The sequence below is a fragment of the Actinomycetes bacterium genome, from assembly GCA_024222295.1.
In the GTDB taxonomy this organism is placed as follows: Bacteria; Actinomycetota; Acidimicrobiia; order Acidimicrobiales; family Microtrichaceae; genus JAAEPF01.
The window spans coordinates 57,672-173,014 of the sequence record JAAEPF010000025.1 but is presented as its reverse complement, the minus strand read 5'-3'; the positions used below and the strand labels follow the sequence as shown (position 1 = coordinate 173,014).

At 67.5% G+C, this 115,343-nt stretch carries 102 protein-coding genes, 1 tRNA gene and 1 other RNA gene; 60 read left to right on the top strand and 44 right to left on the bottom strand.

What is annotated here, in order from left to right; genetic code table 11:
- Positions 1 to 48 precede the first annotated feature (48 nt).
- Positions 49 to 1,878 carry a hypothetical protein gene (locus GY812_10435; GenBank protein MCP4435893.1) on the bottom strand — a complete coding sequence of 610 codons (1,830 nt, stop codon included), beginning with the start codon at positions 1,876 to 1,878 and terminating at the stop codon, positions 49 to 51.
- A gap of 151 nt (positions 1,879 to 2,029) precedes the next feature.
- Here GY812_10435 and GY812_10430 point away from each other — a divergent pair, with 151 nt between their 5' ends.
- Positions 2,030 to 3,046: a flippase-like domain-containing protein gene (locus GY812_10430; protein MCP4435892.1), complete on the top strand. Its 1,017-nt coding sequence runs from the start codon at positions 2,030 to 2,032 to the stop codon at positions 3,044 to 3,046.
- On the opposite strand, the gene GY812_10425 is transcribed toward GY812_10430, so the two are convergent.
- Entirely contained in the window at positions 3,019 to 3,852 is an 834-nt protein-coding gene (locus GY812_10425; GenBank protein MCP4435891.1) for an FkbM family methyltransferase, read from the bottom strand. The genes GY812_10430 and GY812_10425 overlap by 28 nt on opposite strands.
- Before the next feature lie 184 nt (positions 3,853 to 4,036).
- Between GY812_10425 and GY812_10420 the strand changes: the two genes are divergently transcribed.
- Positions 4,037 to 4,990, top strand: a complete 954-nt coding sequence (locus tag GY812_10420) for a flippase-like domain-containing protein (GenBank protein ID MCP4435890.1) — start codon at positions 4,037 to 4,039, stop codon at positions 4,988 to 4,990.
- On the opposite strand, the gene GY812_10415 is transcribed toward GY812_10420, so the two are convergent.
- Positions 4,971 to 5,654, bottom strand: coding sequence for a class I SAM-dependent methyltransferase (locus GY812_10415; protein ID MCP4435889.1), 684 nt, complete (start codon positions 5,652 to 5,654; stop codon positions 4,971 to 4,973). The genes GY812_10420 and GY812_10415 overlap by 20 nt on opposite strands.
- A gap of 106 nt (positions 5,655 to 5,760) precedes the next feature.
- Between GY812_10415 and GY812_10410 the strand changes: the two genes are divergently transcribed.
- A complete protein-coding gene (locus GY812_10410; GenBank protein ID MCP4435888.1) occupies positions 5,761 to 7,044 on the top strand; it encodes a UDP-glucose/GDP-mannose dehydrogenase family protein in 1,284 nt (427 codons plus the stop codon).
- A gap of 15 nt (positions 7,045 to 7,059) precedes the next feature.
- On the opposite strand, the gene GY812_10405 is transcribed toward GY812_10410, so the two are convergent.
- The 3 genes from GY812_10405 to GY812_10395 form a co-directional block, all read right to left on the bottom strand.
- Positions 7,060 to 7,509 carry a hypothetical protein gene (locus tag GY812_10405; protein MCP4435887.1) on the bottom strand — a complete coding sequence of 150 codons (450 nt, stop codon included), beginning with the start codon at positions 7,507 to 7,509 and terminating at the stop codon, positions 7,060 to 7,062.
- Positions 7,472 to 9,007, bottom strand: coding sequence for a hypothetical protein (locus GY812_10400; GenBank protein ID MCP4435886.1), 1,536 nt, complete (start codon positions 9,005 to 9,007; stop codon positions 7,472 to 7,474). Before GY812_10400 ends, GY812_10405 begins: the two co-directional genes overlap by 38 nt.
- 184 nt (positions 9,008 to 9,191) lie before the next feature.
- Positions 9,192 to 10,964 carry an acetyl-CoA carboxylase biotin carboxylase subunit gene (locus GY812_10395; GenBank protein ID MCP4435885.1) on the bottom strand — a complete coding sequence of 591 codons (1,773 nt, stop codon included), beginning with the start codon at positions 10,962 to 10,964 and terminating at the stop codon, positions 9,192 to 9,194.
- A gap of 16 nt (positions 10,965 to 10,980) precedes the next feature.
- Between GY812_10395 and GY812_10390 the strand changes: the two genes are divergently transcribed.
- A complete protein-coding gene (locus GY812_10390) occupies positions 10,981 to 11,805 on the top strand; it encodes a biotin--[acetyl-CoA-carboxylase] ligase (GenBank protein MCP4435884.1) in 825 nt (274 codons plus the stop codon).
- A gap of 78 nt (positions 11,806 to 11,883) precedes the next feature.
- Here the strand turns inward: GY812_10390 and GY812_10385 are convergent, their stop codons facing one another.
- Both GY812_10385 and GY812_10380 read right to left on the bottom strand, forming a co-directional pair.
- Positions 11,884 to 12,735, bottom strand: coding sequence for a 4-amino-4-deoxychorismate lyase (locus GY812_10385; protein MCP4435883.1), 852 nt, complete (start codon positions 12,733 to 12,735; stop codon positions 11,884 to 11,886).
- Complete coding sequence (locus tag GY812_10380; protein ID MCP4435882.1) at positions 12,732 to 13,853, bottom strand: anthranilate synthase component I family protein; 1,122 nt, start codon at positions 13,851 to 13,853, stop codon at positions 12,732 to 12,734. Before GY812_10380 ends, GY812_10385 begins: the two co-directional genes overlap by 4 nt.
- 146 nt (positions 13,854 to 13,999) lie before the next feature.
- Between GY812_10380 and GY812_10375 the strand changes: the two genes are divergently transcribed.
- Positions 14,000 to 15,601 carry an LCP family protein gene (locus GY812_10375; GenBank protein MCP4435881.1) on the top strand — a complete coding sequence of 534 codons (1,602 nt, stop codon included), beginning with the start codon at positions 14,000 to 14,002 and terminating at the stop codon, positions 15,599 to 15,601.
- Positions 15,602 to 15,603: 2 nt separating this feature from the next.
- Here the strand turns inward: GY812_10375 and GY812_10370 are convergent, their stop codons facing one another.
- Complete coding sequence (locus tag GY812_10370) at positions 15,604 to 16,566, bottom strand: GDP-L-fucose synthase (GenBank protein MCP4435880.1); 963 nt, start codon at positions 16,564 to 16,566, stop codon at positions 15,604 to 15,606.
- Positions 16,567 to 16,661: 95 nt separating this feature from the next.
- On the opposite strand from GY812_10370, the gene GY812_10365 reads away from it, so the two are divergent.
- From GY812_10365 to GY812_10330, 8 genes are all read left to right on the top strand, one after another.
- Entirely contained in the window at positions 16,662 to 17,771 is a 1,110-nt protein-coding gene (locus GY812_10365; GenBank protein MCP4435879.1) for a glycosyltransferase family 4 protein, read from the top strand.
- Positions 17,768 to 18,982 carry a glycosyltransferase family 4 protein gene (locus GY812_10360; protein ID MCP4435878.1) on the top strand — a complete coding sequence of 405 codons (1,215 nt, stop codon included), beginning with the start codon at positions 17,768 to 17,770 and terminating at the stop codon, positions 18,980 to 18,982. The genes GY812_10365 and GY812_10360 overlap by 4 nt, the downstream gene beginning before the upstream one ends.
- A gap of 12 nt (positions 18,983 to 18,994) precedes the next feature.
- Complete coding sequence (locus GY812_10355) at positions 18,995 to 20,242, top strand: glycosyltransferase family 4 protein (protein ID MCP4435877.1); 1,248 nt, start codon at positions 18,995 to 18,997, stop codon at positions 20,240 to 20,242.
- 51 nt (positions 20,243 to 20,293) lie between these two features.
- Positions 20,294 to 21,112 carry a hypothetical protein gene (locus GY812_10350; GenBank protein MCP4435876.1) on the top strand — a complete coding sequence of 273 codons (819 nt, stop codon included), beginning with the start codon at positions 20,294 to 20,296 and terminating at the stop codon, positions 21,110 to 21,112.
- A gap of 3 nt (positions 21,113 to 21,115) precedes the next feature.
- Positions 21,116 to 22,135 (top strand): NDP-sugar synthase, encoded by a 1,020-nt coding sequence (locus GY812_10345; GenBank protein ID MCP4435875.1) that lies wholly within the window; start codon positions 21,116 to 21,118, stop codon positions 22,133 to 22,135.
- A gap of 40 nt (positions 22,136 to 22,175) precedes the next feature.
- Entirely contained in the window at positions 22,176 to 23,126 is a 951-nt protein-coding gene (locus tag GY812_10340; protein ID MCP4435874.1) for an NAD-dependent epimerase/dehydratase family protein, read from the top strand.
- A 72-nt stretch (positions 23,127 to 23,198) separates the two neighbouring features.
- Positions 23,199 to 23,948 (top strand): SDR family oxidoreductase, encoded by a 750-nt coding sequence (locus GY812_10335; GenBank protein ID MCP4435873.1) that lies wholly within the window; start codon positions 23,199 to 23,201, stop codon positions 23,946 to 23,948.
- An 8-nt stretch (positions 23,949 to 23,956) separates the two neighbouring features.
- Positions 23,957 to 24,835, top strand: a complete 879-nt coding sequence (locus GY812_10330; GenBank protein ID MCP4435872.1) for a TIGR03619 family F420-dependent LLM class oxidoreductase — start codon at positions 23,957 to 23,959, stop codon at positions 24,833 to 24,835.
- A gap of 71 nt (positions 24,836 to 24,906) precedes the next feature.
- Here GY812_10330 and GY812_10325 read toward each other — a convergent pair whose 3' ends face one another.
- The 4 genes from GY812_10325 to gmd all read right to left on the bottom strand — a co-directional run bounded on the left by GY812_10325 (position 24,907) and on the right by gmd (position 28,592).
- Positions 24,907 to 25,788 carry an SDR family oxidoreductase gene (locus GY812_10325; protein MCP4435871.1) on the bottom strand — a complete coding sequence of 294 codons (882 nt, stop codon included), beginning with the start codon at positions 25,786 to 25,788 and terminating at the stop codon, positions 24,907 to 24,909.
- 94 nt (positions 25,789 to 25,882) lie between these two features.
- A complete protein-coding gene (gene cofE / locus GY812_10320) occupies positions 25,883 to 26,605 on the bottom strand; it encodes a coenzyme F420-0:L-glutamate ligase (protein ID MCP4435870.1) in 723 nt (240 codons plus the stop codon).
- Positions 26,605 to 27,705 carry a 2-phospho-L-lactate transferase gene (locus GY812_10315; protein ID MCP4435869.1) on the bottom strand — a complete coding sequence of 367 codons (1,101 nt, stop codon included), beginning with the start codon at positions 27,703 to 27,705 and terminating at the stop codon, positions 26,605 to 26,607. The genes cofE and GY812_10315 overlap by 1 nt, the downstream gene beginning before the upstream one ends.
- A complete protein-coding gene (gene gmd, locus GY812_10310) occupies positions 27,612 to 28,592 on the bottom strand; it encodes a GDP-mannose 4,6-dehydratase (protein ID MCP4435868.1) in 981 nt (326 codons plus the stop codon). Before gmd ends, GY812_10315 begins: the two co-directional genes overlap by 94 nt.
- A 113-nt stretch (positions 28,593 to 28,705) precedes the next feature.
- Here gmd and GY812_10305 point away from each other — a divergent pair, with 113 nt between their 5' ends.
- Complete coding sequence (locus GY812_10305; GenBank protein ID MCP4435867.1) at positions 28,706 to 29,185, top strand: helix-turn-helix transcriptional regulator; 480 nt, start codon at positions 28,706 to 28,708, stop codon at positions 29,183 to 29,185.
- A gap of 31 nt (positions 29,186 to 29,216) precedes the next feature.
- On the opposite strand, the gene GY812_10300 is transcribed toward GY812_10305, so the two are convergent.
- On the bottom strand, positions 29,217 to 30,119 hold the full coding sequence (locus GY812_10300; protein MCP4435866.1) for an NAD-dependent epimerase/dehydratase family protein: 903 nt from the start codon (positions 30,117 to 30,119) through the stop codon (positions 29,217 to 29,219).
- An 86-nt stretch (positions 30,120 to 30,205) separates the two neighbouring features.
- Between GY812_10300 and GY812_10295 the strand changes: the two genes are divergently transcribed.
- Genes GY812_10295 through GY812_10285 form a run of 3 tightly spaced genes read left to right on the top strand, consistent with a single transcriptional unit; the run spans position 30,206 to position 35,658 of the window.
- A complete protein-coding gene (locus GY812_10295) occupies positions 30,206 to 33,667 on the top strand; it encodes a glycosyltransferase family 2 protein (GenBank protein ID MCP4435865.1) in 3,462 nt (1,153 codons plus the stop codon).
- A complete protein-coding gene (locus GY812_10290; protein MCP4435864.1) occupies positions 33,664 to 35,151 on the top strand; it encodes a hypothetical protein in 1,488 nt (495 codons plus the stop codon). Before GY812_10295 ends, GY812_10290 begins: the two co-directional genes overlap by 4 nt.
- 18 nt (positions 35,152 to 35,169) lie before the next feature.
- Positions 35,170 to 35,658, top strand: a complete 489-nt coding sequence (locus GY812_10285; protein MCP4435863.1) for a hypothetical protein — start codon at positions 35,170 to 35,172, stop codon at positions 35,656 to 35,658.
- Here GY812_10285 and hflB read toward each other — a convergent pair.
- On the bottom strand, positions 35,649 to 37,658 hold the full coding sequence (gene hflB / locus GY812_10280) for an ATP-dependent zinc metalloprotease FtsH (protein ID MCP4435862.1): 2,010 nt from the start codon (positions 37,656 to 37,658) through the stop codon (positions 35,649 to 35,651). The two genes, GY812_10285 and hflB, sit on opposite strands and share 10 nt — an antisense overlap.
- A 140-nt stretch (positions 37,659 to 37,798) precedes the next feature.
- Between hflB and GY812_10275 the strand changes: the two genes are divergently transcribed.
- The 8 genes from GY812_10275 to GY812_10240 all read left to right on the top strand — a co-directional run bounded on the left by GY812_10275 (position 37,799) and on the right by GY812_10240 (position 46,175).
- Positions 37,799 to 38,047 carry a DUF3499 family protein gene (locus tag GY812_10275; GenBank protein MCP4435861.1) on the top strand — a complete coding sequence of 83 codons (249 nt, stop codon included), beginning with the start codon at positions 37,799 to 37,801 and terminating at the stop codon, positions 38,045 to 38,047.
- 4 nt (positions 38,048 to 38,051) lie between these two features.
- Positions 38,052 to 38,795 (top strand): CPBP family intramembrane metalloprotease, encoded by a 744-nt coding sequence (locus tag GY812_10270; protein MCP4435860.1) that lies wholly within the window; start codon positions 38,052 to 38,054, stop codon positions 38,793 to 38,795.
- Positions 38,796 to 39,021: 226 nt separating this feature from the next.
- Complete coding sequence (locus GY812_10265; protein MCP4435859.1) at positions 39,022 to 39,219, top strand: hypothetical protein; 198 nt, start codon at positions 39,022 to 39,024, stop codon at positions 39,217 to 39,219.
- Positions 39,220 to 39,293: 74 nt separating this feature from the next.
- Positions 39,294 to 42,218: a hypothetical protein gene (locus GY812_10260; GenBank protein ID MCP4435858.1), complete on the top strand. Its 2,925-nt coding sequence runs from the start codon at positions 39,294 to 39,296 to the stop codon at positions 42,216 to 42,218.
- Positions 42,215 to 43,402 carry a glycosyltransferase gene (locus GY812_10255; GenBank protein MCP4435857.1) on the top strand — a complete coding sequence of 396 codons (1,188 nt, stop codon included), beginning with the start codon at positions 42,215 to 42,217 and terminating at the stop codon, positions 43,400 to 43,402. The genes GY812_10260 and GY812_10255 overlap by 4 nt, the downstream gene beginning before the upstream one ends.
- A gap of 66 nt (positions 43,403 to 43,468) precedes the next feature.
- Complete coding sequence (gene manB, locus GY812_10250) at positions 43,469 to 44,848, top strand: phosphomannomutase/phosphoglucomutase (protein ID MCP4435856.1); 1,380 nt, start codon at positions 43,469 to 43,471, stop codon at positions 44,846 to 44,848.
- Positions 44,849 to 44,854: 6 nt separating this feature from the next.
- On the top strand, positions 44,855 to 45,121 hold the full coding sequence (locus GY812_10245) for a Trm112 family protein (GenBank protein ID MCP4435855.1): 267 nt from the start codon (positions 44,855 to 44,857) through the stop codon (positions 45,119 to 45,121).
- A 13-nt stretch (positions 45,122 to 45,134) separates the two neighbouring features.
- On the top strand, positions 45,135 to 46,175 hold the full coding sequence (locus GY812_10240) for a bifunctional phosphoglucose/phosphomannose isomerase (protein ID MCP4435854.1): 1,041 nt from the start codon (positions 45,135 to 45,137) through the stop codon (positions 46,173 to 46,175).
- Positions 46,176 to 46,320: 145 nt separating this feature from the next.
- Here the strand turns inward: GY812_10240 and GY812_10235 are convergent, their stop codons facing one another.
- On the bottom strand, positions 46,321 to 46,962 hold the full coding sequence (locus GY812_10235; GenBank protein MCP4435853.1) for a peptidoglycan-binding protein: 642 nt from the start codon (positions 46,960 to 46,962) through the stop codon (positions 46,321 to 46,323).
- A gap of 126 nt (positions 46,963 to 47,088) precedes the next feature.
- On the opposite strand from GY812_10235, the gene GY812_10230 reads away from it, so the two are divergent.
- Complete coding sequence (locus tag GY812_10230) at positions 47,089 to 49,149, top strand: acyltransferase family protein (GenBank protein MCP4435852.1); 2,061 nt, start codon at positions 47,089 to 47,091, stop codon at positions 49,147 to 49,149.
- Positions 49,150 to 49,182: 33 nt separating this feature from the next.
- Here the strand turns inward: GY812_10230 and GY812_10225 are convergent, their stop codons facing one another.
- Positions 49,183 to 50,085 (bottom strand): alpha/beta hydrolase, encoded by a 903-nt coding sequence (locus GY812_10225; protein ID MCP4435851.1) that lies wholly within the window; start codon positions 50,083 to 50,085, stop codon positions 49,183 to 49,185.
- Positions 50,086 to 50,259: 174 nt separating this feature from the next.
- Here GY812_10225 and GY812_10220 point away from each other — a divergent pair, with 174 nt between their 5' ends.
- Together GY812_10220 and GY812_10215 are read left to right on the top strand one after the other, a co-directional pair.
- Positions 50,260 to 51,702 carry an adenosylhomocysteinase gene (locus GY812_10220; protein MCP4435850.1) on the top strand — a complete coding sequence of 481 codons (1,443 nt, stop codon included), beginning with the start codon at positions 50,260 to 50,262 and terminating at the stop codon, positions 51,700 to 51,702.
- 110 nt (positions 51,703 to 51,812) lie between these two features.
- Positions 51,813 to 52,667: an SDR family NAD(P)-dependent oxidoreductase gene (locus tag GY812_10215; GenBank protein MCP4435849.1), complete on the top strand. Its 855-nt coding sequence runs from the start codon at positions 51,813 to 51,815 to the stop codon at positions 52,665 to 52,667.
- Between the two features lie 4 nt (positions 52,668 to 52,671).
- On the opposite strand, the gene GY812_10210 is transcribed toward GY812_10215, so the two are convergent.
- On the bottom strand, positions 52,672 to 53,577 hold the full coding sequence (locus tag GY812_10210) for an LLM class flavin-dependent oxidoreductase (protein MCP4435848.1): 906 nt from the start codon (positions 53,575 to 53,577) through the stop codon (positions 52,672 to 52,674).
- Positions 53,578 to 53,654: 77 nt separating this feature from the next.
- On the opposite strand from GY812_10210, the gene GY812_10205 reads away from it, so the two are divergent.
- Positions 53,655 to 54,041, top strand: a complete 387-nt coding sequence (locus GY812_10205; GenBank protein MCP4435847.1) for a VOC family virulence protein — start codon at positions 53,655 to 53,657, stop codon at positions 54,039 to 54,041.
- Here GY812_10205 and GY812_10200 read toward each other — a convergent pair.
- Complete coding sequence (locus GY812_10200; GenBank protein MCP4435846.1) at positions 54,029 to 54,670, bottom strand: ComF family protein; 642 nt, start codon at positions 54,668 to 54,670, stop codon at positions 54,029 to 54,031. The two genes, GY812_10205 and GY812_10200, sit on opposite strands and share 13 nt — an antisense overlap.
- A 93-nt stretch (positions 54,671 to 54,763) precedes the next feature.
- Here GY812_10200 and secA point away from each other — a divergent pair, with 93 nt between their 5' ends.
- The 6 genes from secA (at position 54,764) to GY812_10170 (ending at position 61,831) form a co-directional block, all read left to right on the top strand.
- A complete protein-coding gene (gene secA, locus GY812_10195; protein MCP4435845.1) occupies positions 54,764 to 57,574 on the top strand; it encodes a preprotein translocase subunit SecA in 2,811 nt (936 codons plus the stop codon).
- Between the two features lie 19 nt (positions 57,575 to 57,593).
- Positions 57,594 to 58,703 carry a peptide chain release factor 2 gene (locus tag GY812_10190; protein ID MCP4435844.1) on the top strand — a complete coding sequence of 370 codons (1,110 nt, stop codon included), beginning with the start codon at positions 57,594 to 57,596 and terminating at the stop codon, positions 58,701 to 58,703.
- 140 nt (positions 58,704 to 58,843) lie between these two features.
- Positions 58,844 to 59,521 carry a cell division ATP-binding protein FtsE gene (ftsE, locus tag GY812_10185; GenBank protein ID MCP4435843.1) on the top strand — a complete coding sequence of 226 codons (678 nt, stop codon included), beginning with the start codon at positions 58,844 to 58,846 and terminating at the stop codon, positions 59,519 to 59,521.
- 7 nt (positions 59,522 to 59,528) lie between these two features.
- Complete coding sequence (locus tag GY812_10180; protein ID MCP4435842.1) at positions 59,529 to 60,425, top strand: ABC transporter permease; 897 nt, start codon at positions 59,529 to 59,531, stop codon at positions 60,423 to 60,425.
- 42 nt (positions 60,426 to 60,467) lie between these two features.
- The gene (locus tag GY812_10175) at positions 60,468 to 61,178 is read left to right on the top strand and encodes a hypothetical protein (GenBank protein ID MCP4435841.1); all 711 of its coding nucleotides are present in this window, start codon (positions 60,468 to 60,470) and stop codon (positions 61,176 to 61,178) included.
- Positions 61,179 to 61,252: 74 nt separating this feature from the next.
- Entirely contained in the window at positions 61,253 to 61,831 is a 579-nt protein-coding gene (locus GY812_10170) for a thioredoxin family protein (protein ID MCP4435840.1), read from the top strand.
- A gap of 31 nt (positions 61,832 to 61,862) precedes the next feature.
- Here GY812_10170 and GY812_10165 read toward each other — a convergent pair whose 3' ends face one another.
- The gene (locus GY812_10165) at positions 61,863 to 62,549 is read right to left on the bottom strand and encodes a hypothetical protein (protein ID MCP4435839.1); all 687 of its coding nucleotides are present in this window, start codon (positions 62,547 to 62,549) and stop codon (positions 61,863 to 61,865) included.
- Positions 62,550 to 62,591: 42 nt separating this feature from the next.
- Here GY812_10165 and GY812_10160 point away from each other — a divergent pair, with 42 nt between their 5' ends.
- Complete coding sequence (locus GY812_10160) at positions 62,592 to 64,217, top strand: amidohydrolase (GenBank protein ID MCP4435838.1); 1,626 nt, start codon at positions 62,592 to 62,594, stop codon at positions 64,215 to 64,217.
- 76 nt (positions 64,218 to 64,293) lie between these two features.
- Positions 64,294 to 64,679: a transfer-messenger RNA gene (gene ssrA / locus GY812_10155) on the top strand.
- 1,272 nt (positions 64,680 to 65,951) lie between these two features.
- Here ssrA and GY812_10150 read toward each other — a convergent pair.
- The 4 genes from GY812_10150 to GY812_10135 form a co-directional block, all read right to left on the bottom strand.
- Positions 65,952 to 66,371, bottom strand: coding sequence for a hypothetical protein (locus tag GY812_10150; protein MCP4435837.1), 420 nt, complete (start codon positions 66,369 to 66,371; stop codon positions 65,952 to 65,954).
- A 468-nt stretch (positions 66,372 to 66,839) separates the two neighbouring features.
- Positions 66,840 to 67,163, bottom strand: coding sequence for a helix-turn-helix domain-containing protein (locus GY812_10145; GenBank protein ID MCP4435836.1), 324 nt, complete (start codon positions 67,161 to 67,163; stop codon positions 66,840 to 66,842).
- On the bottom strand, positions 67,153 to 67,803 hold the full coding sequence (locus GY812_10140) for a hypothetical protein (GenBank protein ID MCP4435835.1): 651 nt from the start codon (positions 67,801 to 67,803) through the stop codon (positions 67,153 to 67,155). Before GY812_10140 ends, GY812_10145 begins: the two co-directional genes overlap by 11 nt.
- 118 nt (positions 67,804 to 67,921) lie before the next feature.
- Entirely contained in the window at positions 67,922 to 69,220 is a 1,299-nt protein-coding gene (locus tag GY812_10135; GenBank protein ID MCP4435834.1) for a hypothetical protein, read from the bottom strand.
- A gap of 396 nt (positions 69,221 to 69,616) precedes the next feature.
- Between GY812_10135 and GY812_10130 the strand changes: the two genes are divergently transcribed.
- From GY812_10130 to GY812_10105, 6 genes are all read left to right on the top strand, one after another.
- On the top strand, positions 69,617 to 71,638 hold the full coding sequence (locus GY812_10130) for an EAL domain-containing protein (GenBank protein ID MCP4435833.1): 2,022 nt from the start codon (positions 69,617 to 69,619) through the stop codon (positions 71,636 to 71,638).
- A 96-nt stretch (positions 71,639 to 71,734) separates the two neighbouring features.
- Complete coding sequence (locus GY812_10125) at positions 71,735 to 72,421, top strand: M15 family metallopeptidase (protein MCP4435832.1); 687 nt, start codon at positions 71,735 to 71,737, stop codon at positions 72,419 to 72,421.
- A 12-nt stretch (positions 72,422 to 72,433) separates the two neighbouring features.
- Complete coding sequence (locus tag GY812_10120; GenBank protein MCP4435831.1) at positions 72,434 to 73,288, top strand: MBL fold metallo-hydrolase; 855 nt, start codon at positions 72,434 to 72,436, stop codon at positions 73,286 to 73,288.
- Positions 73,289 to 73,465: 177 nt separating this feature from the next.
- Entirely contained in the window at positions 73,466 to 74,107 is a 642-nt protein-coding gene (locus tag GY812_10115) for a nitroreductase (GenBank protein ID MCP4435830.1), read from the top strand.
- A 247-nt stretch (positions 74,108 to 74,354) separates the two neighbouring features.
- The gene (locus GY812_10110) at positions 74,355 to 75,287 is read left to right on the top strand and encodes an ABC transporter ATP-binding protein (protein MCP4435829.1); all 933 of its coding nucleotides are present in this window, start codon (positions 74,355 to 74,357) and stop codon (positions 75,285 to 75,287) included.
- A complete protein-coding gene (locus GY812_10105) occupies positions 75,284 to 76,945 on the top strand; it encodes a hypothetical protein (GenBank protein MCP4435828.1) in 1,662 nt (553 codons plus the stop codon). Before GY812_10110 ends, GY812_10105 begins: the two co-directional genes overlap by 4 nt.
- A gap of 21 nt (positions 76,946 to 76,966) precedes the next feature.
- Here GY812_10105 and GY812_10100 read toward each other — a convergent pair whose 3' ends face one another.
- The gene (locus GY812_10100) at positions 76,967 to 78,322 is read right to left on the bottom strand and encodes a carotenoid oxygenase family protein (protein ID MCP4435827.1); all 1,356 of its coding nucleotides are present in this window, start codon (positions 78,320 to 78,322) and stop codon (positions 76,967 to 76,969) included.
- Between the two features lie 119 nt (positions 78,323 to 78,441).
- Between GY812_10100 and GY812_10095 the strand changes: the two genes are divergently transcribed.
- The gene (locus GY812_10095) at positions 78,442 to 78,804 is read left to right on the top strand and encodes a hypothetical protein (protein MCP4435826.1); all 363 of its coding nucleotides are present in this window, start codon (positions 78,442 to 78,444) and stop codon (positions 78,802 to 78,804) included.
- A 41-nt stretch (positions 78,805 to 78,845) separates the two neighbouring features.
- On the opposite strand, the gene GY812_10090 is transcribed toward GY812_10095, so the two are convergent.
- Positions 78,846 to 80,486: an MFS transporter gene (locus tag GY812_10090; protein MCP4435825.1), complete on the bottom strand. Its 1,641-nt coding sequence runs from the start codon at positions 80,484 to 80,486 to the stop codon at positions 78,846 to 78,848.
- Between the two features lie 24 nt (positions 80,487 to 80,510).
- Here GY812_10090 and GY812_10085 point away from each other — a divergent pair, with 24 nt between their 5' ends.
- Complete coding sequence (locus GY812_10085) at positions 80,511 to 82,007, top strand: hypothetical protein (protein ID MCP4435824.1); 1,497 nt, start codon at positions 80,511 to 80,513, stop codon at positions 82,005 to 82,007.
- Positions 82,008 to 82,030: 23 nt separating this feature from the next.
- On the opposite strand, the gene GY812_10080 is transcribed toward GY812_10085, so the two are convergent.
- A complete protein-coding gene (locus GY812_10080) occupies positions 82,031 to 84,517 on the bottom strand; it encodes a glycoside hydrolase family 65 protein (protein MCP4435823.1) in 2,487 nt (828 codons plus the stop codon).
- Between the two features lie 122 nt (positions 84,518 to 84,639).
- On the bottom strand, positions 84,640 to 86,358 hold the full coding sequence (locus GY812_10075; GenBank protein ID MCP4435822.1) for an amidohydrolase family protein: 1,719 nt from the start codon (positions 86,356 to 86,358) through the stop codon (positions 84,640 to 84,642).
- Positions 86,359 to 86,492: 134 nt separating this feature from the next.
- Between GY812_10075 and GY812_10070 the strand changes: the two genes are divergently transcribed.
- The gene (locus GY812_10070) at positions 86,493 to 87,560 is read left to right on the top strand and encodes an acyl-CoA desaturase (protein MCP4435821.1); all 1,068 of its coding nucleotides are present in this window, start codon (positions 86,493 to 86,495) and stop codon (positions 87,558 to 87,560) included.
- A gap of 24 nt (positions 87,561 to 87,584) precedes the next feature.
- On the opposite strand, the gene GY812_10065 is transcribed toward GY812_10070, so the two are convergent.
- Entirely contained in the window at positions 87,585 to 89,282 is a 1,698-nt protein-coding gene (locus GY812_10065; GenBank protein MCP4435820.1) for an amidohydrolase family protein, read from the bottom strand.
- A gap of 59 nt (positions 89,283 to 89,341) precedes the next feature.
- Positions 89,342 to 90,679: a S8 family serine peptidase gene (locus tag GY812_10060; GenBank protein ID MCP4435819.1), complete on the bottom strand. Its 1,338-nt coding sequence runs from the start codon at positions 90,677 to 90,679 to the stop codon at positions 89,342 to 89,344.
- Positions 90,680 to 90,891: 212 nt separating this feature from the next.
- On the opposite strand from GY812_10060, the gene GY812_10055 reads away from it, so the two are divergent.
- The gene (locus GY812_10055) at positions 90,892 to 91,440 is read left to right on the top strand and encodes a hypothetical protein (protein ID MCP4435818.1); all 549 of its coding nucleotides are present in this window, start codon (positions 90,892 to 90,894) and stop codon (positions 91,438 to 91,440) included.
- 237 nt (positions 91,441 to 91,677) lie between these two features.
- Positions 91,678 to 92,232, top strand: a complete 555-nt coding sequence (locus GY812_10050) for a hypothetical protein (protein ID MCP4435817.1) — start codon at positions 91,678 to 91,680, stop codon at positions 92,230 to 92,232.
- A 74-nt stretch (positions 92,233 to 92,306) separates the two neighbouring features.
- Here GY812_10050 and smpB read toward each other — a convergent pair whose 3' ends face one another.
- On the bottom strand, positions 92,307 to 92,804 hold the full coding sequence (gene smpB / locus GY812_10045) for an SsrA-binding protein SmpB (GenBank protein MCP4435816.1): 498 nt from the start codon (positions 92,802 to 92,804) through the stop codon (positions 92,307 to 92,309).
- A 35-nt stretch (positions 92,805 to 92,839) separates the two neighbouring features.
- On the opposite strand from smpB, the gene GY812_10040 reads away from it, so the two are divergent.
- From GY812_10040 to rdgB, 6 genes are all read left to right on the top strand, one after another.
- Entirely contained in the window at positions 92,840 to 93,250 is a 411-nt protein-coding gene (locus tag GY812_10040) for a M67 family metallopeptidase (GenBank protein MCP4435815.1), read from the top strand.
- A 71-nt stretch (positions 93,251 to 93,321) separates the two neighbouring features.
- Complete coding sequence (locus tag GY812_10035; GenBank protein ID MCP4435814.1) at positions 93,322 to 94,269, top strand: cysteine synthase family protein; 948 nt, start codon at positions 93,322 to 93,324, stop codon at positions 94,267 to 94,269.
- A gap of 22 nt (positions 94,270 to 94,291) precedes the next feature.
- The gene (locus tag GY812_10030; protein MCP4435813.1) at positions 94,292 to 95,101 is read left to right on the top strand and encodes a glutamate racemase; all 810 of its coding nucleotides are present in this window, start codon (positions 94,292 to 94,294) and stop codon (positions 95,099 to 95,101) included.
- Complete coding sequence (locus tag GY812_10025) at positions 95,098 to 95,838, top strand: MBL fold metallo-hydrolase (protein ID MCP4435812.1); 741 nt, start codon at positions 95,098 to 95,100, stop codon at positions 95,836 to 95,838. The genes GY812_10030 and GY812_10025 overlap by 4 nt, the downstream gene beginning before the upstream one ends.
- Before the next feature lie 12 nt (positions 95,839 to 95,850).
- Positions 95,851 to 96,588, top strand: a complete 738-nt coding sequence (gene rph, locus GY812_10020) for a ribonuclease PH (protein ID MCP4435811.1) — start codon at positions 95,851 to 95,853, stop codon at positions 96,586 to 96,588.
- Between the two features lie 13 nt (positions 96,589 to 96,601).
- Positions 96,602 to 97,213, top strand: coding sequence for an RdgB/HAM1 family non-canonical purine NTP pyrophosphatase (gene rdgB, locus GY812_10015; protein ID MCP4435810.1), 612 nt, complete (start codon positions 96,602 to 96,604; stop codon positions 97,211 to 97,213).
- Here rdgB and GY812_10010 read toward each other — a convergent pair.
- The 3 genes from GY812_10010 to GY812_10000 form a co-directional block, all read right to left on the bottom strand.
- Positions 97,200 to 98,207, bottom strand: a complete 1,008-nt coding sequence (locus GY812_10010) for a metal-activated pyridoxal enzyme (protein ID MCP4435809.1) — start codon at positions 98,205 to 98,207, stop codon at positions 97,200 to 97,202. The genes rdgB and GY812_10010 overlap by 14 nt on opposite strands.
- 1 nt (position 98,208) lies before the next feature.
- Positions 98,209 to 99,063: a formyltetrahydrofolate deformylase gene (gene purU, locus GY812_10005; protein ID MCP4435808.1), complete on the bottom strand. Its 855-nt coding sequence runs from the start codon at positions 99,061 to 99,063 to the stop codon at positions 98,209 to 98,211.
- A 34-nt stretch (positions 99,064 to 99,097) separates the two neighbouring features.
- Positions 99,098 to 99,181: transfer RNA gene (locus GY812_10000), tRNA-Leu, on the bottom strand.
- A gap of 58 nt (positions 99,182 to 99,239) precedes the next feature.
- On the opposite strand from GY812_10000, the gene GY812_09995 reads away from it, so the two are divergent.
- Entirely contained in the window at positions 99,240 to 99,884 is a 645-nt protein-coding gene (locus GY812_09995; protein ID MCP4435807.1) for an ATP-dependent Clp protease proteolytic subunit, read from the top strand.
- On the opposite strand, the gene GY812_09990 is transcribed toward GY812_09995, so the two are convergent.
- The 3 genes from GY812_09990 to rpe form a co-directional block, all read right to left on the bottom strand.
- A complete protein-coding gene (locus tag GY812_09990; protein ID MCP4435806.1) occupies positions 99,881 to 100,300 on the bottom strand; it encodes a CAP domain-containing protein in 420 nt (139 codons plus the stop codon). The two genes, GY812_09995 and GY812_09990, sit on opposite strands and share 4 nt — an antisense overlap.
- Positions 100,301 to 100,442: 142 nt before the next feature.
- Positions 100,443 to 100,874 (bottom strand): hypothetical protein, encoded by a 432-nt coding sequence (locus GY812_09985; GenBank protein ID MCP4435805.1) that lies wholly within the window; start codon positions 100,872 to 100,874, stop codon positions 100,443 to 100,445.
- 1 nt (position 100,875) lies between these two features.
- On the bottom strand, positions 100,876 to 101,556 hold the full coding sequence (gene rpe / locus GY812_09980; protein ID MCP4435804.1) for a ribulose-phosphate 3-epimerase: 681 nt from the start codon (positions 101,554 to 101,556) through the stop codon (positions 100,876 to 100,878).
- 65 nt (positions 101,557 to 101,621) lie between these two features.
- Between rpe and GY812_09975 the strand changes: the two genes are divergently transcribed.
- Genes GY812_09975 through GY812_09965 form a run of 3 tightly spaced genes read left to right on the top strand, consistent with a single transcriptional unit; the run spans position 101,622 to position 104,496 of the window.
- Entirely contained in the window at positions 101,622 to 102,833 is a 1,212-nt protein-coding gene (locus GY812_09975) for a class I SAM-dependent RNA methyltransferase (GenBank protein MCP4435803.1), read from the top strand.
- 6 nt (positions 102,834 to 102,839) lie between these two features.
- Positions 102,840 to 103,688 carry a glutaminyl-peptide cyclotransferase gene (locus tag GY812_09970; protein MCP4435802.1) on the top strand — a complete coding sequence of 283 codons (849 nt, stop codon included), beginning with the start codon at positions 102,840 to 102,842 and terminating at the stop codon, positions 103,686 to 103,688.
- Between the two features lie 19 nt (positions 103,689 to 103,707).
- Positions 103,708 to 104,496: a DUF2236 domain-containing protein gene (locus tag GY812_09965; GenBank protein ID MCP4435801.1), complete on the top strand. Its 789-nt coding sequence runs from the start codon at positions 103,708 to 103,710 to the stop codon at positions 104,494 to 104,496.
- A gap of 3 nt (positions 104,497 to 104,499) precedes the next feature.
- Here the strand turns inward: GY812_09965 and GY812_09960 are convergent, their stop codons facing one another.
- From GY812_09960 to GY812_09950, 3 genes are all read right to left on the bottom strand, one after another.
- Complete coding sequence (locus GY812_09960; GenBank protein ID MCP4435800.1) at positions 104,500 to 105,984, bottom strand: O-antigen ligase family protein; 1,485 nt, start codon at positions 105,982 to 105,984, stop codon at positions 104,500 to 104,502.
- Between the two features lie 11 nt (positions 105,985 to 105,995).
- The gene (locus GY812_09955) at positions 105,996 to 106,895 is read right to left on the bottom strand and encodes a hypothetical protein (protein MCP4435799.1); all 900 of its coding nucleotides are present in this window, start codon (positions 106,893 to 106,895) and stop codon (positions 105,996 to 105,998) included.
- 105 nt (positions 106,896 to 107,000) lie between these two features.
- Complete coding sequence (locus GY812_09950; protein MCP4435798.1) at positions 107,001 to 107,945, bottom strand: glycosyl transferase family 28; 945 nt, start codon at positions 107,943 to 107,945, stop codon at positions 107,001 to 107,003.
- A 78-nt stretch (positions 107,946 to 108,023) separates the two neighbouring features.
- On the opposite strand from GY812_09950, the gene GY812_09945 reads away from it, so the two are divergent.
- Positions 108,024 to 109,820: a DUF4012 domain-containing protein gene (locus tag GY812_09945; protein MCP4435797.1), complete on the top strand. Its 1,797-nt coding sequence runs from the start codon at positions 108,024 to 108,026 to the stop codon at positions 109,818 to 109,820.
- 84 nt (positions 109,821 to 109,904) lie between these two features.
- Entirely contained in the window at positions 109,905 to 110,213 is a 309-nt protein-coding gene (locus tag GY812_09940) for a hypothetical protein (GenBank protein ID MCP4435796.1), read from the top strand.
- 18 nt (positions 110,214 to 110,231) lie between these two features.
- Here GY812_09940 and GY812_09935 read toward each other — a convergent pair whose 3' ends face one another.
- From GY812_09935 to rfbF, 4 genes are read right to left on the bottom strand one after another with little or no spacing between them, the layout of a single operon-like run.
- On the bottom strand, positions 110,232 to 111,518 hold the full coding sequence (locus tag GY812_09935; GenBank protein MCP4435795.1) for a methyltransferase domain-containing protein: 1,287 nt from the start codon (positions 111,516 to 111,518) through the stop codon (positions 110,232 to 110,234).
- Positions 111,422 to 112,651, bottom strand: a complete 1,230-nt coding sequence (locus GY812_09930; protein MCP4435794.1) for a class I SAM-dependent methyltransferase — start codon at positions 112,649 to 112,651, stop codon at positions 111,422 to 111,424. The genes GY812_09935 and GY812_09930 overlap by 97 nt, the downstream gene beginning before the upstream one ends.
- A 27-nt stretch (positions 112,652 to 112,678) precedes the next feature.
- On the bottom strand, positions 112,679 to 113,716 hold the full coding sequence (locus tag GY812_09925) for an NAD(P)-dependent oxidoreductase (protein ID MCP4435793.1): 1,038 nt from the start codon (positions 113,714 to 113,716) through the stop codon (positions 112,679 to 112,681).
- A gap of 13 nt (positions 113,717 to 113,729) precedes the next feature.
- Positions 113,730 to 114,500 carry a glucose-1-phosphate cytidylyltransferase gene (gene rfbF, locus GY812_09920; GenBank protein MCP4435792.1) on the bottom strand — a complete coding sequence of 257 codons (771 nt, stop codon included), beginning with the start codon at positions 114,498 to 114,500 and terminating at the stop codon, positions 113,730 to 113,732.
- Between the last annotated feature and the right edge of the window lie 843 nt (positions 114,501 to 115,343).

Sequence of the window (115,343 nt, the reverse complement as noted above, 5' to 3'; positions counted from 1 at the left end):
CGGAAACAGCGGTCCTGCCGCGCCGGCGGGATCCACCGATCATCGCCTTCAGGCGTTCGCCCTGAGACGGTTGAATGAAGCGTAGGAGGCCAACAGGCCGATGACCTGAAACGCGTGGTGTCCGAGGGACACCCTGTCCCGGTACAGCCTCTCCGCAAGCTTCGGACGAAGGACCATGTCCACCGTTGAGCGCCGCCACTCGAAGGGAAGGTCCTCCAACTGGGCCAGGATGCGCTGTCGTGAGCTGCCGGCATACCAGATGTCGATGGGCGAGTCGGACGGTGACTGCTTCGGCATGTCGATCACCCAGTCCGGCAGGAGACGATGCCGCCTCACCATGTCGATGAGAACCGCCTTTCCCGCCGCAGACGCCCTGGCGCCTTCTGGTCGCAACAGCTCGGTCGGCAGCTGGGAAACGAATCCCTTCACCGTCGGGTGGAGGAACGGAGTGCTCTGGGCGACGCCAGTGGCGGCCACAGCGCCGTCGACCTTGGCCCGACTCTGGCCGGTCAGACCGTTCCCGTGGAACGCCAGGCGCGTGGGGTCCATGTCCGCAACCGCCTCGGCGAGACGTCGTCGAACCTGCTCGACCGACTCGTCCTGCGGGGGTGGTGGTCCGACTCTGAGGTGGTCCAGGAAACCCTCGTCCATGTATCGCGTTGGCAGATGCCCGCCGGTGGGCAGTCCCAGATCCCTGTTGGCGAGGGTCGCTCTGGCCATTCGCGCCACATGCCCGAGGTGGCGCTCCGAAGCCTCCGCGGCAAGAAGTCGCTGGGCGTACTTCGACACAGGCGTTGGCACCCTGCTGAGCTGCGCGGTGAGTCGTGCGCGCATGTTCACGGTCGGGTACCCGAGGAAGACGGCGTCACATCCGTCACCGTTCATCACATGATCGTGTCCGTCGGCTGCGATCCGTCGGCTCGCCTCGAGGGTGTGCAGCTGGTAGTGCGGCTGAGCCCCGGGTTGTGGGTAGTAGGTGCCGAACTGCTCGAGGCCCCGGAGCACCACCTCGGCGTCGATGCGGACCTCATGGTGGGTCGCGCCGATCCCTTCGGAGACCTCCCGCGCGTTGCGTTGCTCGTAGCGGGGGTCGCCGAATGCGAAGGTGTACGTGTCCACTGAGTGGCCCAGCCGCCTGAGGCATGCGGCAACAAGCGCGGAATCGAAACCGCCTAGCAGGACGGCATGTTGGTTGCTCCCGCAGGCCTGTTCCTCGACCGCGCCCATGAACCTCTCGTACAGGTCCTCGGATGCCTCCTCCATCGAGAGCGAGCCGACCTCACCTGCGTGTGAGTCCGGGGGTGCGACGTCGGACTCTCGCTCCGCATGGCCCGCGGATGAGGGGCCGAATGTTGCGCGTTTGCCGGGGTCCAGGACGCTGATCTGCTCGAATACCGTCCTTCCGTCAGGCAGGAAGCCGAATCCCAGCAAGAAGTCCTCGAGTCCTCGGTCGATCGCCAGGTCGGGCCCCAGACATGCCGAGAGTGTCGCCAGATGCGAGCACGCCAGCAGTCCGCCGTCCGGAGGTCGGTGGAGGAAGACCCGGTGATTGCCCCGTCCCGATGCTGCCACGAGCTCAGGCTGGCCACGATGGTCGACGCACAGACCCACGAGGTCGTCGTCGGCTCCATCGAGAAGTGCAGATGGGTCAGAAGACGGGATCCAGCGAGAGGCGCCCGACCCGAACACAGCCGTGGCCGAACCGTCGACGACTTCTGATCGGATGGCCATGTCACCGACTCGGCTGACTGCCAGCCATGTGCCGGACGAGTCCGGCTCCAACAGATCCTCCAATGGGCTTCCGAGAGCGGATGCCGCACTGTGCGCCTTGGCGAGCCTCGAGGGGGAAAGGCCACTTGAGGCCACGATGAAGTTCATTGGCTGCGACCCTAGTGATCGCGGACGGTCGTGCGACCTTTCGGCCGTGGCGCCTCTGGCAGATGGCAGCGGAGTTTGCGATGTCCGGTAGCCTCGGCATCGGTTCCGGTCCGAAAACCCTCTCCACGGCAGACCGAAAGGCGAGCGCCACGTGAGCACACCTCGACGGCTGGGCTGGTGGCTACTGAACGTTGTGCTCCCGCTCGTCGTACTGGTGCTGCTGGCGGTGTTCGTGTGGAACCGACGTGAGCAGTTCCAGGCGATAGGGGAGGCTCCGCTGCTGACGGTCGTGCTGTTGGCACTCCTGACCGCGGCTGGGTTCAGCATCAATGCTGCCGAGTTCGGCATCCTGTACCGCGTCCTGGGCGCGCCAGTGGGTGCCCTGGAGAACCAGTGCGTATTCGTGGCGGGCCAGCTGGGCAACCACATCCCGGGTCAGGTCGGCACCCTCTACCGCTTCCGCTACATGAAGTCCGTCTACGGCCTGACATACACGAACGGCGTCGCCGTCTACAGCGTGAACCTGGTGCTGACGGCCCTTGCCACGGGTGCGATCGGGCTCGTCGGGTGCCTGGGATTGTGGCTGAACGAGGGAACCTGGTCCCTGGTTCTGACGGGAGCCCTGCTGGCGCTGGTTGTAGTTGCACTCGGAGCTGCCTCGATCTCGCCCACTTCCAAGGCGCGGCAGGGACGAATCGGAAGACTGGTGACCAGGTTCAGCTCTGGGTGGGCAACCGCGTCCGGTGACCGCAAGGCAGCCGCCGCCGTAGTCGGCCTCGAACTCCTCAGGTTCGTTCTTCTGGCCGTCCGCCTGAAGATCGCGTTCGCCTGGGTGGGAATCGACGAGTCGGTCATGTTCTTCCTCATCGTCGGCCCGGTCGGGTCCCTTGCGACCTTCGTATCTTTCACCCCGAGCGGCATCGGGATCCGCGAGCTGGTGATGGCTGGCGCCACCGCGGCCCTGGGTCGGTCGCTCGAGGACGGCCTGCTCGCTTCGTCGGTCGACCGGGGGATCAACCTCCTGGTCGTGCTCCTGCTCGGGATACCGGCTGCCGTTGCCACCGCTCGATGGCTGCACAGGGCCGAGGCTGAATCTACGGCGGAGACCGGATCCAGCGCTGGCGAGCCGTCTGGCTCACATCAGTCCCTCGGTTCGGACCTGGAGTAGTTCCTCGGTGCCTTGGCCAGTCGCTTCTGGTTCTGTCTGCGGATCAACTTCCGCCGCACCGAGTAAGGGGTCACCTTTCCGAACACGTAACGCGGCAGCAGTGGTGGAAGCACCTTGAGTTGCTGCATCCATCGCTGGGTCTTGTCGGGCTCGGTGGTCAGCAGGTAGTCCGACCGCAATCTGCGCTCGATGCCGAGCCCCGAGCGCCGGACGAATCCCAACGTGGACAGCACGCTGGTCCCGCGGTCACGATCGCCCCACCAGGAGAGCTCGACGAAGAAGCTGGCCCGACCGGACTCGATCAGCTTTCTGGCGCCCCGAAGCACCCTCAGCTCGCCGCCCTCGACATCGATCTTGACGAGAACCCGGCCCTCGTCCGGAACGATGTCATCGAGGGTGACTATGGACACTTCGATCGGTTCGTATTCGTCAGAACGCTCCTCGACCGGAAACAGGCCTCCGGATATCTGGGTTCCAGTCGTGTAGAAGGTCATCGTCTCGCCGTTGCCGGCGTCCTCGTGGTCGGACACCGCCGCCATGATGCAGCGGACTTCGATACCGGAACCCTTCGACCACTGCCGGGCGTTCTCCTCGAGGATCCCGAAGCGTTCGGGATCGGCTTCGACAGAGATGATCGTGCCGCCGCGCATGTGCTGCAGTGCGTGATATGTGTAGACCCCGTGTGATGCACCGACGTCGACGAACACATCCACACCGCTGAAGAGTCTCTGCAGGCGTTCGAACTCGTCCTTGTCCAGCCCTCCGTCCCCGAAGTAGGTCCAGTCCAGGTAGTCCTGATGATCCAATGGTCGTCAGCTTCCTCAGGGTCCTACCGAGCCGGTCCCGCATCGGGAATGGAGTGCCGCGTGTCGTCCATCGGCGGAACCGCGGCTCGACCACTCTATTCCAAACCGCATTTGCAGGGCGCACCCACGCATCCTCCGGGATGCCGGGGAAGTACTGTTGGGTTCGGTACGCAACGGAGGGCGGATGAACCAGGCCCCGCATCACGACGGTCGGCGCGGAGGCCTGGCAAAGGTGGTCCGCGTCGTGGGGGTCGCCCTCGGGGTGACCGCGATCGCCTTCCTCGTTGCCACGTTGGTGCGGGAGTGGCCCGAGGTTTCGAATGCGCTCGCCGGGGCGAGTCCAGGTGGCGTGTTCGTCGCCTGGCTGGTCGCTTTCGCCGCGATGTGGGGCCTCGCCGTGCTCTGGTCAGGAACGCTCCACGCGTACGGAGCCGCTCCGCGCATGGTCGACGTGAGCGCTTGGTACTTCGCGGGGGAGATGGGCAAGTACCTGCCCGGGGGCATCTGGCCGGTGGTCGGCCGGGGGGAGCTTGCCTCGCGATCAGGCGTGACCCGGTCGGTCGCCTACGGCACCACGATGCTGTCTCTCGCGCTGATGGTGCTCGGAGGCATGCTGCTCTGTGCCGTGCTGGCACCGTTCTCGCTGTCCGGCGACGACTTCCCCGCTGCGCTGTGGCTGGCGTACCTGGCACTGCCGCTGGGCCTGGCCCTGCTGCACCCGGCAGTCCTGGGGCGCGTGTTCGACCTCCTGCGCCGCACGACCCGCGGCAGGGTGGATCTCGAGCCGGCGAGCTGGGGCCGCATGGTTGGGCTCGCTGCGGCCTCGGTGCCCTCCTGGCTCCTGGTAGGTCTGTCGTCCTGGCTGGTGGCGCGCTCCCTCGGCTACGAGGCCGGGCTGGCGCGCACGATGCTGGCCGCCACCCTTGCCTGGGTCGTCGGCTTCGCCGCCGTGCCCGTGCCTGCCGGCGCCGGGATCCGCGAGATCGTGTTCGTGGCAACCGCCGGGCTCGGCACCACAGAGGCGACGGTGGTCGCGACCGTGGCCAGGTTCCTGTTCGTGCTGGTCGATGCCGTCGGCGGCCTGGCGGGTCTGGGATGGGTCCGCGCCAAGCGGATCCTCACCGACGAGTCGCCCTGACCATCGTCCAGGGGAAGGGCTTGGCATCCCAGACGACGTCCAGGTGTCGTGCCACCATCCGCCTGAAGGCATCAGAGCCCCAGTGGTTGACGTGTCCGGGCGTGTTCCCGAGGTCCCGCAGGTACTTGCCCCGGGCCATGTTGGCCGCCCGCCACACGGGTTCGCGGGGTACCGACACCACCACGGTGTCCCGGGTCACCCTCTCCATCTCCGCCAGCGCCTTCTCGGGGTCATCGACGTGTTCGAGGACTTCGATGGCGAGCACGAGGTCGAAGCTGGAATCGGGGAACGGAAGGTCGTGGATGTCGCCGAATCCGCCGACCAGGTCACGCTTCTGCCAGTGCTGGGCGGTCTCATCGTCGGGCAGGTCCATGCAGAGAACCGGAACGCCGGGGAAGCGCGCCATGACCCTGGTCGTCACCTCGCCCTCGCCCGCTCCGACCTCGAGGATCCGGTCGGGTGCCAGCCCCCGCATCGAGGCGCTCAGAGCGTCGAAGAACCCCTCCATGAGGCGTCTCTCGACGGGATTGCGCGTCGAGTACTTGTCGTAGACGTTGCGGTGTGGGGTGCCCTCGGCGGAGGTCAAGTCGGCGCTCTCGAAGTCGGCAGTTGACGGATCGTATCGGTGCTCGATGCTGCCGGTCCAAGCTGGTTCCGTCTTCATCATCTCACCGATATCGTCACCACATCCCCTGGCTTGAGAAGGACCCGCAACTTGGCTGGCGACGGCTTGCGCTCTCGCGATCCTGGCGAAGGTACCATCGACACTGATGTCATCGAAGATTTCAGTAGTGGGCACCGGGTACGTGGGTCTCACCACCGGAGCGTGCATGTCGCACCTCGGCCACGACGTCGTGTGCCTCGATGTAGACGAGTCCAAGGTGGAGCTTCTCTCCCAAGGCACAGTCCCGATCCTCGAAGAGGGCCTCGACCGCCTCGTGGTCGAGGGGCTGCACGTCGGCAAGCTGCGCTTCACCACCAACGCAGCTGACGCCGTGGGTGGCCGCGAGTTCGTGTTCCTGTGCCTTCCCACCCCGCAGGCCGACGACGGCTCGGCCGACCTCACCTATGTGAAGCAGGCCTGTGCCGACATCGCCCCCTCGTTGGCTCCGGGCGCAATCGTGATCAACAAGTCGACGGTGCCGGTGGGCACCACGGTTGCCGTGGCTGAGGCGCTTGGGCGCGACGACGTGCACGTGGTCAGCAACCCGGAGTTCCTCCGCCAGGGCACCGCTGTTCACGACTTCCTCAACCCCGACCGCATCGTGATCGGCGCAGATGACCGCGAGGTCGCCCTGCGGGTCGCCTCGCTCTACCTGGGACTCGCAGCGCCGTGGGTGGTCACCGACCCGCCGTCCGCGGAGTTGATCAAGTACGTCGCCAACAGCTTCCTCGCCGCCAAGCTGAGCTTCGTCAACGCCGTCGCCGCCGTGTCGGAAGCCGTGGGCGCTGATGTGGAGGACGTGATCGCCGGTGTCGGCCACGACCGCCGCATCGGCCACGACTTCCTCCAACCCGGTCCCGGCTGGGGTGGCAGCTGCCTTCCCAAGGACACCTCGGCACTCTCCCGGATTGCCGCGGATGCCGGGTACGACTTCGCTCTCCTCAATGCCGCCATCGACGTCAACCTCCAGCAGTTCGAGCGCATCGTCGACAAGGTCGAGGACCTCGTCGGAGGCCCGCTCGGGGGGCGCCACATCGCGGCCTGGGGCCTCACGTTTAAGGCCAACACCGACGACCTGCGTGACTCGCCGGCACTCAAGATCCTCGCCCGCCTCACCGCCCGAGGTGCGGTGGTCACCGCCTACGACCCGGGCGTCAAGGAAGGCCGCGGGATCATGGAGGGCGTCACCGTTGTGGGTGACGCGTTCGAGGCCACACGGGATGCTGAGGCCCTGGTGGTGCTCACCGAATGGGGCGAGTTCCGCCGTGCCGACCTCGAACTGCTCGAAAAGGAGCTCGCCCGGCCCAACGTGGTAGATGCCCGCAACATGCTCGATCACGACGCGTTGCGCAGCCGCGGCTTCAGCGTGCGTTCCATCGGCCGCCGCTGAGCAGGCGCCGGACCTTCAGGCCTTGAGCTCGAACAGCCACAGGCTGCCCTGGCGCTCAACCAACTCCACGCCTTCGGCACCGGCCAGGTCATCAGGGTGTAGCCACGCAGGCTCATCCTCATAGGTGTTGTCGCGCACGAGGAGCCACTGCACCCCCGCCTCGTCGAGAGCCGCAGTGACCTCAGGGTCCGTGCTCGCCCGGTGGGCGTTCTCGAGCAGCCACTGCCGCTCACGCCTCGACTCGGTGTCGGTGAATCCCTGCAGTGCCGAGTACGCAGGCAGCTCATGGGTCACGTAGATCCACGCCGTTCCGTCGTTCTCCTGGTTGAGGACGGTCCCCACCGGGTTGTCCGCCCCGTTCGCGCCCGCGAGGCGGTCGAACATCTGCAGCTGCTCCTCTGTGAGCACCTCATTGCGCACCCCGGCGTCATCCAGTGCCTCGAGCGTCGAGGGAACTGTGAACACCACGAGAAGGGCGGCGATGCCGGTCCCGACCCAGCCGGGGCGCCGCTGGATTGCCGTCTTGGAGATGGCATCCCTGTGCAGCGCATCCAGCGCGATCGCCACGAACAGGGGAGCGAACAGGGCCAGGTTGTAGGGCATCCGCCACCAGCTCCGGTACCACGGCACCGAGCCAACTCGCAGAGCCTCCGCCACGGGCCCGCTGAGCATCAGGGCGGCGAACAACAACACGAATCACGCCCATCACCGCCAGAAACGCTCCCAGGCGCCGAAGGGGCCGGGTGCGGCGTGCTGCGACGGCAACCGCAATGCCGGCCAGTGCGAGGGCTCCCATGAGCAACTGGGTGGGACCCGCATCAACGTCGAATGCCAGTACACGCCACACGACCTCGGCAGGCCCCTCGGCCAGGGTCTCCTCGTGCGAGGCACGTTCGGCGGTGCCCGGCACCCCCAGTGCCACCGGGGTGAGCAGCACGGCGCACATCGCAGCGAGCGCGCCCCAGCGCACCGCCGGTCCGGCGCCGACGTCGCCGCTTCTGCCCTGTCGTGCCAGCAGGTCGTGCAACAGGAACGCTCCCATCACCAGCGCCAGAAGCGCCGCCTGTGACGTGTGCACCATCGCGGCGCCCGTCACGGCCACCGCTGCGAGCACGAGCAGGGGCACCGGCCTTCGCCCGCCACGGTCCACCGCCACGAGGGCGAGGGCAAGCACCCCCGGCACGAGACTCAATCCGATCGTGAACGCGATCCCGCCCCACACCATCGGCTGGTAGGGGAACAGCGCAGTGCACGCGCCGGCAAGCGCCGCCCACCCCGCCACGGCCCGGCGGTCGGGCACCAGTCGACGGGCCAACGCGAACAGCCCGCATGGCAGGGCGATCGCGGTCGACATCACCACCCAAACCACGAGCATGTCGGCGATGTCGGCACCTGTCGCGCGCTGGGCGGTGGCCATCGTGGAGTGCGCTGCCAGGGGGTAGAAGTCGGCCACACGCTCGTCGCTGGTGGGGCTCTCGGCCAGCACCACCGCCGGGTCGATCGAGTTCTCATGCGCGATACGGGCCACGAAGTAGGCGTGGTTCTGCACGTCGCGGTTCTTCGGCACGGACGGGGATCCCGGCACGATCCACACTGCCAGGGTGAGCAGCACCGCCGTGCCGAGCAGCCAGCCGGCCAGCCGGCGCTGCCGGTGCTCCTCAGGGCCTGCATCAGGCGCTGCGGTGTGCGCCGGGCCTGTCGACGTGGAGTCGCTGCTTCGAAGCATTGCCAGGCGCGCAACGGCGCCAACGACAACGGCCGCCTGGATGATCGCAACGCCCGGCCACGGCCCCAGACCCACGAGGTCGAGCGCCATCGCGGCGAGCATCGACAGAGCGAATGCGGCTGCCGGGGCCACGGCAACCAGCAGCACCGGCCGCCGCCGCATCGACGGGGCCACCAACAGTGCGAGCGCGGCGCCACCGATGAGCACGAACGCGACCCATCCCACTGCTGCAGTCACCTGTTACCAGTCGGCCGCCGGCCCCGGAATGTTGAGTGCCGGCGCTGCGCGTCCTGGCTGTGCTGATCGCCTCATCCTGCCTTCTGAAGTAGCTACGCGTCACACCGACGCGCAGCTACTCGAGATATCGGGATGAGGAACCTGGCACACGCCCGTGCTGGCTAGGCCCGCCGAGGTTCGAGCGTCAGTCGGCGGAGATGACGATGACCACTTCGCCGGCGCTCACCGACTGGCCGGACTCGACCTTCACCTCGGTGATCGTGCCGTCGATGTCGGCGGCCACGTTGTTCTCCATCTTCATGGCCTCGAGCACTACGACAGCGTCGCCGGCGGAGACCGTGTCGCCCACCTCGACGTTCACCTTCACGATCGTGCCCTGCATTGGCACGGCGACCTGGCCGGAGCCCGCGACTGCGCCGCCGCCTCCACCGCCGCCACGCTTGCGCTTGGGGCGGGGCTTCGCTCCACCTCCGCTACCAGAAGCGAGCTGACCCTCGGGCACGTACAGCGAAACCTCGAAACGCTTGCCGTTGACTTCGACGTCCATGGTCCGCTTGACCTTGGGCTCGTCATCCTCGCCTTCGCCTGCGACTGGCGCAGCGGAAGTGATGCCGGACAGGTCCAGCACTTCTTCGACCCACTTGGTCGAGTGCTCGACGGCCTGGAAGTCGGGATGGGACAGGATGGCGAGGTCGGCGGGGATGACCGTCTCGATGCCCTCGATCTCCATCTCCTCGAGTGCCCGGATCATGCGCGCGATGGCGATGTCACGGTCGCGACCCCAGGTGCAGAGCTTGCCGGTGAGGTTGTCGTAGTACTGGCTGATCTCGTCGCCGGTCTCGTAGCCGCCGTCCCAACGGGTACCGAACCCGGAGGGCGCATGCATCTTGGTGATCTTGCCGGGTGAGGGAAGGAATGCTCCGCCCGCCACGGCCTCGGCGTTGATGCGGCACTCGATCGCGTGGCCTTCGATCTCCACGTCCTCCTGGGAGAACGGCAGCGGTTCGCCGGCGGCGACCCGCAGCTGGAGCTCGACCAGGTCGACACCGGTGACCAGCTCGGTGACCGGGTGCTCCACCTGAAGGCGGGTGTTCATCTCCAGGTAGAAGAAGTCGCCATCCTCGTAGAGGAACTCCACCGTGCCGGCGTTCTCGTAGTTGCACCCCTTGGCCACCTTGACAGCAGCCTCGCCCATGGCGGTGAGGATCTCCTCGGGAATGCCGGGAGCCGGTGCCTCCTCGATCAGCTTCTGGTGGCGACGTTGGGCCGAGCAGTCACGGGTGCCCAGGTAGACGGCGTTGCCGTGCTGGTCGGCCACCAGCTGCACCTCGACGTGGCGCGGCTTGGTCAGGTAGCGCTCGAGGTAGCACTCGTCGCGCCCGAAATAGGCGAGCGCCTCGCGCTGGGCCGACTCGAATGCCTCGGCCGCCTCGTCAGCGGAGTTGACGACCTTCATTCCGCGGCCCCCACCGCCGTAGGCGGCCTTGATGGCCACGGGGAAGCCGTGCTCGGCGCCGAAGTCGATGACCTGCTGGGGGTCCGAGATGAAGGTGTTGTCGCCGGGCACGCCGGACACGCCGACGCTCTCGGCAGCGTGGCGGGCGGAGATCTTGTCGCCCATCACGTCGATCGCCTCTGGCAGCGGGCCGATGAACTTCACGCCCAGGTCGGTGATCGACTTGGCGAAGTCCGAGTTCTCCGAGAAGAAGCCGTAGCCCGGATGGACGGCCTCGGCGCCGCTGCGCTTGATCACATCAAGGATCTTGTCGGCGTCGATGTAGGACTCCGCGGCTGTCTGGCCACCGAGCGCGTACGCTTCATCTGCCAGACGAACGTGAAGCGCGTCACGGTCGAGTTCGGAATAGACGGCCACGGTGGAGATCCCCATCTCCCGGCATGCCCGGATCACCCGGACAGCGATCTCACCGCGGTTTGCGATCAAAACCTTCGAAAACACGCCCTATCTTCGCCTCATGAGCTTCACCCGCGCCAAAGCAGCACTTGCCGACACCCGATTCTCCGATCTCCGTTGGGTCTCCGAGACCGGCTCCACCAACCTCGACGTGGCCGAATTCCTTGCTGATGCAGCGATCGAGCGGCCCCGGGACTGCATTGACGTGGCACTCGTCGCAGACCACCAGACTGCAGGGCGCGGACGCCTCGACCGCACGTGGGAGGCACCCGCGGGCTCCTCGCTGCTGATGACTGCCGGTACCACCCAGGCAATCGACCCCGACCGCCGCGGGCTCGTGCTGACCGCTATGTCGCTCGCCGCGGTGGAGGCGCTGGACTCCGAGCTCAGCTTCGAGGCCCACATCAAGTGGCCCAACGACATCGTCTCAGTCGGCGCCGGCGACGATGGACGCGATCTCAAGGTGGGCGGTGTCCTCGCTGAAGCCACACCGCTCGACACCGGGCAGGTGGCCCTTGCGGTGGGCATCGGACTCAACTGCAACTGGGGTCAGATCCACGACTCGCTCGTCGGCATCGCCACGTCGCTCGACATCCACGTTGACCGCGAGGTCGACCGCGAGGATCTCGCCGTCGCACTGCTCGGAGGCTTCGCCCGGCGGATGGAACTGCTCGACGACGAGGACGGTGCGGCTGCAGTCGTGGCGGAGGCGAAGAGTCACTCGGCCACGATCGGCCGCGATGTCGAGGTGCACCTGCCCCACGGCGAAGTGGAAGGGCGCGCAGTCGGACTCGACGCCGATGGTGCGCTACTCGTCGAGGCGGGGGAGAACTCAGAGATCCACCGGGTGGTGGTGGGCGACGTGATCCACGTCCGCCCCGCCTGAGGGTTGTCAGTCCGGCGCTTTGTTGGTGCTGAATCACGTCAGGCGTGATTCAGCACCAACAAAGCGACTCGCGCTGGTTCAGGCGTACCGATCGTCCCAGGCCGACTGGGCCGCGAGGGTCAACGGCCCCGGCGCTGCGGGCAACGCGTCGCCATCCACACTGCCCACCGGCTGTACCTCACGGCCGGTGGAGGTGAGAAACGCCTCTTCACCGTCTGCCAGAGCAGCGACCGGCAGTGGACGCTCCTGCACGATCACCCCGGATCCGGCCAGCGCCTCGATCACCAGTGCCCGCGTCACGCCCGCAAGGCATCCGGAGTCGAGTGGTGGGGTCACCAGCGCGCCGTCGACGCCCACGAACACGTTGGCGCCCGTTCCTTCACACAACTCGCCACGTGTGTTGGCGAATATCGCCTCCTCGGCCCCGTCACGCTTGGCGCGGGCGAGCGCCACCACGTTCTCCGCATAGCTCGTGGTCTTGAGACCTGCCACCGCGCCCTGCTCGTTTCGGGTCCAGGGCACCACGACCACTGCGGCCGGGGTGCGTCTCAGCTCCATGTCGCCGGCGGTCACCATCAGGGTGGGGCCGCCGTCGCCTCGGTCAGAACCCATCGGGCCGGGGCCGCCGGTGACCGTGATCCTGAGCCGGCCGAGTGTGGACGGGCCGGCCGATTCCGCCCAGGCTGCGGCCACTTCGGCGATCGCCACATCCAGGTCTTTGCGTGACGGCACCCCGAGGCCCAGCCCACCGGCCGAATGGGCCAGACGGTCGAGGTGTGGCTCGAGGGCGAAAGGCCGGTTGCCGACCAACTTGATGGTCTCGAACACACCATCGCCCACGGTGATGCCGTGGTCGGACCAGTGCAGCCCCGCATGCGGCTCGCGCAGCGCGCCGTCTATCCAGACCACAGGCTGGTTGGGCTGGCTCATCGCAGCACATCCTGCCCGACGGCGCCGCTTGCGCGCTGTGAGGCTGTCGCCGCGGACCCTGCGCCCTCTGCGACCGACAGCAGGTTGGCCGCCTTCAGCTCTGTCTCGGCCCACTCGCCCTCGGGTACCGAATCCCAGGTGATCGCGCCGCCGGTGCCGAAGTTGATTTCGTCGTCCTCGATCCAGAACGTGCGGATCGCCACGTTGAGGTCGCCCTCCTGACGGTCGGCGTCGACCCAGCCGATCGCACCGCAGTAGACGCCGCGAGGGTCGGGCTCGAGGCGGGCGATCGACTCGAGTGCTGCGATCTTCGGGGCGCCCGTCACCGAGCCCGGCGGGAATGTTGCGTCGATCGCGTCGGCCCAGCCCAGGCCGGGCCGCAACGAGCCCCGCACGGTCGAGACGAGGTGGAACAGCCCGGGGTGCGGCTCGACCGCCAGCAGCGACGGCACCTCGACGGTTCCCCATTCGCACACGCGGCCCAGGTCGTTGCGAACCAGGTCCACGATCATCACGTTCTCGGCACGGTCCTTGTCGAGGAATCCGTCCGCCGTGGCCGAGGTGCCCTTGATGGGTGAGGACCACACCCGGTCGCCGTTGCGGGCGAGGAAACGCTCCGGCGACGCACTTGCCACCTCGACGCCGTGCCCGGGCAACCGCACCACCGCCGAGTAGGGCGCCGGGTTGCCCTCCGCCAGTGCGGCGCCCAGTGCGGCCACGTCCGGTCGGCCGGCAGCACCATGGGCCCCGGCGCTCGCCAGAGGCGCCCTCAGCCGACGCGTCAGGTTCACCTGGTACACGTCGCCCGCAGCGATCTCGGAGCGAATGGTCGACACTGCGGCGGTGAAACCATCGCGGTCGAGGCTCGAGGACCACGAGCCGGCCGCCGGCCCGACCCACGGCCGTCCGGGCCACGGCCGTGCGGGGCGCACCGTGGCGAAACGGGCGCACACCGGGTCGCCCTCGAACGGGATCACCACGGCCCAGAACCCCGTGGAGTCCAGCGCGGACAGGTCGCTGGTGACCTCCTGGAGGTCGGTGCACAGCCTGCCGCCCACGACTGCGAGCGCGCCTGCTTCGCCGGGGTGTAGCGAAGAGCCGTTGCGACGGGTGACCACGGGGCGATCCTAAGGCTCGGTCGGTGCCGGGCCACAGGGGAACCGCCGCCGCCGGCTTGCCGGCTGCGCCTGATCGCCCAGCGGATGCTCAGGAACCGCAGTCGCCGTCATCAGGGGTTCGCGGCGCCGCTGCTACCGTCGCATCCGTGGGAACCGGCGGAAAGATCCGGCGCACCTGGCCCCAGCGACTGTTGCTGGGCTTCAACCTGGTGCTGGTGGCGGCCTGTCTTGCCGCGGCCGGGGGGCTCTACACGTTCTCCGAGACCCTCGCCTCGGTGGAGACGGTCCTCATCGACAACCCCACCGCCGCAACGGTGGCGGTCGACGAGCCGCGCAACATCCTCATTGTCGGAACCGACTCCGCGGCCAACCTCGACGAAGACGACCCGGTCACCAACGGCCGCAAGGGTGAGCGCCTGGCCGACGTGATCATGGTGATGCGCATCGACCCGTCCAAGGGCACTGCACGGCTGCTGTCGTTCCCGCGCGACACCCGCGCAACCCTGGCCCCCGGTGGCGGCAGCGGTCGCATCAATGCCGCGATCGCCGGAGTCGACGGCGCCCGCGACCTGATCGACACCATCAGGCGTAACTTCGGAATCTCGATCGACAACTACGTCGAGGTCGATTTCGCCGGATTCAAGGACCTCGTGGAGCAGCTCGGCGGCGTGCCCGTGTACTTCGCCGCCCCGGTGCGCGACAAGCAGACCGGCCTGTTCGTAGAGGAGCCCGGTTGCGTGGTGCTCGACCCCGACCAGGCGCTCGCCTACGCGCGTGCACGCCACTTCCAGTACGAGGATTCCGACGGCAAGTGGCGCTTTGACCAGACCGGCGACCTCGGCCGCATCACCCGCCAGCAGGACTTCATCAAGAGGGCTATGCAGAAGGCCTCCGAGATCGGGGTGCGCAACCCCGGTACCGCCATCGGCATCGTCAATGCCGCCAAGGACTCCGTGGTGATGGACCAGACACTGTCGGTCGGCACCATCCTCGAGCTGGTCGACGTGTTCCGCACGTTCAACCCCGAGGAGCTCGACACCCACCAGGTGCCCACCTACGCCGCTCCCCGCGGGGGAGTTGCCTACCAGGACGTCGACTGGGACGAAGCACTGCCGTTGCTGCTCGCCTACTGGGGCTACGACACCGAGGGTCAGCTCACCCCCGAGGACATACTCGTTGATGTCGAGGGCCCCCGCTCCAGAAGTGAGGCAGTTGACCTCGTCGTGCAGGGACTCGACGAGATCGGCTTCGACGCATCGTCCGACATCGTGCGGCGCGGTTCGTCGGACACCACGATCACGTACGGCCCCGCCGGCTTCGAGGCCGCGCTCACGCTCGCCACGTGGCTCGAAGACACCCCGGAGATGGACTACGACGAGGACATCGTGGGTCCCCGTCTCGAACTCTCGGTGCCCGACGACTTCGGTGGCTTGAGGGCCGAGCCGATGACCGTTGACCAGCTGCCCTTCGAGGTCACGCAGAAGCCGAAGGCACTCCGCACCACGACCACAACCGAGCCCGACGAGCAAGAGGAGTCCGGTTCGGGCGACGACTCCGGTGACGATCAGGGCGACGGCACCACCGATGGCGAGTCCGACCCGGATTCGGACGGCGACCCCGGCGACGACAGCACGACCACCAGCATCCAGGTCGATGAGGACCCGGCCTTCATTCAGGCCGCCGAGGAAGACGGAGCACCACCGGGGATCGTGCCGACAGACCCCGAAAAGGCCGCAGCCTGCCGCTGAACTCAGGCCACGCGTGCTTCGGCGGCCTCTCGGTTGGCGCGGTACCACTCGATGGTGCGTCGCAGTCCCTCACGGAAGTCGACCTTCGCCTGGAAGCCGAAGGCGTCGCGGGCCCTGCCCGGATCAACCCGGCGCCGTGGCTGGCCGTCGGGCTTCGATGAATCCCAACGCACCTCGCCCGTGAAGCCGACCTCCTCGGTGATGATCCCCACCAGCTCGCGGATCGGCATCTCCTCGTCGGTGCCCAGGTTGACCGGCTCGTCGCCGTCGTAGTGCTCGGCGGCTAGCAGGATTCCCTCGGCCGCATCGTCGACGTAGAGGAACTCACGGCTGGCCGAACCGGTGCCCCACACGTCGATGTGGTCGTTGCCGGCGTCCTGTGCATCCACGCACTTCTTGATGAGGGCCGGGATCACATGACTGACCGCGGGATTGAACTTGTCGCCCGGGCCGTAGAGGTTGGTGGGCATCAGGTAGACCGCAGACTGCCCGTACTGCTCGCGGTTGGCCTGCGCCTGCACGAGCTGGGCGATCTTCGCGATCCCGTAGGGCGCGTTGGTCTCCTCGGGGTATCCCTGCCATAGGGAGTCCTCGGAGAATGGCACCGGAGTGTGCTTCGGGTACGAGCAGATCGTGCCGAGCATCACCGTCTTGGCGGTGTTGGCCCGCAGCGCCGCGTCGAGCACGAAGGTTCCCATGAGGAGGTTGTCAAGGTAGAGGTCGGCGGGCCGCTCCCGATTGGCCCCGATGCCTCCGACGCTGGCCGCGAGGTGGATCACGATGTCGGGCGACAGCGACTCGAACATCGCCCGGGTCGCCTCCCGGTCACGCAGGTCGACGTCGCCGGAGGACGGTGTCGAAACCCTCGTGGGCCCTCGGTCGGCGAGTCCCTTGGTCACTGCGGTGCCGAGGAACCCCGCGGCGCCGGTCACCAGCACATGCTTGTCAGCCCAGAAGCCACTCATCGAGCCCAAAGCTACAAGGCCGGAGCCGCCCCGTCGGCACCGGAGATCCGCCGGTAGCCGGGGGCACAGCAGCGCACATGCGAGGATTGTCGACGATGTCGACGCCGTTGCGGGTCGCGATGACCCTCACCCAGGACTGGCACTCGGTGCCCGGCGGCACCGCCACAGCGGCCAACGCCCTGGCGTCCGCAGTGGCCGACGATGCCCGCGTCGACCTGGTCGGTGTGGGGCCCGCCGGGCCGAGACCCGGCGAGCCGTTCACGCCACCCGTACCAACCGAGTCGCTCGGCCTGCGCCTGCCGTGGCTCTACGACTCCTGGGACAAGTTGCGCCAGCCGCGCGTCACGTCTGCGAGTGGGCCCGTCGACCTGGTGCACCTCACGATCCCGATCGCATGTCCACGTGATCGTGTGCCCATGGTCGCCACAGTCCACGACGTGCTGCCGCTCACGATGCCCGAGATGTTCACCCGCCGGGGGGCGAAGCTGATGGCGAGGGGGCTCGGGCGCATCCGCGACGAAGCAGCGATCGTGATGGTGCCGAGCGAGCTGGGCGCCCGCGAGTTCGAGGCACAGGGGTTCGACCCGTCGCGGCTGGCGGTCGTTCCACTCGGTGTCGACGCAGAGGTGGCGCCGCAGCGGTCGGCTGTCGAGGCGGCGCGGCGCGCACACGGCCTGGAGTCGGATTACGTGTTGTTCGTCGGAACCTCTGAGCCGCGCAAGGGCCTCGACGTGCTCATCGACGCGTTCGAGCGCCTCGACCGCCCTGGGCTCGTGCTGGCCGTCGCCGGACCTTCCGGTTGGGGTGAGGACATGGGACCTCGGCTCGACGCGCTCGGTGAGCGCTGCCGTCGCCTGGGGTTCTTGGAGTCCGGGGAGCTCAATGCGCTTCGCTGCGGCTCAGCTGTGTGCTGCCTTCCGTCGCGGGCGGAGGGATTCGGCCTGCCCGTGCTGGAAGCGATGGCTGCCGGTGCGCCCGTGGTGACCACCGAGGGCACGCCCATGGCCGAGTTCGCCCACGGGGTCGCCTGGCTGGTACCGGTCGGGGATTCCGAGGCACTCGCGCAGTCGCTCGCCGATGTACTCGATGACCCCGAGGTCGCCGATGCCATGCGGGCCGAAGGCGTGCAACGTGCCGGCGAGTACTCGTGGCGTCGCACCGCCGCCGCCGTTGTAGACGTGTACGACAGGGTGTTCGCCGGATGAACCCGCCCCTGCGCGTGTTGGTGAACCTGACCTGGCTCGTGCCCGGTGTGGTGGGCGGCAGCGAGGAGTCCACGACCGATGCGATCCGTGCGGTGCTGGAGCACGAACCCTCGGTGGAGCCAACGCTTGCGGTGCTTCGCGGATTCGCGGCGGCGCACCCCGACCTGGCCGACGCATGCCGAAACGAGGTGCTCGACAGCACCGGGGCCAACAAGGCGGCCCGCGTGTTCGCGGAGCAGACCTGGCTGGCCCGGCGAACCCGGGAGCTCTCACCAGACCTCGTGCACCACGCCGGGGGTGTATTGCCGCTGCGTCACCCGGGTCGCACCAGCCTCACCATCCACGACCTGCAGCCACTCGAGATGCCGGAGAACTTCTCACTGGCGAAGCGCCAGTACCTCCGCCTGATGCTGCGCCGGTCGGCGCACGGTGTCGACGGGATCTGCGTGCCATCGGAGTTCACCGCCGGCCGGGTCTGCGAGCTGCTCGGGGTCGAGAGCGCACGGGTGGACGTTGTGCCGTGGTCGGTGGTGGCCCTCGATCGTGTCGCAGTCGACCTCGGCCCCAACCCGGCAGCCCGGACCGACGGCGAAGCCACGGGCGTGGCGGGCGACTCCGCCGGCACGCTGTTCTTGTACCCAGCGATCACCTACCCCCACAAGAACCACCGGGTGCTGCTCGACGGATTTGCCCGGTACCGCCAGACGAACCCCGAAGCGCGGCTGGTGCTGGCCGGTGGCCCCGGTGCGAGTGACGAGGAAGTGGACCGACGCTGCGCGCGACCGGACCTAGCGGGTTCGGTCGGGCGGCCCGGCCGCGTCTCGTCGGCGGAGATGGAACGGCTCTACCGGCGGGCCACCGCAGTGCTCGTGCCATCGCGCTACGAGGGCTTCGGGCTGCCCGCCCTCGAGGCGATGGGCAGGGGAGTGCCACTGGTTGTTTCCGATGCCGGGTCGCTGCCCGAGGTGGTGGCCACGTCCGCCGGCTGGGCCACGCCCGTCGCCCCGGTTTCCCCCGACGATCCGGCCGCGTGGGCGAGCGCCATGGAGACCGTGGCTGCTCTCGACGAGCGGGCGCGCGCCGAGGTCGCCAGCAGAGAGGTGGAGGCGGCCGCGGCATTCACGCCGCGGCGCACAGCGGCCGCTCTCGCCGGGGCCTGGCGGCGCGCAGCGGGCAGGCCCGGCTCAACGTCGCCGCGCAGCGCGCCCTAGGTTTGGCCTGCCGTGAACCTGCTCATCATCTGCCCGCACTACGCGCCTGACGTCGCCCCCACCGGTGAGGTGATGACGGCGATCACCGAGGCCCTCGCAGCCCGTGGTCACCGGATCCACATCGTCACATCGCTTCCCTGGTACCGGCTGCATGAGATCGAGCCCGAGTGGCGTGGCCGCGCGGTGCAGACCGAGGCGACCGAGTGGGGCTGGATCACCCGGCTCAATCCCTTCCCCACCGACAAGACCAACATCGCGGCGCGCGCCGCCGGATTCGTCGGTTTCACCGGCGCGGCCACGATCGCCTCCGCGGTGTCGCGCTTTGGCCCCGATGCGGTGATGGTCATGTCGCCGCCGCTCCCGCTCGGTGTCTCGGGCTGGCTGGCGGCACGGCTGCGTGGCGTCCCGTGGGTGTTCAACATCCAGGACGTGTTCCCCGACGTTGCTGTGGAGCTTGGCGCCATCACCGACAAGCGGGTGATCGCAGTGGCCTCGTGGCTGGAGCGCTTCCTGTACCGCCGCAGCAATGCAGTCACCGTCCTCTCCGATGACCTCGCCGACAACATCGAGAACAAGCTCGCCGGCCACCGCCCCGAACGGGTCCGGGTGATCCCCAACTTCGTCGATACAGACCGGGTGAGGCCGCACAGCCGCGACACGTCCTACCGCACCGAGTACCGCCTCGGAGACCACACGGTCGTGATGTACGCGGGCAACGTGGGCATGTCGCAGTCGCTCGACCTGGTGGTCGAGGCGGCCCGCCGGTTCGCCGGGCGACCCGACGTGCTGTTCGTGATCAACGGGGGCGGTTCCGCCCAGGCCGACCTGATGGCCTCCGCTGAGGGGCTCGAGAACATCAGGTTCATCGAGATGCAGCCCCGCGAAAGGCTCGGCGAGGTGCTGGCCAGCGGTGACATCCACGTGATTCCGCTACGCACAGGGTTGGCTCGCTCGAGCGTACCCTCGAAGCTCTACTCGATCCTGGCCGCGGCCCGCCCGGTGGTGGCGAGCGTCGATGTGGGTACCGAGGTCGCCCGCACCATTGAGTCGGCCGGGGCGGGGCTGGCTGTCCAGCCGGAAGACCCCGACGCCTTCTGTGATGCCCTCGCCCGACTGCTCGACGACCCTGCCGGCAGGGAGCGTATGGGAGCTTCGGGCCGCCATTTCGTGGAGGAGTGGGTGTCGCCCGCGGCTGTCGCCGCAGCCTACGAGCGGCTGTTCGAGGACGTGCGCGCCGAACGCTTCAGCAGGCGGGGCTAGAAGGCGAGCCTTTCTCCGTGGCGGGCCGGAGGCGCTACCGTTGCACGCCGTATGGGTAAGGCCTCCTCGTCGAAGAAGATCAAGCGCGTCCAGCAGGCCGGTGCGACGCGTTCGCCCGGCCAGCGCCGGGAAATCGGCTATCCGCTGGCCATCGGTGCGATCCTGCTGGTCGGGCTGGTGCTCACTGCCTTCGCGGTCATGCACCGCCGCGACGTGGAGCAGGTCCGCCCCACCGTAGAAGACCACTGGGTGGCCGCCTACGGCACCTACATCTGTGACGCGTACGACACCGAGCCGCTCGAGAACGTGGTGGCGGACACGGGCGCCGACATCCATTCGGACGGCCTGCTCCACATCCATCCGACCGGTCCCGAGAACGCGGGCGAAAACGCCGTGTTCGCCAACTTCATGGCCGCGGTCGGCATCACCGTCGATGCCAACAACCGGCTGACCCTTCCCGACGGGCGGAGCTTCGGCGAGGGCGATGACTGCAACGGCGAACCGGCTCGGGTGGCGCTGTACCAGTGGCCACCGCAGTCCGACTCGGGCACCGACCCGCGCATCATCACCAACGACATCGCAGGCACCCGGTTCACCCAGGACAAGCAGATCTACGCGCTGGTCTTCGCGCCGCAGGGCGCCGAGTTCGACCTTCCAGCTTCCACGAGCAAGCTCGATGAGCCCGACGACATCGACTACGACGAGCCCGAGGTCAAGGACGCCGCGGCAACCACCACAACGGTGGCCGAGGGTGAGCCCACCGACACGACCGCTGTCGAAGGTGGGGGCACCGACACCCCGGCCGGCGATGGTGACACCGTCGAGACCACCGTTCCCGAGGGCGATCCGACCACAACCGTCGGAGGCTGACCCGTGCGAGCAGTTGTGTTGGTCGGCGGGTTCGGCACCCGCCTGCGCCCCCTCACACTCCACGCCCCGAAGCAGATGCTCCCCGTGGCCGGGGTGACAATGATCGAACGGGTCATCGCCAAGCTGGCCGAGGCCGGGGTCGACGATGCCGTGCTGAGCCTCGGTTACAAACCGGATGCGTTCGCCAACGCCTTCCCGGACGGTGTGTGCGCCGGCGTGAGCCTGCACTACGCGGTGGAGCCAGAACCGCTCGACACAGCCGGGGCGATTGCCTTCGCCGCCCGCGACGCAGGCATCACCGACACGTTCATCGCCGTGAATGGCGACGTGCTCACCGACCTCGACGTGCGGTCCCAGTGGGAGACCCACCGCTCTTCGGGTGGGGCAGGAACGATCGCCCTCACGCCGGTAGACGATCCCTCGCGCTACGGGGTTGTGCCGCTGCACGACGACGGCCGGGTGGAAGCGTTCATTGAGAAGCCCGATCCGGGCACCGCTCCGAGCAACTGGATCAACGCCGGTACCTACGTGCTCGAGCCCGAGGTCCTCGAGATGGTCGACAGCGGGCGCAAGGTGTCGATCGAACGCGAGGTCTTCCCCGCGCTGGTCGAGCAGGGCTCGCTGTTCGGCGTGCCGTCGGAGGCTTACTGGATCGACGCCGGCACTCCCGAGGCCTACCTGGAAGCGAACCTCGACTTCATCAACGGTCTTCGCGGCGCCCGGGTGGACGCGGTCGACCCCACTGCACAGATTGCCGCCGGAGCGACCGTCACCGGCTCGATCGTGGGCCCGGGCAGCGTCGTGGCATCCGGGGCGACCGTGCAGGACTCGGTGGTGATGGGCGGTGTAGCCATTGGGTCGGGTTCCACCGTTCACCACAGTATCGTCGCGACCGGTTCGATTGTCGGCGACGGCGCCGCGCTCTCCGAGTTGAGTGTCATCGGCAACGACGTCGACGTGCCCGCAGGCGCGACTCTCACCGGCGACCGTCTGCCCGGCCCTGACAGCTGGCCATCAACCTGACCCACCAACGTCAACCGCAGAGGATCCCGGAGGTCCATCCATGCACGTCCTCGTGACCGGCGGAGCCGGGTTCATCGGATCGAACCTCGTGGACCGACTGCTTGCCGAGGGTCATTCCGTCGACGTCATCGACGACCTGTCCAGCGGAAGGCTCTCCAACCTGGCTGGCGCCCGGTCGGACTCAGAGCACGACTTCAGCTTCCACCAGATCGACATCTGTGATCCGGCGGTGGTCGAGTTGATCGAGCGGCGCCGGCCGGAGGTTGTGTGCCACCTCGCCGCGCAGATCGACGTGCGCCTGTCCGTGAGCGACCCGGTGCGCGACGCCCGCATCAACCTGCTCGGCACGCTCAACGTCCTGGAGGGCGCCCGCCGTGGCGGTACTCGCAAGGTCACATTCGCCTCGTCGGGAGGCACGATCTACGGCGTTGTCGACCCCGAAGACCTGCCGATCACCGAGACGCACCCATTGGTGCCGGTGTCGCCCTACGGGGTCTCCAAGAAGTCCGCTGTCGACTACCTGCACGCCTACCGGGAATTGCACGGCATCGAGTACACGGCCCTTGCGCTTGCCAACGTCTACGGCCCCCGCCAGGATCCACACGGCGAGGCCGGCGTGGTGGCCATATTCGCCGGCAAGCTGCTCGCGGGGGAGCAGTGCAAGGTGTTCGGCGACGGGGAGCAGACCCGTGACTACGTCTATGTCGACGACGTGGTCGACGCCTTCGTGCGCGCGACCGAGAAGGGCAGCGGGCTCACCTGCAACATCGGCACAGGTGCCGAGACGTCGGTCAACGAGCTCTACCGGGCGATGGCCGACAACGCCGGCGTGGAGGCCCCGCCCGAGTACGCACCCGCTCGCGTCGGCGAACTGGAGCGGTCGTGCCTCGACTCGGCCAGGGCCAAGCTCCACCTCGGCTGGGAGCCCTTCACAGACCTCGCAACAGGCACGGCCGCCGTGCTCGACTGGTTCCGCACCCAAGGGTCGTGACTACTATCTGACGACTCGTCAGATCACGCCCGCTGGGGCGCCGAACGGCCACACGGCCCAAGGGGGTACAAGGTGCAGCGCTTCACCGACAAGGTGGTCCTCATCACGGGGGCAGCCTCGGGAATCGGGCGGGCAACCGCCGAGCGGCTGTCGTCGGAGGGCGCGACGCTCGCCCTCAGCGACGTCAACGCCGAGGGTCTCGAGGAGACGGCCGGCACCTGCCGTGCCAACGGCTCCAAGGTCAGTGCGGTCGTGGCCAATGTGGCCGACGAGTCCGAGGTTCGGAGCCTCGTGCAGGGCACGGTCGACGAACACGGGCGGCTCGACTCCGTAATCAACGTGGCCGGCATCCTGCAGTTCAAGCACATGCACGAGACCAGCCTCGAGGACTTCCAGCGGATCATCTCGGTGAACCTGACGGGCACGTTCCTTGTGTGCCGCGAGGCGATCCCCCACCTGCTCGAGAGCCAGGGCAACATCGTCAACACGGCGTCCACCGCCGCCCTCGCCGGGCATCCGTGGACGATCTCCTATTCGGCGTCCAAGGGCGGCGTGGCCGCACTCACCCAGACGATCGCAGTGGAGTACGGCAAGCAGGGGATCCGGGCCAACTCTGTTGCCCCGGGATCGATCCTCACGCCGATCCAGAACGAGTTCCAGCTGCCGGACGGTGGCGACCCCAAGCTCGTGCACCGCATCATGGCCCTCGACGAGCAGCGCGGCCCCGAGGTCGTCGCCTCAGCGGTGGCGTTCCTGGCTTCCGACGACGGTGAGCACGTCAACGGCACCGTGTTGAAGGTCGACGGCGGCACGCTCGCCTAGGGCAGGTCATGGACTACTCACTCGCGCTACCGATGCTCCCAGCCGACCACTTCCTGCCGCTGGCCCAGGCAGCCGAAGCGGCCGGCTTCACTTCCATCGCGGTGCCGGAGTCGGTGTTCTTCCCCGAAGACGTCTCCGCCGACTACCCCTACACGACCGATGGTGGCCGCTTCTGGACTCCGGAGACACCCTTCCTCGACCCGTTCGTGGCGATCCCCGCCATGGCGGCGGTCACCGAGCGCGTGAAGTTCTTCACCAACGTGCTCAAGCTCGGAATCCGCGAGCCATTGCTCGTTGCCAAGACAGTGTCATCGGCCGCTGCGCTGGCCGACGGCCGAGTCGGCCTCGGCATCGGCCTGTCGTGGATCCCCGAGGAGTTCGAATGGCTCCACATGGACAAGTCGACGCGCGGCAAGCGCACCGATGAGGCAATCGCGGCGATTCGCGCGGTGATGACCGGCGAGATGGTCGAGTACCACGGCAAGCATGTCGAGTTCGGCCGCCTGATGGTCCGCCCCGTGCCGCAGAACCCGGTTCCGATCTACGTGGGCGGGTTGTCCGGGCCGGGCCTGAAGCGCGCCGCCCGGCTGGGTGACGGCTGGGTCTCGGTTGCCAACACACTCGATGAAGTCGCCGGAGTCATCCCGCAGCTCGCCGATTTGCGCGAGGAGTTCGGCACATTGCACTCCACTCCGAGCGGCGGACCGTTCGAGGTCAAGGCGCTGTGCACAGACGCGTTCGACGAGACCGGGTTCGGCCGAATGGCCGAGATGGGCGTGACCGAGGCCATGGTCGTGCCGTGGTTCTACCGCCCGGGCGACACCGAGGCGCTGGAGCACCAGGTCGAGTCCGTCACCTGGTTCGGTGACACGTACATCACCAACTGACCGCCCGCACCATCCAGCCCGCCCCTGAGGAATGCTCGAGTAGTCGTGTGGAGCGGCGGGGCGCCGGGGTCTCAGAGAACGGTGGCGAGCAGGCGTCGGGAGTTGTGCCAGAGCTCCTCGGCATCACCGCGGCGACGACTCCAGGGTGCGGTGCTGCTCACCTTCGAGTTGCTCCAGTACTGACCGGTGCAGCGACCGGCCTCGGCCGAGCTGGCCACGTGGATCGAGGTGGCCGCGCCCTGCGCGGGGGTCTTGAGCACGCTCTGGCGCACTGGTCCGAGCTCGAGGTCCATCAGCCACCCGGTGACACCCCGGGTGTCACCATCGCGACCGAAGTTGGTGTATACCGACCCGGGGTGCAGCGAGTGCGCCACGATATTGGAACCCTCGAGACGCGACGCGAGCGCCTCGGCGTGCAGGATGTTGGCCAGCTTCGACTCGCCGTAGGTCCGCCACTCGTGAAAGCCCGTGTAGCGCTGGATCTTCGACCATTGGATCCCGCCGAAAGCCGCCGTGTGGCCGAACGAGGCCACGTTGACGATGCGACCGGCCGACGACGCCCTGAGGTGGTCGAGCAGTCCGTCGGTCAGCAGGAAGTGGCCCATGTGGTTCGTGCCGAACACCATCTCGAAGCCCTGTGCAGTCTCGTCACGCTCATCACGCACGAGGCCCGCGTTGTTGATCAGCACGTCGATGCGGTCGAGGTCGGACACGTCCTGCACGAACTTCTGCACCGACTCGAGGTCGCCGAGGTCGAGCTGGCGGTTCTCCACGGAGTCGTTGCCAGAGCGGGTTCGCAGCTCGGCCACGGCACTTGAAGCCTTGTCCGGATTCCGGCAGGCGAGCACGAGGTGAGCGCCCATCGAAGCGAGGGCGAGCGCGGTCTCGAATCCGATCCCGGAGTTGCCGCCCGTGATCACCACGATGCGGTCGTCCATGGGTAGTGCGGCCATTGGGTGCACGGTATCGGCGTTGCCTGCTGATCGGCCAGCCACGCGTGCTGTGGAGTCGGGCGTCGTCACGGCGCTGATGCCACGCGCGCGGTGGTCACCGGAATAGGTCCTCGGCGGGGGAGCGGACCACGTCGCTCACCACGCCACTTCGTTCGCCCGCCCCGAGTAGCCACCCGGATTCGACCCCCCGGACCACTGCCGCGGGAACGCCATCGGACTTGCCCATCACCAGCTCCGCCGCAGCGGCGATCTCGTCGACCACTGCCACCTCTGTCACCTGCAACTCGCGGCCGTAGGCATCATGGGTGCCGCGCAGGTCGACCACAGCGCGGATTCCGGCGCAGCCGATGGCCACGTCGGTCACGCCACGCCTCCACGGGCGACCGAACGTGTCGGACACGATCACCGCCACGTCGACGCCGCAGACGCCACGAAGGCCGTCGCGGATGCGGCGGGCGGAGCGGTCGGGATCCTCGGGCAACAGGGCGGCTTCGCCCCGGGCCACGTTGGAGAGGTCGATGCCGGCGTTGGCGCACACGAAGCCGTGCTCGGTCTCCGAGATGATCAGGTCGCCCCGGCGACGCAGGATCCGCACTGATTGTGACTCGACCAGCGGCTTGTGGCTGAGCGGGTCATCCGGGTCAACCTCCGCCATCGCTCCCTCGGCCTTCGACACCACTTTCTGGGTCACGACCACCACGTCACCGTCTGCCAGCGGGTTGGCCGCCGCTGCGGCGGTGCCGATCATCGCAGCCAGGTCGCTGCCGCGGGTCACCTCGGCGATGCCGTCGATGCCGAAGACCTCGAGCGACGCCATCAGCTGTCGGCCCTGGCGGTGGCTGCTGCGATCGCGGTCGCGGCGAGGTCGGCCGACACCTCCGCGTTGCGCATTATCGTGTCGGTCACCACGCAGTCGACCCCGGCTGCGCGCACGGCATCGGCGTGGTCCTGGTCCTCCAGGTCGATCACCAACGTCGCGGCCACCGGTTCGTACCACCTGGCGATGCCAGCCACCGAGGGTTCGTGGCCCAGGTCGCGCAGCAGGCGGTCGGCGGGACCCTTCAGCGCGGCTCCTCCCACGATGGGGCTGATCGCCACCACGCGGTCGCGCATCGCCGACACCGCCTCGCGCACACCGGGCACCGCCAGCACCGGCTCGATCGACACCACCGGATTGGAGGGTGCGATCACCACGGCGTCAGCCGACTCGATGGCCTCGATGACCCCGGGGGCGGGCCGGGCTGCTTCGATGCCGTTGACCGCCACCGACTCCACCTCGACGTCGTGGCGTTCGCGCACGAAGTACTCCTGGAACGCGAGTTCGCGGCCATCGGTGGTGCGAACCCTCGTGCGCAGGGGGTCGTCGGTGACCGGCAGCAGGCGTGTCGACAGTCCCCAGCCGCGGATGATCTCGGCGGTGACCGCCGAGAGTGGGTTGCCCGCTCCGAGACGCGATGTGCGGTAGAGGTGGGTGCCCAGGTCGCGGTCACCGAGGCTGAACCACGCGGCCGCATCGCCCGTCGTGACGTCGTTGGCCTCCGCATATGTGCGGAGCTGGTCCATCGCCTGCCATGTCTCGCCCCGTAGTCCCCAGCCCCGCTCGGTGTCGTTGGCTGCGGCGAGCGTGTAGGTGCAGCTGTCCAGGTCCGGGCTCACGTGCAGGCCGTGAACGGCCGTGTCGTCGGCAACGTTGACGACAGCTGTGACGTTGCCGGGGCCGACGTCCTCGACCAGGCCCGCCAGGAACTTGGCGGCGCCGACACCGCCGGCGAGCACGGTGATCAACGGAACGCTCCGACGGTGCTGGTTGCGTGCACGACCGGTCAGCCGATCGAGTCGAGTTTGCCCGACAGCAGGTCCATGTCGGCATCGACCATCATGGTGACCAGGTCCTCGAAGCCCACCTCGGGCTGCCATCCGAGTTGGTCGGCGGCCTTGTGTGCATCGCCGACCAACAGGTCGACCTCGGCGGGGCGGAAGAACGCCTCGTCGACCACGACATGGTCGTTGTAGTCGAGCCCGAGGTGGCCGAAGGCGACATCGCAGAACTCGCGGACCGAGTGGGTCTCGCCGGTCGAGATCACGTAGTCATCGGGCGAGTCCTGCTGCAGCATCAGCCACATGGCCCGTACGTAGTCGCCCGCGAAGCCCCAGTCGCGTTTGGCGTCGAGGTTCCCCAGCCGCAGCTCCTCGGCCTGGCCGAGCTTGATCTTGGCCGCGCCGTTGGAGATCTTGCGGGTCACGAACTCGAGACCGCGCCGCGGCGACTCGTGGTTGAACAGGATCCCGGAACAGCCGAACAGATCGTAGGACTCGCGGTAGTTGACCGTGATCCAGTGGCCATAGACCTTGGCCACCCCGTACGGCGACCTCGGGTACAGCGGCGTGTCCTCGCTCTGGGGCACCTCCACCACCTTGCCGAACATCTCCGATGACGACGCCTGGTAGAAGCGGATGTCGGGGTCCACGATGCGGATGGCGTCCAGGATCCGGGTGACGCCGAGCGCCGTGACGTCGCCGGTGAGCACCGGCTGGCTGAAGCTGGTCTGCACGAAGCTCTGTGCCGCCAGGTTGTAGACCTCGTTGGGACGGTAGGTGCGCAGCAGCTCGATCAGGCTGGCCTGGTCGAGCAGGTCGCCATGCACGGTGGCGATGCGATCCTGCAGGTGCGCTATGCGCTCGAAGGTGACTGTGGAGGAACGGCGGACCATGCCGATCACCTCGTAGCCCTCGTCGAGGAGCAGTTCAGCCAGGTAGGAGCCGTCCTGGCCGGTGATGCCTGTGATGAGTGCGCGCTTGGTCATGTGTTGGTTCTACCCTGTGGGCCTGCGGATGTCTGCCAACTGGGTTGGCACGCCACAGAATCCCCTCCGGCCACACCGATTTCCCATTCAGCGCCGGAAACCCCCCCGAACCGATGGAATCCTCCGTAACAGGCCCCGCCCCCTCAGAACCGCTCGGCAGGCGCATCGCGCGGCTGCGCAGCACCCGCGCACTGACCCAGCAGCAGCTGGCCCAACGGGTGGCGATATCGCGTGTTGCACTGTCCAACCTCGAGTCGGGCCGCAGTGTGCCCGGGGAGCGCACGGTGGCACTGCTGGCGGGCCTGTTCGACCTGGAGCCTGCACAGCTGGTCGAGGACACCGACTACCCCACGGCGAAGGCCGATCGGTTGCCGCTCGCGGTCGCCCGCTACACACACGCCGAGATGCTCGAAGCGCTCCTGCAGCGAGACCTGACCTGGCTGGAAGGCGCGCCCCGCAAGGTTGCACGCAAGGTGCTGGCACGGTGGCGGACCGACCTGGCCGCCGAGCTCGACGTCACAGCCGATCCACTGGAACGCGCCCGTCTCGAGGGCCTGGTGCAACGCACGGCTTCAACACACCTGGACGGCTGAGCCGGCTTCGGGCGCTTCGGGGGAGTTGGTCTCAGGCCACCCGTTGGCGCATGTCGTCGAGCAGGTCTGCAAGTGTTGTCTCCAGGGGTACCTGGGGGGCCCAACCCGTCGCCTTGCGCAACCTGTCCGAGTCGCCCAGCAACACGGGGATGTCGACCGGGCGCTGCAGCGCCGGGTCCGCCACCAGCTCCTGGTCGAGGGTGCTCAGCTCGATCAGTGATTCGGCCAGGTCCTCGACTGCGATCGCGCTGCCCGAGCAGACGTTGTAGATCTCACCCGCTGCGCCGTCGACCATGAGCAAGCGGTAGGCCCTGACCACGTCGCGCACGTCGGTGAAGTCACGCTTGGAGCTGAGGTTGCCCACCGCCAGCCTGGTCTCGCCGTCGCGTTCGTTGCGGGCGATTCGCTCCGCCAGCGCCGGCGCCACGAACCGGGTGCTCTGGCCCGGGCCCAGGTGGTTGAACGGCCGGGCCCTCACGGCCTGCTGGCCGAACCCCAGGAAGGCCTGCTCGGCCACCGCCTCGGCCGCCACCTTGGAAGCCGCATAGGGGCTGGTGGGTCGCAGGGGACTGGTTTCGGTGAGGGGGAGCTCGTCTGGACTCACCTTGCCGTACACGTCGGCCGAACCGACCGTGAGCACCCGCTCCACGCCGGCTTCGCGAGCCGCCCAAAGCACGTTGAGGGTGCCTTCGGCGTTGGCCCTGAATGTGATCTGTGGGGTCTCCCAGCTGCCCCCCACATCCGATGCGCCGGCGAGGTGGTACACCACATCGGGTGTGACCTTGCGGAAGCGCTCGAGCAGGGCAGGAGCATCGAGAATGTCGAGGCCGTCGGTGGAGCGGTCCGTGGGCAGGGGATCGTCGCCGGAGTCCTCCAGGTGACGTTGCAGATGGGCGCCCACGAACCCGCCGGCGCCGGTGATCAGGGCTCGCATCGCCCCAACCTTACGGCCACCCCGGGGGCCTTCACGTCACGAGCCGACCAGGGTCGAGGCGGTAGCATCGGGACCGCCGTGCGACAGTGGCACCCAGGTGCAGTTGCGCCAAGCATCGTGCACCCCTGACCCTCCACGACGAGGAGCCCCCGATTCCCCCCGACAGCCCCGCGCCCGATTCCGAGCAACCGGACACTGGCCTGCCTGCCGACGCCGAGCTGCCGCCCGGCCGGGCTGAAGGGTCATTCGACGAGGCTCAGATCCGAAGCGATCCCGACGACGGCCCCGAGGGCGAAGCACCCGACACCGAGTGGCCTGAAGAGGAGTCGGCGGCCGAGTGGCTCGCGCACGGCCCCGATGTAGAGGACCACGACGCCGAGGAAGCGGTAGAGGTCGTGAGCGGCTTCGGCGCTCCGCCGGTGGTGGCTGTGGTGGTCACCAAGGATCCCGGCGCTCGCTTCGTGGAGACGGTCGCCTCCCTGGAGTCCCAGGACTACCCACAGCTCGAGGTGCTGGTGGTCGACAACGGCGGCTCGATCGACCCGGCGCCCATCGTTGCCGACGTGTCTCCCCACGCCTTCGTGAAGCGCATCGAGGCTGACGAGGGCTTCTCTGCCGCGGTCAACGAGGCAGCGGCGTCGGTGAAGGGCGCGCCCTTCCTGCTCGTGTGCCACGACGACGTGAAGCTGGCCCCCGACGCGGTTACCCAGCTCGTTGCCGAGGCCTTTCGCTCCAACGCAGGCGTGGTCGGACCCAAGCTGCTCGACTGGGACCGCCCCGACGAGCTGCGCTCGGTCGGCGTGGCCGTGGACCGTTTCGGTGCGCCCCGCGAGCTGGTCGACCCCGGTGAGCTCGACCAGTCACAGCACGACATCTCGCGCCCGGTGTTCGCGGTTTCCGACGCGTGCATGCTGGTGCGAGCGGACCTGTTCGACACGATCGGCGGGTTCAGTGACGCGATCGGGTTCTTCGGCGAAGACGTGGACCTGTGCTGGAAGGCCCACCTGGCCGGCGCGGCCGTACAGTTCTGTCACCGCGCCGCGGTAGGCCACCGCGGTGACTTCGAGTCGCGCCGCCCCGTCGATGCCCGCGACCGCCTGGAGTTGCGCCACCAGGCCCGTATGACGCTGGCCAACCACAGCGGTGGCGCACTGGTGCGCGTCATCCCAGCCGCCTTCATCACGTCGCTGGTGGAGCTCGTCGCCACGGTCATCATCGGTCGTGGCCGCACCGCGGTCGACATCCTCGCCACCTGGCTGTGGGTGCTCGTGCACCCATTGCAGATCCACAAGGCCCGTCGCCGGCGCAAGCCGTTCCGCCGTTCGCGGGAGGCAGACTGGGCGAAGCTGCAGCGGTCCGGCAGCAACCGCATGCGGGCGCTGTTCGGCGAGCGCACCACCGAGAACCGGGTCGTGGCAGCCACGCGGGCGGGCAGGGCGAAGCTTCGTGACGCCACCTCCATCGACACCCAGTCGAGCGTCGCCGTGGCCGTCGCCGTCGTGGTCCCGCTGCTGTTGGCCTTCGGCGCACGATCGCTGTGGTTCGGGGTGCTTCCGTCGATGCGCGAGTTCACGTCGATGGGTGACTCGGTCGGCTCGCTGTTCTCCGAGTGGTTCACCGGCTGGCGGGCCTCCGGCCTCGGAGAACCCGCTGTGCCGCCGGGCGCCATCGGTGGCCTCGGCGCACTCGGCACAGTGCTCCTCTTCTCCGCGGGCGCCGCGCGCCGGGTGCTGTTGCTCGCCCCGCTCATCCTCGGTCCCGTCGGGGCATGGCGGCTGCTGCCCCGGGGCACCTCGATGCGGGCCCGCTCGGCGGCTCTCGCCGTGTACGGCCTGTCGCCGATCATCCTCAACGCGGTCGGTGAGGCACGGTTGCAGGCCCTGGTGGCCTACGCCGCGGCGCCGTGGCTGCTGCGTCGCATCGCCCGCCATGCAGGCCTCGAGCCGATCCCGGCCGAGGGCCATCGTGCAGCGCCGCGTTGGCGACACTGGGCGGGCACGTCACTGATGATCGGGATCGTTGCCGCAGTCAGCCCGCTTGCCGCCGTGGTCGTGGTCGTGGCTGCCATCGCAGTGGTCATCGGCCCGGGGCTGGCAGGACAGGCCTCCCGTGCGTCCATCGCAATCGGCGGCGCAGCGGTGGGCCTGGTCGGTGCGGCACTGCTCAACCTTCCGTGGCTGCTGGCAGCAGTGCGCAGCGGAGACGCCGCCACGCTGACCGGGCTGTGGGAAGGCCGCGCGCCGGTGCCTTCGGCGGCCGACATGCTCACCGGCTCGATCGGCCCGGTGCAGATGGGTGTGTTCGGCTGGGGACTGGTTGCAGCGGCGGCAGTGCCGTTGTTCACGGGCAAGAAGTGGCGTCTCGGCTGGGCGGCCGGCGGCTGGATCGCAATCGTCGCGGGACTCGGCGCCGCGGTACTGGCCGGCCGCTCCGACCTGCTGGCCGGCGCCGGGGTGGAGGTGTTCCTCGTGCCCGTGGCTCTCGGCATGGCGGTCAGCATCGCGATGGCCCCGCTCGCGTTCGAACAGGATGTGGTGCGCGCCGACTTCGGCATGCGCCAGGTCCTCAGCTTCCTCGGCGTCGGCGCGCTGGTGCTCGGATTGCTGCCACAGCTCGTGGCGGTCACCCAGGGCCGCTGGTACCTGGCCGACGGAGACTTCGAACGGGCGTTGTCGGTGGTGGACAGCGGCGACGACTACCGCACCCTCTGGATCGGCGATCCCGACGTTCTGCCCCTGTCGGGCTGGGCGCTCGACTCCGTTCCCGGCGTCAACATCGGCATGTCCGAAGGACTCGACCCGGTGATGTCGCAGCGTTGGCGCCTCGATGGCGGATCGTCGGTGGAGGCCGTCGCCAAGGCGCTCACCGACGCCCTCGAGGGGCGCACGGCGCGCCTTGGCCGGGGCATCTCACCCATGGCCATCCGCTACGTGATCGTCGTGGACCGCCCGGCCCCGGAGCCTTTCGCCGCTTCCGAGGTGCCCATGCCCAGAGGCGTGGTCGACGCTCTCGAGGAGCAACTCGACCTTCGGCGCATACTCGTGGGCCCCGGTGTGGACCTCTTCGAGATCAATGCCGCCTGGCCGCCGCGATCAGACATCACCGAGGCGCCGGAGCCGGGCGAGGCGCCTCCCGCCGTGCTTGGAGAGGGATTCGGTACCGCGTTCTCCGGCGACGTGCCCGACAACTCCACGGTCGCCCAGGCGGTGACCGGCGACCCCGGGTGGTCGCTCAGCACGCCCGCGGGCAAGGCAGAGCGCGACAAGCTGTTCGACTGGGGCCAGAAGTTCGCGGTCGACGGGGGTGGCGAGGCATCGCTTCGTTGGTCGCCGCCGATCAGCACCCGCGGGTTGCAGGCCTTGCAGCTGTTGCTGCTGGTCGGATTCGTGTGGGTGGCCAGCCGCCGCAACTCCCTGCCCACTCCCACCAGGCGCCGCACGGTGGCGAGGCCGGACGAGCCCATCGTGGTGCTCGAAGGGTCCTCCAGCCTCGACGACTGGGCGTCGGCCGAGGACCAACCGGGCGACGAGCAGGAGGAGGGGTCATGAAGCGCACACGCTGGCCGGTAGTGATCCTTCTCATCGCCGCAGTCGCTGCCCTTGTCGCCTGGTTCCCGGGCCGCGAGGGAGTGCAGCCTTCGCGTGTCCTGCGTTCTCCGGTCGCCGCCGCGGTGGGAGCTGCGGGCGGGTCCTGGTACTGCGCCGCGCGTGACGTGGGTGTCGAGTCACCCACACAGACCGTGATCGTGTCCTCGGCCAGCGAGGACGGGCAGGCGACCATCCGCGTCGACGGGTTCGGTGAGGAGGGGCCGGCCGGCGATGCCGAGTTCACCCTCGAGCCCATGGAGACTGCCGAGATCGATGTGGCCGCCGAACTCGGCAGCGCCAACCTGTCGGTGATGGTCGAGGCCGACATGCCGGTGGTGGTCGAGCATCGGTTCACCTACGACGCCGGAGCCGACCAGGCTCCCTGTTCCACGTTCTCGTCGGACACCTGGTACTTCCCGACCGTGGTCACGTCGCGTGATGCCAACGCCCGATTGTCGCTGTTCAATCCGTTCCCGGGTGACGCGTCGGTCGACATCGAGGTCGCGTTCGACACGGGTGTGCGCCAGCCGACGGCGCTGTCGGGCCTGGTCATTCCTGCGGGAACCACACGCGTGGTGGAGCTCGGCGAGCAGGTCCAGCGTCGCGATCAGTTCTCCGCAACGATCAAGAGCCGCTCCGGTGGCGTGGTTGCAGAACTCGCCCAGCGCTTCGACGGCACCGGAGATGTGCCGGTGGTGGGCCTCCGCCTCGTGCCTGGCACCCGCGCGACTTCTGCAACGTGGTCCTTCGCCGGCGGATTCGCCGATGCCACGGCACTGGAGAACCTCGTGGTGCTCAACCCGGGTGAAGACGATGCCGAGCTGCTCGCACAGGTGGTCCCTTACGGAGGCACGAACGTGATGCCCGAGCCGTTCGAGCTGAAGGTTCCGGGGCTGCGCTACGGCACCATCAACCTCACCGAGGAGTCACGCGTCCCCCAGGTCGGCAACCACGCGATCAGCCTCGAGACCTCCGGCGGCGCTGCGGTCGTGCCGGCAAGGTCGATCAACGTCACGGGCCCGCCCGAGGCAACCGACGCGGATCCGCTGCGGGCGAAGATGACAGGCGGCACCACCGCTTCGGCGGGCGCCGCCGCATCGGCGCGCAAGTGGCACGTGTCGGCCATGAGCGTCGGCGAGCAGAGCGACGGGGCCGTGCTGGTGCACAACGGCGGAACCGACGAGGTCGTGGCCACGGTCACCTCGCTGTCCATTGATGGCTCGGAGCTCGAGTCGGCGGATTACGAACTCCCACCCGGCGAGTCGGCGGTCGTTCCAGCGGCTGACCTCGCAGGCGGTGAGGCTGTCTTCACCGCTGTCGTCACCGCCGATTCGCCGGTGGTGGTGGAGCGCCTCATCGTGTGGAGCACGCCGGCGGACATTTCGCTTCAGGCAGGCATCCCGGTGGTCGGATCCCTCGACGGGCTCGAAGGCATCAGTGGCTGACACGATCTGGTGGGCGCCATGAGGGTGCTGATCGTGCTCGCGGTCGTAGCGGTGGCCGTGGGGGTGGCCTGGCTGGTCGGTCGCCGTCGACCCGATGCCCCCACCCAGCCGCCGGCGACCTACACGGCGCCGGGCCAGCTCGACCGCAGCGACTTCGCGGGCGGTGACCGGGAGTGGCTCGTCGCGGTGTTCACCAGCGCCACGTGCAATACGTGCGCCGAGACGCTCGCACGAGCGTCGGTGCTCGGCAGCGACGCCGTCGCCGTGTGCGAGGTGGAGGTGGGTGAGCGCCCCGACCTGCACAAGCGCTACCGGATCGAAGCGGTGCCGATCGTGGCGATCGCGGACGATCGGGGTGTGGTGCGGGAGTCGTTCATCGGCCCGGTCAGCGCCACCCACCTGTGGGGTGCGATGGCCGAGGTGCGCGAACCCGGTTCGCTACCCGACGGGTGCGACAGCCACGGTGATGGCGACGGCGTCGCGGAAGGCGGCAGCGCTCAGAGCTGAGTGTCCCCGCGTGCCACCCCACCCCCCGGCTGGAGGTGTGGAGGCAGGGGTGGGGGAGTGCTGATGGCACCGGGTGCGGGGCTGCCCTGCGCGGGGCCGGCCGTGGGTGCAGCAGTCGTACCCGTTCCCGGAGTGCTGGGGCGGGGCACATCGGGCTCGGTGCCGTTGGCGACGCGGATCAGGCGGCTGACCTCGCTGCCGGACACGGTCTCGTCTTCGAGGAGCGCCCTTGCGACCAGGTCGAGCGCTGCTCGATTGGCCTCGATCAGCTCGCGGCATGCCTCCTCGGCTTCGCGCACGATCCGATCGACCTCGTCGTCGATCACGCGCGAGGTGTCTTCTGAGTACTCGCGCATGTGGCCCATGTCGTCGCCCAGGAACACCGGGGCCGAGTTGCCGTAGGCACGCGGACCGATCTTGTCGGACATGCCGAATTCGGTGACCATCTTGTTGGCCCGCTCGGTGGACACCTGGAGGTCGTTGGCCGCTCCCGTGGAGCGTTGGCCGAACACGATGTCCTCGGCCACGCGGCCGCCCATGGCGACCACGATCGACTCCTCGAGGTACTCCTGGCTGTAGGAGTGCTTCTCCTCCTCGGGCAGCTGCTGGGTGACTCCGAGAGCCATGCCGCGCGGCAGGATGGTGACCTTGTGGACCGGGTCCGCGGTGGGCAGCAGTGCGGCGCACAGGGCGTGGCCGGCCTCGTGGTAGGCGGTCATCTCCTTCTCGTGGCCGGTCAGCACCATCGACTCGCGCTGCTGGCCCATCATCACGCGGTCGCGGGCCTCTTCGAAGTCGTGGGGCTCGACGACCTTGGAGCCACGGCGCACAGCCGTGAGAGCCGACTCGTTGACCAGGTTGGCCAGATCCGCACCGGACATGCCGGGCGTGCCACGCGACACGACTTCGAGGTCGACCCCGGGCGAGAGCTTCTTGTGGCGCACATGCACGGCGAGGATCGCCTTGCGGTCCTCGAGCTCGGGAAGTGGCACCACGACCTGGCGGTCGAAGCGGCCGGGGCGCAGCAGCGCCGGATCCAGGATGTCGGGGCGGTTGGTGGCCGCCATCATCACGACTCCCTCATGGCCCTCGAAGCCATCCATCTCCGACAGCATCTGGTTGAGGGTCTGTTCGCGCTCGTCGTGGCCACCGCCGAGGCCTGCGCCCCGCTTGCGGCCGACCGAGTCGATCTCGTCGATGAAGATGATCGCCCGGCCGTGCTTGCGGGCTGATTCGAACAGGTCGCGGACACGGCTGGCGCCGACGCCCACGAACATCTCCATGAAGTCCGAGCCGGACACGGACAGGAACGGCACACCCGCCTCACCGGCGACTGCGCGGGCGATCAGTGTCTTGCCGGTTCCCGGCGGCCCCACGAGGAGCACGCCCTTGGGGATCTTGGCGCCGATCTCGAGGAAGCGGTCGGGCTCGCGCAGGAAGTCGACCACCTCGGCGATCTCGCGCTTCACGCCTTCGTAGCCGGCGACGTCGCTGAACAGTGTGGCTGGTCTCTCGGTCGTGTAGGTCTTGGCCTTCGAGCGGCCGATGGACATCACGCCGCCCATCTGGCCCTGGGCACGGCGGTTCATCCACACGAAGAAGCCGATGATCAACAGGAACGGCAACAGCAGCGGGATCATCGAGATGAACGGGTTGGGCGTGCCCGGATTGAACTCGGTGTCGACGCCGTTGTCCTTCAGCAGCGTCTGGACGCTCTCGGGGGCCTCGAGCGGCCCGACGGTGCGGAACTGCTGGTCATCGTCGGTGGAGCCGGTGATCGTGCCATCGGCGGTGTTCCACTCGACTTCCTTGACGTTGCCGTCCTCGACCATCGTGATGAACTCGGAGTAGGTCTTCTCGGTCGACTGGCGGTCCTGGCTGAACAGGGCGCTGACCATCACGAGTGCGACCACGCCCAGCAGCAGCGGGATCAGCCATGTGGGCATCCCACCGGGGCGTGATCCGCCCTGTTCCTGGGGCGCGTTGTCTTCGGGAGGCATGCCTACAGCCTAGGGGTCGCGGGGGCCTTTGGACATCGCGCAGGACGGTCGACTGAGTGCTTCTCAGGACCCTGAGGGCGCCCTTGGGCCCGCTGCGGGTATCCACGGCCGTGTCACAGGCCACGGGTAGGTTCTTCGGCGTGAGCAGGAGCTGTGCACGTCCCGGTTGCGGCAAGAGCGCCAGCGCAACGCTGTCCTACGCCTACTCCGACAGCATTGTGGTGTTGGAGGACCTTGCCGCAGAGTCCCATCCGATGGTCCATGACCTGTGCAACATGCACGCGTCCAATGTGAGGGTACCGATGGGCTGGTCCCTGAATGACGTGCGCAACTCGATGCACGGCGACAGTCCCGGAGATGCGGGATCGCTGCGCCTCGTGGGAGCCTGATGGGGTGACCACCCCCCAACCGGTGGCTCCCCGCGGGGGCCGCCCACAACCGCAGCGCCCGTGGTGGGGCCTCGGCGATGTTGCCATCGGGATCATCGCGGCCCAGGTGTTGTCGGTCTTCGCGATCGTGCTGGCCTACGGAGCCGCGGGTTGGGACACGATCGACGACGTGCCGCTGTGGGCCAGTGCGCTGTTGCAGATCCCGCTGTGGGTCGGTCTGGGCGGCTCGGCCGCATGGGCGTCGCGCACCAAGGGCCTGGGCCTCGAGGAGGACTTCGGGCTGCGCATGCGCGCAGCCGACGCGCCGATCTGGCTCGTCGCCGGCGTGCTCTGCCAGGTGGTGCTGTTGCCGTTGCTGTACTGGCCGTTGCTGCGCCTGCTGGACAAGACCCCGGACGACCTCTCCGAACCGGCGCGGGCGCTGTCGGACCGTGCTTCGGGATCTCTCGGTTGGGTCGTGCTCGCCCTGATGGTGGTTGTCGGCGCCCCGTTCTTCGAGGAGCTGTTCTACCGGGGGCTCCTGCTGCGGTCGTTGCAGAAGCGCGACTGGCCGAGTTGGGCGGTCGTGGTCGGCTCCGCCGCGCTGTTCGCCGCCATGCACTTCCAGCCGCTCCAGTTCCCGGGACTCTTCGTGTTCGGAGTGGTGCTGGCAATGGCCACGATCTGGACCGGTCGGCTCGGGCCTGCGATCTGGGCACACGCGGGATTCAACGGCGCCACCGTGGTGTTGCTCTACCTGGCTGACTGACGCACTGGAGCAGTTCAGCGCTGTCTTCACAGGTGGCTGAGGGGCGCCGGCCTGCCGAACCACAGCTAGCGAACGTGCAACAGCTGCTCGTGGGTGATTCACCCAATCCGCGCGCCTGTCGCGCCGAACACACTGAAATCACACCTGAAACCCTCAACAGGGAGTCGGGCGGGCCGAACGGAGAGAGCCAGCCGGACGGTCCGGTCACCCAGCGGAGGTCCCCCCGATGAACACTTGTCCCAGTTGCGGAAAGGAACTGATCGAGATCGGCCTCACGGTCGACGGGCACCGCCTCTTGATGCGGTCGTGCAACACCTGCGACACACGAAGTTGGCACCGTGACGGCGAGACCGTGGAGCTCAACGGTCTGCTGACAGACCTGTCGGCCACCAAGACCCGCTACCGCCGGTCGCTGGCCAACTGACCCACCAGAGTTGTTCCGAGCCGAAGTCCGGCCCACTGCGCCGGCTACCGAGACCCGTCACGTGATCTGGTCGCGTGTCCGCAAGAACCGTGGTCGTGTTCTGTCACCACGGCGTGCAACGATGGATCGCCGTGGAAGACCAACGCACCGACGACCGGGGTGACGCGCCCGACAGCACAGCTGTCCCCGCCGGGACGGAGCCCCTGCGCACCCTGGCGGACTCCACGCACCCGGCCCGCGACTGGCTCGACTGGGCCGGGCTCATGGTGGCCATCCTGTGCGGCTTCGGGGTGTTCTTCGCCCTCAGCCCCGACCTGATCCTCTCGGATACCACGGCCACCGGCGGCGACATGGGTGCCCATGTGTGGGGCCCCGCCTACCTGCGCGACGAACTGCTGCCCAACTTCCGGCTGACCGGGTGGACGCCCGACTGGTACGCGGGATTCCCGGCCTACACCTTCTACATGGTCGTGCCGTCGCTGATCATCGTGTGGCTCGACGTGGGCCTGCCGCTGTGGGCGGGCATCCCGCTGGCCGCCGCATCGCTGGTCGGTGCCTGGTTCCTCGCCAAGCGGGTGACCACCCACCTCGCCCGGGTGATGACCTGGGTCGGCGCTGTGTTCGTGGCAGTGCTGCTGGTCGACGTTTCCTACAACATCGCCTTCAAGCTGGTGGCCGTATCGGGCCTGGTCACCCTGCCGGTGGCGGCATGGGCACTTGGCCGCGCGGCGAAGCTCACGTTCCCCGGCCCGCCCCTGCTGGCGATCGGCGCCACATTCTTCCTGTTCGACAACGGGTTCTCGATCCTCGGGGGCAACATCTTGTCGACGATGGCGGGCGAGTTCGCCTTTTCGATCTCACTCACCTTCGCCGTGCTCTACCTAGCGGTGCTGTTCAGGGGTATGCAGTCGGGCCGCGCCCGCGCCCTCGGTGCGGTGCTGTTCGCGCTCACGATCCTCAACCACCTGATCCCGGCGATCTTCATCGCGGTTGCCACGGTGGTGATGGTGCTCACCCGCCGCGAAGACCGCACACCCTGGTGGGACAAGGACCGCCGGGGGCGCACGTTCGGCACCCTGCTCGTGGGCTTCACGGTTCTGATGCTCGTATTCGCCCCGCAGGGCTTCCCGTTCTTCGCCACCCTCGTTGCGCTCGCGATGCTCGTCAACTGGGACCAGCGGGCATTCCGCTACGCGGTGGTCGTGGCGCCGGTCGGCTTCCTGCTCGCCGCCTTCTGGTTCGTGCCCTTCTTCCTCAACCGCGCCTTCCTCAACGACATGGGGTGGGAGAAGTACGTCAACTACGCGGAATACCTGTGGCCCCAGGCCGAGCAGTTCGACATGGCCAACCGCAACCTGTGGTTCGTACTGGCAGCGGTGGGCATGGTCCTGTCGCTGGTGCACCGGGTACGCATCGGCTGGTTCCTAACACTGACCCTCGTGGCCTACGGCTGGCTGTTCGTGTTCGCGCCCCAGTGGCGGCTGTGGAACGCCCGCCTGCTGCCCTTCTACTACCTGTGCCTCTACCTGCTTGCGGCGCTCGGTGCGGCACTGGTGATCCGGGCGCTCGCGATCGTGGTGGGCGACCTGATGGGCTCGCGCTACGAACCGTGGGCCGTCTCCGCGGTGGCAACCCTCGTGGTCGGCACGGTGTCGCTGGTGTACGTGGCCGGGTCGCTTCAGAGCCTGCCCGGCGGTGAGATCGCCCAGTTCGAAAAGGAAGACGGCACAGTGATCTCCGCCTACAAGTGGGGCCCCTGGCGCTTCGAGGACCTCAACAACGCATCCAACTGGGCCCGCTACAACTTCGCCGGGCTGGAAGACCCGGCGAAGGCCTACGACGAGTACACCGCCATGATCTCGATGATGGAGGAGGTCGGCGTAGACAACGGCTGTGGCCGCGTGATGTGGGAGTACGAGTCCGAGCTCAACCGCTTCGGCACCCCGATGGCCCCGATGCTGCTGCCGTACTTCACCGACGGATGCCTCGGCTCGATGGAAGGCCTGTACTTCGAGGCGTCATCGAGCACGCCGTTCCACTTCATCAACCAGTCGGAGTTGTCGCCCAACCCCTCATCGGCCCAGCGTGACCTGCCGTACCCCGGATGGAACATGCAGCAGGGCATCGAGCACCTCCAGCTCATGGGTGTGCGCTACTACCTTGCCGCCAGCCCCCAGGCGGTCAACGAGGCGCGCGCGAATCCCGACCTCACGGAGATCGCATCCACCGAGGAGTTCCCGCAGCCCTCCGGTGAGGGGCGCACCTGGACGGTGTTCGAGGTGGCTGATGCCGACCCGGTCGTGCCACTGCAGAACCTGCCGGTCGTGCTCACGCCGGAAGACGACCACATCGACGGCTGGGTCTACGGCGAACGTGCGGAAGCCACCGAAGAGGTGCCCAACCCGCCGAAGGCGTCCGGCCCGGCGATCGACTGGTACCTCGATCCGACCCGCTGGGACACCCCGCTGGCGACATCCGGGCCCGATGACTGGCCCCGCATCGACCGTGAAGACGCCGCCAACGCTCCGTCGGAGCCTGCACCGTCACAGGATGTCGAGGTCACCGACTACAGCGAGACCAACGACTCGATCTCCTTCACCGTTTCCGAGACCGGCTCGCCGGTGCTCGTGCGCACGTCGTACTTCCCCAACTGGAATGCCTCCGGTGCTGAGGGTCCGTGGCGCGTGTCGCCCAACTTCATGGTGGTTGTGCCCACCGACAACGAAGTCACCCTCACCTACGGCCACACGAAGGTCGACTGGCTGGCCTGGCTGATGACGATCGTGGGTGTCGTGCTCACCGTCGGTCTCGCCCGTGCCGACCAGCGCCGAGAGGAAGCCGAGGCTGCCCTGCTCGGCCCCGGCGAAGCCGTCGATGACAACCCCGAGGACCCCGACGGCTACGGCGACGCGGCCGGCCATGACGAGGACCTCGTGGGGTCGGCCGTTGGAGGCGACCCGGTTCCGGGCGACGCGCCGGAGCCGACCCCCGACGAGTGAACCTGCTCCGCCGCGTCCTGCTCATCGGGGTCATATCGACCCTGTTGGACGTGGGTGGCCTGTTGTTGCTGGTCGAGGTGTTCGACTGGCACGTGGTGCCGGCCAACGCCCTCGCCGTCGCCGTTGCCACAGTCGTGTCGTTCGTGCTGCACGCCTTGCGCACCGGCCATTCGGGTGCCCCCTGGCGTCGGTGGTTCACCAGCCCGGGCGCCTACTGGAGCACCGCGGCAGCGGCGCTGGTGGCCGACGTGGTCGTGCTCTGGGCCCTCGTGGAGCTCCTGGACCCGGGGTGGTGGCTTCCGCTCGCGATCCTGAAGTTCGTGTCGCTGGGTGTCGCCTTCGTGATCCGCAGCTCCAACTACCGCAACCTGATGTTCCGGGCGGTGCGCGAGGACCAGGCCTCCCCGGCAATGCGCGAGCCTTCCGCCGGTGACGTGCGCCTGTCAGTCGTGGTGCCGGCCTATTGCGAGGCAGACCGCATCGGCGGGACCGTGGAGCGGATCCGCTCCGAACTGGCCGACGTGGCCTCCGACGGCGGCCTCGAGGTAGTGGTCGTCGATGACGGTTCAATCGACGACACCGCGGAGGCCGCCCGCTCAGCCGGTGCCGACACGGTCGTGAGCTACCAGCCCAACAAGGGCAAGGGTGCAGCGGTGCGCGAGGGAATGCTGGTGGCCACCGGGCGTACGGTGGCCTTCACCGATGCCGACCTGTCGTACTCGCCGAGCCAGATCCACGGCCTGCTCGACGCCGTCGAGGGTGGCTGGGATGTGGTGGTGGGAAGTCGCAAGCACACCAACACGATGACGGTGGTGCGGGCCGGGCGGCTGCGCGAGTTCGGCGGTCGGATTGTCAACGTGTTCACCGGCGTCGTGCTCCTGGGCCGCTACCGCGACACCCAGTGCGGCCTCAAGGCCTTCCGGGGCGATGTCAGCCGCCTCCTTTTCTCCCACGCAGTGGTGGACGGCTTCGCGTTCGATGTGGAGCTGTTCCACCTCGTGGAGAGGTACCGGCTGACCCTCACCGAGGTGCCCGTGGAGGTCGAGAACTCAGAGCGGTCCACGGTGCACGTGGCCCGCGACACGAGCCGGCTGATGCGTGACCTGGCCAAGATCCGCAACACATCGCGCGTGGGAGGCTATGACGCCGGGGTGCTCGAGTTGCCCCCGGCACGCCAGTCCTGACCCTGTGCTCTGCAGGTCGTCGCATGGCTGCAGGAGCCCGGTGGGCGCGCCGCTAGGGTGCGATGCATGTCGCGACTCGATGACATCTTCAAGGCATACGACGTGCGGGGCACCACGCCCGACCAGCTCGACGACGAACTCGCCCGGGCGATCGGAGTTGGCTTCGCCACCTTCTGCACCGAGGAGGCCGAGGGCCGTTCTGACACGGTCGGGCGGCTCCTCGTGGCGCGCGACATGCGTCCCTCGGGTGTGGGTCTGGTCGACGCGTTCGCAGCAGGGGTCAACTCCGCGGGGATCGACGTGGTCGACCTCGGTCTCGCCTCCACCGACATGCTCTACTTCGCCGCAGGCCACCTCGACGCACCCGGTGCCATGTTCACCGCGTCGCACAACCCTGCCGGCTACAACGGCGCCAAGTTCTGCCTGTCCGGTGCCCGGCCGGTCGGCGAGGACACCGGCCTCGACCGCATCAAGGAAGTCGCCGAGGCGTCGCTCGCAGGCGAGGTCGACGAGTCCGCCACACCGGGCAGCCGCAGCTCGCAGGACTTGCTCGGTGAATTCGCCGCCCACGTTCGTTCGTTCGTCGATGTCGACCGCCTGGCCCCGCTCAAGGTGATCGCAGACACGGCCAACGGGATGGGCGGGCTCGTGGTGCCGGCAGTGTTCGACGGCCTCGAACCGAGCCTCGAGGTCATGTACGGCGAGCTCGACGGCACGTTCCCCAACCACCCCGCGGATCCGATCCAGCCGGAGAACACCGCCGACCTGCGCGAACGGGTAGTTGCGGAGGGCGCCGACATCGGTCTGGCATTCGACGGCGACGCAGACCGGGTGTTCCTCGTCGACGAGCGCGGCGAGGGGCTTTCGGGTTCCGCCACCACGGCGATCATCGCCGCGGGAATCCTCGAGTCGCACCCCGGCGAGACGGTGATCCACAACCTGATCTGCTCCAAGACCGTGCCCGAGGTGGTCATCGAGGGGGGCGGCACGCCCGTACGCACCCGCGTGGGCCACTCGTTCATCAAGGAGGTGATGGCCGAGACCGGGGCGATCTTCGGCGGCGAACACTCGGCGCACTACTACTTCCGTGACAACTTCCGGGCCGATTCGGGGCTGATCGCGTCGCTCGTCGTGCTCGAGCAGATGTCCGCCAGCGGCAAGCCGCTGTCGGAGCTGCGCAAGCCGTTCGAGCGGTATGCGGCATCGGGTGAGATCAACACCCGGGTGGACGACACAGCAGCCGTCATCGATCGGGTCGCCACCCACTACGCGGCACAAGGCCACGCCGAGGACCGCACCGACGGCCTCACAGTGGATGCCGGCGACTGGTGGTTCAACCTGCGCCCGTCCAACACCGAGCCGCTGCTGCGCCTCAACCTCGAGGCCGCCGATGAGGCTGCCTGCGCCGCTCGGGTCGCAGAAGTGCAGTCGGTCATGGCAGGCTGAACGGCGATGAGCAACGAAACCACGGGTGCCTCCGACGCACTCGACCCCCGTCTGCTGGAGATCCTCGCTTGCCCTGAGGACAAGGGCCCGCTGCTGTACTTCGAGGACGAGTCGGCCCTGTACAACCCGCGCCTCAAGCGCCGGTACCCCGTTCGCGACGGCATCCCTGTGATGCTGCTGGACGAGGCCGTGTCGGTGGACGACAGCGAGGACGCCCGGCTCGCAGCCAAGGCGGAGGCCGAGGGCATAGAGCCGACCTTCCAGGCGGACTGAGCCGGGAGGCGCCATGCCTGCAGACCTGCACGAGGCTGACAGCCTCGACATGTTCGGCGCCACGTTCGCGCTGCCGGACCAGATCGAACACGCCGCCGCGGTGGCCGCCGATGTCGACGGCCTGCCCTCGGGCGACGGCGCAACCGCGGCCATCGTGATGGGGATGGGTGGAAGCGGAATCGGTGGTGACGTGGCCGCGGCCGTGGCCGCTCCCGACGCCGCCGTGCCGGTGCTCGTGTCGAAGCACTACGAGTGCCCCGCATGGGTCGGGCCCGACACGGTGGTGCTCGCCAGCTCGTTCTCCGGCAACACCGAGGAGACCGTGGCTGCGGCCACCGCGGCAGCGGAGGCCGGTGCGCGCATGGTCGTGATGGCCTCCGGTGGCGAGCTCGCACGCCTGGCCGACGAGTGGGGCGCACCGCTGGTGCAGTTCGACCCGGCGATCCCTATGCCCCGCGCAGGCATCGGAGCCGTGTCTGTGTCACCGCTGGTGGTGCTGGCGCGCATGGGATTGCTGCCCGACGTCACACCGCAGGTCGAGGCCGCCGTGTCCCAGCTGCGCAAACGCGCATCCAAGCTGGAAGGCGACGACAACGCCGCTGTCGGCCTGGCCCGCCAGATCGGCCGCACGATGCCGCTGGTGTACGGCGGGGGAGTGCTCGGTGAGGCTGCCGCATGGCGCTGGAAGGGCCAATTCAACGAGAACCCCAAGGTTCCGAGCTGGCCCAACCGCCTGCCCGAGCTGACCCACAACGAGATCGCCGGTTGGGCGGTGAACGGTGACGTGACCCGACAGGTATTCACCCTGTTGTTGTTGCGCCACGACTTCGAGCACCCTCAGGTCGGCCGGCGCTTCGAGATCGTGGCCGAGGTGTGCGACGAGGTCGTGGCCGACGTGATCTCGGTTCAGGCCGAGGGTGAGGGACCGCTGGCGCAGTTCATGGACCTGACGCTGTTCGGAGACGTGGCGACTCTCCACCTGGCGATCGACCTCGGCGTCGACCCGGGGCCCATCCCGCTGCTCGACGACATCAAGGCCCGCCTCAAGTCCTGAGGGCTGACCACTGGTTCGCTCGGTCGCTTTGTTGGTGCTCAATCACGCTATGCGTGATTGAGCACCAACAAAGGGCCGCAAAACGACCCAGGCCCGGCAGGGCCGCGTGTTGCGGCACCGCCGGGCCCGTCAGGGATCGGGTTGGTCAGCCGTTGTCTCCGACGCAGCCCTTGTCGAGGATCTCGGGGTCGATGCCGGCGCTGGCCGAGCCACACGGGTCCTGGCCCGGGACTTCCCACTTGCCGTCGACCGACTCGAGGATGATGCCGTTGCCATTCGAGAGCGACACACCGGCGAAGCCGTCGGAGCAGATGTACGAGCTGGCGGTGTCACCCGAGGGCAGGCCCGCAGCGATGGCGGTGCCGGTGCACGGAGCCGTGCCACCCGAGGGGGTGGTGGTCGTCGTCGACGACGTCGGCGTCGATCCGTCACAGACCTTCGTGCCGGCATCAACGGCCTTGGTGAGCGCTTCCTGGGTCTTGGAGCCGACCTCGCCGTCGGGTGTCAGGCCCTCGGCCTTCTGGAATGCCACGATCGCAGCATCGGTCTCGGGACCGACGATCCCGTCATCCGCGCCGGTGTAGCAGCCGACGTCCTTCAGTTCCTGCTGGATCTCCTCGTTGTACTTCTTGGTCTGGGCGCTCTCGCCGCCGCCCGAACCGCCGGAAGCCTCAGAGGTCGTGGTGGTTTCGTCGCTGTCGTCGCTGGAGCACGCTCCGGCCAACAGCATGAGCGCCGCTGCCGTCGCGACGATTGCCTGCATGCGCGGGCGTGTGATCTTATTCATCTGAGGGTCCTCTCCTGGGTGGAAGGGGTCGGGAATGGTTGTGCGAGACAAACTACGGGCCTCGGCGCCGCCGGAGGCCAATGCCTGCTGAGACGGCTGCGCGGTTGTGGGGGATGATAGTTGTGCGTGCAGACAGCCATCACCCGCGAGACGGCCACCGCTGGTGGCCAGGAGCCTATCGAGCCCCTCCGGCACATCGGCGCGCTCGATGGGCTGCGTGGCGTGGCCGTGGCCGTCGTGCTGGCCTACCACGGCGATGTCGCCTGGTTCGGGGGTGGGTTCCTCGGCGTGTCGATGTTCTTCACATTGTCGGGCTTCCTCATCACGTCGCTGCTGCTGCGCGAGTGGGCAGGCGGGGGTTCGGTGGACCTGCGCAGGTTCTGGTCGAGGCGGTTCCGGCGGCTCCTGCCGGCGTCGTGGATGACGATGGCAGCGGTGCTGGCGCTGGCCATGGTCGGGGTGTGGACCGCTTCCCAGCTGCGGTCCCTGCGCCTCGACGTGCCCTTTGCGATCGCGGAGTTGTTCAACTGGCACCTGATCGCGCAGGGCACCTCGTACGGGGCTTCCGTATCGGCGCCCTCCCCACTCCAGCACTTCTGGAGCCTTGCGGTGGAGCAGCAGTTCTATGTGGTGCTGCCCCTCGTGGTGCTCGGCGCGCTGACGCTGGCCAATCGGGGAGCGGGCGCCCGGCTCCGCAATCCGCTTGTGGCGGTGGGCGTGGTGCTCGGCGCGCTCGCCCTGGCTTCTGCGGCCGCCAACTGGCACTTCGCCCGGGTGTCGGTGGACCGCGCATACCTCGGAACCGACACGCGGGCAGCCGAGATGCTCGTGGGTGCTGTCCTGGCCGCCGCGACGACGCGGAAGCTGCGGGTAGCCAGCGCGCGGGCGCGGCGTGCCCTGGCGGCGTGCGCCGCCGTCGCCCTCACTGCGCTCGTGATCCTCGTGCACACGGCGACGGTGTCGGCCACGTGGCTGTACCCGTGGGGACTGCTGCTCACGGCGGCCGCCACGGCCACGGTGGTCCTGGCAGCGTCGCAGGAAGGGTTGCTGGCGGCCGGGCTGTCCGTGGCACCGCTGGTCGGCCTGGGTCGCATCAGCTACGGCGTGTACCTGATCCACTGGCCGGTGTTCCTCTGGCTTACACCCGCTCGCACCGGCCTCGACGGCTGGCTGCTGCTGGCCGTCCGCTTGACGATCACACTCGGCGCGGCCTGGGTCTCGTTCCGGATGCTCGAGCGGCCGGTGCGGTTGGGATCCCTTTTCTCGACCAGGACGGTCGGCCGGGTACTTCCCGCTGCCGCAGTGTGCCTCGTCGTCACAGCACTGCTCGTTTCCGCCAGCGCCCCGGCACAGCCCGCCTGGCAGCGCGCCTCGGACGAGCGACCCATCGAGGTGGTCGAGCCGCCGTCACCTCCGACGAGCATTGCCGAATCGCCATCCCCGGATCCCCCGACGACGGTCCCGGGCAGAGTTCCGGCACCGCAGCCGACGACTACATCGCCCCCTGCGGTTCCGGCATCCCGAGTGCTGTTCGTGGGGGACTCCATCGCCCGCAGCCTCCAGGATGACTTCGGCGATGTACTCGGATCGCTCGGCGTCGCCTTTGCCGGAGCGTCATCGCCCGGATGTGGCCTGGTCACCGGCTTCCCCACCGACGAGGAGGGCCGGGTGGCGCAGATGACGAGCGCTTGTGACGCCGCGATCCCGCGCCGCCAGCTCGAGGGCGTGTCGGCCGCCTCGCCCGACCTGGTCGTTGCAATGTCGAGCTGGGAGATGACCAACCGGCAGGTCGACGGCACCTGGTATCCGTTCGGCACACCCGGGTTCGACGCGGTCATGACAGGGCTCTACGGCGAGGCGGTCGACCGTTTGGCTTCGGGGGGAGCGCGGGTCGCCCTGGTGCTGTTGCCCGACGTGGTCGAGGGCGCCGAGCAGCCAGTCGGCGCCCAGGAGGTGGAGCGGAACCGACACCTCAACGCTCTGCTGGAGGCCGTCGCCGCGGCCGACCCGAGGGTGCTCACCGTCGACCTCTCCTCGAGGGTGTGCCCGGCCGACCCGTGCCCCCAGGTCGTCGACGGGCTCGAACTGCGGGCGCTCGATGGTCGCCACTTCGATGATCCCGCGGCGTCGCGCCGTGTGGCCGAGTGGCTGGCGGCTGATGTGATGGCGCTCGACCTCGCGCCCTGACGGTGCGCGACGGCTCCCGGCGCCGAGGCAGGGTCAGTCGTCGAGGTGGCCCAGCACCGCCGCGCTGAAAGCGCCGGGAGCCTCGATGGTGGGGTAGTGCCCCACGCCTTCCAGGACCGTCAGGCCGGCATCCGTGCGACGCTGCGCGAGCTTGTGCGCCATTGCGACCACCGCGATGGGGTCGAGCTCGCCCCACACGATCGACAGCGGCGAGGGGTGGTTCTCGATTGCACCGGTGAAGCGTTCCTCGTTGTCGCGCCGGTCGCTCAGGTAGCGGATCAGCCTCGGCAACAGGAGCGCTCCCTCGTCGTGGCAGATTGACTCGGCCGCGGCCAGCAGTTCTTCGGGGCCGGGGTTGGAGGTCGGTGTTCCTTGGGGAGCCATGGTCTCGCGCAGGCTCACGGCGAGTTGTTCGGCGGACGGACCGATCTCGGCGGACAGCTTGGCATCGGCAGCCGACCAGAGCATGTGCTGGGCGTCGGTGAGTTGGGCCATGTCGAGGTAGATCGACCCGTTGGTGAGGATGCGGTGCCGGATTCTCACGGCCTTGCCGTCGACGGTGAGTTCACCCGCCATGTCACGGGCGAGTAGTTCGCCACCGACTGTGTCACCCATGTCGTGGGTGATCAGGTCGAATTCCCGAAGACCGGTCTGTTCGAGCACGCCGGCGGTCGCATCGGCGGCGCTGGCGATGCCATAGGGGCGGTCGTGCTTTGAGGACAGTCCGAAACCCGGCAGGTCGAACAGCACCACCCGGCGGCGAGCTGACAGCTGGGGGAGTACGGGCGCCCAGTCAACCGACGACGTGGGGAAACCGTGGATCACGAGCAGCGGCGCGGCATCGGTACGCTCTGCCGCGGGCGTGTCGACCACGAAGACGCTGTCGTCGCCGACGGGCACCCTGTCGCCGCGCTGGCTCCACTCGTCGAGATTCATCGGGCAAGCCTCGCGCGGCCTCCGGGCACCGAATGCGTATCTGGGCCACAATCGTCGCGGCAGCTACAATTCCTGGAGCTTCGCGGGCTGCCCTGTACCCGGTGTCAGACGACCCCAGCCCGTTCTGCCATCCAACACGTCTGACCCGCGCTTGCCCGCGCAGGAGGAGTAACCATGTCCCTCACCGACTACAAGGTCGCCGACCTGTCGCTCGCCCCGCTCGGGCGCAAGCAGATCCAGCTCGCCGAGCACGAGATGCCCGGCCTCATGGCCATCCGCGCCGAATACGCGGATGCGCAGCCCCTGGAAGGCGCCCGCATCACCGGTTCGCTGCACATGACCGTGCAGACCGCTGTACTCATCGAGACCCTCACCGTGCTCGGCGCCGATGTGCGCTGGGCCAGCTGCAACATCTTCTCCACCCAGGACGAGGCCGCAGCCGCGATTGCGGTCGGCCCCAACGGCACCGTCGATGACCCCCAGGGCGTCCCCGTGTTCGCATGGAAGGGCGAGACCCTCGAGGAGTACTGGTGGTGCACCGAGCAGGCACTGCGCTGGGACGACGGCACCGCCGGCCCCAACATGATCCTCGACGATGGCGGCGACGCCACGATGCTCGTGCACAAGGGTGCCGAGTACGAGGCTGCCGGCGAGGTCCCCGACGCCACCGACGACGACCCGGAGGAATGGCACGTGTTCCTCGACCTTCTGCGTCGCTCGCTGCCTGAGGACGGCAACCGCTGGACCGCCATCGGTGCCGGCATCCTCGGCGTCACCGAGGAAACCACCACCGGTGTGCACCGTCTGTACCAGATGTTCGAAGCCGACCAGCTGCTGTTCCCGGCGATCAACGTCAATGACGCGACAACCAAGTCGAAGTTCGACAACCTCTACGGCTGCCGCCACAGCCTCGTGGACGGCATCAACCGGGCCACCGACGTCATGCTCGGCGGCAAGACCGCCGTGGTGTGCGGCTACGGCGACGTCGGCAAGGGCTGTGCCCAGTCACTGCGCGGCCAGGGCGCCCGCGTGATCGTCACCGAGATCGACCCGATCTGTGCCCTGCAGGCCGCCATGGAGGGCTACGAAGTGGCCCGCCTGGAAGACGTGATCAGCACGGCGGACGTGTTCATCACCGCCACCGGCAACAAGGACATCATCACTGCGGAGCACATGGGCGCCATGAAGCACCAGGCGATCGTGGGCAACATCGGCCACTTCGACAACGAGATCGACATGGCCGGCATCCTCAGGATGAGCGACGTGACCCGCGTCGAGATCAAGCCTCAGACAGACGAGTTCGTGTTCCCCGACGGCCACTCGGTGATCGTGCTGGCCGAGGGCCGGCTGCTCAACCTCGGTTGCGCGACGGGCCATCCGAGCTTCGTGATGAGCTGCTCGTTCTCGAACCAGGTGCTCGCCCAGATCGAGCTGTTCTCCAAGAACGGGAACTACCCGACCGGCGTCTACGTGCTGCCCAAGCAGCTCGACGAGATGGTCGCCCGCTTCCACCTCGACTCGCTCGGGGTACGGCTCACAGAGCTGTCGCCGGAGCAGGCCGACTACCTCGGCATCCCGGTCGAGGGCCCCTACAAGCCCGAGCACTACCGCTACTGAGCGGCCTCGGTCGCCTCCTCGTCGTTCTGTTGGTGCTGGATTGCGCAATGCGTGATCCAGCACCAACAGAGCACTCTGCCCACGACAGGGCGCTGCGGTAGGTTGCGCCGATGGAAGAACTGACGGGCAAGACAGGCGTGATCACCGGTGCGGCATCCGGCATCGGCAGGGCGATGGCGGTCGCGTTCGCTGCGGAGGGCATGCACCTGGCTCTGGCGGACATCGAGCCCGGGCCCTTGGAGGACACAGCCGAGATGGTGCGCTCCGAAGGCGTCAACGCGATTGCGGTCGCCACCGACGTGAGTGACGGCACCCAGGTGGAGGCCCTGGCGGAACGCACCATCGGCGAGTTCGGCGAACTACACCTCGCATGCAACAACGCCGGTGTTTCCGGCGGTGGCCTCACGTGGGAGATCGACATAGACACCTGGAACTGGGTGCTCGGAGTGAACCTCTACGGAGTCATCCACGGTCTTCGCAGCTTCACCCCGAGGATCATCGAGTCCGGTGGCGGGCACATCGTCAACACCGCGTCGATGGCCGGGCTCACCTCGCCGCCGGGAATGTCGCCCTACAACGTCTCCAAGCATGCTGTGGTCACGCTGTCCGAGTCGATGTCGGTGGAGCTCGAGATGACCCACCCCGAGGTCGGTATCTCGGTGCTGTGCCCCGGTTGGGTGCGAACCCGGATCCACGAGGCCGACCGCAACCGGCCGTTGGATCCGGCCGCCGTGGAGGATGATCAGCCGGAACTGGAGGGGATGCGCGACCTCGTGGCCGGCCTCATCGAGGGTGGTCTCGATCCCGCCGCGGTGGCGGCACAGGTTGTGAGCGCGGTCAAGGAGCGCCGCAGCTGGGTGTTCACACACCCCGACTGGATGGAGATGGCCACCGGCCGCACCGAACGCATCGTGGCCGGTGAGGCACCGTCGGTCTCCTTCCTGCCGGGAACGATGGGCAACTGACGCTTCAGCGCATTTGCGCGAACTGCTCCAGCAGCGAGTCCAGCGCCTCGAGTCGCCGGGCGCCGACCCCGATCACGAAGTCGGGCACGATCAGTTCGTCGACTCCAACCGCGTCGTATTCTGCCGCAGCCTCGGCGATCTGTTCGGGCCTTCCGGCCAGGGCGGCCCTGGGTGCCATCGACTTCACGAACGACGAGGCTGCCTCGTCGTCCTCGGTGAGCAGCACCAGCGCCTGGGTCGACCTGGCGATGGACGCGGGGTCGCGGCCGACCGGCTCGCACGCGGCCTCGAGCACGGCGGTGCGTTCGGCGATGGCACCGGGAAGCCCCCACATGTTCCATTCATCCGCGTAGCGCGCCGCGATGCCGATCATGCGGTCACCCTTGGCTCCGACGAGCAGTGGCAGGGGCGACTGCGCGGGCTTGGGCTCGCAGACCGCGCCGGTCATCTTGAACCAGTCGCCGTCGAAATCGGTCACGGCCTCGCACAGCAGTGACCTCGTCACCTCACACGTCTCGGCGAAGCGGGCTACCCGGGCGCGCAGCGGCGGCAGGTGGATGCCGTACTGGGCGTGTTCGTTCACCTGCCAGCCCGCCCCCAGCCCGAGCACCAGTCGGCCGCCGCTGAGCTGGTCGACAGAAGCGGCCCAGTTGGCGAGGACTGCCGGGTGCCGGTAGGTGGTGCCGAACACGAGAGAGCCGAGCCGTACGTCGGTGGTCGCCGTGGCCAGTGCGGCCAGCAACGCCGTGGCCTCGAGCACCGGCGCGTCGACCGCTCCGAACCCACCGTCGTCGCCCATGAAGTGATCTGACACGTAGACGCCGTCCCACCCGGTCGAGTCGGCGTGTCGGGCGACCTCGAGGAAGTCGGCAACGGGCTGGGCGGGGCTGGGCCACACGGAGAAGCGCATGGCCAGAACCTACGCCGGGTGCGGCGCGGCTCGGATAGGTTTCGGCATTCATCCAGTAGTCGGGGAGGTCGGCTGACATGGCGCTGTCGGGAAGTGTGAGCGGCATCGACCACATCGTGGTCAACGCACCGGACCCCCTGGTACTAGTCGACTGGTACGTGGACAAGCTCGGGCTGAGGGCCGAACGGGTGGAGGAGTTCCGGCGTGGCGAGGTGTTCTTTCCGTCGGTACGCATCGACGACACCACGATCATCGATGTGTTCCCCACCGAGCGCACCGGTGAGAACCTCAACCACTTCTGCCTTGTGGTCGAAGGAGGCGACGTTGCGGCGATCGCTCAGGATCCCGACTTCGAGGTGGTGGACGGGCCCGACCGCCGTTGGGGAGCCCGCGGTGACGGCCTGTCGGTCTACGTGCTCGATCCGTTGGGCAACACCGTGGAGTTGCGCAGCTACGAAGCTTGACGGCCCGCGGTCCGGTCACCTCGCGATCGGGCTCGTGCGAGCGCGACAGCGATGACCTCGGTGGAGCCGGCGGCGCGCAGTGCAGCCGCCGCAGCGGACATCGTGGCACCGGAAGTGACCACGTCGTCCACCACCATCACCCGCGGCGGTACGGCGACGGTGGCCACGAATCGAACTCCATCCACGCGCTGTGCCCGTGACGCTCCTTCGAGGGCGCCCGAGCGGCGCTGCAGCAGCCGGCCACAGCCTGCGCCGAGCCGCCGGGCCAGTTCCCGCGCCACCAGTTCCGATTGGTCGTAGCCCCGGGACCGCCGCCGTTGTGCTGTGGTGGGCGCCCATGTGACCGCCAGGGGCCGGGACCGTTCGCCGGCGAGCCGGACGGTGGGTGCGACGCCGGTCGCGAGGGCCCCGGCCACAAGCGGGATCGCCACGCGCCGGTTGGCCCGCTTCAGCGCCAGCACCAGGTCGCGGCCCGCCCCTTCGTAGTCGCACAGGGCGATCAGGTGGTCCACTCCGGGCGGGAGTGGCATCTCGGGAGGGGGCCGGAAGCTCGCGCCGCAGCTCGAGCAGAGCGGCCCGGCTGCGGTGTCGCACAGTACGCAACGGGGCGGAAACAGCATGTCGAGCACGCCGGCGAGGCTACGGCCCGCCCGTGACATCGCTCAGGGGTCGCCGATCTGCGGTGAATGGCAGCGCCCGACCCTCTGTAGAGTGGTCTGGCTATGGGTTTCATGGATCGACTGCTGAAGGCTGGCGAGGGAAAGAAGGTCCGCGCCCTGAAGGACCTGTGCCCCGACATCGGGGCGCTCGAGCCCGAGATCCAGGCTCTTTCGGACCAGGACCTGGCCCGCAAGACGGTGGAGTTCCGCGAGCGCCTCGACCGTGGCGAGGAACTCGACGACCTGCTCATCGAGGCCTTCGCCGTGGTGCGCGAGGCGGCCACCCGCGAGATCGGCCAGCGCCACTACGACGTGCAGCTGATGGGCGGAGCGGCCCTTCACTTCGGCTGGGTCGCCGAGATGAAGACCGGCGAGGGCAAGACCCTCGTCTCCACGCTGCCCTGCTACCTCAACGGCCTGACCGGCGACGGCATGCACGTCATCACGGTCAACGACTACCTGGCCACCCGTGACGCCGAGTGGATGGGCCAGATCCACCGCCGCCTCGGCCTGAGCGTCGGTCTCGTGCTACCCCGCAACGACCCGGCTTCGTACAAGCGGGAGCAGTACGCGTGTGACATCACCTACGGCACCAACAACGAGTTCGGCTTCGACTACCTGCGCGACAACATGGCGATGTCGATGGAGGAGAAGGTCCAGCGCGGGCACTCCTACGCGATCGTCGACGAGGTCGACTCGATCCTCATCGACGAGGCCCGCACCCCACTGATCATCTCCGGCAAGGTCGGCGACGCAGCGAAGCTCTACTACAAGTTCGCCGCCGTGGCCCGCGGCCTCACCAAGGACGTCGACTACGAGGTCGACGACGAGAAGAAGATCGTGTTCCCCCTGCCGCCGGGCATCGAGAAGGTCGAAAAGGAACTCGGCGTCGAGAACCTCTACGACGACGTCGCCACGAGCCTCGTTCACCAGCTCAACGTGGCCATCAAGGCCAAGGAGCTGTACCGCCGCGACACCGAGTACCTGGTCGCCGATGGCGAGGTGAAGATCGTCGACGAGTTCACCGGTCGCGTGCTCGAAGGGCGCCGCTGGTCAGAGGGCCTCCACCAGGCCGTCGAGGCCAAGGAAGGCGTGAAGATCAAGGAGGAGAACCAGACCCTCGCCACGGTCACCCTCCAGAACTACTTCCGCATGTACGACAAGCTCGCCGGCATGACCGGCACCGCGGTCACCGAAGCCGCCGAGCTGATGGGCACATACAACCTTCAGGTCGTGCCGATCCCGACGCACCGCCCGATCGCCCGCGACGACCAGCCGGACCTGATCTACCGAACCGAAGACGCCAAGTTCAACGCGGTCGCCGACGACATCGAGGAGCGGTCCTCCACCGGCCAGCCGGTGCTCGTGGGCACGACCTCCGTGGAGAAGTCCGAGAAGCTGTCGCGTGTGCTCGAGAAACGCGGCATCGAACACCACGTGCTCAACGCGAAGCAGCACACCAAGGAAGCCGAGGTGGTCACCCAGGCCGGCAAGACCGGCGCCGTCACCGTGGCCACCAACATGGCGGGCCGTGGTGTCGACATCCTGCTCGGCGGCAACCCCGAGGGCCTCGCTGAGGCCGAGATCAACGCCCTGACCGCAATGGGCGAGTTCGAGGGCGACGACGTCGGCGACGGCGCCGATGACGGCATCGTCGACGAGTCCGGATTCACTCCGGCCCAGAGGAAGCGGTACGAGTCGCTCGTCGAGAGCTACACCGCCAGGTGCAAGGAAGAAGGCGGGAAGGTCCTCGAGCGGGGTGGCCTGTACGTGCTCGGCACGGAGCGCCATGAGTCGCGCCGGATCGACAACCAGCTACGTGGCCGCTCCGGACGACAGGGCGATCCGGGAGCCAGCCGCTTCTACCTGAGCCTCGAAGACGACCTCATGCGCTGGTTCGCCACCGGCGCCATCGAGTGGGTGATGGGCAAGGGCTGGGACGACGAGGTGCCGATCGAGGCGAAGATGGTCACCCGCGCCATCGAGAAGGCGCAGAACACCGTCGAGGCCCGCAACGGCGAGATCCGCAAGAACGTCCTCAAGTACGACGAGGTGCCCAACGAGCAGCGCAAGGTTATCTATGCGCGGCGTGACGAGGTGCTGGCCGGATCCGACCTGCGGGACGAGACGCTCGAATCGCTCGCAGCGGTGGTCGACGACCTGCTCGAGACCCACTGCGAATCGGACTACTCCGAGGAATGGGATCTCGAAGCGCTCCTGGCCGACACGGCTACCTACTGGCCGACCGAACTCGACGAGTCAGCGGTTGCCGGCGCGGCCAGCTCCGATGAGATCTACGACGTTCTCATGGCCGATGGCACTTCGCATTACGAGGCGCGCGAGGCCGAGTTCGGCGAGGACAACATGCGTCAGATCGAGCGCCAGGTGATGCTCCGGGTGATCGACGCGCGCTGGCGTGAGCACCTCAAGGAGATGGACCACCTCCGCGACGGCATCAACCTTCGTGCGCTCGGCCAGAAGGACCCGCTGTCGGAGTGGCAGCGCGAGGCCTATGACATGTTCGGCCAGCTGATGGACACGGTGAACCGCGAATACGTGCAGTACGTGATGCGGGTGCAGCTGTCCGAGCAACCCGAGACTCCGAAGGTCGCTCCCCAGAAGTTCGACTACACCGCGCCCACCAACCCGGTACAGGGCGCCGGCGCCGCGGCGCAGCCAGCGGCGGTCGGAGCCGCTGCATCGGCGGGCGCTACACAGGTCGCCTCCGACGCCGGACCGGCACAGGTGCAGGCCGACCAGCCCCAGGGGGCCCAGCAGCCCGTGGTGAAGACCGAGTGGGAGAAGACTCCGCGCAACGCGCCCTGCCCGTGTGGCAGTGGCAAGAAGTACAAGCAGTGCCACGGCAAGAACTAGCCGGAGCGGGGCTCTGAGCATGCAGGATTTCACCCCCCGCACGAGCGCGCGCGAGGAGCGCCTCGCCGAGGCCCGGGGCTACCTGTGCGTCGACGAGCTCGTGGCCCGTCGGCCCCAGCTCGAGGCTGAGCTCGGTCGCCCCGACTTGTGGGACGACGCCGATGCAGCCCAGGCGCTGCAGCGCGAGTTCGCGGAGCTGGGCGACGACATCGAGTTGTTCGAGGGCATGCAGTCAAGGCTCGAGGACGTGCAGACGCTCGCAGAGCTGGCCCGCGAGGAGGGCGACGAGTCCCTGGAGGCCGAGATCGAAGCCGACCTCGCATCACTCGAGTCCGACTTCGACTCGCTCGAGCTGCGTGCGCTGTTCACCGGCGACTACGACGACCTCGACGCGATCGTCGAGGTCAATTCCGGCGCCGGGGGAGTGGACGCGCAGGACTGGGCCGAGATGCTGCTGCGCATGTACATCCGCTGGGCCGAGCGACGTGGCTTCGACCTCGAGCTCGACAGCGTCAACGAGGGTGGCGAGGCGGGCATCAGCTCCGCGGAGTTCATCATGAAGGGGCGCAACGCCTACGGCTGGCTCCGTAGCGAACACGGCATCCACCGGCTCGTGCGCATTTCGCCGTTCGACAACAACGCCCGTCGCCAGACCAGCTTCGCGTCGGTCAAGGTCACGCCGCTGTTCGACGACGTCGACGACGTCGACATCGACGAGAAGGACCTGCGCATCGACGTCTACAGGTCCTCCGGCGCGGGTGGCCAGCACGTCAACGTGACCGACTCGGCGGTGCGAATCACCCACCTGCCGACCGGCATCGTGACGTCCTGCCAGAACGAGCGGTCCCAGCACCAGAACAAGGACCGTGCCATGACGATGCTCAAGGCGAAGCTGCTCGAAGCGGAGCGGCGCAAGCAGGCGGAGAAGGTCGCCGAGATCACTGGTGAGGATTCGGCGGTCGACTTCGGCAGCCAGGACCGCAACTACGTGCTGCAGCCGTACCAGCAGGTCAAGGACCTGCGGTCGGGTCTGGAGTTGTCGAACCCCGACGAGGTGCTCGACGGCGACCTCGACGACCTCATGGAGTCATACCTGCAGTGGATGCGCTCGCGTGGGGCCGCCACCTGAGAGTATGGGCGGCAACTGAGAAGTTGCTGTGATGATCCGCGACCGATGGGGCGTGGGCTGTCACACTTCCGTAACATGACCCTTCCCCGCAGCCGGGCCTGTCTGGCCCGCAACTGCCGCCAACCCCCCGGGATCAGTTCGTGATCAAGCTCGACGACGTGACCAAGGTCTACAAGGGCGAACACGTCGCCCTTCGCGACGCCTCGGTCGACATTGCCAAGGGCGAGTTCGTGTTCCTTGTCGGCCCCTCTGGCTCCGGCAAGTCCACATTCCTTCGTCTGCTCAACCGCGAGGAGCGTCCCGAGAAGGGCGACATCTTCGTGGCTGGCAAGGACATCGGCCGCCTCTCCAACCACAAGGTGCCCGACCTGCGCCGCAACGTGGGCTCGATCTTCCAGGACTTCAAGCTGCTGCCCACCAAGAGTGTCTACGAAAACGTGGCATTCGCCCTCGAGGCGATTGGCCGCCCCCGTGGCGCCATCAAGGAGTCGGTGCCCCAGATCCTCGACCTGGTGGGCCTCGCCTCCAAGGCGAAGAACATGCCCGATGAGCTCTCCGGTGGTGAGCAGCAGCGTGTGTCGATCGCCCGGGCGTTCGTCAACCGGCCGCTGATCCTGCTGGCGGACGAGCCCACCGGCAACCTCGACCCCGCTACATCCGTCGGCATCATGAAGCTGCTCGACCGGATCAACCGCACAGGCACGACCGTGGTGATGGCGACCCATGACCGCGGCATCGTCGACACGATGCGGCGAAGGGTGATCGAGTTGGACGACGGCCGAATCGTGCGCGACCAGGTTCGCGGCGTGTACGAGTGAGGTCGGGATGGCAGTAAGGCTCGACTACGTGGCGCGGGAGACGGGTTCCAACCTCGCGCGCAACTTCACGCTCACGTTCGCAGCGATCCTCACCGTGGCTGTGTCACTCACGATGGTGGCGGCCAGCTACCTGATCGGCCAGGGAATCAACAACAGCTTCCTCGGGCTGCGCTCCGAACAGCGCCTCTTCGTCTACATGAATCCGAGCGCCACCGAGGAGCAGACGGATGCGGTCGCCGGGGCCCTCGACGACAGTGGCCAGGTCGATGATGTGGTGTTCTTCGACCGCGACCGCACCTTCGAGGAGTTCCAGACGCTGTTCCGCGACCAGCCGGATCTGGTCAACTCGGTGAACGCCGAAGACCTGCCCACGAGCTTCCGGATCAAACCGGAGTCGACCGACGCCGAAGTGGTGTCGTCGCTCGGCGACTCGCTGGCCACGCTCGAGGGCGTCAAGCAGGTGCAGTACGCAGCCGAGTACGCGCGCGACATCCAGCGGTCGGTCACCACGCTCAACACATGGGTGCGCTTCGTGGGCGTGATCCTGATCGCCGCGTCGGTGCTGCTGATCTTCAACACCATCCGCACGGCGGTCTTCGCGCGCCGTCGCGAGATCGAGGTGCAACGCCTGGTGGGTGCGCGCAACTGGTTCATCCGCATGCCGTTCATCGCCGAGGGCCTCGTGCACGGCCTGTTGGGCGCAGTCCTGGCTGCCGGCGGAGCACTGGCTTTCGACGCGCTGTGGAAGCGGAATTTCGTGGAGCAGGTGTCCTTCGAGCTGCTCAACGAGATCCGTTGGGACAGCGGGGATGTGATGATGTCGATCGTGATCGTTTTCGTCATCGGTGCCATCACCGGCGCCGTGGGCTCAGGCATCGCGGTCAGCCGCTTCCTGCGCATCTGACCCCTATTTCACAGCGCCGGCCGCGCTCGGTACCGTTTTGTGATGGCTGGGGCGATAGTCGGGCGGAAGTCGAGATCGCGGGCACGCACGCTGGCGTGGCTGGGCGCGTTGTTGGGGCTGATGATGCTCACCGCTGCATGCCTTCCGGCGCAGCCGTCGGCTGGCCGCGGCACACCGGTGAAGCGGGTACTGATCATCGGCGACTCGATCGCGCACGGTCTGTTCGGCACGACGCCGAAGGTGCATTCACGACTCACGGCGGCGCTTGCCGATCGTGGCGTGGCGCTGCGCATCGATGGGTATCCCGGTGAGAACCCGATCGACACCTGGCCGTCCAACAGCACCGGCTGGCTGGACCGGATGCGCGCACAGATCGCCGCGTTCGATCCCGACATGGTGATCGTGCAGTCGATGCTTTTCCCTGATCCGGACAATCCGGCAAGGCGCGAGCTCTACCTCGGCGGCACTCGGGCATTGCTCGACATCGCCGGCTCCAGGGGCGCCCATGTCTACTTGGTGAACCACCCGATCCCGCCCGGAGCGCAGGAAGCGCATGCGCGAGCTGTTGCACAGTCGCTGCAGGCACAGGCAGCGGCCGGTCGCGGCATCTCCACGATTCCGCTCGACTACTGGCTGGGCAGCTGTGACCGACCGTACGTTTCCGACGGCTGGCACCTGAGCGCCAACGGCCAGGCGTGCCACACCCTCGCCATGGTTGCCGCAGTCGACCAACTCCGCGGCCAGAACGGCTGACAAGACGTCGATCTCGGCGGCGAGATGATGCGATCCGGGGAGACAGCGGGGGCGAGTCGTGAGAGAATCTGCGGATGGTCGCCGTCAACTCCACGATGTTGGAGCTGGGCACCGCCGCTCCCCACTTCGATCTTCCTGATCCCAGCGGTGGGACCTGCTCCCTTGCCGATGCCTCCGGCGGCCGACCGTTGCTGGTGGCGTTCGTGTGCAACCACTGCCCATACGTGCGCCACCTGGGGCCCACCTTCGGCAGGGTGGCCCAGCAACTCGACGGGTTGGGGGTGTCGGTCGTGGCGATCAACAGCAACGACGTGGAGCATTATCCCGAGGACGGTCCTGAGGAGATGGTGCTCATGGCCAAACGGTGGGGCTGGGACTTCCCGTACCTGTTTGACGAGGACCAGTCCGTAGCCAAGGCCTACAGGGCTGCCTGCACGCCCGACCTGTTCCTGTTCGACGCGGATCTGAGGTTGGCCTACCGCGGTCAGTTCGACGGCTCACGTCCCCGCAACGACGAACCGGTCGACGGGGCCGACGTCCTCGCCGCCGGCGAGGCAATTGCCGCGGGTCGCCCGGCCCCCGAACCGCAGGTGCCGTCAATCGGCTGCAACATCAAGTGGCGCGCCGGCAACGAGCCCGACTGGTTCAGCTGAGCACCGCCCCGCCGCGCGGCGAGTCGACAGATCAGTCCTCTGTCAGCCCTACTTCCCAGAGCGTGCCGTCTGACTCCGGGAAGTGGTACCGAACGAGGCGATCGCGGTCGTCGAGCCAGAACTCGGCGTCGTCGTCGTAGTTGCCGCCGACGTATCGGCAGTGGCGCAGGCCCGGGTGCTCGCTCGAGGGGTCGGGCGCTTCGACGCCGAGACGTTCGGCCCGGCGTGTCTGGATGCTGGGCGTCAGCAGCGACTCCGGGTCGCCGGGGTCGAGCGCAGGCACCACGACAGTGGCTTCTCCGCTCAGTATCGTGGCCGCGATGGCGGGGCCCTGGAAGACCCTCAGCAGCGGCGACAGCACGGCGTCGCCGCCGGGGTCGACCTCGGAGTCCTCGTAGTTGCCGTCGGCCATGTGGCGCACCCTGAGCTGGCCGATCGTGAGCATGTACATCGCCTGCACCGTCGGCAGCTCGCCGCCTTCGATCGACAACCGGACCTGGCCGTTGGTTTCGTCGGAGATTCGCACCTCGGCGCTGATGGTTGCCCCGTCCGGTGAGGTCCGCTTCGAACGCACCTGGGTGCCGTCGCCGCTGACCTCGAACGTTTCGGTGATCCCGCTCGGCTCGCCGTTGCGCAGGTAGGTGTAGGTGCCCGAACCGTCAGCCGGCAGCGGGATGCGCACGGTCGAGTCGGAGAACTGTGTCGAGGTGTCGGTCATGGCGCAGAGCGTAGGCGGCACTGCGCCCGTTAGCGTGAGGGCGTGACAACAGCTGAGTCGATCTTCACGGGCGGTGCGGTGGAGCCGGTCACCGGCGACACCGCCGAGGCGGTCGCGGTCGCCGATGGCAGGGTGCTGGCGGTCGGCTCGGTCGATGATGTGATGGCATACCGCACCACTGCCACCGATCTGGTCGACCTCGGCGGCGACGCGCTGCTGCCGGGTCTGATCGAACCCCACACCCACCCCGACCTCTGTGGCCAGCTCTACTCGTGGGTCGACGTGTCCGGGTTCACGCACGACTCGGTCGAGGGCGTCGAGAACGCACTGAGCCACGCGATCGCGCAAGCGAAGCCGGGGGAGTGGGTGTACGCATTCGGGCTCGACTTCATGCTGACTCCCGATCTGGGCACCTGGGACCGCGATCGCCTCGACGCGATGGCTCCGGACAATCCGGTCGCGATCATGATCCAGTCGATGCACACGGCGTTTGCCAACTCGGCGGCCTTGGCGGCTTCGGGCATCGATGAATCGATCGAGGACCCGGGCGACGGTGGCCGCTTCGTGCGTGACGCCAATGGCCGGCTGACCGGCCGGATCGAGGAACTCGGCGCGATGTGGCGCGTTCTGGCGCAGGGCATGCCAGGCGAGGACCTGCTGCGGCAACAGGTCGCAGAGCAGTACCGCCGCTATGCGGAGGTCGGCATCACCACAGTCGGCATGGCCGGCACGTTCCTCGGCGGCGGCGACTTCGCCACGTTCCGCAAGCTGGCCGGCCGCGACGACGTGCCGTTGCGGCTGGTTGCCTACATGCGCCACGAGGAAGCGCTCGACAGCCCACTGCGCCCGGGTGAGATCGAGGATGACGGCCTGTTCAGCGTGGCGGGGGCGAAGCTCTGGTACGACGGATCGCCGTACACGGGCACGATGCTGATGGATGAGCCCTACCTCGAGACCGACCTGTGCTGTTGCACGCTCGGCATCGAGGCCGGCTCGACGGGCAGGGCCAATTTCGATCCGCGTGACCTGCGGGAGATCCTGGGCGAGCTGCACGAAGCGGGCTGGCAGGTGATGACGCACGCGCAGGGCGACAAGGCGTGTCGGGAGACCCTCGATCTCTATGCACATGTGCTCGCCGACACACCCGAAGGGCACAGCCACGGGTGGCGACTGGAGCACTGTGCGCTCATCACCGACGCCGACCTGAAGAAGGCGGCCGCAATGGGCGTGTCGCCGAGCTTCCACGTCGACCATGTGCGTTGGTACGGCCCGGAGCTGCGTGACTCGATCATCGGCCCGCAGCGTGCCGACCGCCTGATGCCGATCCAGTTCGCGATCGACCATGGCCACCGCCCGAGCCTGCACGCCGACTCGCCGATGTACCCGCCGGGACCACTGCGCCTCGCCGGAACCGCTGCGAGCCGCCGGACGCGCCATGGCGACGTGCTCGGCCCTGGCCAGGCGATCTCAGTCGAGGCCGCGATCCGGGCGATCACGATCGATGCCGCCTGGCAGCTCGGAATGGACGACGAGGTCGGCTCGATCGAGGTCGGCAAGAGGGCCGACTTCACCCGTCTGGAGCGCAACCCGCTGAAGGTCGCTCCCGAGGAGATCGAGAACGTCGAGGTGGTGGGCACCTGGTTGGGCGGCGCTCCCATCGCAACCTGACCGTACTGTTCTGTCCGGCGGTTCAGAATTCGTTTCGCGGTGTCCCAGCCCTCCGGTACGGTGGGTGCAAACAAACGGGGCTGACTGGTTTCGACGTTGGGACCTGGAAGTCACGCTTGCGACCCGAGTTGTCTCAGACTCGATAAACGGGGACACCAAATGAACCGCCGATGAGCAGTTCGCTCTCGCCGCCTGACCTAGTCAGGTAGTGAAGAGTCATCGTGACCAGAAATGGCGCACGGGGCCTGATCCTCACAGCCCGGCAACAGAAGTGAGGGTGGACCGCAGGGAAAGACCGCTGACAGCCGGCAAAGACCGCTGACGTCGGGGAATAGACCCGGCAGTTGACCTCGGTCAGCCGACCCGCCGGTGCCACAGCTGTAAGTGGCAGAGTCGGGAATGGTCGTAGCGGGTGTGCCAACCACCTGGCGGACGGGGGTTCGATTCCCCCCAGCTCCACTGAGGGGTGGGAGCGAAATTCAGCTCCCACCCGGGGCGAAATTCGCAGGCACGGTACGACGCTGGGAGTCAGCCGAGCGCTGTGCGAGGAGTGGCGCGACCGGAGCGGTCAGCTGGTGACTGACGCCACGGGGATCAGCGTCAAGTTGGATACCTGCATGACACCACCGAGGCCCGCGCCGTCGGCGTCAGTGCAGTTCACGTTGACAGCTGTGGCACCGTCAACGGTGACCCAGCCGGTACCTGACACGGTGACCAGCTCGTCAGCAGCCAGATCTGCTTCACCGCCGCCCTGTGTGATCACGGTAGTTGGCGCCAACAGGACACATCGTGCTTCAACGGGGCTGCCGAGAGGCGTGGAGATCACCATCGACCAGTTGGCCATGTAGGTGCCCGCAGCCGGAGTTACGCCACCTGCTCCGAACGGTGACGTGAACGCGTTGAAATCGAAGATGACCTGACTTCCTTCGCTTAGTCCATAGGTAGCCAATGCGGGCCCAGCGGGGCCCGTGGCGCCGGTCGCACCCGTGGCGCCGGTCGGTCCGGCAGGCCCGGTCGGTCCGGTGTCTCCCTTGGGGCCTTGCGGCCCGGCGGGGCCAGGAGTACTGCCGCCCAGGCTGGCTGCGGCGACCCACTTGTCGTTCTCGCACTTGTAGAGCTGGCCGTACTGGCCGGCAAGGGGAAGGCTCGCGCCGCTCTGGCACGGCTCTCCGGATCGTGCGATGGAGAACGGATTGATGTCCCAGTCCTGTGCAGGTGTGTCGGCTGCCGCCAGCGGAGTCATGGCCAGGGCCAACAGTGCTGCGATGGCAATCGTGCGCTTCATTGGGGTGTCTCCCTTAGATCTTGTGTTATCGAGTGCCTATCGGCTGAACGCCACATCTCTTGAGTGAGCTCGAGTCCGTCGAGATGAACGACGTTCCGATCCAGACACTGCAGCTGGCCAAGTAGTCAGTCAAGGTCCGGCTCGGACCGCTGTTCGAGCCCTGAGCAGAGCACGGCTGCCAGGCGGGCCGCACGCAACGGTCGGTTGCCACTCGTCGCTTGGCTGTCTGTCCTGGTGGCGGTGAGTCGACGCCCGGGTGGTGTGACGATTCTGCGATCCGGTTGTGATGGGCGCGCTGCTCGGGCTCCGGTTGAGGCTGGATATCCATGTCACACAGGCGATCTGAGAATTTCGGTCCCACCCCACTGAGGGGTGAGGGCGAAATTCGGCCCTCACCCGGGTCGAAATTCGTGGATGCTCTCGCCCCAGGGTCGTTGACCCACCTTCATCTATCGATCCGGCCCGCGCAGCTCGCCGTTGCTTGCCCGGAGCTGCCGCAACGCCTGTCCGCTCGCATCGACGTGAACTTCCGCCACGTCAGGACTCGACCTGAACTCCGCGACCATCTGCTCGATCACGCCTTCGGGTGGGAGCGGCCTACACAGCGCGAGCGCGAGCACACCGTCGGAGTTCTGCAATGACCCGAGCTCAGGACGCAGGTCGAAACCGGGCTTTGGGTCCTCCGCCGGAACAAGGACGAACTCATCTACGAACTCATGCACACCGGTTTCTGTCCAACCGGGTTCGAACACCACGGCAACCGTTCCCGGGTCGCCCGGAGCGCCGAAGCCGTAGTTCTCGCACTCATCCGGATTCCACGATGTCTCGGCCGGCCCGGCTGACACTTCAGTGTCGTTTGGGAAGAGCACGACGCTCCTGCAACGATGACCGAGAACACAGCAGCGGCCGCCAAACTCAGGAACAGGCATCGCGCCGACCTCGGCCGTCGACGGCCTGCATGTCCTTCGTCTCTTGGTCCCAAAGAACACATCTTGGCAGGCGCCACCTATCAGGCAGCCGGTTGGCACGAGGGATTCCGCACGGTCAGCGGTGTGACGATTCCGGGATCTGAGCGTGATCAGCAACGCGCCCAAAGGCCAGCGTGCCCCGGAACGGTTACGCAGGCACGGTCTACGAATTTCGCTCCGACCCCACTGAGGAGGGTTCCCCTGAATTCGGTGCGAGGGTTCCTCTGAATTCGGGGATCTGTTCCCCTGAATTCGGGTTGGCTGGGGCGCCCCGGTCAGATGCGAAGCCCGCTGACCACATCGTGCCCTCCATAGCCTGCGGGGGGTCATCACGTACCGAACAGAGATGGCCCCCCGGATGCGGGGCCTTCAGTCTTGCTTGGGGTGGGATACCCGTCGGATCAGGTCGTTCATGATCTTGAGTTCCGAGTCGAGTGCTCGTCTGCCCTTGGCTGTGATTCGCAACCAGGTTCGAGGCCGTCTCCCCTCCAACACCCTTTTTGATGTGACGAGCTCGGCGTCCTCCAGAACCTGCAGGTGCCGGCCGAGGTTGCCGTCGGTCAACGACAGTGTTTTCTTCAGGTATGCGAAGTCAGCGCGCCGTGCTTCGGTCAGCACGGCGAGGATTCCCAGCCGGTGGCGTTGGTGCACAACGTCATGGAGTTGGCTGACCGGGTGTTGCTCACCGTCCATGGCGACGGCTGGCCACGATACCGACCACGATCGTTGCCAACGCTGCCACCTCGACCAGGACCTGGGGCAGGGGAACGGCGTTTCGAACGTCAGAGGTCCAGAACACCCAAGCGAGCAGCCCGGCGAAGACGACCCCGACGCCACATATGACCATTGTGCTGCGGTGACGGATCCAGCCGAGAGCGGCCAGTCCGCCGCCGACGACCATTGTCGGCCACGCGTAGCTGCTCGCCTCTGAGGCAGCGTCGCGGAGGGTGAATTCCCGCTTGCCGGCCACCACCACATCGGTGTTGAGCGCCAGGTCAGCGATCGCGCTCCAATTGAGTGCGAGCAGTGTGAACACTGCGAAGGCAACCACCAGCTCGGTGTCACCGCCTCCCAAGCCTGCCTCGTGGGCCCGCTGACGAGAGATGCCCCACACAATCACGAAGGCCGCCGGGAGTCCGAGGATTGCCGGGAACGCACCTATCGAACCGAACTGGATGGTGGCGTAGACGAACAAGACTGCGCCGATAACGACAAGGGGCACTGACTCGTCACGCAGGTCCCTTCGGGTGCGCTTACGCAGCGACTCCAGATAGCGAGCCTGTTCCTCCCGCGAGGCGTCTAATTTCCCACCCTCAACCGAACTCTCAGACATGTTCCTCTCCCCTCCGCTCGACAGCGACAGAGTACTCTGCAATGCAGAGCATAGGAGCCCCGGGAACGCTGTGCAGCGGTGTGTGCAAGCCCCTCAGGTGGCCAACGGAGCCTGAAGCTCAGGTCGAAGTGCTGTCGAACCAGTCGGCCAGCGTGTCGAGCATGGTGACCCATCCGTCGCGGTCTGCGAGCGCGGAGCCCTCCGGGGTGCCACCACTGACCAGGTCGTCGTTCCAGGCGACCGTGGTGGGAGCCACCGGTGGCCTGATGAAGTGTCCTGCTCTTGGATAGTCAATGTGTCGGTCGGTCTGGATCCCATGCTCCTGGCGGCGCTGGATGACCGCTGCCGCCATCTCCGAGGCGGGCCACATCTCATCGTCGGCGCCGCTGAGAAGCAGCAGCGGTGCCTCGATGCGTTCCACCGGGATCGCGGCCGCGTCCGCTGCCTCGGAGTCCGCCAGTCCTGGTTCATAGGTCTTGCGGAGGTGCAGGGCATGGGGCCTGGGGTGCCGCCGGTAGAGACGGTCCACCGTTGCGTGCTTGATCAGTTCCGGCATGATCTGTTCGCCATGCATTGGCAGCCAGTCGAGTGGCTGGCCGCCAGACGTCAACGAGGAGCATCTGGGTGGTGGGCCGCCCTCGCTGAGTGCTTGCCAGACCACGGAACTGGGTGCAACGGCCACGACGCCGGCTACCGGGGGCGCGCCGTCAAAACAGAGCGATGCCAGCGCGACTGTGGTCCCGACCGAGTAGGACAATACGGCCACGCGGCCGCCGTCGACCTCCGGATGCCCTGCGAGCGCCTTGATGCCACGGTGTATCGACTCGAGTGGTATCTCCTTCAGAGATGAAGGAAGGCCGTCCTGTTGCATGTATGAGAGCACGGCCGCGTTGTACCCGCGACCAGCGAGAAGCCCTGCCACTGGTCGCATGCCGGCAGGCCCCGTGGAGCCCGGCACGATGACCACCAGCGGTTTCTCCGCACTGGACTCTGCAAGGAACAGCTCGGAGCGGAACCCTTCCCCGGAAAGGTCCCTGCGACCAACGGAGCCGTCCCATGTCCGCGTCGAAGTGACCCGGGCGGCTGAGTCCCCACAGGCTGCTCCAACCTCGAAGTCGAGCGGACCGAACGGAAGCGTGAAGGTCGTCGGTGCCGTGCGCTCGTCTGCGAATCCCATGCTCCAGAAAGGGCCCGTCGGGTCCACGCCGTCGTAGTCGCCCATGAGCGGTGCTGTGGCATCTGGGGACACCGTTCCGTCCTCGCCGGCGCAATAGGTGTTCGACCCCGACCATCGATGTCCTGCGGGGTCCGTGCAGCTCACTTCGAGCACTACCGAGTCGCCGGGGTGGATCCCGCTGACCTGGATGCCCGGAGCCTCATCGGCCAGCGATTCGAGCGGTGTCACGGTCAGCTTCACGGCAACTCCATGGCCTGAAGGTTCGGGACTTCCCAGGCGCCCGAATCATAACCATTCCCGGACAACGGCGAGTTGGCGTGGTGGGGCAATCCACCACCAAGACCTGCAACGCCGGAAGATCCCGTTCACGAGCGATCCGAGGGAAGCCGACGGTACACTCACCAGACAACGTCAAGTCGATCTGGCGAACTTCAGGTAGATCTGGAGAGTTTCAAGTCGATAGTTAGCGAATGGAGAGCTGCGGCCGATAGTAGGGACGCGTAGGCGGCAAAGAAGAGGTTCCGGGCAGGTGGTTTGGTGAGATCAGAACTGCCGACATCAGACACACTCGAGGCCAAAGTGGCTGTACCCAGCCACCGGTCGGGTTTCCTCGAGACGAACGCGCAGGGTCGTGTGTTGGCAGCATCCGACGCTTTCTGTGAGATCGTCGGTCTTGAAGCCGACGATCTCGTGGGCGGCGTTGCACCCTACGAGTGGTGGCCATCGGATCAGGTCCCGTGGTTCGAAGCGCAATTGGGCAAAGACCTGGCGTCTGCGCCGTCTCGCGGTTACTTCGAGGGCCAATTCGCCAAGCCCGACGGTACACGTGTCCAGGTGTTCGGTTCCGTGGCTGGTGTGCGCGACGAGACGGGCACTTGCCAGCGGTTCGTGTGGTCGGTGGCCGAAGCGGACAAGGAGCCGAACGCGCTCGCGTCGCCGTCCGACTCAACACAAGAAGACATCGACGGTGCATTGCAGCGCCTGTTCGACTCGAACATCGTGGGAATCATCACCGGCGTCGGTGATCGAGTTCTGAACGCAAATGACTACTTCCTGGGAATGCTTGGCTACGACCACTCTGATCTCGTGTCCGGCGGAATCGACTGGGTATCGCTCACACCGCCGGAATTTCTGGAGGTCGACGCGAAAGCCGGTGAGGAAATGGCCAAGGTCGGGAGGTCGGGACCGATCTACAAGGAGTACGTGCACCGTGACGGCCACAGGGTGCCGGTGCGCATAGCTGGTGCGACCATCTCCGCTCAGCCGTTCAGATGGGTGTCGTACGTTGATGACATCTCGGAGCTCAAGGAGGCTGAGCGCCGCCTGAGGGACCAGGCCGCCACCGATGCGTTGACGGGTGCCGCCAATCGAGGCGAGCTCGAGCGCCTCCTCGACCATGCCCTGGAGGACTCTCTCGATTCAGGAACTACTGGTGCCGTCATTTTCGTGGATCTCAACAGGTTCAAGGCGCTGAATGACACTCATGGTCATTACGTTGGTGATCTGGTTCTCAGGGAGGCCGTTCGGCGAATCCAGAATGCCGTTCGCAAAGAGGACACCGTCTGCCGAATTGGGGGCGATGAGTTCCTGGTCATCTGCGAGAAGCAGGACGAACGCGGTGCCCTTGCCGCAGCGGAACGAATCGTGGACCTCCTGTCCCGTTCCTTCAATATCGGAGGCCAAGTCCTACGGATCGGTGCCAGCTGTGGGATCGCCCGGTTCCCTGCGGACGGGGCCGACGTGTCTGCGGTCATCAGCAACGCCGACCGGGCGATGTACGCGTCGAAGCGCCGCGGCGGCGGCGTGACTGCCCACCGGCGCTCCGAGAGTGCTGTCGGCGTCTCCGGATCCTACGACTCACAGGTTCGCGCACTCAGGAAAGCGATCAGCAATGATGAGTTCTGCCTCCACTACCAGCCGGTCGTGAGCCTTGGCAGCGGCAAGGTCACCGGATTCGAAGCCCTCGCTCGCTGGAACCATCCCTACCGAGGCCTTCTTGGGCCTTCGGAGTTCCTCCAAGTTGCAGAGGAATCGGGACTCATCATCACCATTGGCAACCATCTCATCAGCCAAGCGTTGAGACAGGCCGGTGTCTGGGCAACAGGGTCGGGTCTTGTCACCACACCCCACCTCTCGATCAACCTGTCACGCCGCCAGTTCGCCGCAACCGACCTGTGCGCCCGCCTGAAGACCGCCATCGCCGGGAGCCACGTCGACCCGGGCACACTTGTCTTCGAGGTCACCGAAACGGCCCTCTTCGATGACCAGGAACAGGCGACCGAGGTGATGGAGGAGATCCGCGCCATGGGCTGCGCGATCGCCCTCGATGACTTCGGTACCGGCTACTCGTCTCTGGCGATGCTTCAGGACCTGCCGGTGGACGTACTCAAGATCGACCGCGAGTTCGTCAGTCGGCTCGATTGCGATGATCCCGCGGTTTGTGACACCCCTCCCATGAATCTGCTGGCGAACATCGTCGATATGGGCAGGACGCTAGGCATGGATGTGTACGCCGAAGGCGTCGAGACGCAACAACAGCATCAGTGCGTGCGGAGAGCAGGAGTGGGTCACGCCCAAGGGTTCCTCTACGGCAGGCCCATGCCCGGAGAGGCAGTGCTCCCGGTCGCCCGACAGATCGATGCCGCCCGGCTGACCTGACCGGGGGCAAGCTCCGCCGAACTACCCGATGGCTACAGGGGGCCACTGTCACGCCCGTGTCGCTGGTGGTCCAGCCACGGGCAGAATCGTCTGGTGATGAACCTACCAACGTACGAATGGGCAACTGCTCCACCCGCCGATGGGATGCTCTCTGGCCTGACGGGGCAGGCGCCGCTGCCGGAGCTGGCTGAACCGACTCGGTTCGGTCCCGTCTCCGCGGACTGTGACGAGCCGCTTGTGACCGTGGAGCACAAACGGGTCTTCGACCTTTCCTGTTACGAGCGCGCGGGCTGGCCTCATACGCGCCCACACCTTCAGTTGCGAGAGGGCGCAGCCCAACGGCTCTACCGGGTCGCCGATCGAATGCCGGAGCCATTCGGGATCGCTGTCTTCGACGCCTGGCGAGCGCTCGAGTTGCAGCAGGCGATCTACGAGGCGGCCTATGCCGACCCGCACCTGCCGGCGGGGTTCGTGTCGCATCCGAATCCCGACCCGGCAAACCCGCCACCGCACCTCACGGGTGGCACGGTCGACCTCACACTTGCGTGGGATGGCCAGGCGCTGGCGCTCGGAACCTCGTTCGACGACTTCCACGAAGGTGCCCATGCCGCGTCGCTCGAGTCGGAACCCGGCTCGGAGCGGGAACTGCGCCGCTTCCTCTACTGGCACATGCGCGCCGCGGGTTTCGTGGTGCTCGCACAGGAGTGGTGGCACTTCGAGTACGGCACCCAGAGGTGGGCGGCAATCACGGACAACGAGCCAATCTACGCGGCGGCGTCGTAGCCTCGGGCTCGCATGAAGCTGCGCTCGGTCACCGGAAACTCCCAGCGCCTCGACGGTGGGGCGATGTTCGGCAACGCACCCAAGGTCCTTTGGCAGCGCTGGGTGGAGGTGGGCGACGACAACACGATCCCGCTGGCCACCCGTGCACTGCTGGTGCAGGAGGACAGTGGCCGAAACGTGTTGTTCGAGGCCGGCATCGGCACGTTCTTCGACCCCGACATGCGCGCCCGTTACGGAGTTGTCGAAGAGGCGGACGTGCTCACCGACAACCTGGCCGCCATCGGCCTGGCCTCGCACGACATCGACGTGGTGGTGCTGTCGCACCTGCATTTCGACCATGCCGGCGGGATCCTGAAGCCGTGGTCGGCGGACCGGGGTCTCGAGCTGGCCTTCGACTCGTCGCGGTTCGTGGTGAGCGCAGCTGCGCTCGAGAGGGCGCACAACCCGACAGTGCGCGACCGCGCTTCGTTCATCCCCGGACTACCGGGGCTGCTCGAGGAGACCAGACGAGTAGAGGTCGTCGACGGTGACCGTTCGGGCACCCTCGGCGATGGCTACCGCTTCCACTTCTCCCAAGGGCACACGCCGGGGCTGATGCTCACCGAGGTCGAGGCTGAAGACGGTCCGGTCGTGTTCACCGGCGACCTGGCTCCGGCGACGCCGTGGGTGCACGTGCCCATCACGATGGGATACGACCGCTACCCGGAGCTGCTGGTGGAAGAAAGGGCCGCCCTGTGGGAAGACCTGGAGCCGCGTGGTGCCCGGCTGTTCTTCGTGCATGACCCTGACGTCGCGATGGCAGCCCTCGAACGCTCTGACAACGGGCGCTACACGACTCGGGACCCTGTCGCCGTCCTGGACACCTGACCGGCGCAGTTCGCTCATGGTCAGCCACTCATCGTTGCGAGGGGAATCTAAATCTGGGCCGCCAACTGGCGTACGATCCCGCGCGTGAACACGACAGATGGCCCCGGCACGACCACCACAGCGCAGCCGGAGAGGTTCGAGCCACCCGAAACCGCCGATGTGCTGGGCAAGCTCGACATGTCGATGCAGGAGGCGATGCGCACGCAGCGGGCGGTGCGCAAGCTGCACACCGAACCTGTCGACCGGGACCTGCTGATGCACCTGTTGGAGCTGTCGCTCAAGGCCCCCACCAGCTCCAACACCCAGGACTGGACCTACATGGTGATCGAGGACCGTCGGCAGAAGGAGCGCATCGCGAAGCTCTACCGGGTCCTCTACGGGCTGTTCAATCCGATCGCCGAGCGGATGGCCGAAGGCGACGACAAGGCCATTCGCCAGATGCGCCCGGGCCAGTGGCAGGCCGAGAACTTCGAGGACCTGCCTGTGTTCGTGATCCCGTGCTACCGCCGCAACCTCAAGCACCGACCTGTGGGCCGCCCACAGATCTCCGTCTCCTCGTTCTACGGCTCGGTGTACCCCGCCGTGCAGAACCTGCTTCTGGGATGTCGTGCTGTTGGGCTCGGCGCGTCACTGCAGACGCTTCCGATCTGGCTGGTGCCTGCCGCGCGGTGGATCCTCGGACTGCCACGGTCGGTCAACCCGGTGTGCATCATCCCGATCGGGTGGGCGAAGGGTCGCTACGGTCCCACCACCCGGCCACCAGTGGGCGAGGTGGTTCACTTCGACCGTTACGGGAACCAGCCCTACAAGCGCCCCTGAAACGCGCACCAGTCTCATCGTCCGCAGATCTGGGGCGTGCGGCCGGTTCCGCGCAGTCGTTGCTACGGTCCGCGGCCCGACGTGCCGATGGCTCTGGTCGACCGAATGATCGGAGAGGGGCCATCCGCGCAGCCGCCGAGCACATGAATCCCGCGCCAACCGTATCGCGCCGAACTACCGTGGCGCCGAGGGGTCGCGCGCCCCGAGCGTCCACCAGCGGCCCAGTGCCACCCCATCCAGCTCTCCGATGACAACTGCCGTCTCCGCATCCAACTTGTCAAAGTCGTTCGGCTCGACGGTCGCCCTCGACGGGCTCGACCTCGAAGTGGCGACCGGCGAGGTGCATGGCTTCCTGGGCCCCAACGGCGCCGGCAAGTCGGTGACCATCCGCGTGCTGCTCGGCCTTCTGCGTGCCGACGGTGGCGAAGTCAGCCTGCTCGGCGGCGATCCGTGGCGCGATGCGGTTCAACTCCACCATCGACTGGCCTACGTCCCGGGCGACGACAACCTCTGGCCCAACCTCTCAGGCGGCGAGGTCATCGACCTTCTGGCACGTCTGCGCGGCGGCATTGACCAGGCCAAGCGTGCCGAGCTGATCGAGCGGCTGGACCTCGACCCGACCAAGAAGGCCAGCACCTACTCCAAGGGCAACCGCCAGAAGGTCGCCCTGGTGGCCACCCTCGCATCCGATGCCGAGTTGTTGCTGCTCGACGAGCCGACCGCGGGCCTCGATCCCCTGATGGAGGCCGTCTTCCAGGACTGCATCATGGATGTCAAGGCCGAGGGTCGCACGGTGCTGCTCTCCAGCCACATCCTCGCCGAGGTCGAGAAGCTGTGTGACCGCCTCACGATCATCCGCAACGGGCGCACCGTCGAGCAGGGCACGCTCGCGGAGTTGCGGCACATGACCCGCACCGCAGTCGACGCAGTCACGCTCCGACCGCCGGTGGGCATCCAGGACGTGCCCGGAGTCCGGGGCCTAACCGTCGAGGGCCACCGCGTCGGCTTCGAGGTCGACGGTGAACAGCTCGATGCCGCCATCGCCGCGCTGTCCAGCTTCGGGATCGAGTCCCTGTCGTCCAACCCGCCCACCCTCGAAGAGCTGTTCCTGCGTCACTACGGCGAGGAACTCGCCGGCAACGGCTCCGCAGGCGAGGCGGCCGCCGAGGCGGCGGGATGACCACTACCGATGTCCGGCGCCCCGCTCCGGCGCCGGGACCGATCAGGCACGCGCAGGCGGAGCGCGGTTCGATACGTGGGTGGACATGGCTGCTGGCACTGGTGCTGCGGCGCGACCGCGTCCGACTCCTCGTGTGGGCCGGCGCAGTGGGTGCACTGGTGCTGGTGTCGGCCTCCAGCATCGAGGGTCTCTATTCGACCCCCGACAAGCTCGCTACGTACTCGCAGCTTGCCGAGGGCAACGCGGCCGTGATCGTGCAGGCCGGCCCCGGCTACGGACTCGAGCAACCCACAGTGGGTGCGGTGCTCATGAACGAGATCTCCATCTGGACCCTGATCCTCGTCTCGCTAATGAGCATCTTCATGATCACGCGCCATACCCGCGCAGAAGAGGAGAGCGACCGCGCCGAGATCCTCCGGGCCACTCCGGTGGGCCGGTACGCAGGTGCCGTTGCGGCCATGGCTGGAGTTCTCATCGCCAACATGGCGACAAGCCTGGTGGTTGCCGGCGGACTCCTGCTCAGCGGGTTCGAGGCGGGGGGATCGGTCGCGTTCGCGTTGAGCCTGTCGGGCTGTGGCATCTTCTTCGCCGGAGTGGCACTGGTGACCGGCCAGGTCGCCTCGTCGTCGCGGGCCGCAACGGGCCTGGCGCTGATCGTGCTCGGCGTGTCGTTCGTGCTGCGTGCCATCGGTGACGTCGGCAACGGTGTGCTCAGCTGGCTGTCTCCGCTGCACTGGGGCCAGGCGATCCGGGCATTTGCCGGAGAGCGCTGGTGGGTGCTCGTGCTGCCCATCGTCGGTGCCTTCGCGTTGGGTTGGTTGTCGGTGGTGCTCGCCGGGCACCGCGATTTCGGCGCCGGCATGGTCCCCCAAAGGCCCGGCGACCCCGCCGCCGGCCCCATGCTCTCGACTCCCTTCGGCCTGGCGATGCGGCTACAGCGCGGAGCAGTTCTCGGCTGGCTCGCCGGGATCGTGGTGATCGGCGTGTTCTACGGCGTGATCACCGACGAGGTCGAGCAGATGGTTCGGGACAACCCCGACATGGAGGCCTTCTTCACGCAGGCCGACGTCGGCTCGATCACCGATTCGTTCCTTGCCACCGCCGCGATGATGCTCGGGCTGCTCGTTTCGGGCTACGTGGTGTCGGGCGTGCTGCGGCTGCGCACGGAGGAAGCCAACGTCAGGGCCGACCCGATCCTGGCCACTCCCACCTCCCGTGCGCGCTGGGCCGGCAGCCACCTGCTGGTTGCTGCCATGGGCATGTTGGTGTTGCTGGCAGCCGGCGGATTCGGCGTTGGGGTGGGCGCGGCAGCGGTGACTGGCGACAGCAGCCGCGTCCTGCAGATGGTGGGCGCGGCACTGGTGGTCGCACCGGCAGTCGCAGTGATCGGGGCTCTGGCATACGCGCTGTTTGCGTTCGTGCCGCACTGGTCGATGCTCGCCTGGGTAGGGGTCGCACTAGTGGTCGTGGTCGGCCTGTTGGGCGAGGCGCTCAACCTGCCCGACTGGGCCCGTGAGCTGTCGCCCTTCCAGCACGTACCACCGGTTCCGGGTTCAGCGCTGACCGCAGGTCCGCTGGTGGCCCTGACCGCCATCGTCGCTGCGCTGGTCCTGGTCGCAATGGCAGGTCTCGTGCGCCGCGATATCGGCCGCTCCTGAACCGCGGCCGCCCGGGCCTGGTCAGGCGTGCAGGCCGCCGAACCAGTTGCCGTGCGCGCCGTAGGGAACCCTCTGGGGAAGCATGACTTCCGCAACGGGATCTCCTGTGAAGTCCTGGCTGTCGATCACCACGAACCTTGACTGGTTCTCGGTCTCGTCGTGCGCGATCAGCACGAGCCAGCCATCGTCCTCACCGGCGCCGGCATCACGGGGCACGAAGACCGCTTCGCCACCGTGGCTGTTGGCGCCGAGGTCGTGGACCTCGCATCCGCCAGTCGTGAGGTCGTAGCGGTACAGCTCGTGCCCGTACTCCTGGTCGGAGTCGAGCCCTGCCAGCTGGAGGATGTAGCCGTAGCGGGCCTTGAGTCCGACGAGGCGGTCATCCACGCGGCAGAAGTCGCCGTGACGGTCGTCCATCTGCCGCTCCGACACCGTCCCCTTTGCCGGGTCGATGATCCACTCGTAGAGCATCGGCATCGCGGGCTCGACCGAACGGCCCATCAGTCCGCCGGTCATGGAGGATTCGAAACGGGCTACGTGCAGCACGATCTGCTCGCCATTGTCATATGAGTTGACCGGGTGGAACACGTAGCACGGGTCGATCTCGTACCAGCGGATGTCGCTGCCGGCACCGTCGCGGTCCATGACGCCGAGGCGGGCACCGTTGTCCGGATCCCAGCCGAACCCGGCCTGCTCCAGTGAGAAGGTGATCGGCATGTCCATGAAGATCGTGCGGGTGCGTGTGATGTTGAAGTCGTGCATCATCACGGGCTTCGGGATCTCGATGGCCTCCGACTGCACCAGGTTCCCGTTGGCGTCCGCTCGGTGGTAAGTGAGCCATGGCTCGGCCAGCATCTGGTAGCCGAAGAACATCATCTCGCCCGTCTCGGGGCAGATCTTGGGGTGGGCCGTCATCGGCGTGTCGAGCTTGCCGTTGAAGCTCACCGCACCCACTGTCGACAGGTCGGCGTTGACCTCCCACGGGCGGTGGGCCTCCTCGAGCGCGAAGAACCTGCCGGCGTGGTTGACGATGTTGGTGTTGGCAGGGGAGTAGTCGAGGCTTCCCATCGCCGTCATGAGGTCCATGTTCTCGGTGAGGTAGGGCGTCTGCACGAAGCGATTTCGGTAGGTCGCCCTGCCGTCGCCGACCTCCACCGAGTGCAGCATCCCGCTGCCGAAGAACCAGTGCTCCGACCATCCCGAGCGTGGGTTCATCCCGGCGCGGATGTAGGTGCCATCGAGGCCGTCGGGCAGTTCACCGCGCACCTCCAGGTCGCCAACGGTGAGCTCGTCCATCACAGGTGCCCAGTTGCCCTGCAGGTGCCAGGGCTTGTCGGTCGGGCCGCCTGCTGCGCCGGTGGTGTCGGTCTGGGTCATCGTTTCCCCCTTGTGATGCGGGTCGACCCCGCCTGAACACTGTAAACCGGTCGCCATTGCTCTGTTGCAGCGCGACTGCACTGCGACGCGAGCCCCTCAGCTACGCATACGCTGCGGGGATGCGCAGCTCCGAAGAACTCCGATTCGTGATCGACTTCGAGGTCACCGACCTGGCGACCTTCCGCAAGGCCGTGGCGGATGCGGTCGAGGTCAGCCGCGGTGAGCCCGGCACTCTGCTGTACGACTGGTACATCGATGACGCCAGCGGTCACGCCCGACTGTACGAGGCCTACGAGTCGGCGGACGCGATCACTGCACACGCCGAGGGAAAGGTGTTCACCGAGATCGGTCCGGTGCTGTTCAGTTGCTCCAAGGTGACGCACATCGACGCCTACGGAGATCCGGAGGTTCAGAAGGTCGCCGAACTGCTCGGGCCGATCACCCTGTGGGGCAAGCCGTTCGAAGCCCTGGACGCGACCTGAAGCGCCGGATCCGCTGATCTGGGGCGTGCCGAGGGTTTCCCTCAGGGCAGGTCGGATACTTCCTCGCCGAGTTCGCCGGCCTCGCCGGGCGACTTCTCGACATCGCGTCCGAGACGGCTGAGCGGGCCGCCGACCCGCGTGGCTGCGATGACCAGCCCGATGAGTGACAGAGCAGCGCAGAGGATGAACGCCCAGCGCATCCCGAACATGAACGAGTCGCGCACGACCTCGGTCAGCTGGGTGGCTTGACTGGGGTAGGCCTTGAGCACCTCGGCGGAAGTATCTGTTCCCGCCAGGACTCCGCGGACATCGGCAACTTCCGAGGAGCTGAGCGTGATGCCCAGCTCCTCGGCCGAGCGGGTCACCTCGTTGCCCGAGGTCACGAGGAACACGGCGGTCGATATGCCGAGTCCGACTGCGCCGCCGGCGATCTGGAACATGTACAGCAACCCGCCCGCGAGGCTCGACTTCTCGGGAGGCAGTGCGGTGAGCGCCGCTGTGGTGACCGAGGAGTAGAAGAACCCGACGCCGACCCCGAGCACGACCATCCCGGGGATGACGGAAGCGAATCCGGCGCTGTCGGCGGAGAGGATCGCTATCAGCAGCGGGCCGGCGAACAGGCCGGCCGCCCCGATGGTGATGACAGCCTTCATGCCGATGCGGTTGAGCAGCCATGTCTCGCTGAACGACGCGGCCGCGAAGGTCGCCACGAACGGCAGCAGCATCAGGCCCGCCTCGAGGGTGCTGGCCTCGAGCAGCTTGGAGAAGAACTGGGGCAGGTAGAGCAGCGTGGTGAAGAACGTGGCCGACATCATCAGCACCGCGATGCAGGCCCAGCGGAAGGCAGGTGTGCCCATCACGCTCGGCGGCACCAGTCCTGCCTCTCCAACTGTGCGCTCACGGAGCACGAAGGCTCCCATGAGCACCACGAACATGGCGACGCCGCCGAGCACCACCGGTTGGGTCCATCCGATGTCGGGCGCGACCGTCAGGGCTCCGAGCAACGCCAGCAGGCTCAGGGCCAGCAACGCTGTGCCTGCGTAGTCCACCTTCTCCTTGGTGATGGGGCTCTCCAGGTGGACCTTGAAGTGCGTCACGATCGCCGCGACAAGCACGATCGGCACGTTGAGGAAGAAGATGTACCGCCAGCTGACCTCGGCCAACGCTCCGGCGATGACCGGGCCCGTGGCGTTTCCGATGCCGGCGATGCCGATCACGAGGCCTCCGGCGAGACCGGCCTTGGCATCTGGCAGCAGTGCGTAGATCAGCCCCAGGATTGCGGGCCACATCAGTGCCGCTCCGATGCCCATGGAGACCCGCGCAGCGATCAGCAGGGCAATGTTGGGTGCGAACCCGCCCAGCAGCGAGAACAGCCCGAAAAGGGCACAGCCGATGTAGAGCACCTTGGTGCGTCCGAACATGTCGGCAAACCGGCCGCCTGGCACGATCAGCACGCCGAACATGAGGGCATACCCGTTGACGACCCACTGCGTGGTCGAAAGGTCCGCGTCGAGTTCGGACTCGATCGCGGGCAGCACCACGTTCATCGCGGTGAAGTCGTTGGCAATTGCGAAGACCACCAGCCCGAGTGCCCCCATGGCCACCCATGTCTGGGAACTTATGCGTTGCGCCGCTGCAGACTGGTCGGTCGCCGCCTGGTCGGTGGGGTCCGCTGAGCTCACGGAGCGACACTAACGTTCAGCGCGATGGCCCGTACCCCGCAACCGCGTGGATCCGAACACCTCGTGACCGGACCCGGCATCGAGGCGGCCGGTCGGCGTGTGCCTCGGGGTCTGTTCCCGCGAGTGTGCGTCGCCGCGCTACTGATGCTGGCAATCGCAGTCGTGCCGGCCGGGGTTGCCTCGGCACACACCGATTTCGACTTCTCCGACCCCGAAGACAATCAGGTGCTCGACGAGCCGGTCGCCTCGATCACGATCGCATTCACCAACGCTGCTGAACCGGCCGGCGACGGCTTCCAGGTGCTCGGGCCCGATGGTGAGCTCGTCGAACCGGCATCGGTCGACTCGGCTGATGGCAAGCAGTGGGTGCTCACGTTCGATCCGGCCCTCGCTGGCGGCGACGTGGGCGTGAAGTGGAGCGTGCGCGCCGGCGACACCCATCCGATCGACGGCTCGTTCGTGTTCACAGCGGGCGGTTCACCTGCGGCCACGTCCACCACTGTCGCGCCCGGTGCACCGACCGCCGACCCAACGGCACCACCTACCACGGTGCCCGCCGAGGAGGACGCGCTCGAGGAGTTCCTCGCAGACGGGGACTCCTCGGCCACCGATGCCGCGGAGGTCATGGCGGCGATCGCCCGGATCGTCACACTGCTCGGTGTGATGACGGGGGTCGGTGCGCTGGTGTTCGGCTCCCGGGTGCTGGATGGCTCCATCGCCGAAGTCGACCTCGTGCTGCGCTGGACCAGGAGAGCCTCCTTGCTCGCCTTCCTGGGCGCCGCGGTGGAGCTCGTTGCCGCCGCTGTGATCATCGAGGACGGCCAGTGGTCGGCGGCCGCCGACTTCGGTTCATATGTCGACGTCGGCAAGACGGCGTTGGGTGTCGCTATCGGCCTGAGAATGCTGGGAGCCCTCGCCCTGTGGGTAGGAGCTCGGCCACTCGCCCAGCGGGGGGCCACCGATGCCCCCAACTCGTGGAACCCCAACCCGATTGCGGTTGGCGGTGCGCTGGCCATCCTCGTTTCATATGCTTTCGACGGCCACACGGTGACCGAGGGCAACCGGGCGCTGATCAGCGTCAGCTCGGTCGTTCATGTGGCAGCAGGCGCGGTCTGGGTTGGCGGGATCGTGATGCTCGCAGTGGTGGTGCGCCGGCGACGCGGTCGCCGGGCCTCGGCGCGAGCCGGCACCGTCGAGCTGGCAGCGCGGTTCTCGGTGCTGGCCACGGTCGCCTTGGTCGTCGTCGGTCTGTTCGGGGTGCTGCTCGCCGGAATCGTGCTCGACTCGCCGTCGCAGTTGTGGGACAGCTCATGGGGTCGGCTGCTGCTGGTCAAGGTGGCACTGGTGGCCATTGCCGCAGGCGCGGGCGCATACAACCACTTCCGGATGGTGCCGGCCCTACGCGAACACGCTGACGACGCGGCCCTCATCGACAGGTTCGCATCCGTGCTGCGTGGTGAGGCTGTTGCCCTGGTGGGCGTTGTGATCGTCACCGGCTTGTTGGTGGGCGCGTCGACCTGATTGCCCGAGCCAGGTGACGCGGATCAGGTGAACGGTATGGCGGGCACGTCGTCGAACTCACCGCTGTCATGGGGCTGCGTGCCTACCTGCTCCATCGGCCGCTCGGAACGACGTGACAGACGAGGCAGCTCCTCGCGGCGCGGGTTGCGGCGTGCGGCAACCTGATCCATCTCGAGCACGACTTGTTCGTCCCAATGGTGCACGACTGAGCGCGACCCCTCCACGAGCCGGTAGACGACCTGGTCGTGGCTCGCGCGGACCTCGATGATGTTCTCGTGGTGCCGGATCCGGAACGTGAGGCTGTCCCACCCGCCCGGAATGACCGGCTGGAAGCGCAGGTCACCCTGGTGGTCGCGGAACCCGCCGAAGCCGTGCACCAGCGCCTGCCAGGTGCCACCACAGGCAGCGAGGTGCACGCCGTCGCGTACGTTGCCGGCAAGGTCGAGCAGGTCGACGAGCGCAGAGTGGGCGAAGTACTCGACACCGTTCTCGGTCAGTCCCAACTCGGTTGCCATGACCGACTGCACCGACGACGACAGCGACGAGTCCCCTGTGGTCAGCGGATCGAAGTACTCGAACACCCGCCGCTTGTCCTCGTGTGAGAACCAGTCACCGAGCAGGAACGTGGCCATCACCACATCAGCCTGCTTGATCACCTGGTGCCTGTAGATCTCGAGGGGGTGGTAGTGAAGCAGCAGCGGGTAGCTGTCGGCTGGGGTGCCCTCGAAGTCCCACATCTCCCGTGCGAGGAAGCCGTCGTCCTGCAGGTAGAGCTGCTCCTTCTCGTCGAACGGCACGTGCATCGACTCACCTGCGCGGCGCCAGACCGAGATCTCGCTCTCGGCGAGCCCGGTACGGCGAACAACATCCGCGTACTCGTCGGGCAGGCGGGACTTCATCCAGTCAGCCGCTTCGGCGGCGCTCAGCAGGTTCTCGCGGGCCATGAGGTTCGTGTAGAGGTTGTTGTCGACGACGGTGGTGTACTCATCGGGACCGGTCACGCCGTTGATCACGAACTCGCCGCCCATACGCGGGCTGAAGAAGCCGAGGTCGACCCAGAAACGGGCGGTCTCCACCAGCGTCTCGAACCCGGGATCCGCGATCACGTCGAGGTCGCCGGTGGCGCGTACGTACTTGCGCATTGCCCAGACCACATCTGCATTGATGTGGTACTGAGCTGTGCCGGCCGCGTAGTAGGCGGAGGCCTCGTCGCCGTTGATGGTGCGCCAGGGGTAGAGGGCGCCGTGGTGGCCGACCTCCCGGGCGCGTTCGCGTGCCTTGTCGAGCATGCCGGCGCGAAACGAGATGAAGTTCCGCGCCAGCTGAGGTGTCGTGTAGGAGAGGAACGGCATCACGTAGATGTCGGCGTCCCAGAAGTACTGGCCCTCGTAGCCGGTTCCGGTAAGGCCCTTGGCGGGAAAACCACTGCCATCAGCGCGTGCGGTTGCCTGGTGCAACTGGAACAGGTTGAAGCGCACCATCGACTGGGCGTCGTCGTCGCCGTCGATCTGCACATCAGCGATGTGCCAGTACTTCTGCATCCGCTCTTCCTGGCGCTGGCCGAGGTGCTCCATTCCTACGTGGATCGCCCGGTTGAGGGTCTCCTCCACGCGGAAGGCCAACTCGTCGGGGCTGGTCCGTGCGCTGGTGTGGTAGGCCGCGAACTTCTGGATGCGAACCGGCATCCCCGCCTGCGCATCCACGATCGACACGCATCGGGCGCCGTCCTGGTCGGCCTCGGTGCGGCGCTCCATCTGCTGGGTGTCGTCGACGATGTGGTGCACCCCGCAGCCAAGGCGCATGTCCGAGCGTCGGGTGCGCATCGTGAGCACGGCCCTGTCGCCCTCCGCGGACTGCGACACCGGGATCAGCACCCCGTGCTGTGAGCGGGCGCGGCGGGGATCGTGCTCACCTTCCTCGTCGTGGCGCTCCCGGGGCAGCGCCAGTTCCGAGGCGATCGTGAGCGTGGCCGCGGCGTCGAGCAGTTCGACCTGGTAGTCGAGCACCACGACATGGCGGTGCTCCAATGAAGCGAACCTGCGCGTGCGAAGCACCAGGGCACGGCCGTCGGCCGTTTCGAACTCCACTTCGCGAGACACCACCCCGGCACGCCAGTCGAGGGTGCGCGCTGACCTCTTGACCCGGTCGTGGTCCATGCGGAACGGCTCGTCGTCGATGTAGAGCTTCATGGTGGTCGGATCGGGTACCGGCACGATGGTCTGGCCCGTCTTCGCGAACCCGTAGGCAGCCTCGCCGTACACGATCGGCCAGGTCTCGTGGAAGCCGTTGATGAGCGTGGCCCGCTCGTGGCTCGGCTCGTCCTCCTCGAGTGCGCCACGCACCCCGATGAATCCGTTGGTGACCGCGAACATCGTCTCGGCTTCCGCGATGTGGCGGCAGTGGCGGTCGCGGTGCACCAGGCGGTCGGGTTGCCAGTCGAAGTCGGAGAACTCGCCCCGCTCATGGGCGAAACCGGCCATCGTACGGTCCCAGAGGGATTGGTCGTTCACCGGTTCAGTATGTCGCGCCGCTCCCCCCGATACGCCCACACCACACCCGTAATGCACCTGCTCGCCCCATGAGCGAGCGCGCCCAGCCGGCGCCGAACGCGTTCTCTGACCGGCAGGCCTGATCAGGCCGGGTTGGGTTGTGCTCCGCGTACCAGCCGGCCCGGGCGTTCGCCGGTGGCCTCGTCGTCGATGCGCACAGGCACGCCGGCGCACACCGTTGCCGAGTAGCCGGTCGCCCGCTGGATCAGGCGGCGGCCGCCGGCGGGGAGGTCGTGCACCATCTCCGGCGATGACAGCGACAGGGCGTCATAGTCGATCACGTTGAGGTCGGCCCTGTAGCCCGGCGCCACGAGTCCGCGGTCGGCGAAGCCGTAGAGCTCTGCGGTGCGGCGGGTCTGGATTGCGACGGCTTCCTCGAGGCCGAGACGCTCGCCGCGGCTGCGGTCGCGTGCCCAGTGGGTGAGCATGTAGGTGGGCAGGCTGGCGTCACAGAGGACTCCGCAGTGGGCGCCGCCGTCACCGAGGCCGAGCACTGTGCCCTCGTGGCGCAGCATCTCCTCGAGCGCATCGAAGCTGCCATGGCTGTAGCCGAGGATCGGCATGTACAGCAGTTCGTGGCCGTCACGCAGCATCATCATGTCGTAAGCGACCTCGGCGGGGCGGCGCCGTTCACGCTCGGCGATGGCGGCCACGCTCGTGTCGGGTGAGGGCTCGTAGTCGGGCGGGTCTCCCAGCGGGAACAACTTGTGGAAGCCGGTCAGCACCATTCCGATGAAGCCCTCGGGGCTCACTTCCTCCGACACGATCGCCTCGCGCACCTCGGGGTCGCGCAGGCGGGCGATACGGGCCTCCAAGGGCAGCTCCGCGATCTCGCGGTATGCGGCGTGCAGCACGAACGGATGGATCGTGGACTCCCATCCGAACCATGCGCAGGCCGGCCGGCCTGCCACCTGGGGCACGATGTTGGCGCCGTCTGCGTTGGCCTCGTCGGTCAGTTGCAGCAGTTGGCGCCAGGCCTCGGGGGTGAAGTCGTTCTGCAGGCACCCGAATGACACCGGGCGGCCGGTCCGCGTGGAGATCTCCTTCATCCAGGCGAACTCCGACACCGGGTCGAACATGTCACTCGCCACCTCGAACACGCCGGCGTTGGCCCGCCCGAGCGCCTCGCCGATTCCGATCAGTTCGTCAGCGGTTGCGGTGGTGCCCGCAGCCAGCTCGCCGTCCTTGGCACGGTGGAGCATCGTGCGGGTGGTCGAGAACCCGACCGCGCCTGCGAGCAGTGCCTCCTCGGTGAGCTTCGACATCTCGGCGATGTCGGAGTCGTCGGCTGCCTCGTTCGCAGCCCCTCGTTCGCCCATCACGTAGGCGCGCAAAGCGCCGTGGGGTATCTGGGCCGCGATGTCCATCACCCGGGCCATCCTGTCGAGCTCGTCGAGGTAGTCCGGGAAGCTCTCCCAGTTCCAGCTCATGCCCTCCACCAGGGCGGTGCCGGGGATGTCCTCCACGCCCTCCATCAGCTGCACCAGCCACTCGCGGCGCTCCGGTGCGGCGGGCGCGAACCCGACGCCGCAGTTGCCCATCACGACGGTGGTGACGCCGTGCCATCCCGACGGGCTGACCTCGGGGTCCCAGGTGGCCTGGCCGTCGTAGTGGGTGTGGATGTCGACGAACCCGGGTGTGACCAGCCGGCCCTCCGCGTCGATCTCGCGGCTGGCCTTGCCTGCGTCCCCGGGCCCGGTGACCTCGGAGATGGTGTTGCCGTCGATGGCCACATCGGCCTGTCGAGCCGGCTCGCCCGTGCCGTCGGCGAGTCGTCCGTTGCGGATGACGATGTCGTGCATTCGTTCCCCCTGGTGGCTGGTTCGAACAGGGTAGCCGTGAGCAATTCCTCACGTTCATCTGGTCAGATGGTGCAGGTCTGATCTACCCTTTCGTTTCCGATGCGAGGCGGGTGGCTCCCGCCGTAGGGGGCGACATGACTCTGATCGACGACCGGCGCGATGTGCCTGAGGGTGATGAGAAGGAGATCCGGCGGCGGCTCCGCGAGGATCTGCCCGACGACACCTTCAAGCCGAACAGCTGGCGCTACGGCTGGTTCGTGCTCCACCAGGCGATCTTCTGGGGCGGCGTGGTGTTCGTCTGCACCCAGCGCCCGGCGCTGTGGGTGTGCGCGATCGTTTCCGTGGTGATGGGCGTCACGCTTGCCTCGCAGGGTTTCCTGGCCCATGAGGCGATGCACGGCGCGCTCGGCGGCCCCAGGTGGATGCGTCAGGCTGCCGGCTGGATCGGGCTCGGTCCCGCCCTCATCCCGCCGACCTTCTGGGCCCGGTGGCACAACACGGTGCACCACGGCAACACCAACAACGGCGACCGTGACCCCGACAACTACGGCACCGTTGCCCGCTACGAAAAGAAGCCGGGCCTCGCCAAGTTCACAACCATCGCCCCTGGTTCCGGCAAGTGGTACAGCTACCTGTTCCTCTTCTACTCCTTCACCTTCCACGCACAGCTCGTGTTGTGGATGCAGGGCAAGCACCGCCGCGAGTTCAAGGGCATGAAGCGCAACCTGCACATCGCGCAGGCCTTCGGTTGCCTGGCCATCTGGGTTGCGATCGGCATCTGGGCCGGATGGTTGTTCGCGTTCGTCACGATCATCCCGTGGGCGATCTACAACTTCATCCTGCAGAGCTACATCCTCACCAACCACTTCATGCGGCCCATGGCGCCCACCAACAACCCGCTCGACAACTCGATGAGCGTCAAGGAGTGGGGCCCGGCAGACCCGGTGCTGTTCCACTTCAGCCACCACGTGGAGCACCACCTTTTCCCACGCATGGGCTCCAACAAGGCGCCCCGGGTGCGGGCGTGGCTCGAGGAGAACGAGGGCGATCGCTACGTTTGCCCGACCCACTGGGCTGCGGTGTCGATGCTCTACAAGACGCCGCGGGTGTTCAAGGACGCCCACACGCTCAGCGACCCGTTCGGAAACGACGAGGTCGACATCGAGGAGATCCGCCTCGAGATGCTCGGTCTCACTGACTAGTCGGTGCCGACCAGTCAGTGCCGACTAGTCGGTGCTGCGCAGCAGGCGGCCGGCGACTTCGCCCGTGTGTTCGCCGTGGTCCATGAAGTGCGCACCGTTGACGACCGTGTGGTCGATGCCGTTGGCCTTCTGCACGAACCGCGGGCTGCCGCCAGGGAAGTCGTGCACGATCTCGGGCAGCGGCAGTGACATCGCTTCGAGATCGATCACGTTGAGGTCTGCGTAGGCGCCTTCGCGCACCACGCCTCGGTCGGTGTAGCCGATGAACGCCGCCGTGTCGGACGTGAGGCGGCGAACACCTTCGGCGAGACTCAGCACGCCCTGGTCGCGCACCCAGTGGGCCAGGAAGAAGGTCGGCTGGCTGGCGTCCATGATCTGGGTGGCGTGGGCACCGGCGTCCGCGAGGCCCATGATCGACACCGGTGAGCGCAGGAGCTCCTCGATGGCATCGAAGTCCTGGTTGAGTACCGGCCAGTTGGCGACCGCCGCTCCGTCGGTGCGGTCGAGCACGTCGAGGTAGTGCTCCACGGCTGCAACGCCGCGGGAGGCGGCCTGAGCCTTGATCGAGTCGCCCTCGCCGTAGCGGTACACCGCGCCCGTACCGGGCTCCATCAGGAACATGCGCCCGTACTGTTCGTCGGACCGCTCGGAACCCTCGTCGATGAGCCTGGCGCGCACCTCGGTGTTGCGGATGGCGGCCAGGCGGCCTGCCAGGTCGAGTTCTCTCACGGGCTGCCACGAAGGAAGATCATCGATGAGGGTGTTGGCGGCGAGGCTGAACAGGATGCCGATGCTGCGCGGGGTTGTCTGTGGGCGCAGGTTGGCGCCTTGGCCGTTGGCCTTCTCGGCCAGCTCGAGCACGCGGCGGTAGTGGTCGCCGAGCGACGCCATCTGCATTAGGTTGAAGGTGAAGGGTCGCCCGAGGTTGCGGGAGAGCTCCGCGATCCACGCCATCTCCTCGTCGACGCGCGAGGTGGAGCCGTCGACCTCGTTGTACCGGGGGGCGCACTCCAGCACTCCGGTGCCGCGGGCTCCGAGGGGCGCTGCGATGGCTGCGAACTCGGACGGGTCGGCCCAGGTGCCCGGCACCCAGCGCCCGTCGGGGGTGTGGTGGGTGAGGCTGCGCGAGATCGAGTAGCCGAACGCGCCGGAGGCGAGAGCGTCGTCGACCAGGGCGGCCATATCGGCGAGTTGTTCCGAGGTGGCCGAGAAGTCCTCCTCACAGGCGGGGTCTCCTGCCACATAGGTACGTACCGCCACGTCACCGACGTAGCCGCCGGCGTTGATGCCCATTGGCAGGGCGTCGAGCGTGTCGAGGAAGTCGCCGTAGGACTCCCAGTCCCAGCTCAGGCCCTCGAGGATGGCGGAAGCAGGGATGTCCTCGACCGACTCCATCATCGTGGCGAGAACGTCGGCCTGGCCAGGTCGCACCGGGGCGAACGTCATCCCGCAGTTGCCCATGACCACTGACGTGACGCCGTGCCAGCAGGAACTCGACATGAGGGGATCCCAGCCGATCTGCGCGTCCAGGTGTGAGTGGAGGTCCACGAAGCCCGGTGTCACGTGGCGGCCCTCCGCATCGATCACCTTGTCGGCACCCGCGGTGTCGACTTCGCCAACTGCGGTGATGCGGTCACCGTCGATGCCCACGTCGCCCCTGGTCGGCTCGGCACCGGTGCCATCGACGATCGTGCCGCCGGTTATGACTAGATCGTGTGGCATGTCGCCCCCTGTTCGCGATGCCCTTCGAGGGGCCCTGTCGTGGGCGAGGCTACCTGCCGTCAGGTTCCGGTGACGGCGCTGTGGGGGTCGACGAGGCCGTGGCCGTATTCGGTGTCGTGGCCGGGTGCCCCGACGTCGGTGACCGTGGTCACCAGGCGGTCGGCAACCTGGTCGGGTGTCATCTGCGGGTTGGCGCCCAGCATGAGGGCCGCGACGCCGGCGGCGAACGGGGTCGCCATCGAGGTGCCTGACTTGTAGCCGTAGCCGCCTCCGCTGAGGGTGGACAGGATGCTCGAGCCTGGAGCGGCCACATCGAGGTAGCTGCCCCGGGTGCTGAAGCTGGACACCAAGCCGGAACTGGTCACCGAGGCGACGGCGATCGTGTTGGGTCCGGCAGCGGGGTAGTGGGTGGAGCCGTTGGGGCCGCCGTTTCCGCCCGCGGCGAGCACGACGACGCCGTTGGCGTGGGCGTAGTTGATCGCATTGGTCATCGAAGTGCTCTGGCCGCTGCTGCCGAGTGAGAGGTTGATCACATCCGCGCCGTTGTTGGCTGCCCACACGACGCCGGCTGCGACGTCGGTGCTCCAGCCGGAGCCGGTGGCGCCGAGCACGCGCAGCGGGAGGATGGTGGCGCCGGGGGCGACGCCGGCGATCCCGATGCCGTTGTCGGCTCCGGCTGCCGCTATGCCGGCGACGTGGGTGCCGTGGCCGTTGGGGTCGACGGAGCCGGTACCGGTGGTGACGACCGCAGCGCCGTTGAGGGCGCTGCCGCCGGGAGCGACACGGCCGGCCAGATCGGGGTGAGTGCCATCGACTCCCGTGTCGATGACTGCGACGGTGACGCCGGCGCCGTTGCCGCACTGCCACACCGGCGAGTAGGGCGTGAGGTTGTCGGACCACTGGCTCGGGTGCAGCGGGTCGCTGGTGGTGATTCCGTCGGTGGTCGAGTCGGAGGTCGTGACGGGCTCGGCGACATCGAGTGAGACGACCGGGTCGTCCTCGATGGCGAGGGCGGCGCCGACCTCCTCGACGGTCACGACGTCGAACTCGGGCTCGCCGTCGACGTTGGTCGTGATCTCGACCAGGCCGGTGGTGGCGGCTGCTCCGGTGGCCGCGCCGAACGCCGCGGCACCGAGTTCGTCACCTTCGAGGGGCTGTGCCTCCCAGGACGAGTCGGCGTCGGCCACCGGTGCCAGGTCACAGCTGATCGGCTGCACCGGGGCTGTTGCAGCGGGCGGTGCAGGCGGGGATGGGTGCATCGCAGCCGGCGGTGCGGTGTTGGACGGTGGGCTCGATGGAGGCGGGGGTTGGCACGCGGCTGCGAAAAGGATTCCGGCCGCGGCCGCAGCGGTGCCGAAGGTGACCCTTCTGCGTTTCGATGCAGCTGCGTTGCCCATGACACTGGTGTCGGAGAGGTGGGGAAGTGACCTGAGATCAATGGGTCAGCGGGCCCAGATGAAACGATTTCGCGCAAACTGTTCCGTTGAGCGGAACGCGCTTCCACGTGGCGAAACAGTGTGTTACGTTGCCGTTTGCCGTCGAAGACGGACGGCTCCGGTCGGGTTGGCCGGGGGCGATGCGAGTATCCATCTACAGGGGGAACCCAACAATGAAGAACACACGTAAGGCATTGGGCGCAATCGCCGTCGGCCTCATGGGTGCAGGCGTCCTTGGCGCATGCGCTCCGGCTCCGGCTCCGCCCGCAGGCGGCGCTGAGGACGCAACGGTCAACACCAACCTCGACTGCAGCCTGGACATCTACGACAACGGGGCCTTCCTGTTCACGTCCAACTCGACGTACGCGGTCACCGTCACGATCGACGGCACCAACGGCAACCCCGCCAGCGCCGCGATCAGCGTCACGGGCATTGAGAACGGTCCGCTCCCAGGAGCCGGCGGTCCCTACATCGAAGCCATAACCAGCGAGGGCACTTCCAGCCAGACTGACCTGCTGCCCGCAGCGGGCGGTGGCAACATCGACCACACTGGCACCATGGACGTGAACGGCATCGACACCACCGGTGGAGACGTCGTCCTGTCGGTCAGCGGCTTCAACTTCTACGCCGCTGGCACCAACCCGAACCCTGGTGACAACGACTGGGCGGAGGGCGCCTGCACCTTCCCGGGTGGCGATCCCTCGGTGACGCTCGGCGCCTGATCGGCAACGCCTGATCAAACAAGTCCGCGGGTCTTTGTGCCGACCCGCAGGGGCGAGAGAGGGGGGTCCTCCGGGACCCCCTCTTTCGCGTCCCCGTCCCAGAGGGACGACAATGCTGTTCCGCTGGCCGGAACGGCATTGTCATGAGCGGAACGGCCGTGGTAGCTTTTCTTCACCGCGAACGCGGTCGACCCTGGTGCTGTCAGGGGGGCGAATGACCAACAGGGGAGATACGCCATGAATACCCGCAAGATGTTCCTCGGAGTTGCGACCGTGCTGGCAGGCATCGGCCTGCTCGGCGCCTGCGCGCCGGCTCCTACTCCGGATCCGTACGTGCCGCCCACCGGCCCGACCGACACGAAGACCATCGACCTGACCTGCTCGGTGTTCGTGCCCTCGATCAGCCTCACCACGAGCGCCACCCACAGCGCCACCATCACACTGACGGGCACCGACCCCACACCTTCGGGCACCGGCATTGCCTACGCCGTTGACATCAGCGGTGGCATCAAGAACGGTCCCGTGGCGACAACCGGCGGCAGCATCGAGTTGTTCACGTCGCTGGACGGCGCTCCTGAGGAAGAGACCGCAACCGGTGTCCTGCCCGCAACCGCAGGCAGCGCCTTCGTGGTCGTTCCGCAGCTCTCCGGCACCTCTGCTGCGATCACCGCGCAGGCCGAGCTGCACCTCACCAAGATCACCTACACCGCCAACGCTCCGTCCGGTGATGCGTTCGGCACCTGCGTGATCGCCTACGGCAGCCAGCCGGGCATCCTGATCGACGTCGTCTGATCGAGGTCTGACCAGTACCACGGATGGGGCCCCGCTTCGGCGGGGCCTCTTTCGCGTCCGGATACCGAGCGCAGCTAGTCACCGCGTCGGTCGCGTGACATCGCGCGCTGGGCCTCGCGTTGCGCTTCGCGCTTCGCCAGGTCCTGGCGCTTGTCGACGGTCTTGCGCCCCTTGCCGGGGGCGAGCTCCAGCTTCACGCGGCCGCCCTTGAGGTAGAGCTTCAGCGGTACGAGCGTCATCCGCTCCTGTGCCAGCTTGAGGTCGAGGCGGTCGATCTCGCCACGGTGCATCAGCAGCTTGCGGGGTCGCTCGGGTTCGTGGCCGCTGTGGTCCTGCGCATGCGAGTAGGGGGCGATGTGCAGGCCTCTGAGCCACACCTCGCCCTTGTCTATGTGCGCGTAGGCGTCTGCGATCTGCACGGTGGCCTCGCGCAGGCTCTTGACCTCGGAGCCGGTGAGCACGATGCCTGCCTCGAAGCTGTCGCCGAGTTCGTAGTCGCGTCTGGCACGGCGGTTGGTGGCCAGCACGCGGTCATCGCCCTGCTTGTTGGAGTTGGCGCCCGACTGCTTCATGGGCGGCCGATGGTACCGGCGGTAGCCTCTCGGGCGTGAACGACAGCCAACTGGAGATCACCGCGGCGCAGCGGGACGAGATGTACGCCCACGCCCTGGGCGGCTTCCCGCTCGAGGCGTGCGGTCTGCTGGAGGGAGACGCCGAGGGGGTGATGGCGGCGTTCCATCCGTGCGTCAACGAGGCGGCCAGCTCGAAGCTGTACACGGTCGCGCCGAAGGACATGCTGCGCGCCGACATGGCGGCCGAGGACAACGGCAACCAGATCATCGGGGTGATGCACAGCCACACCCACACGGATCCGTACCCGTCGCCCACCGATGTGGCCCAGGCGCCCGACCCCGCGTGGCACTACGTGATCGTGTCGTTGCGTGACGACGTGCCGATGCTGCGCAGCTTCAGGATCGTCGACGGCGGGATCGCCGAGGAGCCCGTCGTGGTCAGATGAGCGCCTGTCTGGTCAGGTGAGCTAATCCCTACCATAATGGTCAGGAATAGCCCCGACCCCCCGACAGGCACATGACCATCCACAGCTCCGTACTCGACATGATCGGCGACACACCACTGGTCGACGTGTCCTCCGTGAGCCCAAACCCGCAGGTGCGGATCCTCGCCAAGATGGAGGGCCAGAACCCGGCTGGTTCGGTCAAGGACCGCATCGCGCTGTCGATGATCACCGAGGCCGAGGCCGAGGGCACCCTGTCGCCGGGCTGCACGATCATCGAGCCCTCTTCGGGCAACACCGGCATCGCCATGGCGATGATCTGCCGGCTGCGCGGCTACCACCTGAAGATCGTGCTGCCCGAGAACGTGTCCATCGAGCGCCGCCAGCTGCTCGAGGTCTATGGCGCCGAGATCATCCCGTCGCCCGGCGAGGAGGGCTCCAACGGCGCCGTGCGGCGTGCACAGGCGCTCGCTGATGAGCACCCCGAGTGGGTGTTCCTCTACCAGTACGGCAACGAGGCGAACCCGAGGGCCCACTACAACACCACGGGCCCCGAGATCTGGCGTGACGTTCCCGACATCACCCACTTCGTGGCCGGGCTCGGCACCTCCGGCACGCTGCTCGGTGTGGGCACGTACCTGAAGGAACAGAACCCCGCCGTCAAGGTGATGGCCGTCGAACCGCCGTCGGGCGAACAGGTCGAGGGCCTGCGGTCGCTGGACGACGGCTACATCCCGCCGGTGTTCGAGAAGTGGGGTGGCTACGACCTGCTCGACGGCAAGTCGATCGTGCGGCCCCGGGAGTCGCTCGAGAACACGCGGCTTCTCGCCGACGTCGGCATCTTCTCCGGCATCTCCGCGGGTGCGGCCCTGGCCGGCGCCCGCAAGGTCGCGGAACGCATCGACTCCGGTGTGATCGTGTTCGTGGTGTGCGACTACGGATGGAAGTACCTGTCCACCGGCGCATGGACCCTGGATCTCGACGAGGCTGCGGCCAACGCCGAGAAGGTCATCTACTTCTAGTAACGCCGGTACCGTGTCGGCAGTGAGTGACGGGCCAATCGGGATGTTCGACTCCGGTTTCGGAGGGCTCACCGTGGCGCGCGCCGTCATGGACCTGCTGCCCGACGAGGACCTCGTGTACCTGGGTGACACGGCCCGCTACCCCTACGGGCCGCGGCCGCTCGACGAGGTGGCCCTCTACGCACACCAGATCGCGGAGGAGCTGGTGGAGCGCCGTGGCGCCAAGATGCTGGTGGTCGCCTGCAACACCGCCGCTGCCGCGGCGCTGGAGTCGATCGAGCAGCGCTACGACGTGCCGGTCGTGGGCGTGATCGAGCCAGGCGCGCGGGCGCTGCTGGAGGCAACCGTGACAGGCCGGGTGGGGGTTATCGGCACAGTCGGCACCATCGGTTCGGGCGCTTACCAGGAGGCGGTGTCGGAGCTCGCCGAGACCGCTGCGGAAGCCGAGCTGGAGGCGCTGGCCTGCCCGGGCTTCGTGGAGTTCGTCGAGCGCGGTCTGTTCGACGGCCCACAGGTGCACGTGCTCGCCTCGCGGTTGCTGGCACCGGCCATCGAGGCCAAGGTCGACACGCTGTTGCTCGGGTGCACCCACTATCCGTACCTGGCACGAGCCATCTCCGATGTGATGGGAAGCGATGTCGTGCTGGTGTCGTCCGCCGACGAGACCGCCTTCGAGGTGCACCGCATGCTCAACCGCACCGGCCTCGCCAGGGGCGAGAGGAGCGGTTCTGCCACGTTCATCACCACCGGCGACGTCAACTCGTTCGAGGAGCTCGGCCGCAAGCTGCTCGGGCCCGAACTCGCCTCCGCCGAACAGGTGAGGCTCCCATGAGGCTCACCGTCCTCGGATGCTCGGGCACCTACGCAGGCCCGGGCCAGGCATGCAGTGGCTACCTGGTCGAGTCGGGTGGCACGAAGGTGCTCGTTGACGCGGGGCCCGGCACATTCTCCGAACTGCAGAAGTACACCGACGTGAGGGCTCTGGACGCCATGTTCCTCAGCCACTCGCACCCAGACCACTGGGTCGAGGCGCCCGTCATGCGCAATGCGTTGCGATACGTGGTGGTGTCCGAAGGCCTGCCCGTGTACTCGACCGACGAGACGCTCGGACTGATCACGGACGTCTGCCACGAGAGGGTCGAGCCCACTTACCTGATGCACTCGATCGGCGACGGTGCCGAGGTGCGGGTGGGGGGCATCACCGTGCGGGCGTCGCGCACGCAACATCCGCCCGAGACCCTGGGCTTCTGCCTCGACGACGGGACCAGCCGGATCGCCTACAGCGCCGACACCGGCGCCGACTGGGGCTTCGGTGAGTTCGGTGGCCAGGTCGACCTCGGGATCTGTGAGGCGACGTTCCGCGAGGGCACCGAGGTGGCCTCCACCGGGCGCGACGTGCACATGACGGCGCTCGATGCCGGGGCGATGGCGAAGGCCGCGGCAACCAGGCAACTGATGATCACCCACCTGCTTCCGGGAGCCGACGTGGCGGGTGCAGTCGCCGAGGCGGAGTCGGCCTATGGTGCTGCGGTCCGGGTCGCCGAGGGCGGCCTCCTCATCGATCTCTGACTGGAGAATCTCTTGCGACCCGACGGCCGTGCCAATGACGAACTGCGTCCCCACAGCTTTGAGCGCGACTACACCGCGTACGCCGCGGGCTCGGTGCTCGTAACCTTCGGCGACACCAAGGTGTTGTGCACCGCAATGGTGGACGAGGACACGCCCCGCTGGATGCGCAACAGCGGCAAGGGCTGGGTCACCGCCGAGTACTCGATGCTCCCCGGGTCCTCACCCGAGCGGATCCGGCGCGAGACCAAGGGACCCAAGGGTCGCACCCAGGAGATCCAGCGGCTGATCGGCCGTGCGCTGCGGTCAGTGTGCGACATGCGGGCGCTCGGGGAGCGCCAGGTGTTGATCGACTGCGACGTGCTCCAGGCCGACGGTGGCACCCGCACGGCGTCCATCTGCGGTGCCTACCTGGCGCTTTCGGACGCACTGGTCAGGGCCCGCCAGGCGGGGCTGATCGACGTGGACCCGCTCACCGACCTGCTGGGAGCCGTGTCCGTCGGGGTCATCGACGGCGAGCCGCGCCTCGATCTGCCCTACTCGGAGGACTCGACCGCCGAGACCGACATGAACGTCGTCATGACCGGCGATGGCCGCTTCGTGGAGGTGCAGGGCACCGCCGAGGGCGAGCCGTTCAGCCGCGAAGAGCTGGATTCGCTGCTCGGGCTCGCCGAGAAGGGCATCCGCGAGATCCATGACCTGCAACGCCAGTACATGGACATCGCGGTCGAGCCCCGCGAGATCGTGCGCTGACCGGCACTGGGTGATGCGGCTGCCGTCGAAGCTGTTGCTCGCATCGGCCAACCCGGCCAAGGCCCGGGAACTGGCCGAGGTGCTTGCCGCGCGGCTCGGTGGCGACGTCGAACTGGTGCCCCGGCCGGCCGATGTGCCCGAGGTGGCGGAGGACCAGCCGGACTTCGAGGGCAACGCCCGGCTGAAGGCCGTGGCTCTCTGCGGGGCGACCGGCCAGGCCGCGCTGGCCGACGACTCTGGGCTCGAGGTCGACGCCCTGGATGGCCGTCCCGGCGTGCGGTCCGCACGATTCGCGGGGGAGTCGGCCGATGATGCGGCGAATGTGTCGAAGCTGTTGTCAGAGCTCGGCGAACTCGGGGCCGGCGACCCAGGGCGGCGGGCGCGCTTTCGGTGTGTGATCGTCGTGGTCGCCCCCGATGGCGGGGAACTGGTGGCCTCGGGCACCGTCGAGGGGACGATCGCTGCGCAGCAACGGGGGGAGTCGGGGTTCGGCTATGACCCTGTGTTCGTGCCCGATGACGGCGACGGGCGCACCTTCGCGGAAATGACTTCCGACGAGAAGCACTCGATCAGCCACCGTGGGCGAGCGCTCTCGGAGTTGGCAGGCCAGTTCACCATCCCCTGAGGTCGACCGGGAACACCTCGATCACGTCTTCGCCATCGGTGATGTGCAGCCTGTCGTGGTAGGCAACGGTCGGGTCGACATGGGCGGGTACAACCCGCAGCCGGGAGCCGACGGCGGCGAGGGTGCCATCGGCACCCGGCAGCACCGTGGTGTGCTCGTCGGAGCAGAAGAACACGTTGTAGCCCTGGATGGTCGGCTCGCCATGGTCCATGCCAAGCGACTTGAGGCCACAGTCCAGCACCATCCAGCCCCGCGGGCTGTGCGAGATCACCGTTGCCTCGAGCTCCAGGGCCAAGCCGAAGGGCAGGCCGAGCTGGTCATAGGCGGTGTCCATCAGCAGGTAGCTGCCCGCCTGCACCTCGTCGGTGTGAGGGTGCATGTCGAACGTTCCGGTGCCGCCGGCGGACGTGATGCCGCCACCCACGTCCTCGAGGGCGGAGCGCAGGAGGGTCATCGATTCCTCGACAGCAGCCTCGCGTTGCTTGCGGTCGGGGTTGCCGACCACGTGGCCCTCGTAGCCCATCACCCCGCGGACCGTGAGCCCGGCGTCTCGTGCGAGCTGGGCGATCGGGCCTGCTCCATCAGGTGGCACGCCGCAGCGGGGCAGACCCACGTCGACGTCGACCAGCACTTCGATGCCGGTGCCCGAAGCGGCCTCGATGGTCTCGGGCGAGTCGACTGCGATGGTCACGCGGCAGTCGTCGCGGTCGGCCAGGGCGGCCAGCCGGACTCCGTCGAGGGTCTCGTTGGCGAGCAGGAGGTCTTCGCCGAGGCCGGCGTCGACCATCCCCTCCACCTCTCGCATCGTCGCGGCGCAGAAGCCGCTGTGGCCGCCCCGTCGAGCCACATGGCGGGCCAGCGCAGTCGACTTGAAGGCCTTCACGTGCGGCCGCAGGCGGCCGCCGGGCCGGGCTGCCGCCATGGCGTCGATGTTGGCGTCGAGCGTTGCGCCGTCGACCACGAGCGCTGGCGTGGTCAGGTCATGCACGTTCATGTCACGAGAACACGACGGTTCTGTTGCCCCACACGAGGACCCGGTGCTCCAGGTGGGCCCGCAGCGCTCGGGCGAGCACCACGACCTCTAGGTCGCGGCCATGCCGAGTCAGTTCGGGCACGTCGTCGCGGTGGCTCACGCGGGTCACGTCCTGGTCGATGATCGGACCGGCGTCGAGTTCAGCGGTCGCATAGTGCGCGGTGGCCCCGATCACCTTCACGCCGCGCTCGTGGGCCTGGGCGTAGGGGCGGGCGCCGACGAAGGCGGGCAGGAACGAGTGGTGGATGTTGATGATGGACATCGGCCAGCGCTCGATGAAGTCCGCCGACAGGACCCGCATGTAGCGCGCCAGAACCACGAGCTCGACACCCTCGGCTTCGAGGAGGTCGACCATCGCGGATTCCTGGGCCGCCGGCTCGGCGCCCACCGGCACATGGCGGAACGGCACGCCGAACGCGTCGGCCAGCCCTCGGTGCGCGTCGTGGTTGGAGGCCACAACGGCCAGCTCGGCAGGCAGCTCACCCGCGCTGTGGCGCGACAGCAGGTCGGTGAGGCAGTGCGGCGCAGTGGACGTGAGCACAGCAGTGCGGGGACGTTCGTCGCTGAAGCGCAACGTTGTCGCCATGTCGAAGCGGTCGGCAACAGCTGCAAAGGCGGGGAGGATCCCCTCGCGGTCGAGTGCGAAGCCGTCGAGTTCGAACTCGACACGCTGGAAGAACACCGAGTCGGTCGCATCCGTGTGCTGCTCGGCGTGAACGATGTTGCCGCCGTTCCTCCACACGAAGTCGGCGACGGCGGCCACGACACCCGGCTGGTCCGGGCAGCTCAGCAGCAGGATGGCAGTCGGTGAACCCACCGGCGCATCGTAGCGACAGTGCAGTTTGTTGCCGTGCGGACGGGGGGCGTCGCACCCCCAAGCCCCTAAGGGCACCGGGACCTACACCCGGCGCGTCTGCCAATTCCGCCACGTCCGCGAGTGCACTCAACCTACCCGTGCTGGGAAAGCGTCCCGTGCGCGTTACTCTCGGCGCCATGTTCGACACCGATTCACCGAACCCGCAGGCCGCTCCCGCTGAGGTCGTCACCGCCATACAGCACGCCGTTTCGCAGACACCGACGGGCATGGAGCCCTCGGCGGACATCTACAACAGGCTGCTCAAGAATCGCATTGTGTTCCTTGGATCGGAAGTCGATGACCAGGTCTCCAACTTCATCACCGCCCAGCTCCTGTACCTGGAGGGCGAGGATGCCGAGAAGGACATCTACCTCTACATCAACTCGCCGGGTGGCTCGGTGACCGCGGGCATGGCGATCTACGACACCATGCAGTTCGTCACCCCCGACGTGGGCACGATCTGCATGGGCCTCTGTGCCTCGATGGGCCAGTTCCTGTTGTGCGCCGGCGCACCCGACAAGCGCTACGCCCTGCCGCATGCGCGGATCATGATGCACCAGCCATCAGCGGGCATGCAGGGCCAGGCGGCCGACATCGCGATCCAGGCCGAGCAGCTGAAGTACATCAAGGACCTGCTCGCCGAGCGCATCGCTGACCACACGGGACAGTCGAAGGACCAGATAAACCTCGACTCGGACCGCGACCGCTGGTTCACCGCCGAAGAGGCGAAGGACTACGGCATCATCGACCACGTGATCGTGCGCCGCGGCGAGATGCGCTAACCGCCGAAGACCTGCACCACGTAGTAGTTGCCGTTGGCAGAGGCCACGCCCACGCCTATGTGGGTGTAGCGGCCGCTGAGCATCGTGGAACGGTGTGCTCCGCTGTTCATCAGGAGGCCGTGTGCCTGATCGATCGTCGACGCCATGGCGAGGTTCTCGCCCAACGCCCGCCACCCACCGCCGGCACCGTCAGCAAGGTTGGAGTGAGCAAGCGAACCCTGCGCGGCCAGCGCCTCGGACCAGGCCTGCGCCTTCGCCTGGAGGGTCGGATGGTTGAGCACGGGGTGCACCCCCCTCGCCTCGCGCTCTTCGTTGACGCGCTGGATCGCGTACGCGTACTCCAGGCCGATGCAGCTCGTGAGCAACACGGCGAGGATCGGAAGTGCGAGGAGTGGCCGGAGCTTCTTGGTGGTCATGGGGGAAATCCTGAGAAAGATGACGTTCTTTACGAACCTATTACACATCGGGGGCGATGGGTGGAACCCTCGCCTCCGGCTGCCCAGCCTCCCAAACCAGTCGGACGTGTCGGCACGCAGTTGAGGAGTCCGCGCCAGGGGCTCAGTCGAGGCGGATTCCGCACTCGGTTTCGGCCCAGGCTGACACCGCGGCCACGTGGGCGGGCATCTCGGCCAGTCGCTGGTTGGCCGCCTCGCGGCGCAGCTCCAGCTCATCGGGATCGGCCTCGGAGCCGCTCAGGGCTATGTCGACGACCTCGGCGAACGTGTCGTTGATGGCAGCCATGTCGTCGGCGATCTCCTCTGGAGCGTCCGCAGCCACCGCCGCGAAGCGGTCGAGCTCCGTCGCTCCGGTCGATCCGTCGTCGGAGGCGACCGCCGCGACGAGTGAGTCGAGGTCGCCCACCGACTCGAGCTGCCCGCACCACGTCGGCGTGCCGTCGCCACAGGCGGCGAGTGGGGCAGTGAGCCCGAACGCGGCTACCAGCACGGCTGGGCGGAAGCGGAAGTGGATGCGCAGCCGCTTCGTGGCCAACTCAGCCCCGCGCCGCCAGCGCGGCGGCCCGGATGTCGGTGATCGCCCGCGCGAACCCGCCGGGATCCCGGAACACGGCGCTGCCGGCGACCATCACGTTGGCAAGGGCCTTGGCGGGTCCGGCCGCTGTGTCCACGCCGATGCCCCCGTCGACCTCGAGGTCGATGTCGCGCCCGGACGCGGCGATCATCTCGGCCACCTCGGCCACCTTGGGCTCCATGGACTCGATGTACTTCTGTCCGCCGAATCCCGGGTTGACCGTCATCACGAGGATCTGATCGACCAGGTCCATCACGTGCTCGATCGTGACTGCGGGTGTGGCCGGGTTGAGCACCACGCCCGGGCTCACTCCGAGGTCGCGGATGTGGCCGAGGGTGCGGTGCAGGTGGGTACAAGCTTCCTGGTGCACGAGGATGATGTCGCACCCGGCCTCGACGTAGCGGGGGATCAGCTCGTCGGCCTCGATCACCATCAGATGGGCCTCGAAGGGGATGTCCACCCGCTTGCGGCAGGAGTGGATCACATCGGGGCCGATCGTGAGGTTGGGAACGAACACGCCGTCCATCACGTCCCAGTGGATCCGGTCTGCGCCGGCGGCCTCGAGTTGCTCCACGGCCTCGCCGAGCGCGGAGAAGTCGGCGGGAAGGACCGAAGGTGCGATCTGCACGTCGGGAACGGACATCAGCTGTGGCCTCCATTGTCACCGGCGTCTGATTGCCAGTGGACCTCTGACGATAGTTTGGCCGGGTGAACGGCGGAACTTCACCAGCGACGCTCGGGCCGGTGCTGCTGGAGCGCGCGGTCGCGGGTGGCAGCGTGCTCGGCCATGACGCCGACGGCCGCGTCGTACTGGTGCGCGACGGCCTGCCGGGCGAGTCGGTCTCGGTGGCCGTGGAGTCAGACAAGCCGCGCCTGGTCCGGGGCGTGGTGGACGGAGTGCTCGATGCAGCTGACGAGCGCGTGGAGCCGCAGTGTCGGTTCGTGGCCGAGGGCTGCGGTGGCTGTGACCTCCAGCATGCGAGTGAGGCGTTGCAGGCATCGATGCGCGTCGAAGTGGTGCGCGATGCGCTTTCACACCTTGCCGGGGTCGACAACGTGCCGGTGCAGCAGGTGGAGCCCGCCGCCACGGCCGCCGGGCGCACCACGATGCGCCTGGCAGTGCTCGACGGCCGGCTCGCGTTGCGCCGACACCGATCCCATGAGCTCGTGGCGATTCCCGAGTGCCTCGTGGCCCACCCGGCGCTCGGGCCCGTGCTCGCAGAGGGCCGGTTCCCGGGTGCAAAGGAGGTCACGGTTCGTGCATCGGCCTCCACCGGCGATGTGGTCGCGGTCGTGGCGCCGGATTCCCGAACCGCCGAGGTGCCCGACGACGTGCGTGTGGTGGGCGCGGATGAGCTGGGCAGGAACCAGCGGGCCTGGATACACGAGGAAGTCGACGGTCACGAACTGCGCGTTTCGGCACAGTCGTTCTTCCAGTCCGGTCCGGTGGCTGCAGCCGCCCTGGGTCGTGCGGTCAAGCGGGCCTTGGGTGGATTCGCTCCCGCGACTGACCGCCTCGTCGACCTGTACGGCGGAATCGGGCTGTTCACGGTGTTGCTGGGAGCGCGCAACGCGGTGGTCGTCGAGCGGTCGGCGGCCGCGGTGGCGGACGCCAGGGTCAATACGGGGCACCTCGGTGCGAAAGTGGTCAAGGTGGCGGTCGGGGGTTGGCGGCCGTCTGCGGCCGATGCAGTCGTGGCCGACCCGTCGCGCAAGGGCCTCGGAGCCGAGGGTGTGCGGGCGGTCGTGGCAACGGGTGCGCCGCGCGTGGCGCTGGTGAGCTGTGATCCGGCGGCGCTCGGGCGCGACGTCGCCCTGCTGGCCGAACAGGGGTGGGATGCCACGGGCATCGAGGTCGTGGACATGTTCCCGCATACCCACCATGTGGAAGCGGTCACGACGCTCGTCAGGAAGGGCTGACGTCGGATGGGCAGGGCGAGGGCGGTGCTTGGGGTGCTGCTGGTGGTCACGGCCCTGGGATTCGGCAGCTGGTGGTTCTTCGCGCGCGACACGACCGTGCCGGGGCTGGGTGCCTGTGATCCCGAGCCGCCCGGGGCGTTGGTGCCCGCAGTGGTTGCCGAGCTGCCACACGACGCCGATGCGTTCACCCAGGGACTGGTGGTGACCGAGGGGGAGTTGTGGGAAAGCACCGGCCTGCGCGGCGAGTCCGACCTGCGCCAGGTCGACCCTGCGACAGGCGAGGTGCTGGAACAACAGGCGCTGCCCCCCGAACAGTTCGGCGAGGGGTTGGCAGTGCGTGGCGATGCCGGCCTAGTGCAGCTCACGTGGACGTCCGGCCGGGCGTTGGTATGGGACCGCGACCCGCTCGCGCAGGTGGCATCGTTCGACTACGAGGGCGAAGGCTGGGGGCTGACCGCGATCGGCGGTGAGCGGTTCGCCATGAGCGACGGCACAGACGTGCTGGCGGTGCGCAACACGGACGACTTCGAGGTCATCGAGCGCTTCACCGTGGCGCGTGCCGGAGGCGAGGTCGGAGCTCTCAACGAACTCGACTGGGACGGTGAACACCTCTGGGCCAACCGCTACCAGACCAACGAGATCCTTCGCATCGACATGGACTGCGGCGTGGTCGATGCCGTGGTCGACGCATCCACGCTGGTCGAGCGGGCCGCCGAGCTGGCGGCCGACGTCGGACTCGAGCGTGACTTCGCGGAGCGCGACGTGCTCAACGGCATCGCCTCGACGGGCGACGGGTTCTACGTGACCGGCAAACGGTGGCCGGTCATGTTCGAGGTCACGTTCGAACCTGGCTGAATCTGGCTAGCGTGATCCGATGGCAAGACCCGCAGCAGATGCCCTGTACGACACCGGTTCTATCGCCTGGCGGATGAACAGCCAGTCCTTCGTGCTGCTCGGTGGCCCGCGTGCCGCGATCCTGCAGGTGTGCGACCCCGGGGTCGCGGCGGGTGTCGCCGAGTTCAGCAGCTACCGCTCAGACCCCCTCAGGCGTCTGGAGCGCACCCTGCAGGCGATGCTCGCAATCTCCTTCGGCAGTGCCGAGCGTCGCGAAGCCACCCTGGCCGGGCTCGAACGGGTGCACTCGTCGGTGAGCGGCGACCTCGCCGACGGCTCCAGCTATTCGGCCCTCGATCCCGAGCGCCAGTTCTGGGTGCTCGCCACCCTCACCGACACCGTCATCGAGGTCGACCGCCGCTACCTCGGCTGGATGGGGCCGGCTGAGCGCAATGCCTACTACTCCGAGACCCTCCGCCTCGCCGACGCCTTCGGGATCCCTGGCTCGGTCGTGCCCGGGACTTACCCCGAGTTCCGCGACTACTTCGAGCAGATGGTCGCCACACTGGAGCCCACGCAGGAGTCCATCGACATCACGCGTTCGCTGATGTCACCGCGGATCCGGTTCGTGCCCGGTGTTGCCTGGGTGCCGTTCAACGTGGTCACCACGGACCTGCTGCCGCGCAGGCTGCAGCATTGTCTCGGGCTGCGCGACCTCACGACCGCGGAGTTGGCCGCAGTGAGGGCATTGCAGGTCTCCATGCGCAACTCGGTCGCGCATGTCGCCGGCGCCTGGGCCGACAACCCGCTGCTCAGCCGCGCCGCCTGAGGCTCAGGCGTCCGCCTGCTTGCGGTGTCTCCGGTTCGCGTAGGTGCGGCCGTGCGGCATCACCTCGATGCGCCATGCGGCACCACCGATTCCGATCAGCAAGAAGAACAGGCCGGCGAACACCGGGAACCCGAGTGCGTCGAAGGTGGCGAAGCCGAAGAAGGCGCCGACCACGCTCGCCGCGATGGTGGCGCCGAGGTGCTGTGTCTCCTCGTCCAGGGCGTGCCAGTAGACCTGGCGCGACACCGACGTTCCGACCACAACGAGGAACACGAGACCGCCGAGGGCCACGAGGCCGCCGGTGACGAGGGTCATGAGCAGCTGGTTGTCGAGGAAGAAGTACTGCACCGGGTCGAAGGTGCCGAGGCCGCGGCCGAACAGTGGTCGTTCTCCCCAGAGCACCCAGATCTTTTCGTAGTCATCGGTTCGCCCGGAGGTGCTCGGGTCCTCGTTGATGCTCGTGAACAGCGAGACGATAGTTCCCAGCAGGCCGCTCACGAGGCCTCGGACCACCAGGAGGAAGACTATCGAGCCGGCCAGGAACCAGAGCCTGCGAGCCCACTTCCATGCGGGCCACATCATGAGCAGCGCAACTGCGAGGATCACCACCGCCGTACGCGAGACCGATAGCGGGAGCGCCAGGCCCAGCAGCCCCACCCGTGCCCACCGGCGGAACCGCAGCCGCTTCTCGCAGTAGAAGGCCGTGTGCAGCGCGAGCGGCAACAGCATCGCGACTACTCCTCCGAACTCGATCGGGTGCAGTGTGGTGCTTGCGACCCGGTTGACAACGGAGCGCGCAGAGACCGCGAGGAGGTCCCGATTCAGCTCGAGTCCCGGCACCCTCCAGCGAAGCACGGGGTCGAAGTCGGTGAAGAACTGCAGACAGGCCACGATGGCCATCAGCCCTGCAACGTTGAGGATCCGGTTGATGATGACGTCGAGGCGATCCCGGTTGACGATGCCGTCCGAAGCGAGGAGCGCCACGCCCGTGAGGCCAGCTGCGGAGAGCAGCGATCGAGCAGCGCCGTTGGACTCCACGCTCGTGAGCGGTCGCGCAAACGCCACCACGAACGACGCGGCGGTGGTCAGCATGAACACCATCAGCGCCACCCGTAGCGGCTGGAGCGAGTCGATCCGGGGGATCGTGGAGCTCGCGGGGCTCGGTGCGGTCTGCTGCAGTATCCACCAATACCCACATCCCAGGGCGAGGGCGTTCGCTGGTGTGCCGGCTGCTCCGACCGACGGAACCACGTAGCTAGCCGGCAGCAGCATCAGGAACAACAGGTAGATCGACAGGACGGTCGTCGCGTCCAGGTCGACCAGCCGGAACACCAGGTACAGGATCCCGAGTATCGACAGAACCAAGGCCACCAAGGGCTGCCAGAAGGCCGTGAAGAGCAGGGCCAGCACGTAGAGCGCAGCGATGACCCCCCAAACCGGTCGCCTCGGTTTCGGCGGCGACGGATCCATGATCGGCGTGACCGCCATGTGTCGTTTGCCTACTGGCTGCCCGACACGGGCTTGACCGGGAACGGCTCGCGCGGTGCGTTGCGGCCGGCGGTGCTCCGGCCGAGACGTTCGGCCTTCAGAGCTTCTCGGCTTGACTGGCCATGGCGGGACTGGCCGCCACTCTCTGGGTCGTTGTCGTCGTCCGCGCTCGCCTCGTCATGGGAACGGTCGGTTGAGTCCTTCTCGGTGGCTCCGTTGCGTTGCCTGTCCCCGGCGGCGGCTGTGGCGGGGTCGTCCGCGTTGGAGCCGGCCTGGTCTTCCCGGTCACCGCCCCTAGGTCGCTTGCGGGTCTGCACGAGCGACTCCACAAGAACTGCGCCGCCGATCGCCGCCGCGAGGGTTATCGCGAACACGCCCACCAGCACCCGGTTGCGGCTGCCCATTTCCTGCGTGGCATCGGAGGTGGTGAGCACCCGCATGAAGATCTGCTCCTCGGGCGGCACCTCCTCGTCGGCCTGGATATTCGAGAGGGTCTCCGATAGCGCGGCTTGCACGCTCTGAGCCAGTGCCAGCGCGTCTTCGGGGGTGGATGACTCCGCCTCCGTGATTATCACCGGTGCTTCTTGGCTCGTGCCGAACGTGTAGTCCCTGCTCGCATCGCCGCCGACCAGTTCTTTGCGGTATTCGTCGCCGTTGACGGTCCTTGTGACCGCCGACAGGGTCGTGAACAGGGAACTGCTGAACTGCATGTAGGGATTCGTCGGGCCGGTGGCGGGCCGCTCGGGATCTTGCGCGGTCTGGCCCGAGATCAGGATCGATTCGGAGCTGACCTTGTAGGTTGGCTCCACCGACGATGCCAATACCAGCGCTGCGACCGAGCCCACGACCAGGATCGCAAGGACCACGTACCACCGCCGGAGTGCTATGCGGAGTACATCGACTAGATCCACGTGGATTCCCCGTTTCCTGTCTAGAGGCAGCAGCTGGTCAGTCCAGCGTATACACACGCTGGTGAGAACACTGTCACCGAGCGTGACAGTCTCACCGCTCGCCTTTCACCCGGGTATGTCGAGTGGCGGCGTGTCCACCCGACGCATGACGCTCTGGTGGGCAGCGGACTCCAGCAGTCCAAGGTCGAGCTCGCTCGGCGTGGCACAGGTGGCGAGCCCGCGTCCGGCGAGCTCGGCGGCGATCTGCACCTGGTGGTCGTCGACGTGCTCGCCCGCTGCCGCGCTGCGGGGGACAAGCACGGGGTGCACGCCCTTGATGACAGAGGCGAGTGCTGAGCCCACACCCGCGTGGGCGACCACCAGGTCCGCCCCGGCGATCGCAGTCTCGAGCTCGGAGGCCGGCATCGATGCGATCCCTTCCACTCCGAATCGCGTGGTGTCCGTGGCCCCGGTCTGCCAGACCACCTCCGCATCGGCCGGGAGCACATCGACGAGGCGCTCTACGAGTCTGTCGAAGGCGTACCCCTCTTGACTGCCGAGTGTCACCACCACATTGCGGATGGCGGCGAGCTGGCGCTGTGGCCCCGCCTCGAAAGCGTCGAACACCGAGCCCGCGTAGCTCCACGCGCCACCGGCCCACGACCTGTATTGGCAGAATGTCTCCACCCCTGGGGTCGCCGCCAGTATCCGCCCTGACAGCGACGGGCCCTCGACCCGGGCGGCGCTTTCGATGTAGATGGCCCTGGTGCCGTGCCGCCGCGCCGTGGGCAGGGTCGACACGGCCACCGAGGCGCCGGTGCTGACGGCAGTGGTGAACTGCAGTCGCCTGCACATCGCTGCGGCCAGGCGGCGGTTGCGCAGCGCAGCGCGCCAGTCCCTGGGTGGGGCCGGGTGTGCCCAGACGACACGCTCGCCCTCGAGCATCGAACGGCTCTGTGGCGTGTCGAAGGTGAACCAGGTCACCTCGCCCAACTCAAACGGCAAACGGTGCTGGAGGTTGAACAGTTGCGCCAGGTGGCCACCACCGGATGCGGCGAAGAGGGTTCGCACCGATGGGACGCTACCGGGGGCCTAATCGGGCTCCAACCCACCGTCGGACGTCGTCCGCTCGGCCGGTAGCCTGAGGTCTTGGCTGAAGATGAACCTCCCAAGCCCGCGCGCAGCCCGCGATGGAACCGTCGCGTCATCGCGTTTGCCGTCGTGGTGGTCGCTTTGGGCTGGCTCGGGATCGCTGCCCTGCAAGGGGTTCGGGGCGTCAACAGTGCCAACGACGGCCTCGACGCCATGGACGAACTGCGCGGCGTCGCCACGGGCAGCCTCGATGAGCTGGTGGACTCGGTCGGCGGCGAAACGGACGACGTGTCCGAGGAGGACGCTTCGGCCCAGCTTGCGACGGCCGCAGGGCACTTCGCCGATGCATCGGACGCGCTCGACTCATGGGCCATCCAGCCCTTGCGGTGGGTACCGGTGCTGGGCCGTCAGGTCCGCTCGGCATCCGCGCTGGCCGACTCGGCCGAGACCGTGGCCGGCGAGGCCTCCGTTGCGGTCGGCGAGCTGTCCGACGTGCTGGCGGGCTCATCCGCCGCCCCGGCCACCCGCCTGGCGGCCGTGCAGCGCAGTTCCGAGGCGCTCGCCAGCTTTGCCGAGAGCGTCAAGAATCTGGACCTCGGCCCCGAGGAGAGCCTGGTCCCGCCGTTGGCGGATGCCCGCAACAGGTTCGCCGAGGAGTACGTGCGGGTGACCGACACGCTGTTCTCGATGTCGAGCGTGCTCCTGGGAGTCGAGCAGCTCCTGGCCGGCCCCAGCCGCTACCTGGTGCTGGGCGCCAATAACGCCGAGATGCGCTCGGGCGGTGGAATGATCCTGCAGGTCGGGCCTCTCGACATCGACGCCGGGGAGTTCGACATCGGCGAGTTCCGGCCGACCCAGGAGCTCGTGCTGGACTCGCCGGTATCGGTGGACCCCGACATCGAAGCGCTCTGGGGCGCGCTCTCGCCGGGGCGGGACTGGCGCAATACCAACCTGAGCCCGCGCTTCGACCAGACTGGGGCCACGACGGCCGCAATGTGGGAGGCGCTTGGCGAGGAGCCGGTCGACGGCGTGATCCTGCTGGACGTGCCTGCCATCGAGGCCCTCCTCGAGGTCACCGGTCCTGTCACGCTCGACTCGGGTGAGGTCGTGAGCGCCGACACCGTGGCCCAGGACCTGCTGATCGACCAGTACACGGCGTTCGACGACCGCGACGTGCGCCGCGAACGGCTCGGCCGTGTCGCAGCCGAGGTGTTCAACGCGCTCAACAGCGGCGAGATCTCAGCTTCAGAATTGCTCTCGGTGCTGCGCGAGATGGGCGCCGGACGCCACATGATGATGTGGTCTTCCGACCCGCTCCAGCAGGAGGCTTGGGAGGAGCTCGGCACCGCAGGAGTTCCGCCCAGCGACTCGCTGCTGCTGTCGGTGCTCAACCGGGGCGGCAACAAGCTCGATCCCTACCTCGATGTGGAAGCGCAAGTGAGCGTCGACGACAGCGTCGAGCCCGCCCGCTTCACCGTGCAGGTCCACCTCGCCAACAACGCGCCGCAGGGTCTTCCCTTCTACGTCGCCGGGCCGCACCCAGGCTCAGAGCTGAGCACTGCCGAGTATCGGGGGATCGTCTCGCTGACCATGCCATCGGGTGCCGGCAATGTCACGATCGGGGGAGCGGTCCCGGTGGCCCTCGGAGACGACGGGCCAACCCGGGTCGCGGCGGGGGAGGCGCGCGTGCTGCGGGGCGAGTCGGCCACTGTGACAGTGTCGTTCGACCTGCCTGCCGGCTGGGAGGGCATGAGCGTGCAGCCATCAGCGCGGGTGCCCGCCAGTGAGTGGATTACGCCATGGGGCCGGTTCAGCGACGAATTGGCGGTCGAACTGGACTTCGGCCGGGAATAGGGGCCACCCTCAGGGGTCACTCGGGCGCACCAGGTAGGTTTTTCTCCTATTTGATGTGATTTGCACTGGTGCTACTCTTCGGTCATGAGCAGGCGAGCGAGATACTCAGTTGGGGCCGTCGTGGCGACCGTTGTGGTGCTTTGCACTGCGGGCATAGCGGGTGCCCAGGATTCAATTGACCCCTACGTCGGGCCGACACCTTCGGTGGCTCCCCAGACGACCGTCCTGGTGCCGTCGGAGCCGGCAGCAGCTGCTGCGCAGGCTCAGGTCCAGGGTGAGACCTTGGCCTTCACCGGCGGTGATGTGGCTGCGGTCGCAGTTCTGGGCGCGGTGCTCCTGGGTGGCGGAGCGTTGCTGCTGAACGTCCGGCGGCGTCCGCACGCTGTGGCCTGAAGCGGAATCGAACCGAACTCAGACGGCCGCTACCTCAGGTGACAGCCCGAGGGCATTCAGTCTGACCCTGATCTCGTCCACGTAGACGGGGTTCATCACGATCACCAGCTCGGGGTCGTACTCCCTGAGTAGATCCGGATCCACGATCTCCTGGCCCGTGCCGGCCATGAACATGCCGTGCTTGTGGGGGTTGATATCCACCGCGTACTCGATACGCCCGTCCGCCAGCGCTGTAAGAAAAGCGACACCTTTGGACCCGCCGCCCCATATGACGCTGCGGTCTCGCTCTCCCAGTTCGGTCCGCCAGTGGTCGATCTGCTCGGTGTATGCCTTCGAGAAGTGCTCGACTGCGGCTGTCATGGGGCCCATGTCGTCCTCGATCGGCAACGGGTCACCTGGAGCCGGCGTGTCCGCCGAGGGCCTGGCTTCGATCAGCAGGTACTGGTCTTCGTAGTCCAGCGACGCGTTGAGCACCTCGAAGCCTGTGGAGCGGAAGAGTCGTACAAGCGACCCGGCGCTGAAGTAAGAGCAGTGCTCGTAATACACGTCCCAGAACGCGACTTCCTCGAGCACTCGGCGCACGTCGGGTAGCTCGAACAGCACGATGGTGTCGAGCCGGTCGCCGATGCTGCGGCGCACCATCTCCATGAACTCGCGCACGGGTGCGATGTGTTCCAGCGTGTGGCGGCAGACCACAGCATCGGCCTGCAGGTGCGAGTACTCCTCGGAGTAGAAGTCGGTGATCCACTCGATGCGCTGCGCAGCCGCGGTGGTGCGGCGCTCTGGGTGTGCGCTCGGGTCGATCCCGATGCCCCGGCCGACGCCGGCCTCGCACATCATCTCCAAGAACTCGCCCTTGCCGCAGCCGATCTCGAGCACGGTGCGGCCTTCGAGGTCGTACTGGTCGACCCAACGTTGTGCCAGCTCGCGGGCGAACTCGTTGAACTTCTCGCTGAACCCTTGGGTTTCCTCGTAGCGGGCCGAATACTCCGACAACGCCACGTCGAACGCCGCGTTGAATACGAACCCGCAGGTGCGACAGAAGCACAGGTCCATGTCACCGGTGGGGTAGCCCTCGGCGGCGCTGCGGTCCTCCAGCAGTAGGCAGCTATTGGTCGGAATTGACCGCTCGTGGTGGAACGCGACGGTATCGGTGCCGAGGCAGGCGGGGCACGCTGGCTGTGCGGCTGTCTGGTCGTTGGAAGTGATCACAGGATCTCCGGGCTGGGGATTGGGACGATGAAGCGCCCGCCGTTGTCGAGGTACTCCGCCTGCTGCGCGGCGATCTCGTTGCGGAAGTTCCATGCCAGGAGAAGCACGTAGTCGGGCTTCTTCCTGACCAGCGCTTCCGGGTCTTCGATCGGGATGTGCACTCCAGGCATGAGCAGGCCCTGCTTGTGCACGTTGCGGTCGACCACGAAGTCGATCAGCTGGGTGTCGATGCCCACGTAGTTGACGAGCGTGCTGCCCTTTGCCGCGGCGCCGTATGCAGCGATCGACGCTCCGTCGGCCTTGAGGTCCCGCAAGAGTTCGAGCAGGCCCGAGCGAATCGCTTGCACCCTGTCGCCAAACCGGGCATACGCATCGAACGCGGTCAGTCCTTCTCGGGCCTCGCGGTCCAGGTACTCGCGGGCTGTGGGGCTCACGTCCTCGGTCTTGCCGATGTGCCAGCGGAGAGTGCCTCCGTGCATGTCAGGGAAGTACTCGACGTGGTTGAGGAACATGCTGTGACGCCGCACGAGTGCGTCGACGGAACTGCAGGAGTAGTAGCAGAAGTGCTCGTGGTAGATCGTGTCGAACTCGCAGTGCTCGATGAGGTCGCGCACGTATGGGTTCTCTACGGTGATGATGCCGTCGTCGGCGAGGAGCTTCGCCATGCCCCCGACGAACCCGTTGAGGTCGGGCACGTGGGCCATCACGTTGTTGGCGATGATGATATCCGCCGGTCCGTGCTGGGAGCGGATGCGTTCTGCCAGCTCCGGTCCGAAGAACTCGGCGACCGTTGGCACGCCGGCTTCATTGGCGGCGCGGGCCTGATCGGGGGCCGGGTCGACGCCGAGGACAGGAATTCCCTCCTCGACGAAGTTGCGCAGCAGGTAGCCGTCGTTGCTCGCCAGCTCCACCACCAGGCTGTCCGAGCCCAGTTCGCGGCTCTTCACGAGGCCGAGAGCATGGTCCCGTGAGTGCTGCAGCAACGCGTCGGAGAACGACGAGAAGTAGAGGTAGTTGTCGACGAAGAGGACATCGGCGGGCACCTCCTCTGTGATCTGGACAAGCGAGCAGGCGGGGCAGAACGCCACCTCGAGCGGGTACTGGCCCTCGGGGCGATCGACATCCTCCGGCTTCACCAAGGCATCAGCGAGCGGCGTGTCGCCGAGGGACAGGAACAGCTCGAGGTCGTTGGCGCCGCAGGAGCGGCAGGGGGGTAGTTCGGTCATTGTTCCGGCTCCTCAGGGGGGTGGGGCTCAACCGCTGATCGCGGAGTTCCAGCGCAGGTCCTGGCCGAGTCGGCCATCGGACACCAGGCTCTGGATCCTCTTGATGCGCTGAAGGCGGGGTCCTGTAAGCGAGTCGATGTCCATGTCGTAGCGCTTGTACGCGTCGTACAACTCCTCGACGCCACGGCGAACGGTCCATGTCGGCTCGTAGCCGGGCAGGGACGTCTCGGCCTTGGTGCAGTCGACGCGGTAGTTGCGCTTGTCGGGCCCGGCTTCCTCGGCGAAGGCGAGCCGGGTGCCGCTGACGACGCCGGCGACGATCTCGGCCACCTCGCGGACGCGGTAGTTCTCCTCGGTGCGGCCGATGTTGAACGCCTCGGTGTGGACTGCATCTCGGGGGGCCTCGAGTGCGGCCAGAAACGCGAGCGAGATGTCCTCGATGTGCACCAGCGGACGCCACGGCGAGCCGTCGCTCTTCATGAGCACCTCGCCTTGGGCGACCGCGTAGCCGACGAGGTTGTTGACCACGAGGTCGCCGCGAAGGCGGTGCGAGAAGCCGTAGGCGGTGGCGTTGCGCAGGAACACCGGGCTGAAGTCGTCGTCCGCCAGCTTGTTGAGGTCGGCCTCCGCCAGCACCTTCGACTCGCCATAGGGCGTAACGGGCAGGAAGTCCGCCGATTCGTCTATGAGGTCATTCCCGTGCGCTCCGTAGAGCGAGCAGGAAGAGGAGAACACCAACCGCTCGACGCCGGCTGCCTTGGCTGCCTCGGCCAGCCGGGTGGTTGCCCTGTGGTTGATCTCGTAGGTCGTGTCGGGGTTGAGGTCACCGAGCGGGTCGTTGGAGATCCCGGCCAGGTGCGCGACGCCGTCGAACCCGTCCAGGTGCTCCGGCTCCACGTCGCGGATATCGAGTCGGATCGTCTGCACGGCATCGCCACCGGGGCCGATCGTGCAGGACTCGAACAGCCCGGAATCGAGGCCGACGACCTCGTGGCCCGCGTTGGTCAGCATCGGCACCAGCAACGCGCCGATGTATCCCTCGCTGCCGGTTACGAGAATGCGCATTTCAGTCCCGTCCTCAGTCCCAGCTCTTCCAGGGGGCGTCGCCCTCGTCCCACAGCTGCTCGAGGAGCTTCTTGTCGCGGATGGTGTCCATGCACTGCCAGAAGCCACTGTGGCGGTAAGCCATCAGCTCGCCGTCCTTGGCGAGGTGCTCGAGTGGCTGCTTTTCGAACTGTGTGTCGTCGCCCTCGATGTAGTCGAAGATCGCCGGTTCGAGAACGAAGAACGCGCCGTTGATCCAGCCTTCACCGGTCTGTGGCTTCTCGGAGAACTCGGTGATCTGGTCTCCGTCGATCTCGAGGTGTCCGAAGCGCGCCGGTGGCCGTACCGCGGTCATAGTCGCCAGCTTGCCGTGGGAGCGGTGGAACTCGACCAGCGCGTGCAGGTCGATGTCGGAGACGCCGTCGCCCCAGGTGAGCATGAAGGTGCCGTCGTGGCCCAGGTGGTCACGGAGCCGCTTGATGCGACCGCCGGTCGCGGTCGGGAGCCCCGTCTCGACGAGGGACACCGTCCACTCCTCGCGGGCGCTGCCGTTGCTCTCGATCGAGCCGTCGGCATGAACGATGATGTCGTGGGCCAGCGACGCGTAGTCGACCATCCAGCGCTTGATGTACTCACCCTTGTACCCGAGCGCGACCACGAAGTCGTCGTGGCCGTGCTGGTGGTAGTGCTTCATGATGTGCCAGAGGATCGGCTGGTTGCCGATCTCCACCATTGGCTTCGGTTTGCTGACCGTCTCCTCGGCGAGCCGTGTGCCTAGTCCACCGGCAAGGATGCCTACTTTCATTGGTCCTCCGTTCGTCCTCGTTCCGTGATCGGTCGCGGAAGCCACTTCTGTAGGTTCGGCGGCGAGACTTCATGTTGGACACTCCCGCAGGCCGGCGCAAGATGAGTCGGAAGGTGTTTGAAATACGTACCTGGGCAGGAGGTCCTACGAACCTGACCGGCCTTCGCTGATACTTTCCCGTATTCGTCTCAAGGTTCTTCGGCGAGCGTCCGATCCCCGTGATGAAGCCATTCACCCACGGAGGTCGCGCTCATGTTTTCTCATTCTCCCTCGTTTGTCGCGCTATCGCAGCGCCGGAGGCGGGTTCTGGGAGCCTCGATTGTGGCTGGGATGGCCATGTTCGCGCTTGCATGCCAGCCGCCGCCCCCCATCACCGCTCCGCCAACCACCCAGCCCGCGGCCCTGCGGACGCCCGCCACCACGCCCCCGAGTGTTCCCGCACCGGTGCGCTGGGAAGGTGTCGTGACCACCACGACCGCCCCGCCCACAACTGTTGTGCCGACTACCGCTGTGCCAACGAATACGACCACGACGACGGTGCCTCCGGTGCAGTCGACCTCGGCGGTATGGGCCAACGCGGGTGCCGGCACCGGCCAGCCCCGCCTCGACAGTGTCACGCCGTACCCGAACCACCAGGGAGTGCAGTTCCTGGTCAACGGCAACCCCGATGACCGCTGCAGCTGTCGGCCCAACGGCTTTGACCCGACCGGCATCCACGACGGCTCGGTGTTCCATATCTACCCAGACATCATGCTGTCGGCGGGCGACGAGCTCGCCGCCCGCTGGACCGACGCCGACGGCGACACCCACGAGGTGACACACACGGTGCAGGGTGGTTCATCA

What these genes read in the sequence shown, in the direction of transcription:
- GY812_10435 (MCP4435893.1), bottom strand. Translation starts at nt 1,878, where the DNA reads ATGAACTTCATCGTGGCCTCAAGTGGCCTTTCCCCCTCGAGGCTCGCC.
- GY812_10420 (MCP4435890.1), top strand. Translation starts at nt 4,037, where the DNA reads ATGAACCAGGCCCCGCATCACGACGGTCGGCGCGGAGGCCTGGCAAAG.
- GY812_10415 (MCP4435889.1), bottom strand. Translation starts at nt 5,654, where the DNA reads ATGAAGACGGAACCAGCTTGGACCGGCAGCATCGAGCACCGATACGAT.
- GY812_10410 (MCP4435888.1), top strand. Translation starts at nt 5,761, where the DNA reads ATGTCATCGAAGATTTCAGTAGTGGGCACCGGGTACGTGGGTCTCACC.
- GY812_10390 (MCP4435884.1), top strand. Translation starts at nt 10,981, where the DNA reads ATGAGCTTCACCCGCGCCAAAGCAGCACTTGCCGACACCCGATTCTCC.
- GY812_10385 (MCP4435883.1), bottom strand. Translation starts at nt 12,735, where the DNA reads ATGAGCCAGCCCAACCAGCCTGTGGTCTGGATAGACGGCGCGCTGCGC.
- GY812_10370 (MCP4435880.1), bottom strand. Translation starts at nt 16,566, where the DNA reads ATGAGTGGCTTCTGGGCTGACAAGCATGTGCTGGTGACCGGCGCCGCG.
- GY812_10365 (MCP4435879.1), top strand. Translation starts at nt 16,662, where the DNA reads ATGTCGACGCCGTTGCGGGTCGCGATGACCCTCACCCAGGACTGGCAC.
- GY812_10360 (MCP4435878.1), top strand. Translation starts at nt 17,768, where the DNA reads ATGAACCCGCCCCTGCGCGTGTTGGTGAACCTGACCTGGCTCGTGCCC.
- GY812_10350 (MCP4435876.1), top strand. Translation starts at nt 20,294, where the DNA reads ATGGGTAAGGCCTCCTCGTCGAAGAAGATCAAGCGCGTCCAGCAGGCC.
- GY812_10340 (MCP4435874.1), top strand. Translation starts at nt 22,176, where the DNA reads ATGCACGTCCTCGTGACCGGCGGAGCCGGGTTCATCGGATCGAACCTC.
- GY812_10330 (MCP4435872.1), top strand. Translation starts at nt 23,957, where the DNA reads ATGGACTACTCACTCGCGCTACCGATGCTCCCAGCCGACCACTTCCTG.
- GY812_10325 (MCP4435871.1), bottom strand. Translation starts at nt 25,788, where the DNA reads ATGGCCGCACTACCCATGGACGACCGCATCGTGGTGATCACGGGCGGC.
- cofE (MCP4435870.1), bottom strand. Translation starts at nt 26,605, where the DNA reads ATGGCGTCGCTCGAGGTCTTCGGCATCGACGGCATCGCCGAGGTGACC.
- GY812_10315 (MCP4435869.1), bottom strand. Translation starts at nt 27,705, where the DNA reads ATGGCAGCCCGAGGTGGGCTTCGAGGACCTGGTCACCATGATGGTCGA.
- gmd (MCP4435868.1), bottom strand. Translation starts at nt 28,592, where the DNA reads ATGACCAAGCGCGCACTCATCACAGGCATCACCGGCCAGGACGGCTCC.
- GY812_10305 (MCP4435867.1), top strand. Translation starts at nt 28,706, where the DNA reads ATGGAATCCTCCGTAACAGGCCCCGCCCCCTCAGAACCGCTCGGCAGG.
- GY812_10300 (MCP4435866.1), bottom strand. Translation starts at nt 30,119, where the DNA reads ATGCGAGCCCTGATCACCGGCGCCGGCGGGTTCGTGGGCGCCCATCTG.
- GY812_10290 (MCP4435864.1), top strand. Translation starts at nt 33,664, where the DNA reads ATGAAGCGCACACGCTGGCCGGTAGTGATCCTTCTCATCGCCGCAGTC.
- GY812_10285 (MCP4435863.1), top strand. Translation starts at nt 35,170, where the DNA reads ATGAGGGTGCTGATCGTGCTCGCGGTCGTAGCGGTGGCCGTGGGGGTG.
- hflB (MCP4435862.1), bottom strand. Translation starts at nt 37,658, where the DNA reads ATGCCTCCCGAAGACAACGCGCCCCAGGAACAGGGCGGATCACGCCCC.
- GY812_10265 (MCP4435859.1), top strand. Translation starts at nt 39,022, where the DNA reads ATGAACACTTGTCCCAGTTGCGGAAAGGAACTGATCGAGATCGGCCTC.
- manB (MCP4435856.1), top strand. Translation starts at nt 43,469, where the DNA reads ATGTCGCGACTCGATGACATCTTCAAGGCATACGACGTGCGGGGCACC.
- GY812_10245 (MCP4435855.1), top strand. Translation starts at nt 44,855, where the DNA reads ATGAGCAACGAAACCACGGGTGCCTCCGACGCACTCGACCCCCGTCTG.
- GY812_10240 (MCP4435854.1), top strand. Translation starts at nt 45,135, where the DNA reads ATGCCTGCAGACCTGCACGAGGCTGACAGCCTCGACATGTTCGGCGCC.
- GY812_10235 (MCP4435853.1), bottom strand. Translation starts at nt 46,962, where the DNA reads ATGAATAAGATCACACGCCCGCGCATGCAGGCAATCGTCGCGACGGCA.
- GY812_10225 (MCP4435851.1), bottom strand. Translation starts at nt 50,085, where the DNA reads ATGAATCTCGACGAGTGGAGCCAGCGCGGCGACAGGGTGCCCGTCGGC.
- GY812_10220 (MCP4435850.1), top strand. Translation starts at nt 50,260, where the DNA reads ATGTCCCTCACCGACTACAAGGTCGCCGACCTGTCGCTCGCCCCGCTC.
- GY812_10215 (MCP4435849.1), top strand. Translation starts at nt 51,813, where the DNA reads ATGGAAGAACTGACGGGCAAGACAGGCGTGATCACCGGTGCGGCATCC.
- GY812_10210 (MCP4435848.1), bottom strand. Translation starts at nt 53,577, where the DNA reads ATGCGCTTCTCCGTGTGGCCCAGCCCCGCCCAGCCCGTTGCCGACTTC.
- GY812_10205 (MCP4435847.1), top strand. Translation starts at nt 53,655, where the DNA reads ATGGCGCTGTCGGGAAGTGTGAGCGGCATCGACCACATCGTGGTCAAC.
- secA (MCP4435845.1), top strand. Translation starts at nt 54,764, where the DNA reads ATGGGTTTCATGGATCGACTGCTGAAGGCTGGCGAGGGAAAGAAGGTC.
- GY812_10190 (MCP4435844.1), top strand. Translation starts at nt 57,594, where the DNA reads ATGCAGGATTTCACCCCCCGCACGAGCGCGCGCGAGGAGCGCCTCGCC.
- GY812_10180 (MCP4435842.1), top strand. Translation starts at nt 59,529, where the DNA reads ATGGCAGTAAGGCTCGACTACGTGGCGCGGGAGACGGGTTCCAACCTC.
- GY812_10175 (MCP4435841.1), top strand. Translation starts at nt 60,468, where the DNA reads ATGGCTGGGGCGATAGTCGGGCGGAAGTCGAGATCGCGGGCACGCACG.
- GY812_10170 (MCP4435840.1), top strand. Translation starts at nt 61,253, where the DNA reads ATGGTCGCCGTCAACTCCACGATGTTGGAGCTGGGCACCGCCGCTCCC.
- GY812_10165 (MCP4435839.1), bottom strand. Translation starts at nt 62,549, where the DNA reads ATGACCGACACCTCGACACAGTTCTCCGACTCGACCGTGCGCATCCCG.
- GY812_10145 (MCP4435836.1), bottom strand. Translation starts at nt 67,163, where the DNA reads ATGGACGGTGAGCAACACCCGGTCAGCCAACTCCATGACGTTGTGCAC.
- GY812_10140 (MCP4435835.1), bottom strand. Translation starts at nt 67,803, where the DNA reads ATGTCTGAGAGTTCGGTTGAGGGTGGGAAATTAGACGCCTCGCGGGAG.
- GY812_10125 (MCP4435832.1), top strand. Translation starts at nt 71,735, where the DNA reads ATGAACCTACCAACGTACGAATGGGCAACTGCTCCACCCGCCGATGGG.
- GY812_10120 (MCP4435831.1), top strand. Translation starts at nt 72,434, where the DNA reads ATGAAGCTGCGCTCGGTCACCGGAAACTCCCAGCGCCTCGACGGTGGG.
- GY812_10115 (MCP4435830.1), top strand. Translation starts at nt 73,466, where the DNA reads ATGTCGATGCAGGAGGCGATGCGCACGCAGCGGGCGGTGCGCAAGCTG.
- GY812_10110 (MCP4435829.1), top strand. Translation starts at nt 74,355, where the DNA reads ATGACAACTGCCGTCTCCGCATCCAACTTGTCAAAGTCGTTCGGCTCG.
- GY812_10105 (MCP4435828.1), top strand. Translation starts at nt 75,284, where the DNA reads ATGACCACTACCGATGTCCGGCGCCCCGCTCCGGCGCCGGGACCGATC.
- GY812_10100 (MCP4435827.1), bottom strand. Translation starts at nt 78,322, where the DNA reads ATGACCCAGACCGACACCACCGGCGCAGCAGGCGGCCCGACCGACAAG.
- GY812_10095 (MCP4435826.1), top strand. Translation starts at nt 78,442, where the DNA reads ATGCGCAGCTCCGAAGAACTCCGATTCGTGATCGACTTCGAGGTCACC.
- GY812_10085 (MCP4435824.1), top strand. Translation starts at nt 80,511, where the DNA reads ATGGCCCGTACCCCGCAACCGCGTGGATCCGAACACCTCGTGACCGGA.
- GY812_10075 (MCP4435822.1), bottom strand. Translation starts at nt 86,358, where the DNA reads ATGCACGACATCGTCATCCGCAACGGACGACTCGCCGACGGCACGGGC.
- GY812_10070 (MCP4435821.1), top strand. Translation starts at nt 86,493, where the DNA reads ATGACTCTGATCGACGACCGGCGCGATGTGCCTGAGGGTGATGAGAAG.
- GY812_10065 (MCP4435820.1), bottom strand. Translation starts at nt 89,282, where the DNA reads ATGCCACACGATCTAGTCATAACCGGCGGCACGATCGTCGATGGCACC.
- GY812_10060 (MCP4435819.1), bottom strand. Translation starts at nt 90,679, where the DNA reads ATGGGCAACGCAGCTGCATCGAAACGCAGAAGGGTCACCTTCGGCACC.
- GY812_10055 (MCP4435818.1), top strand. Translation starts at nt 90,892, where the DNA reads ATGAAGAACACACGTAAGGCATTGGGCGCAATCGCCGTCGGCCTCATG.
- GY812_10050 (MCP4435817.1), top strand. Translation starts at nt 91,678, where the DNA reads ATGAATACCCGCAAGATGTTCCTCGGAGTTGCGACCGTGCTGGCAGGC.
- smpB (MCP4435816.1), bottom strand. Translation starts at nt 92,804, where the DNA reads ATGAAGCAGTCGGGCGCCAACTCCAACAAGCAGGGCGATGACCGCGTG.
- GY812_10035 (MCP4435814.1), top strand. Translation starts at nt 93,322, where the DNA reads ATGACCATCCACAGCTCCGTACTCGACATGATCGGCGACACACCACTG.
- GY812_10025 (MCP4435812.1), top strand. Translation starts at nt 95,098, where the DNA reads ATGAGGCTCACCGTCCTCGGATGCTCGGGCACCTACGCAGGCCCGGGC.
- rdgB (MCP4435810.1), top strand. Translation starts at nt 96,602, where the DNA reads ATGCGGCTGCCGTCGAAGCTGTTGCTCGCATCGGCCAACCCGGCCAAG.
- GY812_10010 (MCP4435809.1), bottom strand. Translation starts at nt 98,207, where the DNA reads ATGAACGTGCATGACCTGACCACGCCAGCGCTCGTGGTCGACGGCGCA.
- GY812_09995 (MCP4435807.1), top strand. Translation starts at nt 99,240, where the DNA reads ATGTTCGACACCGATTCACCGAACCCGCAGGCCGCTCCCGCTGAGGTC.
- GY812_09990 (MCP4435806.1), bottom strand. Translation starts at nt 100,300, where the DNA reads ATGACCACCAAGAAGCTCCGGCCACTCCTCGCACTTCCGATCCTCGCC.
- rpe (MCP4435804.1), bottom strand. Translation starts at nt 101,556, where the DNA reads ATGTCCGTTCCCGACGTGCAGATCGCACCTTCGGTCCTTCCCGCCGAC.
- GY812_09970 (MCP4435802.1), top strand. Translation starts at nt 102,840, where the DNA reads ATGGGCAGGGCGAGGGCGGTGCTTGGGGTGCTGCTGGTGGTCACGGCC.
- GY812_09965 (MCP4435801.1), top strand. Translation starts at nt 103,708, where the DNA reads ATGGCAAGACCCGCAGCAGATGCCCTGTACGACACCGGTTCTATCGCC.
- GY812_09960 (MCP4435800.1), bottom strand. Translation starts at nt 105,984, where the DNA reads ATGGCGGTCACGCCGATCATGGATCCGTCGCCGCCGAAACCGAGGCGA.
- GY812_09940 (MCP4435796.1), top strand. Translation starts at nt 109,905, where the DNA reads ATGAGCAGGCGAGCGAGATACTCAGTTGGGGCCGTCGTGGCGACCGTT.
- GY812_09935 (MCP4435795.1), bottom strand. Translation starts at nt 111,518, where the DNA reads ATGGAACTTCCGCAACGAGATCGCCGCGCAGCAGGCGGAGTACCTCGA.
- GY812_09930 (MCP4435794.1), bottom strand. Translation starts at nt 112,651, where the DNA reads ATGACCGAACTACCCCCCTGCCGCTCCTGCGGCGCCAACGACCTCGAG.
- GY812_09925 (MCP4435793.1), bottom strand. Translation starts at nt 113,716, where the DNA reads ATGCGCATTCTCGTAACCGGCAGCGAGGGATACATCGGCGCGTTGCTG.
- rfbF (MCP4435792.1), bottom strand. Translation starts at nt 114,500, where the DNA reads ATGAAAGTAGGCATCCTTGCCGGTGGACTAGGCACACGGCTCGCCGAG.